At 36.8% G+C, this 115,343-nt stretch carries 92 protein-coding genes, 10 tRNA genes and 3 rRNA genes (2 of these 105 running past the window's edge); 31 read left to right on the forward strand and 74 right to left on the reverse strand.

Features of this window, described 5'->3' with window-relative positions; all coding sequences use genetic code 11:
- On the forward strand, positions 1–1,179 hold the 3' portion of the coding sequence (locus prwr041_RS00675) for a Tex family protein (protein WP_207154431.1). It extends 936 nt beyond the left edge of the window; the window shows 1,179 of its 2,115 coding nt (coding positions 937–2,115); its start codon lies off the left edge, out of view; it ends in the stop codon at positions 1,177–1,179.
- A gap of 59 nt (positions 1,180–1,238) precedes the next feature.
- Here the strand turns inward: prwr041_RS00675 and rplT are convergent, their stop codons facing one another.
- The 8 genes from rplT to prwr041_RS00715 form a co-directional block, all read right to left on the reverse strand.
- Positions 1,239–1,583, reverse strand: a complete 345-nt coding sequence (gene rplT, locus prwr041_RS00680) for a 50S ribosomal protein L20 (RefSeq protein WP_018464712.1) — start codon at positions 1,581–1,583, stop codon at positions 1,239–1,241.
- 37 nt (positions 1,584–1,620) lie between these two features.
- Entirely contained in the window at positions 1,621–1,818 is a 198-nt protein-coding gene (gene rpmI / locus prwr041_RS00685; protein ID WP_018464711.1) for a 50S ribosomal protein L35, read from the reverse strand.
- Positions 1,819–1,959: 141 nt separating this feature from the next.
- Entirely contained in the window at positions 1,960–2,592 is a 633-nt protein-coding gene (gene infC / locus prwr041_RS00690; protein ID WP_207154432.1) for a translation initiation factor IF-3, read from the reverse strand.
- 113 nt (positions 2,593–2,705) lie between these two features.
- Positions 2,706–4,658 carry a threonine--tRNA ligase gene (gene thrS / locus prwr041_RS00695; RefSeq protein ID WP_207154433.1) on the reverse strand — a complete coding sequence of 651 codons (1,953 nt, stop codon included), beginning with the start codon at positions 4,656–4,658 and terminating at the stop codon, positions 2,706–2,708.
- An 85-nt stretch (positions 4,659–4,743) separates the two neighbouring features.
- Positions 4,744–6,720: a tetratricopeptide repeat protein gene (locus prwr041_RS00700; RefSeq protein WP_207154434.1), complete on the reverse strand. Its 1,977-nt coding sequence runs from the start codon at positions 6,718–6,720 to the stop codon at positions 4,744–4,746.
- 7 nt (positions 6,721–6,727) lie between these two features.
- The gene (gene def / locus prwr041_RS00705; protein ID WP_207154435.1) at positions 6,728–7,291 is read right to left on the reverse strand and encodes a peptide deformylase; all 564 of its coding nucleotides are present in this window, start codon (positions 7,289–7,291) and stop codon (positions 6,728–6,730) included.
- 20 nt (positions 7,292–7,311) lie between these two features.
- Positions 7,312–7,743, reverse strand: a complete 432-nt coding sequence (ruvX, locus tag prwr041_RS00710; RefSeq protein WP_207154436.1) for a Holliday junction resolvase RuvX — start codon at positions 7,741–7,743, stop codon at positions 7,312–7,314.
- 36 nt (positions 7,744–7,779) lie between these two features.
- A complete protein-coding gene (locus prwr041_RS00715) occupies positions 7,780–8,268 on the reverse strand; it encodes an SPOR domain-containing protein (RefSeq protein WP_207154437.1) in 489 nt (162 codons plus the stop codon).
- Positions 8,269–8,516: 248 nt separating this feature from the next.
- On the opposite strand from prwr041_RS00715, the gene prwr041_RS00720 reads away from it, so the two are divergent.
- From prwr041_RS00720 to prwr041_RS00730, 3 genes are read left to right on the forward strand one after another with little or no spacing between them, the layout of a single operon-like run.
- Positions 8,517–8,735 (forward strand): YtxH domain-containing protein, encoded by a 219-nt coding sequence (locus prwr041_RS00720; protein WP_018464704.1) that lies wholly within the window; start codon positions 8,517–8,519, stop codon positions 8,733–8,735.
- A gap of 6 nt (positions 8,736–8,741) precedes the next feature.
- Positions 8,742–9,092 (forward strand): phage holin family protein, encoded by a 351-nt coding sequence (locus tag prwr041_RS00725; protein ID WP_207154438.1) that lies wholly within the window; start codon positions 8,742–8,744, stop codon positions 9,090–9,092.
- Positions 9,092–9,337: a hypothetical protein gene (locus prwr041_RS00730; RefSeq protein ID WP_207154439.1), complete on the forward strand. Its 246-nt coding sequence runs from the start codon at positions 9,092–9,094 to the stop codon at positions 9,335–9,337. Before prwr041_RS00725 ends, prwr041_RS00730 begins: the two co-directional genes overlap by 1 nt.
- A gap of 22 nt (positions 9,338–9,359) precedes the next feature.
- On the opposite strand, the gene prwr041_RS00735 is transcribed toward prwr041_RS00730, so the two are convergent.
- Genes prwr041_RS00735 through prwr041_RS00745 form a run of 3 tightly spaced genes read right to left on the reverse strand, consistent with a single transcriptional unit; the run spans position 9,360 to position 12,005 of the window.
- Positions 9,360–10,133: an MBL fold metallo-hydrolase gene (locus tag prwr041_RS00735; protein ID WP_207154440.1), complete on the reverse strand. Its 774-nt coding sequence runs from the start codon at positions 10,131–10,133 to the stop codon at positions 9,360–9,362.
- Complete coding sequence (gene murB, locus prwr041_RS00740; RefSeq protein ID WP_207154441.1) at positions 10,130–11,143, reverse strand: UDP-N-acetylmuramate dehydrogenase; 1,014 nt, start codon at positions 11,141–11,143, stop codon at positions 10,130–10,132. The genes prwr041_RS00735 and murB overlap by 4 nt, the downstream gene beginning before the upstream one ends.
- Positions 11,144–11,150: 7 nt before the next feature.
- Positions 11,151–12,005, reverse strand: coding sequence for a DUF4348 domain-containing protein (locus tag prwr041_RS00745; RefSeq protein WP_207155541.1), 855 nt, complete (start codon positions 12,003–12,005; stop codon positions 11,151–11,153).
- 239 nt (positions 12,006–12,244) lie between these two features.
- Here prwr041_RS00745 and pheS point away from each other — a divergent pair, with 239 nt between their 5' ends.
- Positions 12,245–13,285: a phenylalanine--tRNA ligase subunit alpha gene (gene pheS / locus prwr041_RS00750; protein ID WP_207154442.1), complete on the forward strand. Its 1,041-nt coding sequence runs from the start codon at positions 12,245–12,247 to the stop codon at positions 13,283–13,285.
- A 1,475-nt stretch (positions 13,286–14,760) separates the two neighbouring features.
- On the opposite strand, the gene ilvC is transcribed toward pheS, so the two are convergent.
- The 6 genes from ilvC to prwr041_RS00780 form a co-directional block, all read right to left on the reverse strand.
- Positions 14,761–15,804, reverse strand: a complete 1,044-nt coding sequence (ilvC, locus tag prwr041_RS00755; RefSeq protein ID WP_207154443.1) for a ketol-acid reductoisomerase — start codon at positions 15,802–15,804, stop codon at positions 14,761–14,763.
- 192 nt (positions 15,805–15,996) lie between these two features.
- Positions 15,997–16,773, reverse strand: coding sequence for an acyl-[acyl-carrier-protein] thioesterase (locus prwr041_RS00760; protein ID WP_207154444.1), 777 nt, complete (start codon positions 16,771–16,773; stop codon positions 15,997–15,999).
- A complete protein-coding gene (gene ilvN, locus prwr041_RS00765) occupies positions 16,766–17,308 on the reverse strand; it encodes an acetolactate synthase small subunit (RefSeq protein WP_207154445.1) in 543 nt (180 codons plus the stop codon). Before ilvN ends, prwr041_RS00760 begins: the two co-directional genes overlap by 8 nt.
- A 19-nt stretch (positions 17,309–17,327) precedes the next feature.
- Positions 17,328–19,043, reverse strand: coding sequence for a biosynthetic-type acetolactate synthase large subunit (gene ilvB / locus prwr041_RS00770; RefSeq protein WP_207154446.1), 1,716 nt, complete (start codon positions 19,041–19,043; stop codon positions 17,328–17,330).
- Between the two features lie 35 nt (positions 19,044–19,078).
- Positions 19,079–20,881, reverse strand: a complete 1,803-nt coding sequence (gene ilvD, locus prwr041_RS00775) for a dihydroxy-acid dehydratase (RefSeq protein ID WP_207154447.1) — start codon at positions 20,879–20,881, stop codon at positions 19,079–19,081.
- Positions 20,882–21,136: 255 nt separating this feature from the next.
- A complete protein-coding gene (locus prwr041_RS00780; protein ID WP_207154448.1) occupies positions 21,137–22,204 on the reverse strand; it encodes an OmpA family protein in 1,068 nt (355 codons plus the stop codon).
- A gap of 225 nt (positions 22,205–22,429) precedes the next feature.
- Here prwr041_RS00780 and prwr041_RS00785 point away from each other — a divergent pair, with 225 nt between their 5' ends.
- Genes prwr041_RS00785 through cobC form a run of 4 tightly spaced genes read left to right on the forward strand, consistent with a single transcriptional unit; the run spans position 22,430 to position 25,346 of the window.
- Positions 22,430–22,957 carry a bifunctional adenosylcobinamide kinase/adenosylcobinamide-phosphate guanylyltransferase gene (locus prwr041_RS00785; protein ID WP_207154449.1) on the forward strand — a complete coding sequence of 176 codons (528 nt, stop codon included), beginning with the start codon at positions 22,430–22,432 and terminating at the stop codon, positions 22,955–22,957.
- Between the two features lies 1 nt (position 22,958).
- Positions 22,959–24,002, forward strand: coding sequence for a nicotinate-nucleotide--dimethylbenzimidazole phosphoribosyltransferase (gene cobT, locus prwr041_RS00790; protein WP_207154450.1), 1,044 nt, complete (start codon positions 22,959–22,961; stop codon positions 24,000–24,002).
- A 2-nt stretch (positions 24,003–24,004) separates the two neighbouring features.
- Positions 24,005–24,805 (forward strand): adenosylcobinamide-GDP ribazoletransferase, encoded by an 801-nt coding sequence (locus tag prwr041_RS00795; RefSeq protein WP_207154451.1) that lies wholly within the window; start codon positions 24,005–24,007, stop codon positions 24,803–24,805.
- A gap of 4 nt (positions 24,806–24,809) precedes the next feature.
- Positions 24,810–25,346 carry an alpha-ribazole phosphatase gene (gene cobC / locus prwr041_RS00800; protein ID WP_207154452.1) on the forward strand — a complete coding sequence of 179 codons (537 nt, stop codon included), beginning with the start codon at positions 24,810–24,812 and terminating at the stop codon, positions 25,344–25,346.
- 6 nt (positions 25,347–25,352) lie between these two features.
- Here the strand turns inward: cobC and prwr041_RS00805 are convergent, their stop codons facing one another.
- The 10 genes from prwr041_RS00805 to prwr041_RS00850 all read right to left on the reverse strand — a co-directional run bounded on the left by prwr041_RS00805 (position 25,353) and on the right by prwr041_RS00850 (position 37,084).
- Positions 25,353–27,926 (reverse strand): alpha-L-arabinofuranosidase C-terminal domain-containing protein, encoded by a 2,574-nt coding sequence (locus prwr041_RS00805; RefSeq protein WP_237072269.1) that lies wholly within the window; start codon positions 27,924–27,926, stop codon positions 25,353–25,355.
- 102 nt (positions 27,927–28,028) lie between these two features.
- A complete protein-coding gene (folD, locus tag prwr041_RS00810; protein ID WP_207154453.1) occupies positions 28,029–28,907 on the reverse strand; it encodes a bifunctional methylenetetrahydrofolate dehydrogenase/methenyltetrahydrofolate cyclohydrolase FolD in 879 nt (292 codons plus the stop codon).
- A gap of 17 nt (positions 28,908–28,924) precedes the next feature.
- A complete protein-coding gene (gene ffh / locus prwr041_RS00815) occupies positions 28,925–30,274 on the reverse strand; it encodes a signal recognition particle protein (protein ID WP_207154454.1) in 1,350 nt (449 codons plus the stop codon).
- 205 nt (positions 30,275–30,479) lie between these two features.
- Complete coding sequence (locus prwr041_RS00820; RefSeq protein ID WP_207154455.1) at positions 30,480–31,421, reverse strand: endonuclease/exonuclease/phosphatase family protein; 942 nt, start codon at positions 31,419–31,421, stop codon at positions 30,480–30,482.
- A gap of 10 nt (positions 31,422–31,431) precedes the next feature.
- Entirely contained in the window at positions 31,432–32,217 is a 786-nt protein-coding gene (locus tag prwr041_RS00825) for a prephenate dehydrogenase (protein ID WP_207154456.1), read from the reverse strand.
- A gap of 1 nt (position 32,218) precedes the next feature.
- Complete coding sequence (locus tag prwr041_RS00830) at positions 32,219–33,286, reverse strand: bifunctional 3-deoxy-7-phosphoheptulonate synthase/chorismate mutase type II (protein WP_207154457.1); 1,068 nt, start codon at positions 33,284–33,286, stop codon at positions 32,219–32,221.
- Between the two features lie 39 nt (positions 33,287–33,325).
- On the reverse strand, positions 33,326–34,492 hold the full coding sequence (locus prwr041_RS00835; RefSeq protein ID WP_207154458.1) for a pyridoxal phosphate-dependent aminotransferase: 1,167 nt from the start codon (positions 34,490–34,492) through the stop codon (positions 33,326–33,328).
- Positions 34,479–35,309, reverse strand: coding sequence for a prephenate dehydratase (locus tag prwr041_RS00840; protein WP_207154459.1), 831 nt, complete (start codon positions 35,307–35,309; stop codon positions 34,479–34,481). The genes prwr041_RS00835 and prwr041_RS00840 overlap by 14 nt, the downstream gene beginning before the upstream one ends.
- Positions 35,310–35,577: 268 nt before the next feature.
- Positions 35,578–36,480, reverse strand: a complete 903-nt coding sequence (locus tag prwr041_RS00845) for a tetratricopeptide repeat protein (RefSeq protein WP_207154460.1) — start codon at positions 36,478–36,480, stop codon at positions 35,578–35,580.
- 1 nt (position 36,481) lies between these two features.
- Positions 36,482–37,084: a Tat pathway signal sequence gene (locus prwr041_RS00850; RefSeq protein ID WP_207154461.1), complete on the reverse strand. Its 603-nt coding sequence runs from the start codon at positions 37,082–37,084 to the stop codon at positions 36,482–36,484.
- A gap of 158 nt (positions 37,085–37,242) precedes the next feature.
- Here prwr041_RS00850 and prwr041_RS00855 point away from each other — a divergent pair, with 158 nt between their 5' ends.
- Complete coding sequence (locus tag prwr041_RS00855) at positions 37,243–38,031, forward strand: hypothetical protein (protein ID WP_207154462.1); 789 nt, start codon at positions 37,243–37,245, stop codon at positions 38,029–38,031.
- On the opposite strand, the gene prwr041_RS00860 is transcribed toward prwr041_RS00855, so the two are convergent.
- Together prwr041_RS00860 and prwr041_RS00865 are read right to left on the reverse strand one after the other, a co-directional pair.
- Positions 38,028–39,947, reverse strand: coding sequence for a heavy metal translocating P-type ATPase (locus prwr041_RS00860; RefSeq protein ID WP_207154463.1), 1,920 nt, complete (start codon positions 39,945–39,947; stop codon positions 38,028–38,030). The two genes, prwr041_RS00855 and prwr041_RS00860, sit on opposite strands and share 4 nt — an antisense overlap.
- Before the next feature lie 14 nt (positions 39,948–39,961).
- Positions 39,962–40,174, reverse strand: coding sequence for a heavy-metal-associated domain-containing protein (locus prwr041_RS00865; protein ID WP_207154464.1), 213 nt, complete (start codon positions 40,172–40,174; stop codon positions 39,962–39,964).
- A gap of 211 nt (positions 40,175–40,385) precedes the next feature.
- Here prwr041_RS00865 and prwr041_RS00870 point away from each other — a divergent pair.
- The 3 genes from prwr041_RS00870 (at position 40,386) to prwr041_RS00880 (ending at position 41,179) form a co-directional block, all read left to right on the forward strand.
- Positions 40,386–40,463: transfer RNA gene (locus prwr041_RS00870), tRNA-Val, on the forward strand.
- A gap of 2 nt (positions 40,464–40,465) precedes the next feature.
- Positions 40,466–40,547 (forward strand) — tRNA-Tyr (locus tag prwr041_RS00875).
- A 65-nt stretch (positions 40,548–40,612) separates the two neighbouring features.
- Positions 40,613–41,179 carry a helix-turn-helix domain-containing protein gene (locus prwr041_RS00880; RefSeq protein WP_207154465.1) on the forward strand — a complete coding sequence of 189 codons (567 nt, stop codon included), beginning with the start codon at positions 40,613–40,615 and terminating at the stop codon, positions 41,177–41,179.
- On the opposite strand, the gene prwr041_RS00885 is transcribed toward prwr041_RS00880, so the two are convergent.
- The 9 genes from prwr041_RS00885 to prwr041_RS00925 all read right to left on the reverse strand — a co-directional run bounded on the left by prwr041_RS00885 (position 41,176) and on the right by prwr041_RS00925 (position 50,889).
- Positions 41,176–42,507, reverse strand: coding sequence for an MATE family efflux transporter (locus prwr041_RS00885; RefSeq protein WP_207154466.1), 1,332 nt, complete (start codon positions 42,505–42,507; stop codon positions 41,176–41,178). The two genes, prwr041_RS00880 and prwr041_RS00885, sit on opposite strands and share 4 nt — an antisense overlap.
- A 497-nt stretch (positions 42,508–43,004) precedes the next feature.
- A complete protein-coding gene (gene wecB, locus prwr041_RS00890) occupies positions 43,005–44,102 on the reverse strand; it encodes a non-hydrolyzing UDP-N-acetylglucosamine 2-epimerase (protein WP_207154467.1) in 1,098 nt (365 codons plus the stop codon).
- A gap of 73 nt (positions 44,103–44,175) precedes the next feature.
- Entirely contained in the window at positions 44,176–45,129 is a 954-nt protein-coding gene (locus prwr041_RS00895) for an SPFH domain-containing protein (RefSeq protein ID WP_207154468.1), read from the reverse strand.
- A 20-nt stretch (positions 45,130–45,149) separates the two neighbouring features.
- Positions 45,150–45,596: an NfeD family protein gene (locus prwr041_RS00900; protein ID WP_207154469.1), complete on the reverse strand. Its 447-nt coding sequence runs from the start codon at positions 45,594–45,596 to the stop codon at positions 45,150–45,152.
- A 73-nt stretch (positions 45,597–45,669) separates the two neighbouring features.
- On the reverse strand, positions 45,670–46,536 hold the full coding sequence (locus prwr041_RS00905) for a M48 family metallopeptidase (RefSeq protein WP_207154470.1): 867 nt from the start codon (positions 46,534–46,536) through the stop codon (positions 45,670–45,672).
- Between the two features lie 436 nt (positions 46,537–46,972).
- On the reverse strand, positions 46,973–47,605 hold the full coding sequence (locus prwr041_RS00910; protein WP_207154471.1) for an HAD family hydrolase: 633 nt from the start codon (positions 47,603–47,605) through the stop codon (positions 46,973–46,975).
- Position 47,606: 1 nt separating this feature from the next.
- Positions 47,607–48,695: an FMN-binding protein gene (locus prwr041_RS00915; protein WP_207154472.1), complete on the reverse strand. Its 1,089-nt coding sequence runs from the start codon at positions 48,693–48,695 to the stop codon at positions 47,607–47,609.
- Between the two features lie 1,292 nt (positions 48,696–49,987).
- Complete coding sequence (locus tag prwr041_RS00920; protein ID WP_207154473.1) at positions 49,988–50,614, reverse strand: lysine exporter LysO family protein; 627 nt, start codon at positions 50,612–50,614, stop codon at positions 49,988–49,990.
- Positions 50,611–50,889 carry a LysO family transporter gene (locus prwr041_RS00925; RefSeq protein WP_018463384.1) on the reverse strand — a complete coding sequence of 93 codons (279 nt, stop codon included), beginning with the start codon at positions 50,887–50,889 and terminating at the stop codon, positions 50,611–50,613. Before prwr041_RS00925 ends, prwr041_RS00920 begins: the two co-directional genes overlap by 4 nt.
- A 239-nt stretch (positions 50,890–51,128) precedes the next feature.
- Between prwr041_RS00925 and prwr041_RS00930 the strand changes: the two genes are divergently transcribed.
- Genes prwr041_RS00930 through prwr041_RS00940 form a run of 3 tightly spaced genes read left to right on the forward strand, consistent with a single transcriptional unit; the run spans position 51,129 to position 53,619 of the window.
- Positions 51,129–51,806: a NigD1/NigD2 family lipoprotein gene (locus prwr041_RS00930; RefSeq protein ID WP_207154474.1), complete on the forward strand. Its 678-nt coding sequence runs from the start codon at positions 51,129–51,131 to the stop codon at positions 51,804–51,806.
- A gap of 3 nt (positions 51,807–51,809) precedes the next feature.
- Positions 51,810–52,370 (forward strand): RNA polymerase sigma factor, encoded by a 561-nt coding sequence (locus tag prwr041_RS00935; RefSeq protein WP_207154475.1) that lies wholly within the window; start codon positions 51,810–51,812, stop codon positions 52,368–52,370.
- 1 nt (position 52,371) lies between these two features.
- A complete protein-coding gene (locus prwr041_RS00940) occupies positions 52,372–53,619 on the forward strand; it encodes an outer membrane beta-barrel protein (RefSeq protein WP_207154476.1) in 1,248 nt (415 codons plus the stop codon).
- Between the two features lie 40 nt (positions 53,620–53,659).
- On the opposite strand, the gene prwr041_RS00945 is transcribed toward prwr041_RS00940, so the two are convergent.
- On the reverse strand, positions 53,660–55,714 hold the full coding sequence (locus prwr041_RS00945; protein WP_237072270.1) for a patatin-like phospholipase family protein: 2,055 nt from the start codon (positions 55,712–55,714) through the stop codon (positions 53,660–53,662).
- Between the two features lie 230 nt (positions 55,715–55,944).
- Between prwr041_RS00945 and prwr041_RS00950 the strand changes: the two genes are divergently transcribed.
- Entirely contained in the window at positions 55,945–56,934 is a 990-nt protein-coding gene (locus prwr041_RS00950) for an aminodeoxychorismate synthase component I (protein WP_207154477.1), read from the forward strand.
- The gene (locus tag prwr041_RS00955) at positions 56,927–57,499 is read left to right on the forward strand and encodes an aminotransferase class IV (protein WP_207154478.1); all 573 of its coding nucleotides are present in this window, start codon (positions 56,927–56,929) and stop codon (positions 57,497–57,499) included. The genes prwr041_RS00950 and prwr041_RS00955 overlap by 8 nt, the downstream gene beginning before the upstream one ends.
- 218 nt (positions 57,500–57,717) lie before the next feature.
- On the opposite strand, the gene prwr041_RS00960 is transcribed toward prwr041_RS00955, so the two are convergent.
- The 4 genes from prwr041_RS00960 to prwr041_RS00975 are packed head-to-tail and all read right to left on the reverse strand — an operon-like array spanning position 57,718 to position 62,601.
- A complete protein-coding gene (locus prwr041_RS00960) occupies positions 57,718–58,890 on the reverse strand; it encodes a DUF6057 family protein (RefSeq protein ID WP_207154479.1) in 1,173 nt (390 codons plus the stop codon).
- Positions 58,891–58,912: 22 nt separating this feature from the next.
- Complete coding sequence (locus prwr041_RS00965; protein ID WP_207154480.1) at positions 58,913–60,985, reverse strand: alpha amylase C-terminal domain-containing protein; 2,073 nt, start codon at positions 60,983–60,985, stop codon at positions 58,913–58,915.
- A gap of 13 nt (positions 60,986–60,998) precedes the next feature.
- The gene (locus prwr041_RS00970) at positions 60,999–61,445 is read right to left on the reverse strand and encodes a YhcH/YjgK/YiaL family protein (RefSeq protein ID WP_207154481.1); all 447 of its coding nucleotides are present in this window, start codon (positions 61,443–61,445) and stop codon (positions 60,999–61,001) included.
- 43 nt (positions 61,446–61,488) lie between these two features.
- Entirely contained in the window at positions 61,489–62,601 is a 1,113-nt protein-coding gene (locus prwr041_RS00975; protein WP_207154482.1) for an MORN repeat-containing protein, read from the reverse strand.
- A gap of 109 nt (positions 62,602–62,710) precedes the next feature.
- Here prwr041_RS00975 and kdsB point away from each other — a divergent pair, with 109 nt between their 5' ends.
- Positions 62,711–63,454: a 3-deoxy-manno-octulosonate cytidylyltransferase gene (gene kdsB / locus prwr041_RS00980; RefSeq protein WP_207154483.1), complete on the forward strand. Its 744-nt coding sequence runs from the start codon at positions 62,711–62,713 to the stop codon at positions 63,452–63,454.
- On the opposite strand, the gene prwr041_RS00985 is transcribed toward kdsB, so the two are convergent.
- The gene (locus prwr041_RS00985) at positions 63,435–64,139 is read right to left on the reverse strand and encodes a DUF2461 domain-containing protein (protein ID WP_207154484.1); all 705 of its coding nucleotides are present in this window, start codon (positions 64,137–64,139) and stop codon (positions 63,435–63,437) included. The two genes, kdsB and prwr041_RS00985, sit on opposite strands and share 20 nt — an antisense overlap.
- Before the next feature lie 57 nt (positions 64,140–64,196).
- On the opposite strand from prwr041_RS00985, the gene nth reads away from it, so the two are divergent.
- Positions 64,197–64,847: an endonuclease III gene (gene nth / locus prwr041_RS00990; protein WP_207154485.1), complete on the forward strand. Its 651-nt coding sequence runs from the start codon at positions 64,197–64,199 to the stop codon at positions 64,845–64,847.
- Positions 64,848–64,908: 61 nt separating this feature from the next.
- Here the strand turns inward: nth and prwr041_RS00995 are convergent, their stop codons facing one another.
- Both prwr041_RS00995 and prwr041_RS01000 read right to left on the reverse strand, forming a co-directional pair.
- Positions 64,909–65,523: an OmpH family outer membrane protein gene (locus prwr041_RS00995; RefSeq protein WP_207154486.1), complete on the reverse strand. Its 615-nt coding sequence runs from the start codon at positions 65,521–65,523 to the stop codon at positions 64,909–64,911.
- A gap of 55 nt (positions 65,524–65,578) precedes the next feature.
- Positions 65,579–65,773 (reverse strand): hypothetical protein, encoded by a 195-nt coding sequence (locus prwr041_RS01000; protein WP_207154487.1) that lies wholly within the window; start codon positions 65,771–65,773, stop codon positions 65,579–65,581.
- 99 nt (positions 65,774–65,872) lie between these two features.
- Between prwr041_RS01000 and prwr041_RS01005 the strand changes: the two genes are divergently transcribed.
- Positions 65,873–67,330, forward strand: a complete 1,458-nt coding sequence (locus prwr041_RS01005) for an aminoacyl-histidine dipeptidase (RefSeq protein WP_207154488.1) — start codon at positions 65,873–65,875, stop codon at positions 67,328–67,330.
- Between the two features lie 85 nt (positions 67,331–67,415).
- Here the strand turns inward: prwr041_RS01005 and prwr041_RS01010 are convergent, their stop codons facing one another.
- The 10 genes from prwr041_RS01010 to prwr041_RS01055 form a co-directional block, all read right to left on the reverse strand.
- Entirely contained in the window at positions 67,416–67,943 is a 528-nt protein-coding gene (locus prwr041_RS01010; RefSeq protein ID WP_207154489.1) for an RNA polymerase sigma factor, read from the reverse strand.
- 797 nt (positions 67,944–68,740) lie between these two features.
- Positions 68,741–68,814, reverse strand: a tRNA-Arg gene (locus prwr041_RS01015).
- A gap of 26 nt (positions 68,815–68,840) precedes the next feature.
- Positions 68,841–68,914, reverse strand: a tRNA-Arg gene (locus tag prwr041_RS01020).
- 117 nt (positions 68,915–69,031) lie between these two features.
- Positions 69,032–71,086, reverse strand: coding sequence for a molecular chaperone HtpG (htpG, locus tag prwr041_RS01025; protein WP_207154490.1), 2,055 nt, complete (start codon positions 71,084–71,086; stop codon positions 69,032–69,034).
- 111 nt (positions 71,087–71,197) lie between these two features.
- Entirely contained in the window at positions 71,198–72,466 is a 1,269-nt protein-coding gene (nqrF, locus tag prwr041_RS01030) for an NADH:ubiquinone reductase (Na(+)-transporting) subunit F (protein ID WP_207154491.1), read from the reverse strand.
- A gap of 17 nt (positions 72,467–72,483) precedes the next feature.
- Positions 72,484–73,110, reverse strand: coding sequence for an NADH:ubiquinone reductase (Na(+)-transporting) subunit E (gene nqrE, locus prwr041_RS01035; protein ID WP_207154492.1), 627 nt, complete (start codon positions 73,108–73,110; stop codon positions 72,484–72,486).
- Positions 73,111–73,131: 21 nt separating this feature from the next.
- Entirely contained in the window at positions 73,132–73,767 is a 636-nt protein-coding gene (locus prwr041_RS01040; RefSeq protein ID WP_207154493.1) for an NADH:ubiquinone reductase (Na(+)-transporting) subunit D, read from the reverse strand.
- 17 nt (positions 73,768–73,784) lie between these two features.
- Positions 73,785–74,645: an NADH:ubiquinone reductase (Na(+)-transporting) subunit C gene (gene nqrC / locus prwr041_RS01045; protein WP_237072271.1), complete on the reverse strand. Its 861-nt coding sequence runs from the start codon at positions 74,643–74,645 to the stop codon at positions 73,785–73,787.
- A gap of 8 nt (positions 74,646–74,653) precedes the next feature.
- On the reverse strand, positions 74,654–75,814 hold the full coding sequence (locus prwr041_RS01050; RefSeq protein WP_207154494.1) for an NADH:ubiquinone reductase (Na(+)-transporting) subunit B: 1,161 nt from the start codon (positions 75,812–75,814) through the stop codon (positions 74,654–74,656).
- A gap of 23 nt (positions 75,815–75,837) precedes the next feature.
- Positions 75,838–77,187: a Na(+)-translocating NADH-quinone reductase subunit A gene (locus prwr041_RS01055; protein ID WP_207154495.1), complete on the reverse strand. Its 1,350-nt coding sequence runs from the start codon at positions 77,185–77,187 to the stop codon at positions 75,838–75,840.
- Between the two features lie 227 nt (positions 77,188–77,414).
- On the opposite strand from prwr041_RS01055, the gene prwr041_RS01060 reads away from it, so the two are divergent.
- The 3 genes from prwr041_RS01060 (at position 77,415) to rho (ending at position 87,144) form a co-directional block, all read left to right on the forward strand.
- On the forward strand, positions 77,415–81,872 hold the full coding sequence (locus tag prwr041_RS01060) for a translocation/assembly module TamB domain-containing protein (protein WP_237072272.1): 4,458 nt from the start codon (positions 77,415–77,417) through the stop codon (positions 81,870–81,872).
- Between the two features lie 1,343 nt (positions 81,873–83,215).
- A complete protein-coding gene (gene rpsA, locus prwr041_RS01065) occupies positions 83,216–84,997 on the forward strand; it encodes a 30S ribosomal protein S1 (RefSeq protein WP_207154496.1) in 1,782 nt (593 codons plus the stop codon).
- A 164-nt stretch (positions 84,998–85,161) separates the two neighbouring features.
- Positions 85,162–87,144: a transcription termination factor Rho gene (gene rho / locus prwr041_RS01070; RefSeq protein ID WP_207154497.1), complete on the forward strand. Its 1,983-nt coding sequence runs from the start codon at positions 85,162–85,164 to the stop codon at positions 87,142–87,144.
- 65 nt (positions 87,145–87,209) lie between these two features.
- On the opposite strand, the gene prwr041_RS01075 is transcribed toward rho, so the two are convergent.
- Both prwr041_RS01075 and prwr041_RS01080 read right to left on the reverse strand, forming a co-directional pair.
- A complete protein-coding gene (locus prwr041_RS01075) occupies positions 87,210–89,513 on the reverse strand; it encodes a tetratricopeptide repeat protein (RefSeq protein ID WP_207154498.1) in 2,304 nt (767 codons plus the stop codon).
- A complete protein-coding gene (locus prwr041_RS01080; protein WP_207154499.1) occupies positions 89,506–90,432 on the reverse strand; it encodes an ABC transporter substrate-binding protein in 927 nt (308 codons plus the stop codon). Before prwr041_RS01080 ends, prwr041_RS01075 begins: the two co-directional genes overlap by 8 nt.
- Before the next feature lie 113 nt (positions 90,433–90,545).
- Between prwr041_RS01080 and radA the strand changes: the two genes are divergently transcribed.
- The 3 genes from radA (at position 90,546) to prwr041_RS01095 (ending at position 94,024) form a co-directional block, all read left to right on the forward strand.
- Positions 90,546–91,928, forward strand: coding sequence for a DNA repair protein RadA (gene radA / locus prwr041_RS01085; protein WP_207154500.1), 1,383 nt, complete (start codon positions 90,546–90,548; stop codon positions 91,926–91,928).
- Positions 91,929–91,949: 21 nt separating this feature from the next.
- A complete protein-coding gene (queC, locus tag prwr041_RS01090; protein ID WP_207154501.1) occupies positions 91,950–92,603 on the forward strand; it encodes a 7-cyano-7-deazaguanine synthase QueC in 654 nt (217 codons plus the stop codon).
- 170 nt (positions 92,604–92,773) lie between these two features.
- The gene (locus prwr041_RS01095; protein WP_207154502.1) at positions 92,774–94,024 is read left to right on the forward strand and encodes a phosphoglycerate kinase; all 1,251 of its coding nucleotides are present in this window, start codon (positions 92,774–92,776) and stop codon (positions 94,022–94,024) included.
- Positions 94,025–94,127: 103 nt separating this feature from the next.
- On the opposite strand, the gene prwr041_RS01100 is transcribed toward prwr041_RS01095, so the two are convergent.
- The 9 genes from prwr041_RS01100 to nspC all read right to left on the reverse strand — a co-directional run bounded on the left by prwr041_RS01100 (position 94,128) and on the right by nspC (position 98,833).
- Complete coding sequence (locus prwr041_RS01100) at positions 94,128–94,736, reverse strand: 4'-phosphopantetheinyl transferase family protein (RefSeq protein WP_207154503.1); 609 nt, start codon at positions 94,734–94,736, stop codon at positions 94,128–94,130.
- Positions 94,737–94,746: 10 nt separating this feature from the next.
- Positions 94,747–96,063 carry a gliding motility-associated protein GldE gene (gene gldE, locus prwr041_RS01105; protein ID WP_207154504.1) on the reverse strand — a complete coding sequence of 439 codons (1,317 nt, stop codon included), beginning with the start codon at positions 96,061–96,063 and terminating at the stop codon, positions 94,747–94,749.
- 21 nt (positions 96,064–96,084) lie between these two features.
- On the reverse strand, positions 96,085–96,543 hold the full coding sequence (locus tag prwr041_RS01110) for a single-stranded DNA-binding protein (protein WP_207154505.1): 459 nt from the start codon (positions 96,541–96,543) through the stop codon (positions 96,085–96,087).
- 30 nt (positions 96,544–96,573) lie between these two features.
- Positions 96,574–97,119 (reverse strand): hypothetical protein, encoded by a 546-nt coding sequence (locus tag prwr041_RS01115; protein WP_207154506.1) that lies wholly within the window; start codon positions 97,117–97,119, stop codon positions 96,574–96,576.
- A 31-nt stretch (positions 97,120–97,150) separates the two neighbouring features.
- Positions 97,151–97,223, reverse strand: a tRNA-Gly gene (locus prwr041_RS01120).
- Positions 97,224–97,247: 24 nt separating this feature from the next.
- A tRNA-Leu gene (locus prwr041_RS01125) sits at positions 97,248–97,334 on the reverse strand.
- 28 nt (positions 97,335–97,362) lie between these two features.
- Positions 97,363–97,444, reverse strand: a tRNA-Leu gene (locus tag prwr041_RS01130).
- A gap of 44 nt (positions 97,445–97,488) precedes the next feature.
- A tRNA-Gly gene (locus prwr041_RS01135) sits at positions 97,489–97,561 on the reverse strand.
- Between the two features lie 111 nt (positions 97,562–97,672).
- Positions 97,673–98,833: a carboxynorspermidine decarboxylase gene (nspC, locus tag prwr041_RS01140; RefSeq protein ID WP_207154507.1), complete on the reverse strand. Its 1,161-nt coding sequence runs from the start codon at positions 98,831–98,833 to the stop codon at positions 97,673–97,675.
- Positions 98,834–98,938: 105 nt separating this feature from the next.
- On the opposite strand from nspC, the gene prwr041_RS01145 reads away from it, so the two are divergent.
- Together prwr041_RS01145 and prwr041_RS01150 are read left to right on the forward strand one after the other, a co-directional pair.
- Positions 98,939–99,547: a beta/alpha barrel domain-containing protein gene (locus prwr041_RS01145; RefSeq protein WP_207154508.1), complete on the forward strand. Its 609-nt coding sequence runs from the start codon at positions 98,939–98,941 to the stop codon at positions 99,545–99,547.
- A gap of 49 nt (positions 99,548–99,596) precedes the next feature.
- Positions 99,597–100,535 (forward strand): ribose-phosphate pyrophosphokinase, encoded by a 939-nt coding sequence (locus prwr041_RS01150; protein WP_207154509.1) that lies wholly within the window; start codon positions 99,597–99,599, stop codon positions 100,533–100,535.
- 120 nt (positions 100,536–100,655) lie between these two features.
- Here prwr041_RS01150 and glgP read toward each other — a convergent pair whose 3' ends face one another.
- Positions 100,656–103,217, reverse strand: coding sequence for an alpha-glucan family phosphorylase (glgP, locus tag prwr041_RS01155; RefSeq protein ID WP_207154510.1), 2,562 nt, complete (start codon positions 103,215–103,217; stop codon positions 100,656–100,658).
- Between the two features lie 35 nt (positions 103,218–103,252).
- Positions 103,253–104,911, reverse strand: a complete 1,659-nt coding sequence (locus prwr041_RS01160; RefSeq protein WP_207154511.1) for a glycogen/starch synthase — start codon at positions 104,909–104,911, stop codon at positions 103,253–103,255.
- 133 nt (positions 104,912–105,044) lie between these two features.
- Here prwr041_RS01160 and prwr041_RS01165 point away from each other — a divergent pair, with 133 nt between their 5' ends.
- The gene (locus tag prwr041_RS01165; RefSeq protein ID WP_207154512.1) at positions 105,045–105,464 is read left to right on the forward strand and encodes a hypothetical protein; all 420 of its coding nucleotides are present in this window, start codon (positions 105,045–105,047) and stop codon (positions 105,462–105,464) included.
- A 176-nt stretch (positions 105,465–105,640) separates the two neighbouring features.
- On the opposite strand, the gene rrf is transcribed toward prwr041_RS01165, so the two are convergent.
- The 5 genes from rrf to prwr041_RS01190 all read right to left on the reverse strand — a co-directional run bounded on the left by rrf (position 105,641) and on the right by prwr041_RS01190 (position 110,772).
- Positions 105,641–105,753: ribosomal RNA gene (gene rrf / locus prwr041_RS01170) — 5S ribosomal RNA — on the reverse strand.
- Positions 105,754–105,839: 86 nt separating this feature from the next.
- Positions 105,840–108,737: ribosomal RNA gene (locus prwr041_RS01175) — 23S ribosomal RNA — on the reverse strand.
- Between the two features lie 182 nt (positions 108,738–108,919).
- Positions 108,920–108,993, reverse strand: a tRNA-Ala gene (locus prwr041_RS01180).
- Positions 108,994–109,009: 16 nt separating this feature from the next.
- Positions 109,010–109,083: transfer RNA gene (locus prwr041_RS01185), tRNA-Ile, on the reverse strand.
- Positions 109,084–109,242: 159 nt separating this feature from the next.
- A 16S ribosomal RNA gene (locus prwr041_RS01190) occupies positions 109,243–110,772 on the reverse strand.
- Together the 16S, 23S and 5S rRNA genes with 2 tRNA genes alongside form the textbook arrangement of a ribosomal RNA operon.
- A gap of 1,941 nt (positions 110,773–112,713) precedes the next feature.
- Here prwr041_RS01190 and prwr041_RS01195 point away from each other — a divergent pair.
- Positions 112,714–115,343, forward strand: the 5' portion of a protein-coding gene (locus prwr041_RS01195; protein ID WP_207154513.1) for a hybrid sensor histidine kinase/response regulator transcription factor. Its footprint extends 1,435 nt past the window's final position; only the first 2,630 of its 4,065 coding nucleotides appear in the window; its start codon is at positions 112,714–112,716; the stop codon falls past the right edge of the window.

The following is a 115,343-nucleotide window of genomic DNA, read 5'->3' on the forward strand; positions in this document are numbered from 1 at the left end:
GGTCAAAAACGAGTTATGGGAGTTGACCCTGGCATAAGAACAGGATGTAAGGTTGTATGTCTTGACGCTCAAGGAGAACTAATTTTTCATGACGTAGTATTTGCGGTTGGTGACAAAGCAAGTAGCAACGCTTTAAGCAAATTCAACAAGATAGTAAAAGACTATAACATCGAAGCTATAGCTGTGGGTAACGGAACAGCAAGCCGAGAGACCTCAGACATACTTAGAAAAATTGAAAATATACCAACTTATGTTGTTAGTGAAGATGGTGCTTCTATATATTCGGCATCAAAAATTGCCAGAGATGAATTTTCAGAATATGACCTAACTGTACGTGGAGCAGTTTCTATCGGAAGAAGACTTATGGATCCATTGGCTGAACTTGTGAAACTAGACCCCAAAAGCATAGGAGTCGGACAATATCAGCATGACGTAAATCAAACAAAACTAAAGAAAACCCTTGATACTGTTATAGAAAGTTGCGTAAATACAGTTGGCGTAAATCTTAATACAGCAAGTAAACATCTACTCACATACGTGAGTGGACTCGGTCCTACTATTGCTAAAAATATTGTTGACTACAGAAAAGAGAATGGAGCTTTTGAAAGTAGAAATCAACTTAAGAAAGTTGCTAGACTTGGAACAAATGCCTTTGAACAATGCGCAGGATTTCTTCGCATACCAGATGCAAAGAATCCCCTAGACAATAGTGCTGTTCATCCTGAGAGTTACAAAGTTGTTGAGAAAATGGCAAAAGATAACAACTGCAAGGTAAAAGAACTTATAAACAACAAGGAGATTTTAAAAAGCATAAAGCTATCAAACTATATCACAGACAACATTGGACTTCCTACTCTACAGGATATAATGAAAGAATTGGAAAAACCAGGGTTGGATCCAAGAGACCAAATTGAGACTTTCGAATTTGCGAAAGATGTAAAATCAGTTGAAGATTTAATAATTGGCATGGAACTTCCTGGGATAGTAACCAATATTACAAATTTCGGTGCTTTTGTTGATGTAGGGGTTCATCAAGACGGATTGGTACATATCTCCCAATTGGCAGACAGATATATAAAAGATCCAAATGAAATCGTAAAACTCCATCAACAAGTAAAGGTCAAGGTTATTGAAATTGACAGAAAAAGAAACAGAATAAGTCTTAGCATGAAACTATAAAGAACAAAAAAGTCGCATTAGAACAAACTAATGCGACTTTTAATATGTAATAAGATAATTTACTTAACCTTATCAACAATAGCCTTGAAAGCCTCTGGATTGTTAACAGCTAGGTCAGCAAGGACCTTACGGTTAATTTCAATACCAGCCTTATGAAGAGCACCCATAAGTGTAGAGTAGCTCATGTTCTCAAGACGAGCGGCAGCGTTGATACGCTGAATCCACAATGCGCGGAAATTGCGCTTCTTGTTTCTACGATCGCGGTAAGCGTAAGTAAGACCCTTTTCCCAGGTATTTTTAGCTACCGTCCAAACATTCTTTCTAGCTCCATAATAACCTTTAGTGAGCTTAAGAATTCTATTTCTCTTTGCTTTTGAAGCAACGTGATTTACTGATCTTGGCATAGTTTTCTTTCTTCTTTAAATGTTCTACTAAGTTAAATTAACGGAGGCAGAGCAAGTCACGAACCTGCTTCATGTTAGTTTGGTCAACCATTGTCTGGTGAACAAGATTTCTCTTCTGCTTCTTTGTTTTCTTAGTCAGAATGTGACTGTGGTAAGCATGATGTCTTTTAATCTTACCAGTACCGGTGAAAGTAAATCTTTTCTTCGCACCGGAATTTGTCTTAACTTTTGGCATTTTTTTTATTTTTTTAAATTGTTATCTATGAGTGGCAACGCATATACCCGGCGTTACGCACTTATTTTGTCCTTAATCTTCTGAGCTTTTGTCGTCTTTCAGCTTACTAAAAACATCCACGCCGACCTTCACTTCTGTGAATTAATCGTTGCTTTCGTTATTATCTTCTACAAGATTATCAACTCTTTCAGCTGAATCAGACCCACTCTCACGCTTCTCCCTGTCCAACTTCTGTTGGCTCTTCTTTACAACACCAATTTTCTTTGGAGCAATATATAGGAACATTTTCTTACCTTCAAGTTTAGGCATCTGTTCTACCTTACCGTATCCCTCAAGATCATTAGCAAAGCGGAGTAACAAAACTTCACCTTGTTCCTTGAAAAGAATAGAACGACCACGGAAAAACACATAAGCACGAACCTTATTTCCTTCATTTAGGAATTCCTGTGCATGCTTCAGCTTAAATTGATAGTCATGCTCATCGGTTTGAGGCCCGAAACGAATTTCTTTCACCTCTACCTTTATCTGCTTCTGTTTCATCTCTTTCTGATGTTTCTTCTGCTGATACAGGAATTTTGAATAGTCTATGAGACGACAAACAGGAGGCTGCGCATTAGGAGATATCTCAACAAGGTCTACTCCCTGCTGGCGCGCCATATCTAAAGCTTTTCGTGTAGGAATCACTTCTGACCCGTCCTCTCCTACAATTCGGACTTCACGTACACGTATCTGTTCATTCGCACGGTACTGATTTTTCAATTTGTCATTCTTCATTAAACTATTTTATGTTCGTTTATACACTAAACGGATGCAAAATTACTAAAAAGTCGGGAAATACCAAAATAAATCCCGATTTTTTTATTTTATTATTCTTATATTATATATAATTACTCATTAACGGCAGAAAGCATTTCCTTTACTTCTGCATTGATACGCTGTGCAAACTCTTCCATCTTCATGGTTGCCTGTTCGCCACCACCCTGCTTACGCATGCTGACAAGGCCTTCTGCACTTTCGTTCTCTCCTACGATAACCATATAAGGTACACGCTTCAACTCATTGTCACGAATTTTGCGTCCTATCTTCTCATTACGGTCATCAATAGTTGCTCTAACACCAACAGAATCAAAATATTGACCAACTTTCTTTGCGTAGTCATTATACTTTTCCGAAATAGGTAAAATAGCAACCTGATCAGGTGTAAGCCACAATGGAAAATGTCCTGCTGTATGCTCGATAAGAACAGCTGTGAAACGCTCAAGACTACCAAATGGAGCGCGATGAATCATTACAGGAGTTTTCTTTGTATTATCCTCTGCTGTATATTCCAATTTGAAACGTGCAGGAAGATTATAATCTACCTGAATAGTACCCAACTGCCATTTACGTCCGATAGCATCTCTTACCATGAAATCAAGTTTAGGACCATAGAAAGCGGCTTCGCCTATCTCACAATGAGCATTAAGCCCCTTTTCTTTGCAAGCTTCTTTAATAGCATTCTCACTCTCTTCCCAAACTTCATCAGAACCGATATATTTTTCTTTGTCGCTAGGATCACGAAGTGAGATCTGTGCTTCATAATTATCAAAATGGAAAGTTTTGAAAACTTTAAGAATAATATCAATTACATTCTCAAATTCAGCCTTTACTTGATCTGTGCGAACAAAGATATGTGCATCATCCTGTGTGAATGTACGTACACGAGTCAATCCATGTAATTCACCACTCTTCTCATAACGGAATACAGTTCCGAATTCAGCAATACGAAGAGGTAAATCTTTATATGAACGAGGTTTACGCGCATATACCTCACAGTGATGAGGACAGTTCATTGGCTTCAACATATATTCCTCATCCTCTTCAGGAGTATGAATAGGTTGGAAAGCATCCTTACCATAATGAGCATAGTGACCAGATGTCACATAAAGGCTCTTACTACCAATACCCGGAGTTATAACTTCCTGATAATTATATGGGCGAAGAAGTCCACGGAGCATTTCCTGCAAACGAAGACGAAGCTGTGTTCCCTTCGGCAACCATATTGGCAAGCCCTTACCTACACGTTCTGAGAACATGAATAGTTCCATCTCCTTACCAATCTTACGATGATCTCGTTTCTTAGCTTCTTCAAGCATCACAAGATACTCATCAAGCAACTTTTTCTTTGGGAAAGAGATACCATATATACGAGTCATCTGCTCGCGCTTAGCGTCACCACGCCAGAAAGCGCCAGCAACACTTGTGATCTTTACAGCCTTGATTAACCCTGTTGAAACAAGGTGTGGACCACGGCAAAGATCCGTGAAATTTCCTTGAGTGTATGTAGATATTGTTCCATCCTCAAGATCCTGTTCGATATGCTCGCACTTGTATTCCTGTCCGTCTGCCTTAAATTCATTAAGAGCATCAGCTTTGGTTACATCCTTGCGAACAACAGCCTCGTCCTTCTTGGCAAGTTCCAACATCTTTGCCTCTATTTTAGCAAAGTCGTTTTCTGAGATAACTTGTCCTTCTGCAGGCATTACATCATAGAAGAATCCATTTTCTATAGCTGGACCGAAGCCAAACTGTATACCAGGATACAATTCTTTTAGAGCTTCAGCAAGAAGATGTGCAGAGGTGTGCCAGAAAGTATGCTTTCCTTCTTCATCTTCAAACTTATAAAGTGCAATTGAAGAATCCTCATTAATAGGGCGATTCAATTCCACAATTTCACCGTTAACCCCGCAAGATACAACGTTGCGAGCGAGAGCAGGTGATATACTCTCAGCGATTTGAAAACCAGTTACGCCCTGTTCATACTCACGAACAGATCCGTCTGGGAATGTGATTTTAACCATATTACAAATTAGTTTTATAAATCAAAGTTGACGCAAAGGTAATTTAAATCAATGAAATAACAAAATTATAAACGACATAATTTGGCTATTTCTCAACAGAATACTTTTTCATCAAGGCATAGGCATCATAAATACCCAACTCGCCCGCTTTACTCAAATCTTTCAATCCTCCACGCACATCACTTACAAAAATTTTGGCAATACCACGATTATAATATGCTTCTGCCAATCTTGAATTTAGTTCAATTGACATATCATAATTAATTATTGCGTTTTTATAATCTTTTGTTGACGAATAAACATTTGCTAGATCATAATATAAATATGCATTATCTTTATCTATGCCTATAGCCTTTTTAAAATCGTTTATTGACTTTGCCAATGTCATATTTGTTCCTGAATTATTCTGAGAATCATAATTTCTCACAAGAGACAAGCACACGGCACGCTGCCAATAAGCAAGTTCTGACACACTATCTATACTTAAATAATCATTCAAGTCGTTTATTGCCTCTTCATAATTATATATTGTTGAATATGCAACAGCTCTCTGCAGTAAAATTTGCGAAGCCGCTTTCATATCATTAGTCATCTTGACCTTGTCGGTTAACTCTTGAATTGTTGTGAAATAATCTTTTGTATCCGTTTCTGAAATGGCATCTGGACGACACGTGATATATACCGTGTGGACAGGATTGACTTTTGAATTAAAAGCTTCAACATCCTTATCTATCAACTGATAATCGTTTATCCCATTAGTATATTTTTGATATGACAAAATAAACATTGGCATAAACTTAGTTGTCACTTCTCTGTTTTGAACATAACCACGATACTCATTCTTATATTCAGGAGTAGTAACTTCGGAATCCTGCACAACCCATTGATCATATTTTTCAACATCTATATCACTGAGTTTTCTTACTTGACGCAACTTTGCTCTACTCCATCTCTGCTGCACTCCAATATGCTTATTCATTTGCGCCTTAAATACTCTAAACTCATCAAGTTCTGCCTTTGCAGTCATACCAAGTCTGCGATAACATTTGGCACGGCTTAACAAGCCCGACCAGAAATTAGGAAACTTATTTATAACTCTCGTGTAATCAGCGATTGCAGATCGATAACTACCTGTTTTATCAAGCAAAATCGCTCTGTTATATAAAGCCAACAAATTATTAGGTTCTAATCTCAATACAAAACTAAAATCTTGTATTGCACGATTATCATCCCCCAAGGTCTGCCTTAACAAGCCTCTGTTATAATGAGATATAAAATTATTTGGATCCATGTCTATAGCCTTGTCGTAATCCTCCATCGCATAACGAAGCCTATTAAGGTTTACACGAGCCATAGCCCTATATGTGTAGTTATTAACTACTTTTGGAGAATAATGAATAGCCTTTGAAAAAGCTTCATCAGCCTTTCTCCAATTCTTTCGCTGAAGATTAAGCCTACCCAATATTGACCAAGAATTGCCATCATAAGGGTTAACTCTCAACGTTCGTTCAAGCCATCTCGAAGCAGACGCTGTGTCATTGGCATTAATATAAGTCTCGGTCATCAAACCATAAGAATTTGACAAATCAGGCCATCTTTTTATAATATATTCAAGATCTAGCCTAGTCTGCTTTACATCTTTGCTCTGAAATCTAGCCCAAGCCCTATTAAACCAATATCCTTTTTCATCAGGATTTAAACTCAATGCCTTTGTATAATCATTGATAGCATCTGAATATCGTCTAAGATTTAATCTGTTGCCAGCCCTTTCTGCAAACAGTTCATGCACGTAAGGATTCAATCTCACAGCCTCATTAAAATCTTCCTCTGCACCTACATAATCACCAAGGCTTTTCTTAGCTATACCTCTATAAAACCACGGCTTATAGAGGTACGGCTTATTTGAAATAACATTATTACAATGTTGTATAGCTACTACATAATCATTGTTTTCAAGAGCTAACTCTCCGGACTGAAGCAGCCGGTCTGTATTATACTGAGCAAAAGAATTGCTCCCTGCAAATACAAATATAACAACAAATATAAGCAGCCTCTTAAACATAACGTTTTTATTTATGTGCTATTTTAGTTCTATATCCACAGCGGACCTTCCCTTTAAGAAGAGCTTTCAATTTTCCAAAAATCAATTGCTTACGGAAAGGAGGCATTCTATCAATAAACATTTTTCCTTCAAGATGATCAAACTCATGCTGCATGACTCTAGCTAAATATCCATCCACCCACTCATCATGATCATTAAACTGATCATCCTTATATACTACGTGTATACGAGTAGGACGAGTCACATTCTCATGAATACCAGGTAATGACAAGCATCCCTCCTCCATTGTTTCCTTTGGAGCATTTTCATCATATTCTAAAATATGAGGATTAATATAAGCCTTCTTGAAATCCTTATATTCAGGAAAATCATCACCCAACACGTCCAAATCTATGACAACGACTCTTATGTCCTTGCCAATCTGTGGTGCTGCTAATCCAACACCGTCGCTTGCTGTAAGCGACTCAAACATATCACTTATAAGTTCTTTCAATTCCGGATAATCCGGTGTTATATCCTGAGCAACCTTTCTCAATACTGGTTGACCATATATATAAATAGGTAAAATCATTCGCTTCGCGAAAATTTAAGTTATACATTTAATGAAGAGCGTCTATATTGCATGTAATCCTGCAAAATAATCGTTGCGGATATTTCATCCACTAGCCCTTTATTTTCTCGACGAGCCTTTTTCTTCACACCACAATCTAATATCACTTTATGTGCTAGAACAGATGTAAAACGCTCATCATAATACTCTATCGGAATTTCAGGCATAGCTTTACGCCATCTATTCACAAACTGCTCAACTCTTGCAAGATTTTCACTTGGCTGTCCATTTGGTTGTGTCGGTTTTCCTATTACGATACACTCAACAACTTCCTTTGAAATATAGTCTTTTAGAAAATCAAACAGTTGAGACGTAGAAACAGTGACTAGCCCATTCGCAATAATCTGCAATGGATCAGTCACTGCCAGTCCAGTACGCTTCTTACCGTAATCTATAGAAAGAATACGTGCCATAAATATTTATTAAAGCCCTTGTTAAAGAGCAAACAATTATTTGTTGAAAAGCAACCAAGCATCAGCATACATTGCACGAAGAGTATTGCGGTCCTTCACAGCATCAGTCTTTCCGTCAAAAGAAGCTGCAACTACACGATACATATTTCTTTCACTGTTGTAAACAATTGAAGGATCATAACCAGCACTCTTAAGAGTACCTTGCAAACCTTCTGCATTTGCTTTCAATGAGAAAGAACCAACAACAACTCCAAAGTTTTTCAATGCAGGACCACTGACAACAGTAACACTCTCTTGGCGAACTACTGCATTATCGGCATTATCAACAACAGTTGTCTGAGTGGCTGGCTTCTGCTCCAAAGGAGTAACGACAGGTGCAGAAGTCTGAGCTACGTCTGCTGACTGAGCCTGTTCTTGAGCCTTAGCTTTCTCATAAGCTTTTTTATAAGCGCTTTCACTTGATTTACAACTTGTAAACGCAAATGCTACACACAATCCTGCGCATAAAACCAAACTTTTTTTCATAATCTTTTTGTTTATTGAAATTAGACCTTTATTCATTAATATATCGTGCGAAATTACAAAATATATCACAAAAACGATTCAACAAACCGCATAAAGTTTGTTAAATCAAACAAATACGAGTCATTTAACAAAAAATGATATAAATTCTATTGCTTACAAACAAAAGATTTATTATATTTGCCAATAAGATAAATTAATACAAAGGAAATTTATCGTATAGATAGTTTAACAATAAAAATTACAAGATTATGAAGACATTAGGTTATATCGGAGCATTCCTTGGTGGTGCTATCGCTGGTGCTGCTATTGGTCTCTTAGTTGCTCCTGAAAAAGGGACAGAAACTCGTTGTAAAATCACAGACGCTGTTGATGATTTTTGTAAGAAACACAACATCAAACTAACACGTAAGGAAGTTGACGATCTTGTTGATGACATCAAGGACGCAGCTCCTGAAAACGCAGAATAAATATTTATGTTTTCTAACGACAGAAATATAGAAACGATTGGACAATTAGTAGAAATTATCAAGCACTACATCGGGCTTCAAAAAGAATATATGAAACTCGATGTAGTTGATAAAATTGTTCGATTACTAACTGCCTTAACAATATCTGCTATAATTGTAGTATTGTTGATGCTAGCATTAATATATCTTAGTTTTGCATGTGCGTTTGCTCTAGCCACTATAGTAGGAAATGTAATGGCTTTCACTATTATCGGCGGTGGATATGTTATAGCACTTATTTTATGTGTTAGCTTCCGTCATAAATGGATTGAGAAACCGCTTGTTAAATTTTTGGCAAACTTATTTTTAAATAAATAATGGAGAATTTTTTTGAATATAAATCACTTGATGACATCAGAAGGCGCAAGGAGGCATTACGCCAACAACTTCTGGAGGACGACAAGAAGATTAAAAATCTATGGGATGAAATGTCACGTCCATCTGATTTGTTTTCCAAAAGTGCGTCTCCTTCAAAACGTATAACCGGATTAATAAATACCAGTGCCGCACTTTTTGACGGAGCAATACTCGGTTGGAAATTATATCGTAAATTCAGAAGATAAGTATTGGTTTGACTAATAGAATTTACAGTATAATAATTTCTCCGTCAAACCCGAACTTAACGGCTTTAGGCAAACGTTTATTTGCGATTTTGTCAAGTCCAATTGAATGAGTAAGATGCGTGAGATATGTTCTTTTTGCACCTAGTTTTTCAGAAAAAGCAATAGCATCACCGACCAACTGATGACTATGATGTGGTTTATCCCATCTCAATGCATTAACAACTAAAATTTCTATTCCTTTTAAATATTCTAATTCTTCATCATCAATGCTTTTCATATCTGTGATGTAGGCTAATTTCCCTATTCTAAATCCTAGAATAGACATAGTATCATGTTTAATTCTTATTGGCATTATATCTAAATCACCTATTCTAAATGTGTTATGCACATGAATAGTATTAAGATTTAACTTTGGAACACCAGGATAAAGTTTGTTCTCATTACCATCTGGAAAACAATACGGCATATTATTACGCAACCCTTTAGCAACATCTTCCTCACAATATATTTCTATATCACCAAATTGGCAATAAGGGCGCAAGTCATCAAGCCCAGCCACATGATCGTAATGAATATGAGTAATCAGCACTCCGTCAATCTTGCGAAAAGGTTGTTTTAGCATCTGTTCACGAAAGTCAGGACCACAATCTATCAACACTCTTGTAGATTCCGTTTCTACTAATGCAGATGTTCGCAAACGTTTATCATGACTATCATTGCTTTTACATACTTCGCAAGAACACCCTAGTACAGGTACACCTTGCGATGTTCCAGTCCCAAGTAACGTTATTTTCATCGTATATTCACCTCCGGATTAATTTCTATACCAAACTTGTCAAACACATCATGCCTGATCGTATCGCAAAGTTTTATAATATCTTGCCCTGTAGCTCCACCACAATTTATGAGTACCAAAGCTTGTTTATCATGTACACCAGCATTACCGAGTCGCTTTCCTTTCCATCCACACTGCTCAATCATCCAACCAGCAGGAATCTTATACGAAGTCTTTGACACTTCATAATAAGGCATATTTGGATATTCAGCATTCAGCTTCATAAACTTATCAACACCAACTATAGGATTCATAAAGAAACTTCCCGCATTGCCAGTAACCTTCGGATCAGGCAACTTAGCGTTTCGTATTTCTATAATTATATCCCGAAGTTCTTCAGCTGAAGGTTCCGGTATGTTACGTTCTGCTAGTTTAGCCCTTATATTGCCATAATCAAGTTTCGGCTTAAATGTGCGGTCCAATTTATAAGTGACATAAGTCATTAGATACTTATCCTTCCACTCATTTTTGAATTTACTCTGTCTATATTTATAACCACAGTCAGAATTATCAAATTCAACAACATTACCTGTAGCTATTTCTACAGCTTCTATTTTGGCAATAATATCCTTTGCCTCTGCTCCGTATGCACCAATATTCTGAATTGCACTCGCTCCTACCTCACCGGGTATAAGTGACAGATTCTCAGCTCCATAATATCCATGTTCCACGCAATAAGCTACAACATCATCAAAAACTTCGCCCGAACCGCAACGCAAAAGATATTCACCATTTACGCAACTAGTCTCAATACCATGAATATCAGAATGGACCACGTTACCTTTATAATCAGCTTTAAGCAAAAGATTGCTCCCACTTCCTATAATAAGGAAAGGTAAATTATCATTTGATATAATTACAGATACTTTTTGGGCTTCATCAATAGATGAATATTCTATAAACCTATTGCATTTGGCATCAATACCAAAAGTATTATGATTCAACAAACTGTAGTCTTTATAATCTTTCATAAGCAATTTACATAGAAAGTTTTGTAAGCTTCCACTTTCCACCACGTTTCTTGAATGTCAGTTCTGTTTCAAGACCATTTGCGATGCCTCTTACAACAAAAATCTTCTGATTACTTTCTGTATATTTCTGTCCGTAAATTATATTATATATCAGTCCACTTGGCAGCTGGGGAGCGAAAGACGGCCATTGCTCTGGTGCCAAAGTGCCAGTCATAGTTCCAAAATCATCATCAGGATCTGGTCCTGTAAACATAAGTGGATCGTTTACACTATGAACCTGATATGCCGAATCAGCGACGAAATTCTGATAGAACTTCAAGAAAGACGCATTCATATTCTGATACAACGGCTTATAGTTTATAGAAGTCATCATCCATTGGCCATTAATTCTGTTAAACAGATATTGCTTAACAAGTTGCTTCTTAAAATACACCTTTTCAACAACAACATGATCAATAGAAGTATCTTTAACAACCTGCATCTGCTGTATGTTATCAAAGATCAACGTGTAAAAATCCTGACGCATAAAGAAGTTATCAATTTTCCATTGTCCCTTCTGTATATATTTCTTCACCTTTCCATCTCTATATATAGGTAGCGGGTAGTGAATACGCTTACGCTGCAACTTACGGTTAGCCGCAAAATTAAAGAAAAAATCATCAAAAAGTTCATCTGCAGCCTTTGGCATAGGAGTATCAGAAATGATATTATTCAAAGTATCAGCAGACGTACTGTCAGCATCCTTTGTGCTTACAACTGCACTGTCAGCAGATGTAGACTTTTTATCAGTGCAACCTGTCGTAGAAAAGACAGCAACACAAATGATCATTACTACAATGAAAGATAATATTAATTTTCTCATCATTAATTCCTTTTACCTAACTAAATACTCTCAAATTTTCATGCAAAAATACAACTTTATTTCGATTGGCGCAATAAAGTTAGAGAAAAATATAGATACCTTATAAATTTATTATTTCTGTATTTTCTATTTCCAATAAAATTACGTAACTTTGCAAACTAGTTAACACGTATGCTACGCCAAATTATCTGGATAGCATATCTGATTAAGCATTCAAAAGAATAAAAACGTTTTTAAATATGCTATTAGAGAAAATCGAATCACTTCTTAATGAAGTCAGTAGCCTTTCTGCAAAAAATACAGATGAAGTGGAGCAGCTTCGTCTAAAATATTTAAGCAAAAAGGGAGAAATCAATGCACTTATGTCTGATTTCCGCGATATCGCCGCTGAACAAAAGAAAACTATTGGTGTCAAGATTAACGAACTTAAGCAGACTGCAACGGAAAAAATCAACAGCCTACGTGAACAGCTTACAGAGACTGAAAGCCAGAGCGACGATATTGATTTGACACGTACAGCCTACCCTATTAAATTAGGGACACGCCATCCTTTGTCTATCGTAAAAAATGAGATAATAGATATTTTTCAACGTATGGGATTTGTTCTTGCTGACGGTCCAGAGATTGACGACGACAAGCATGTTTTTACAATGCTTAACTTCGCAGCTGATCATCCAGCAAGAGATATGCAAGATACATTCTTCATCGAGCAAAGCGACCCTAACGACGTAACAAAGAATATTCTTTTGCGTTCACACACTTCTGGTGACCAGAGTCACTTTATGGAGAAACACGAACCTCCTTTCCGAATTTTATGCCCAGGACGTGTATATCGTAATGAAGCCATAAGTGCCAGAGCACATTGTTTCTTCCATCAGGTTGAAGGTCTTTATGTTGACAAGAATGTTAACTTTACCGATTTAAAGCAGGTTTTACTTACTTTCGCACGTGAGATGTTTGGTCCTGATACCAAAATCCGTCTTCGTCCAAGCTATTTCCCATTTACAGAACCTAGTGCAGAAATGGATATTTCTTGTCATATTTGCGGTGGTAAAGGCTGTGGTTTCTGCAAACATACAGGTTGGGTTGAGATCCTAGGTTGCGGAATGGTAGATCCAAACGTTCTTGAAGCATGTGGCATAGACAGCAAGGTATACTCTGGTTATGCATTTGGTATGGGCGTAGAGCGAATAACAAATTTGAAATACAGAGTTAGCGATTTGCGTATGTTCTCAGAAAACGACACACGTTTCCTTAAAGAATTTGAGTCTGCAAATTAATCAGACATAAATATATAGATTAAGGTTGAAAGTAATTCTTTCAACCTTTTTCATTTGAAATTAATTAGCGTTAAAAAAATTATCATAATATAGATATCGTTTTGTGTCATCATAACAAAATTATATCAACACTTCATCATAAACTATATAAACCGCTTTTTTTCGTGTTTTTAAGCTACAGAACTACTGTATTTCTCACAAAGCCCATAAACACTGGAAAAAACGATACGTAGCTAAGTTAATTTAACTTCGGTGAGCAACGTTATCTATTTCTGCTCATATATAATGTACGCGTATACACGCGCGCACTTAGGGTTTTGAAAAATATAAGTGTCGAGGTGTCAACATAATGAATAACAATATTTTATCGACGAATTTAACTAATAAAAGTGACGGTAAATTTACGGTCAAATTTCAAATTTTGCATACGTTCTATATAGAAATGCAACTGATTCCATATAGAAACGCAAACGTTTCTACGATGTTTCACCTTCTATTACTTCGTAAAACACAGTACATTTCTTCGTAAAACACACTGCAAAACATCGTAAAGCGTATCAAATTACTTCGTAAATCATGATGCGAAATGAAGATTTTTTCCACCATATTTTTCCGACGAATAACCGACACTTAATTCGACCCCAAAAGAGTTCTAACAAGTTGATGCTCAATAGATAGACACTTCGACACTTGTTTTTACGAAAAACCCAGAGTGTGCACATACGTGCGCACGTGTATTATAATGTGCAGCCCCAAGTATTTAAAACTTTGGCTAACAGTCTAATCCAAATCTGATTGCATGGACAAAAATTTTGAAGTATCTTTGCAAAGAATTCAGTGGAATTCAGCAGAATAGTTAAACAAGCTTGAAAATTCTGTTCTCGTTTACTGAATCCATTACACATCCTCAGTTCCTCAGATACAGCTAACGGTTCTTTGACAAATTCACACATAAAAGACATTCCATCCTTAAAACCACGCAAGTTATCGTGGCTAGAGAATAGCTTGTTGTAGCAAAATCCAGCAAGCTACATCTTGTTATCCCTCTGTTTATGGGTTTTATGAGAGATGCCGTAGCTCCATAGATAAAGAAACGAAAGAAATTATGGAAGAAGAAAGTGCTACGTATTAAGAGACGATCTAATTTGATATGATATTCTTGCCTCTTACAAAAATATATACGGTCTAGTCTTTAAAAAGCAAATACAGTGTAGTGAATTATGTAAATCACAAGAAAATTAACATTCCTCACCATTTTCCTTAGGTCATCAAAATAGTTCAACAAAGTCGTAATTCTAAAAATAGCGTACTGCATTTTTCCATTGACACGTTATCCCTATTATCTAATAGCATAGGATGGGAAGCATAAGAAAGAATATGAAGGTCAATTAATCAAAAGATTTTCCACAGAATTTAAAAAGGGAAATCTCCCTCACAGGAAACTCCCCCTTACAACATTATGTACGAGAAAAAAATTAACTATTTTCTGGACGAAGTTTACGAACTGTATTTCCAGCCTGCCACATTTCCTTATTGCGCATAGCTTCCAATTCAGCGTTTAACTTCTCTCGATAATCAGACATTGAATTCTTATCAATAGAAATCTGAGCCTCATTACCTGTCTTAACACTAAGATACAACCATTCCATAACTGGTTTAATAGCCTCACGGAAACGAGGTGCCCAATCTAAAGCACCACGCTGTGCTGTTGTAGAACAGTTTGCATACATCCAATCCATACCCTTTGCACCAAACAATGGCATCAAACTCTGAGTCAATTCCTCAACAGTCTCATTGAAAGCCTCAGATGGAGTATGTCCATTCTCACGCAAAACATCATACTGTGCTTCAAGCAATCCCTCAATGGCACCCATCAAAGAACCTCTTTCACCAGTCAAATCAGATGTAGCCTCACGCTGGAATGTAGTCTTAAATAAATATCCAGCACCGATACCAATACCAAATGCTATAGTCTTGTCCTCTGCATGACCAGACGCATCCTGATAAACAGCATAAGAACAGTTCAATCCACGACCTTCACAGAACATGGTACGAAGAGAAGTACCAGAGCCCTTAGGCGCAACCATAATGACATCAATATCCTTTGGTGGAACAACACTTGTACGATCTTGCCAATTGATAGCAAATCCATGAGAATAATACAGAGTTTTGCCAGCAGTCAGATACTGCTTAATTTTTGGCCAAACGGCAATCTGACCAGCATCAGAAAGCAACATGCAAATAATAGTACCTTTTTGGACAGCTTCCTCTATTGAGAAAAGTGTCTTTCCTGGAACCCAACCGTCTGCAAGACATTTTTCATATGTCTTACCTTCACGCTGACCTACGATAACATTAAATCCGTTATCACGCAAGTTACAAGCCTGACCTGGTCCCTGAATACCATAACCAATTACGGCTATTGTTTCATTTTTTAGTACTTCACGAGCCTTCTCCAAAGAAAATTCCTTACTGGTGACAACAGTTTCTACAACTCCACCAAAATTCATTTCTGCCATATTATAAAAAAAATGTGCGCCCTCATTTAAGGGATCGCGGGTTTTTATTATCCCTTTGAATCATGCCTGTCTTTTCCAAAGGCAGTCGTTTTATAGATCCATTCCATTACCTATTCAAGGTTACAGCTAGGGAATTCAAATATTTTTCGTACGCAAAGGTAACACTTTAAAACGAAACTACCAAACAATCTTTCAATCTTTTACGAAATTAACCTTACTTCTAACAACTTCTACTTCTTCAGCATTTATTTTAAAACTTTTTGTAATTCTTATGCAATATTCGTCTTCAGAAGTATGCTCACAATAAAAATTCAATTTATCGCCACAGTGACATTCTGCAACATATGCAATTTCAAAGCGTTTAATTTTATTATGAACATACCAATCCAAATTCCATAAATCAAGAATGTGCTCAATATATTTTACACTATTGATATGTCCATTTACATCAACATCACTATAGTTTGTATCTATAGTCCTTACAAGTTTTGCATCTGCAGACATCTTAACTCGTGAACTTTTAGCGATAGGACATTGTCTTTCTTTATCAACATAGTCAAGGATAAGACCATCATGAATAGCTAATATATCAACAGGCTGACGCGTATCAGTGTCTATCATAGCCCATATACTCTTGCCATATCCATAAATTTTATTTGAATCAGGACTAACAACAGTAAAATTTCGACTTGTGAAAAACTTCATAACACCGTCTACCCATGTCTCTATATTAAACTCATCGTATGATATAGGCATCTCTGTCATTTCTATAGCCAATCTAGATAGAACCCAAGTCTTGTGAATTGGATTTAAATAACTCATCCCATATCCCCGCTCATTCGAATGGAAATCAGCTGCATTCAACATATGATTTCCCAGATGTCCCATAAACAAATGTTTCGAAAAGTCGCAATGAAATGGTTCAGCTAAGAATTTATAGCAACCAACTTTATCCAAAATATCAGTCATTATCTTTACTATCCTGTTCGTGTAAGAAATCAGATATAGGTTCATCAAAACTTCTTGTCACTGCAATGCGACCACATCTTGTGTATTGCAGTATGCATTTAAAATTGTTTAACTTATTAAATAAATCAGCGATATCCTCTGTCAAACCAGCTAATAACACAGTACTGTAAGTATGGTTTACTTCCATCATACGCGCATCATGCCTACGAATAGTTCGAGATACTTCTGGATTATCCAACAATACAGGTGTCGAAATTTTAAAAAGAGCCACTTCGTGAATAAAGAGCTGTTCATCAGTATAATAATCAGCTTTCACAACATCAATTTTCTTCTCAATGGCTTTTGTTATTTTATTTATCTGCTCTTCATCACTCCATGCAGTAATCGTATACTTGTGTACATTTAATATACTGCTAGCAGAGACATTTAAACTTTCTATATTTACCTGTCTACGAGTAAATACAGCCGTAATTTGATTTAATATACCGGCGATATTCTCAGAATAGACTAATAATGTATATAATTTCTTTTCCATTTACTTTAAATTTGAAATACTAATAATCAAGTTCAAGCAACATGCCATCAACACTCTTTCCTGGTAATGTCATAGGAACTATATCTTCATTTTCCTTAATGGCACATTCCAAAAAATAAGGTCCCTTTGTTGAAATCATCTTTTCAACTTTAGAACGTAAATCATTACGGTCAACAACAAGATCATAAGGAATGTTATATGCCTTAGAGATTTCCTGATAATGCGGATTCATCATATGAGTGAATGAATAACGACCATTAAACATTAAATCTTGCCACTGACGTACATTCCCCAAAAAATTGTTATTAAGAAGGATTATCTTTACAGGTGCCTGTTGCTCCATTATAGTGCCAAACTCTTGTATACTCATCTGTAAGCCTCCATCTCCACAAAAACAACAGATTGTTCTTTCGGGAGCGCCAAAACTTGCACCGATAGCCGCAGGAAGCCCAAACCCCATTGTGCCAAAACCTCCACTAGTAACAATAGAACGCTTATTCTTAAACTTAAAATAGCGACTAGATATCATCTGATTTTGACCAACATCATTCACCAACACGGCCTCTCCTTTAGTAACTTCGGCAACAACATTTGTAACTTCACCCATCAACAAAGGACCTTCGGTGGGATGAATATCTGGCTCTATAACCTTCTCAATTTCCATATCATCGTATTTTTTAAACGAATCATGCCATTCACGATGATTATTTTCATTCAGTAAACTCGTTATTGCAGGAATGGTTTGCTTACAGTTTCCCAATACCGCAACATCGGCTTTAATGTTCTTATTTATCTCGGATGCATCAATATCGAGATGGATTATCTTTGCCTGCTGGCCATAAGTAGAAGGCAATCCTGTAACTCTATCACTGAATCGCATACCTATTGCTATAAGTACGTCGCACTCCTGGGTTTTCATGTTGGCAGCATAACTACCATGCATTCCCAACATACCAATGTTTAAAGGATGATCAGATGGTAATGCAGACAATCCTAGCAATGTGCGACCAGCAGGAATATCGGCTTTTTCAAGGAACTCGACAAGTTCATTCTGTGCACATCCTAATTCAACCCCCTGTCCTACCAGTGCAAACGGTTTTTTTGCACCATTAATTAGCTTTGCAGCTTCTTCAATAGCACAACTGTCAATTTTAGGATAAGGATTATATGACCTTACATTATCAACCTTTATTGGATTCCATTCGCACGTATGATTTTGCGCATTTTTTGGAAAGTCAAGAACAACTGGTCCTGGACGTCCAGAACGCGCAATATAGAAAGCACGACTTACAGCCCAAGCTACATCTTCGGGGCGACGTATTTGGTAAGCCCATTTCGTTATCGGCTGTGCAACTCCTACTAAATCAACTTCCTGAAAGGCATCAGTACCTAAAGCTCCAACGCCAACCTGTCCTGCTATTACAACTATTGGTGTAGAATCCATCATTGCATCTGCAACACCAGTCAATGTATTAGTAGCTCCTGGTCCACTAGTCACAAGGCACACACCAACATCACCACTGACTCGTGCATACCCTTCGGCAGCATGAGCAGCAGCCTGCTCGTGACGTACTAAGATGTGATCAAACATCTTCTTTTCACCTCTAGTGTAACCATACAAAGCATCGAATACAGGCATTATCGCACCACCCGGATAACCGAATATAGTCTTAACACCTTCATTATGCAAAGAACGCATCAATGCTTCAGAACCTGTAATTACTTCTTTACTCATTATATATAACTTAAACTACTAAAACATATTCTATATCAATCAATCATCCTTACGCCACCTTTATCTGCAGAACTCACACTTTGTGCATAAGCTCTTAAAGCTTTACTAACAACTCTGTTACGCTTTAAAGGTTGTTGTTTACGTGCAGACAATTCCTCATCACTTAGTTTTACGTTTATACTACGGTTTGGAATATCTATTTCTATAATATCACCATCTTTTATCTTACCGATATTACCGCCAGCAGCAGCCTCAGGAGAAATATGTCCTATACTTAATCCAGAAGTTCCACCTGAAAAACGTCCATCTGTAATCAATGCACATTCCTTACCCATATGCATACTCTTAATATACGAAGTTGGATAAAGCATTTCTTGCATACCAGGTCCTCCCTTTGGTCCTTCATGAGTGATAACAACGCAATCACCTTTCTTGACTTTACCTGCAAGGATTCCTTCACAAGCATCTTCTTGACTATCGAAGACAACAGCTGGTCCAGAAAACTTCCAAAGAGATTTATCAACTCCAGCAGTTTTAACAACACAGCCATCTTGTGCTATATTACCAAAAAGCACGCCAAGACCTCCATCTTTAGTATAAGCATGTTCAAAATCCCTTATACATCCATTTGAACGATCTGTATCAAGACTATCCCATTTTTCATCCTGACTACCCATTTGAGTAGAAAATTTATTTCCAGGGGCACTATGATAAATTCTATCAGCATCAGGATTTACAGTTTCACCAGTGATTGCATACTTGGCAAGAGCAGAATTAAGAGTCATACCATCTACTCTATTTGTGTCAGCATGCAACAATCCTGCCTTATTAAGTTCGTTCATTATACCAAGTATTCCACCAGCTCTATTGCACTCTTGAACGCTATATTTCTGAGTATTTGGAGCCAGCATACACAAACAAGGCACCTTACGACTTAACTCGTCAATGTCCTTAATTTTAAAATCAGCTTCAGCTTCCTGTGCAACAGCTAGAAGATGAAGAACTGTATTTGTACTTCCACCCATTGCAATATCAAGCGCCATTGCATTCAGGAAAGCATTTCGTGTAGCTATATTGCGCGGTAAAACACGATCATCTCCATCTTCATAATACGCAAAGGCATTCTTTACAATCTGGCGAGCAGCATCTTTAAATAATTGAATTCTATTCTTATGTGTTGCTAAAATAGTTCCATTTCCAGGAAGAGCTAAACCAATAGCTTCTGTAAGAGAATTCATTGAATTAGCTGTAAACATACCAGAACAACTGCCACAACCAGGACATGCACAACTCTCAATCTGCTTCATTTCCTCATCACTGACGGATGGGTCGGCTCCCTTAACCATAGCTGTAATAAGGTCGGCATTCTCGTTTTTCCAACGACCAGCCTCCATTGGACCACCGGAGCAAAAAATGGTCGGGATATTAAGTCTCATAGAAGCCATAAGCATACCTGGAGTGACTTTATCACAGTTTGATATACATATCATAGCATCTGCCTTATGAGCATTAACCATATACTCAACAGAGTCAGCAATTATATCTCGTGAAGGCAATGAATAAAGCATTCCATCATGTCCCATAGCAATACCATCATCAATAGCGATAGTATTAAACTCTGCAGCATAACACCCCATGCTTTCTATTTCTTTTTTGACTATCTGACCTATTTCGTGAAGATGTGTATGTCCAGGAACAAATTGAGTAAAACTATTGACTATCGCTATAATTGGTTTACCAAATTGTTCATGCTTCATACCAGCAGCGACCCATAAAGCTCTGGCTCCTGCCATTCTTCTGCCTTCAGTACAGACAGCACTTCTTAATTGATGTTTCATATCTCTTAATGTATTTTTGTATACAAATATTGTAAACGAGAACTATCTTCTCCTTATTTAATTTGCAAAGATAACTAGAAAATACGAAACAGCCAATAAATTAACGCATATTATTTATTAATATAACATTTGTGTAACGTAAACATGCAAAAAAGTTTCGATCTATTAATTCAACAGAAAAATAACAATAAAAAAATCCCTAGTGGTATAAGCCACTAGGGAATCTTTTAACTATATAATTCTGTTAAATAGTTATTACTTAACGTAAATTACAGCAAGACGGTTAGATGTTACACCCTGTACACCCTTACCAACTGCATCTTTTACAATAACACCTTTAGATTTCAAATACTTTGCTACATTGTTAGCACGAATCTGTGAAACCTTCTTATTTACCTTTGCAGAACCTTCAGGAGAAGCAGTACCAATAATCTCAACGGTAGCACCATTTGCGATATTATCAAGAGCCTTCTTCGCATCCTTAGTAAGATCAGCCTTACCCTGAGCAAATGTTACAAACATTGGACAAGCAACAGCCTCTGCAGGAACTTCCTTAATAACTTCCTTGATAACTTCCTTAGGTTTCTTAGCAAGTTCATTACGAAGATCACTGATTTGAGAATTCAAACCATCGATTTCGCTCTGATCACGAAGCTGAGCAATCTTAAAGTTGTGTGTTCCATTAGAGTTCTTAAACTTGTAAACAACACCTGCGTTCAACTGAACGAAACTGTGGTTAATATCAAACTTTGTACCATCATTTCCAAGATTGTAAGGAGTGTTAGACTTATCATTAAGACCATACATAATAGCTGGTTCAATATAAATCTGCCATGCCTTGTCAGCACCGAGGTTGAAAGCAAAATCAAGAGCTACCTTAGAAGTAAGGTTGTTAATAGCTCCAGCTTTATCATACTCAATTGAATTTCCAAAAAGGTGTCCCCAACCGATACCAGCAACAACACTAACCTCAAATGGGCGTGGTTGACCAAGATAACCACCGAACCAGTTGCTCAAATTAACAGTACCAAGAAGGCTTGTGTTAAGGTAGCGAACAACAGTACCAGTAGAATTCCAAGGTTTATTTGAGAAATAAGCATTGCTTTCGATTGCAGCACCCAAAACAGGAGTAAAATTACGACCAATACGCACACCAAAATTAGGATCAAGACCCTTCATCCAAGCGTGACCAGTTGTCTTTGTTGCAAAACCACCATTTATACCTACATAAATGTTGTCAAATGTTTTACTCTCTTCTACGGTTTGTGCAGAAGCAGAAACTGCTAAAATAGCAGCAGTGAACAATAAAACGAACTTTTTCATGTCTCTCTAAAATTAATTAATAATTATTGATTTTTCTATATTCTAATTTCTGATTGCAAAGTACGTAAAAATTATCGAAACATCCAAATTTTTATTGATAAATTTATGTCATATAACATGAAAAGATGAGTAAAATCAATTCGAATATTATTTATTAATGACTCTTACTACTTGTTTTTTGCATTTTGTTTGGTAAATTGAATAACTTTTTGCTATCTTCGCAGTATGAAAAGAATAATCTTAATAACAGGTGGACAGCGTTCCGGCAAAAGTGTCTATGCCGAAAAATTAGCTATTAGCCTTAGCCCAACCCCTATATATATAGCCACAGCACATATTTGGGATGAAGAGTTTATGTTAAGAGTTAAGAAGCATCAAGAAAGACGAGGTTCTAACTGGACAAATATTGAAGAAGAGAAATTTCTTTCACGCCATTACATATATAATAAGGTGTGTGTAATTGATTGCATAACATTATGGTGTACTAATTTTTTTTATGACAAAAATCGTGAAGATAATAATCAACCTAGCGTTGATGAATCTTTAAAAGCAGTCAAAGATGAATTTGATAAATTCACAAATCAAGATGCAACTTTTATATTCGTAACTAATGAAATAGGCAGCGGTGGCGTTAGTGATAATCAAATACAAAGACGATTCACCGATTTGGAAGGTTGGATGAACCAATATGTGGCAAGTAAAGCAGATGAAGTTATACTTATGGTTTCAGGTATCCCAGTCAAAATTAAATAATATGAAAAGAGTTTTTAACATACAATCTCCTTGCTTGGATATAAAACAAAACATTCAAGACAAGATCGACAATTTAAACAAGCCAAAAGGGTCTTTAGGAATGCTTGAAGATTTAGCATTGCAAATTTGTCTGATTCAGCAAACGCTATCACCAAAATTGTCACATCCTTGCCACATTCTTTTCGGTGGTGATCATGGAATTGAAAGAGAGGGCGTTTCTGTTTCTCCACGCAATGTGACTTGGCAACAAATGATAAACTTCACAAGAGGCGGAGGTGGTGTTAATATGTTTTGCAATCAACACGGATTTGAATTAAAAATTATTGATATTGGAGTTGATTATGACTTATCTGACAATCCTAAAATAATCAATCGCAAAATAGCAAATGGCACAAAAAATTTTCTATATGAAGCCGCAATCACAGAAGAACAATTCTGGAATGCTATTGACATTGGTGCTGAGATGACGGATCTATGTATCTCTGAGGGATGTAATGTTATTAGCATTGGAGAAATGGGTATTGCAAATACCAGTCCATCAAGTATTTGGATGAGTATTTTCGGCGATATTCCTCTTATAGAATGTATCGGTGCTGGAGCAGGTTTATCTGATGACGGTATAAAGCATAAATATGAGATTTTAAAAACTGCTATAGAAAAATTCAACCATAATAATCACGACATAATTGATACAATTAGATATTTTGGCGGTTTCGAAATGGTTGGTGCTATAGGAAGTATGCTAAGAGCAGCAGAGAAGCACATGATAATACTTGTAGACGGTTTCATTATGTCGGCATGCATGCTAGCAGCAAGCAAATTATATCCTGAAATATTAAGATATGCTATTTTTGGGCACTGCGGAGATGAATTAGGACATCGTAAAATGCTAAATATGCTCAATGCTAAGCCACTATTATCACTTGGATTGAGACTCGGAGAAGGCACAGGAGCACTTTGTGCCTACCCAATAATAGAATCAGCTGTTAATATGATAAACGAGATGAATAATTTTAATAATGCACATATAACTAAATATTTTTAAAAATGCTTGTTTCAATAGAAAAAGACAGAAAATTATATGATCGTATCTGGGCTGCACTGATATTCTTTACAAGATTACCATTCTGGAGAATACATCAACCACCCAAAGAAGCTTATGAAACCGTTGTTGAATTTTGGCCTCTTGTTGGGTGGATTACAGCACCAATAATGGCTGTTATATTATTTTTCGGACCAAGATTCATGCCATACGATCTAGCTATAATATTAGCTATTCTATCACGAATAGCGATAACAGGAGCTTTACATGAAGATGGGCTAACCGACTTTATTGATGGTTTTGGTGGTGGTGGTAATGACAGAAATAGAATTCTCGACATTATGAAAGACAGTAAGATTGGGACATACGGTGTACTTGGAATTACAATTTATCTCTTTACATTTTATAAATGTCTATCTCTATGTTCACCTATGAATGCAGCAATAATGGTAATTGCAGCTGACCCTTTCTGTAAAATGCTAACATCCCAGATCATCCAAATGATGCCATACGCTCGGACTGCAGAAACTGCAAAAAATGGTGTCGTATATAAGAAATTCAACATACGAGGAGGTATACTATTAATGCTACAAGGAGGAATCCCTATTTCTATTATCTGGTACTTTTTCGGTTTATCTTATATATGTATTACAGTCCCAGGAATTGTATTGTATTTTCTATATCTATTTGTATGGAAGCGCATACATGGTTATACAGGAGACTGTTGTGGAGCAATATTTCTAATGACGGAATTAAGCTTCTACATAACTTTTATTATTACTCACTATAATTATTTCACAAATTAAGATAATGAAAGTTACACTTATCAGACACACAAAAGTTGGAGTACCCAAGGGGACATGTTATGGTTGGAGTGATATTCCTGTGGCAGGAACTTTCATGGAAGAAGCTTCTATAACAAAAGAAAAATTAGAGCATTTAAAACCTTTTGATATCATTTATTCTTCCCCACTTACGAGAGCACGCAAGTTAGCTGCAGCATGTGGCTATTCAAATCCAATACTAGAAGATAGACTTAAAGAAATGAATATGGGTGATTGGGAAATGCGCTTATATGATGATATAGCTAATGAGGATCCACATATATTTGATTGGTATGACGACTATATGCACTTGGAAGCAACCGGAGGTGAGAGTTTTCCTATATTATATCAACGCGTTGCTGATTTTCTTGACGAATTAAAAGACAAGCCATATAAAAATGTTGCGATATTTGCCCATGGGGGTGTTTTGGTATGTGCAGGAATATATGGGAAATTATTTGAAAAAGAAAATGCCTTCGAAAATCTTGTAGATTACGGAGGCATTGAAACTATAGAGATTTAAGAATCTCTATAGTTCTATTCCAACAACAGAATAAGCTGGGAGTTGGATTATATTATTACCTATTACTAATGCAGAACTTGTATTATTAGTATCATTTGATATTCGCTCTGTTGTCTTACTTTCTGGACTTCCTCCAAACATCACATATTTTGTATTTGAAGAAAGATTCATGCCATTAACTTTAAGACAAACCTTTGTAGGTAATGCGTTAACAAGCTTAAGATATGTCTTACCTTTAGTTTCGTCTCTCACTACACTTGAAGCTACACGATAAGCATACTTTTCTTCAATATTTATCTTTGAGCTAATATACTTATCACCAGAGAAATTTGAAAACAAAGCCTGAGTTTCATAGCTCGGGGTAGTAACAATATTTGTTTCATCAAAATAAATAAGATCAGGATTCCAATTTTTATGCTTATCATTACATAGCAGCGGAGCATAACTCGTCATTTCAACAACATCTGCATTGCGCTCTACATTGCAAAGATATATCGCTTCAGCTAATGCTGATTCCATAGTTCTTGTATGTGATGCATATTCACCAAGATATACCTTTGGAGCATTTTTATCATAACTATCATAATAATCAGTATTATGCAAGAACCAACCTGTAGATTCATAATAATGTTCATCGACAGCGTCAATATATTTCTTATTTTGATTAGCAAACTTCCAACCCTCAACATAATCTGACGACGGATTGTGAAAAGGACCAACAGTACCAACGACCTCAATATTTGGATATTTAGCTTTAACAGCTTTACATATCATCAAATATCTTTCCTCGAAAACTGTTGATATTAAATCTTCATTGCCAATACCGATCATTTTTAAATTGAATGGAGACGGATGACCAGCTTCTTGGCGCATCTTTGCCCATTTTGAAGTAGCAGGATCGCCATTAGCCCATTCTATCATATCTAGTACATCCTGTATATATTCAGGCATCTTATCCATAGGAATACCACATTGTTGACCTCCTATACCTTTTGTGTTAGCAGAAGAATTCTGACAAGGAACTCCCGCTGCCATAACAGGTAAAGGTTCTGCTCCTATATCTTCACAGAACTGGAAATATTCGTAGTATCCCAATCCTCTAGACTGATGATAATTCCAGATATTTCTTTCAGGCTTTCTATCTTGTAAAGGTCCGATAGTCTCTTTCCAATTATATATATTGTCTATCCCATCACCATGTAACATACATCCGCCAGGGAAACGAACAAATTTTGGTTTAAGATTTGCTATTGTCTGAGCTAAGTCAATTCTCATTCCATGGCCTTTGAAAGTTTGATGAGGGAATAAAGAAATCATATCTACAGCTATCTGTCCTTGGTTCTTACCTGTTATAATTAAAGCAAGATCATGAAGTTTATTAAGATATTCTTGATGCTTTTTCGTATCTAATTTTAAATTCAAGTTATACTTAATCCATTCATTACCTTCTATTTTTATTTTTCCTTCGGCAATAGAATTTCCCAAAGAATCAACAAGAGAAATTATTAATTGATTTTTACGACCATCAATACAACGTGCAAACATAGAGAAATCAAAATCATTTCCTTTAGACGAGATTATATTATCCCATCCAGAATTAATAAGTGAACTCTTGTTTATTATTGCATAATGCTGATTATTCTTACTTAAAGGCTTTTCTGTAGATATAACTATTGGTTGATCTGATTTCCAACCTGTCGAAGCATTCCATCCAACATGATCTTTATCAGTATATTCAAAATCTCTATTTTTTAAAAGTTCTGCATACAACCCACCGTCGGCAGCGTAATTAATATCTTCAAAGAACACTCCGATCAACTTATTGCTTATTTTCTTAGTTTTTGTAAAATCAATGTCAATAGTTGCATTTATACTATCACCTATATTTGGAAAATGTTTCCCATCATCAGCCATTTTCTCACTATACTTTAGGTTGTCCTTATCCAAAGTAGTAAACCAATTTCTGATATAATTAAGGTGCAATGCTGGTATTTCAAATTCATTCCCTAAATACGACTTTCCGTTTACAGAATCTCTATCCATTTGCCATAAGACATCATCAGCCTCCGATTCAACAGAATCTTCCTCAAAATGTCTGAAATCTTCAGAAGCATGAACATATCTCTTACCTTTTACGGTTTTAAGATAAATATCAAAACCACCATCATCCATTTGATAAACAATAGGATTATGAACTCCACATTCAGCAACTAAAGGATAGTCTTGCGGGCGCCATGTTATCAAATCCTCAGAATATGCAGCAGCAAAAATAGGAGCAGTGTTATTCACTCCCCAAACAGCACGCCAAGTTCCATCTTTTGCCTTAATTACAAAAGGATTATGCATCTTTTTCTCTGCACCCCATTGACCATAATCAGAAGAACACAACTGTCCGACATCATTCCACTTTCCTTTTTCTCCGAGATAAGCCAGATGCAATCCATCTTTTTCTCCTGGAGAATAAATAAATATCTGACATGTTGAATCTTTACCAGATATCGTATATTCTGGTTCTACATTCTGCGCCATAGCACTTAATTGAAGTACGAGCGAGATTAAAAGTATATTTAACTTCTTCATGATAATACATTTTGTCTCATTAAAAGGGGACTGATTCGCATCACTGCGTACCAGTCCCATAAAAATTAGAGAGTTATAAAAAAATCAAGTTATATTTCTTTTTCATTTATAATATTCTTTTTTACCTGCTGCCAATGTATTCTTCATTAGAGAACAAATTGTCATAGGACCAACGCCTCCAGGAACAGGAGTTATAAAAGAACATTTTTGAGCAACTTCATCAAACTTTACGTCACCATTAAGTCTGAATCCACTCTTTCGCGTAGCATCAGGAACACGTGTTGTACCAACATCAACTATTACAGCACCATCTTTTACCATATCAGCCGTAACAAAATTTGGTCTACCAATTGCTGCTATTATTATGTCAGCCTCGAAGCATTCCTTCTTTAAATCTTTAGAATGACTATGGCAAACTGTAACCGTAGCATCACCAAAATTTTTCTGCATCATTAATTGAGCCATCGGCTTACCAACAATATTACTTCTTCCTAACACCACACATTTTTTTCCACTTGTTTCTATACCATAATGTTTTAGCAATGTTATTATACCCAACGGAGTTGCAGATATAAAACAAGGTAGACCAATTGCCATTCTTCCAACGTTAATAGGATGAAAGCCATCTACATCTTTACGATAGTCAACAGCCATGATAATTTTTTGTTCATCAATATGCTTTGGCAAAGGCAATTGAACGATAAAACCGTCAACATCAGAATCCTTATTCAATCGATCAACGCATAAAAGTAGTTCTTCCTCTGTGACATCATCCTCATAACGAATTAGAGTTGACTTAAATCCACATTGTTCACATGCAATGACTTTGTTCTTGACATAAGTTTCAGAGCCACCATCATGACCAACCAAAACAGCAGCTAAATGTGGTTGTTTACCACCTGTCGCTAGAATTTCTTTTACCTCTTCAGCTATTTCAGCCTTGATAGCTGCAGCTGTAGCCTTTCCATCGATTAATTGCATTATAGTAATAATTTATATTATTGTTTTGGCATTCCCGGCATTTTCATACCTTTCATGCGGCTCATCATGCCTGCCATCTGGTTACCAGTAACCATCTTCATCATCTTACGAGTCTGATCAAACTGTTTTACGAGTTTATTAACTTCCTGTATACTTGTACCAGAACCTTTAGCTATTCTTTGGCGGCGACTAGTATTAAGAATCTCTGGTGTTGTACGCTCAACAGGAGTCATACTTCTAATAATGGCTTCAATACCATTAAAAGCATTATCATCTATATCAACATCCTTTATAGCCTTTCCTACTCCTGGAATCATACTTGCCAAGTCTTTTAGATTACCCATTTTTTTAATTTGCTCTATCTGATTAAGGAAATCATTAAAATCAAATTTATTTTTCTGTATTTTTTTCTGCAGTCTCTTAGCTTCTTCCTCATCAAACTGTTCTTGGGCACGTTCAACAAGTGAAACAATATCACCCATTCCCAATATACGATCTGCCATACGTGCAGGATGGAAAACATCTATAGCTTCCATCTTCTCACCAGTACCAACAAACTTAATTGGTTTAGTTACTACTGTTCTGATAGAAAGTGCTGCACCACCGCGTGTATCACCATCAAGTTTAGTAAGGACAACTCCGTCAAAATCTAATCTATCATTAAATTCCTTTGCAGTATTAACAGCATCTTGACCAGTCATTGAATCGACAACAAACAAGGTTTCATCTGGATTCAAAGCTATTTTAAGATTAGAGATCTCTGTCATCATCTGCTCATCAACGGCAAGTCGACCAGCTGTATCCACAATAACAACATCATAGCCTTTAGCCTTAGCTTCTTGTATTGCATTCTTTGCAATATCAATCACATTTTTGCTTTCTGGCTCAGAATATACAGGCACAGCAATTTGTTCACCTACGACTTTTAACTGTTCTACAGCGGCAGGACGATACACGTCACAAGCTACCAACAAAGGTTTTTTATTCTTCTTGGTCTTTAGTATATTAGCTAGTTTGCCACTAAATGTGGTTTTACCTGAACCTTGAAGACCACTCATCAATATTATAGCAGGATGACCTTCAAGTTTAAGTTCAGCAGTATCACCTCCCATGAGTTCTGCCAATTCGTCATGAACCAATTTAATCATCAATTGACCTGGTTTCACGGCGGTTAGCACATTCATACCCATTGCCTTTTTCTTTACATTGTCAGCAAAAGCTTTTGCTACTTTGTAGTTCACATCGGCATCAAGAAGTGCTCTGCGCACATCTTTAAGAGTTTCAGCAACGTTTATTTCTGTGATTTGTCCCTCGCCCTTAAGTATTTTGAATGAGCGCTCTAATCTATCACTAAGATTTTCAAACATATGATATTTCTTTTTTTATATTTCTCTTTCAACGCAAAATGTACTTATTTTATGTTGTAAAACGATGTACTATACTGCTTTCATGCAAAATTACATAATTAATAATATAAAAAAGAGTGTTAGATAATATTTTAAAAAAAATTAATAGAGTTTCTACTTTAATCTCCATAAATATTTATATAGCATTATTACATAACATAGCTGTTTACTGTTTGAATTTCATAATCAAAGGTAAATGATCACTATAGCCATTTAAATATTTTGCCCCTCTAAAATTTCTGAAAGGCTGCACACCACCATAAATTTCATCCTCAATAAGAAGAAACTTATAATCAGCAATACTACAACTTATGACCAATGATTTTAGTGTGTTACTGCAAAAAACATGGTCAAGACTCCCCCATTCTCCTTTATACTTATATGTTCCTTTAGCCCCATTACTACCACAAGCATTAGCCGAAACATCAGTCATTCCGAATTTACTTATATATTGTAAACTTTTATCACTAGCATAGTCATTAAAATCTCCAGCAACAATAATCTTAGCCAATGGGGATATTATTTTTATTGAATCAATAGCTGAAGTAAGCTTCTTAGCAACAGCCATTCTATTTGGTCGTGAAGCCAATTCACCACCAGTTCGACTTGGAGCATGAACAACAAATACATGAACAGTATCGCCACTGATAATTTTCCCTGACGCATAAAGGATATCACGAGTAGGTCTCATATCTTTTATCGGAGTAACCCTTATTGGATGCCAATCTATCAATTGAAACTCAAATGGAGAATATAACAAAGCTACATCTATGCCTCTTTTATCCGGAGAATTTGTAACAAGATATTCGTATCTAGCCTGGCGGAGTAATGAACGTTTTGTCAAGTCACGCATAACACTGTCATTCTCTACCTCACACAATGCAACCATATCAGGGAGTACCCAACGCCCAGAATCCTCACCACATGCTATTATTTCCTGACCAATATGATTAATCTTCTTCCAATATCTACCATTATTCCAATAATGATAGCTATCAGGAAGAAACTCAGTATCATTCTTCAGTGAATCATGTTGAGTATCAAAAAGATTCTCACAGTTCAATTCGACGAAAGTAAAGATACTGAGCAATAAATAAAATATTTTCATAATTGAATAATCATACCAGATCCTCTTTCACATGCTGTCTAATCTTGGTAAGATATGCCTTCATCGCTTTAGCATCTTTTTTATCAATAATATCCATCAATTCCTTCAACTCTTCGCGTATTTTAGACACCTGACCGCTTGTGTAAGGATTGAACAATATTTCCTGAAGCAGATAATCATCTTCATTCAAAACACCTTTAGCAATACGCATGTGACGCTTAAAAGTGGTTCCAGGAGCATCTTGATGTTTCATTACAGCTGCAAAAACAAATGTAGACACAAACGGAATACTCAATGAGTAAGCTACCGTCTCATCATGTTCAAGGAAGGTGTATTCATATATATTAAGTCCAAGTTTCTGATATAAATCCTTAAAGAATATACGTCCCATGTAATCACCCTCACTAATTATGATTGCATTTTCCTCACTAAGTTGGTTGAGATTTGCAAATGTTGGACCAAACATAGGGTGAGTACTAACATAAGGATGTCCACTCTGCTCATAAAAATCCTTTAAACCTGTCTTTACACTTGCGATATCACTAACGATACATTCCGTTGGCAAATACGGCAAAATTTCCTTAAATGCAGATAGTGTATATTTAACCGTAACTGCATTTATAACCAATTCTGGCGCAAAGTTCTTGACTTCGTCCAATGTTGTAAAACGTTGGCAGTTATATGTAAAGCGCATTCTCTTGGCATCTTTTTCATATACAGCCACCTCATGTTCAAAACTGAGCAGGTCGATGAAAAAACTTCCCATCTTACCTGCTCCCATTATCAATATTTTCATCTTACTGATTTACTATGTCCAACTGCTGACGCACACTCTCTTCGTGAATATGCTCAAATACCTGAGCTGCAAATTCAGGATTCATTCCACACAAACTAGCCTGTGCACCGCGTTTTTCTAGTATTTCATTATAACGTGTAGCCTGAAGCACTGTCATATTATGTTCTTTCTTGTACGTACCAATTTCACGACAAACTCGCATTCTTTTTGCAAGAAGATCCATCAATTGATTATCAATTTCATCAATTTGTGAACGAAGTTGGCGTAGTCCTTCTGTTGTAGTATGCTCATCACGCACAACAAGCAAACTGAGGATATAATCCAATATATCAGGAGTAACCTGCTGTTTAGCATCGCTCCATGCCTCATCTGGATTACAGTGGCTCTCAACAATAAGACCATCAAAACCTAAATCCATTGCCTGTTGACACAGAGGTGCGATAAGATCTCGCCTTCCACCAATATGACTTGGATCACAGATTATTGGAAGTTCTGGAATACGTCTGTGCAACTCTATTGGAATCTGCCACATTGGGAGATTACGATAAATTTTCTTATCATAGCTCGAGAAACCACGATGTATAGCTCCAAGACGCTTTATCCCAGATTGGTTGAGACGTTGAAGAGCACCAATCCATAATTCTAGATCTGGATTTACTGGATTTTTAACTAACACAGTCACATCAGCACCTTTCAAACTGTCAGCCAAAGCCTGCATAGCAAAAGGATTTGCACTTGTACGTGCTCCTACCCACAACACGTCTATACCATATTTCAAAGCCTGCTCCACATGCTCAGGAGTTGCAACTTCAGTTGCAGTCAGCATGCCTGTTTGTTCTTTTACTTCTTTCATCCAAGGCAAAGCTTCTTCTCCTTTACCTTCAAAGCCTCCGGGTTTTGTACGTGGTTTCCAAATACCTGCGCGAAATATATGACAGCCCTTGGCTGCTAGTTCTTTAGCTGTTGTAAGTACTTGCTCTTCTGTTTCTGCCGAACAAGGTCCAGCAATGATACATGAAGGACGTTCATTATCACTCGGTAAATTAAGGGGTTGTAATTCGAGTTCCATAATTGTATATATTTTATTATCTATTCATAATTTGCAAGATTACCATTCAATAGCTTTGATTCTATCAAGTGCAGTCTTAAGTTTTTCATCTTTTGCACAAAGGCTTATTCTTACATAGCGCTTGCCATTTGATCCGAAAATCAAACCCGGTGTTATAAACACCCTAGCCTCATGCAATACCCGTTCTGTGAGTTCTTCAACATTTGAATATTTTTCAGGAATCTTGCCCCAAAGGAACATTCCTATTTGTTGTTTATCAAATTCACATCCTAAAGTCTTCATGATATCTTCTGCAATATCTCTTCTGCGACGATATACATTGACATTATATTCTTGATGCCACTCCTCACTGTTTGTATTATAAGCCTCAGCTGCCGCAAGCTGAATACCACGAAATGTTCCACTATCAATATTGCTTTTAATCTTCAATATCCAACTTATAAATGTGGAATTTGACGCACATAGTCCAACACGCCATCCAGGCATATTGAACGCCTTGCTCATTGAATTGAATTCTATACAACAGTCCTTTGCTCCAGGAATCTGTAATATTGAAAGTTTCTCGCCTTCATTCAGTATAAATGAATATGGATTATCATTTACCACAATGATTTCATGTTTTTTAGCAAAATCCACCAGACGCTTATATGTTTCTATACATGCATTTCCACCGGTTGGCATATTTGGATAGTTAACCCACATCAATCTTACATTTGTGAGATCCATTTTTTCAAGTTCATCGAAATCTGGTTGCCATCCATTATCTTCTCGTAAATTATAGTTTACGACCTTAGCGCCGAGGATCTTACTCAAACTTGTATATGTTGGATAACCAGGATTAGGTACAAGAACTTCTTCTCCTGGATTTACAAAAGCCAAAGTTGTATGTAAAATACCTTCCTTACTACCAATGAGAGGTTGTATTTCTGTAGCTGGATTAATATCAACTCCATACCATTTCTTATAGAAATTAGCCATGGACTCTCGTAATTCAGGCGTTCCCATTGTAGGTTGATAACCATGTGCATCACTTTGTTTTGCCACTTCACAGAGCTTTTCTATTGTTTGCTGCGACGGTGGCATATCAGGACTACCTATAGCTAAACTAATAATATCCAGTCCTTGGGCATTAAGTTGTGCAACTTCTTTCAGTTTTCTACTAAAGTAGTATTCCTGTATTTCATTAATTCTATTAGCAGGTTTCATATTCTCCAAGTATTTTTATATTCTTTACCAGTGGTGTTATTGCATCAATACTCTGACGATACCTAGTAAGATTGTCAAACGACACGTCTACATAAAACAAGTATTCCCATTCATGTCCAATAATTGGCAAGGACTGAATTTTCGTCAAATTGATATCATAGAAACTTAGTATTGTAAGTACTTTACTAAGACTCCCCTCCTCATGCGACAAACTAAATACAAGACTCGACTTGTTACTTTTTTCAACTTCTCTTAATAAGGCTGCCTTGTGAGGATTACTTACAACTAAAAAGCGTGTATAGTTATGCTTATTATCATGTATATCCTCCTGCAATAATTTCATTCCATATATATTTGCTGCATGAGACGAACATATAGCTGCCCATCCGTGAATATTATGACTTGAAATATATTCGGCACTACCTGCTGTATCTTCAGCCTCAACAGCTTTAATCTCTGGATGATTTTCTAAGAAGTTGCGACACTGTGCCAAAGCAACTGGATGAGAATGGACTTCGGTTACAGTGTCCCAGTTATCATCAGGGAGACAACATATAGAATGTTCAATATGCAGTTTATGTTCACCAACAACCGTCACACCACTCTCTCTAAGCAAGTCATAATTATGCAACAAAGAACCAGCTATTGTATTCTCTATTGCTATGATTCCTATCACTGTAGGGTCATTCTTGATATTTTCAAACACCTGTTCAAATGTAGAGCAGCATATAAGTTCAATCTGCTCATCATTAAAGTATTGATGCGCAGCTATATCATGGAACGAACCTATTTCACCTTGTATTGCAATTCTTTTCATATATTCTTTAACAAAAAACGGTCTCACTCTTAAGAGCGGGACCGTTTCGTATTTATTTTAATTTCATTTTCCTATAAGTCGAAATTTACACGCAACTTCCCGCTTCACAAATCCTTGCAAAGTAAAAATAAAAGTAATAAAAAGATGCGTATGAATTATTCATAACTTTTTTATTTTTGTCATTATTGGTTGCAAAAGTATAACTTTTATTTGACTCCTCCAAAAGAATTACAACAAAAATTACCGTTTTGCTTTCATTTTTTACATTTTACAACCCTATACCACCTATTCCATAAGGATCTACACTGCGATATGCTTGTTCAACCTTCTGCTGTATATTTTCTGTTCCTTCAGCTGCAAACTCTCCATTTATACCATTTTGTTCCTTTGGATTCAATTCAAGAACCTGTCTCATATCTTCTTCGGCTCCTTCTTTATCGCCCAATGACAACTTTAATGCACCTCGTTCTTTAAAAGCATCAATACAAAATGGATTTTGTTCTATAACCTTAGCATAAAAATCCAAAGCTATATCACTTTCTCCCTTAGCTTTTGCAATTCTTGCCCTCAAAAGAAGTATATCCTCATTGCTTTCTGCATTTTCAGCTAACCACTTTGCATCATTTTCAGCACTGTTTAAGTCACCCATTTTTAGCAGAGTCTCACTTCTTAACAGATATGCGCTATCATATTTTTCATTAGCAGTTATAGCTTTTGTAAGCAATGCGATTGCATTAATAAGTTCATTCTTACCAATACATGCACGCGCATAAATATAGTTTGCCTCAGAATTATTATCATCTATACGTAAAGCTTCAATACATGCATGGGTCATTGCATCATAATCTTCCAACATATATGCTACGTTTGCCATTCGCATGTATATAAGTATGTTGTCAGGTTGCGCCTTTGACATTTCATCCAACTGCTCCAACGCTGGTCTCAACTTATTATTCATTATTAATGCCTGTGAGTAATAATCCCTTAATTCTAGTTCAGGATTAATCTCCAACGCTTTCTCAAAGCATTCCAAAGCATATGCAGACTGTCCTTTTTTTAAGGCTCTTACTCCTTCGTATTTTAATAGGTCAAAGTTGCGCACTTTTTCGCGCAATTTGTCCCTTTCTGATATTTCGGTATTTCCACCAAAAAGTTTTTTTAATAGATTCATATTATTCTGCAAGTTTAGAATATACATTATTAGGTATTATGTCTGTACGATCCCATTTAGGCCAGCTAGCACTCTTAATGTAATTTTCTCCGGCATCACGATACTCCATAAAAAGGAAACGTACATTTATGTATCCATCAGTTCCATCTTTAGCCAATAGATAACAATACGCATATCTACGATAACCTGTTATCTTACTTCCTTCCTTGATGGCTGTCATTATCCATTCCTTTTGAGGAACTACACAATGCAATATCTTAGCGTCAGGATATTTACGTACAAACTCTTCCTTACTGATTTTTATCTGTTCTTCATCATCTGAGAGATTGTTGTTTGCAAAAAGATCAGTAGTATAGATTGGCATAAATTTCACACCGTCAATCTCTTTTAAATCTTCGTTATTCTTTTTTGCCAGTTCGTCAACACCAATAGCATCACCGATATTTTTTCCCGTTGTAGAAACCTGTTTCTTTGTTTTCTTCCAAAACGTTGAAACCTTTTTAACCAAAGTCTCTTTCTGGGCATTGTTGTTTGTCTGGGCATTAACAGGAAGAACAGTCATTCCGAATGCTAAAAACATAAGATATATCAGATTCTTTTTCATAAGTTTATTATTTATAATGTTACAAAAGTAAAGTAAACCAACATAAATACAAAATATTTTCAGTTAATTTAAGCATACGGCATTATTTTAATATTGTTATAATAAAAAAAATTAATCATACTTCATTAATACTTAATCATTTAGTATCTTTGTGCCCAATGAACAGAATCTTTATATCTATATTATCAGTATTATGCTGGATTACAGCAAATGCTCAGAATGTTATCCACGAGGGACCGCTTCATAGTTTTGATTCGCCCCGTGAAGGATGGCTATTGCCTGGTGACACAATTTATAACGATACTGCTAAAATTGTATATTCAGGAGAAGCTCATAAAATAGAGTTTGTTGAAAACAAAGACAATAAATCCAATGACGTGGTTGCCCCTACAATGTTATCACCTTACCTAAATGATTATGGTTGGGGACTACATCGTGGACTTAACGTTTCTGTAGACTTATCTGCTTTTGCCACTATAGGTCACAACCTTCCACACCATGGAGGTTTTACCCAACGCCTCAATGCCACATATTTAGCTCCCCTAACTAAAGACAATAAGTTATGGCTTGCCGCTGGTGGATACATACAGAACACCAACTGGGGCGGTGATTCATACAAGGACGGTGCACTTTATGCAGCTTTAGGATACAAGTTCAATGACCATTGGGAAGCATGGGTATACGGACAGAAAAGTGTCGCCAATAATTACAGCAATTATTATAATACATATAATAGATACATGTATGGACCATATATGTATGGAATGGGTTACGGCACAATGGGGTCTTCAATGGGAATGCCTGGTGCTGACGTCATTGGTGCTGCTGTCAAATATAACTTTAGTCCATCTTTCTCAATACAGTTAAATGTAGAAAGTGCATGGTACAATAATAAGGGATTTAACTACTTCGACCAATACAACTACCCTGTTCCTCAACAGCGCTAAGCCGTATATTTTAGGCGAAGGCTGTTAAGTACCACACTAACACTAGAAAAAGCCATCAGTGCACTAGACCACATAGGGGTTATCTGAAAGTTAATACCAAAGACATACATCACTCCTGCGGCTAATGGAATACATATTATATTATATATAAAAGCCCAAAATAAATTTTCCCATATCATTTTAACGGTCTTACCACTTAATCTAATAGCTTTTGGTATATTTCTGAGATCGTCACCAAGAAGAGTCACTTGTGCTACATCCATTGCAACATCTGTACCTTTTCCAATTGCAATGCTGACATCTGCCAAAGCAAGAGCCTGAGTATCGTTTATTCCATCGCCGATCATAGCAACGGTCTTCCCTTGTTTTTGTAATTCCATTACAATATTTTCCTTATCTTGCGGAAGTACCTTACTTTTATAATTAGTTATACCAGCTTTTTCAGCCCAATATCTTGCAGCCTCTTCCTTGTCGCCACTCATCATATAAATTTCTATGCCCATATTTTGCAATTCTGTCATAGCTTCCTTTGCGTTTGGCTTAAGTTTTTCTCTATCCTCAAGCGACAACCCATCTACATTGGTAAAATCAATATTTTTATTTGGAATAGTAAGAGTTCCCGTTTTATCTATAACAACAGCATCAACTTTTCTCATTTTTTCCAAAGCGGTAGCATCTTTTATCAAAACTTGCTCACGCGCAGCTTTACCTATACCAACCATTAGTGCTGTAGGCGTAGCCAATCCCATTGCACACGGACAGGCAATAACTAACACCGAAATAGCAGATATTATAGCTTGGGGTAGAAAATTATTCCCTCCGATAAACCACCATGAAAAAAAAGTTACCAAAGACAAAACAACGATAATCGGCACAAAAACTAATGCAGCTTTGTCCACAATTCGTTGAACAGGAGCTTTACTTCCTTGCGCCAACTCGACCATTCTTATTATATGCGCAATTGCTGTATCCTCACCTATCTGCATAGCCTTCATTCTTATCTTGCCTTGGCTTGGTATTGTTCCAGCTATTACATTACTACCTTTTATCTTTTCTGACGGAGTTGGTTCACCTGTTATCATACTTTCATCAACATAAGCAGCATTACTGTTCATAAAACTTTCAGCCATTATTACTACACCGTCAACAGGTATTTTATCACCAGATCTGACTTCTAGTATATCCCCCTTCTCTATAGTTGAAATCGGAACATCTTCAATATGATCCCCCGCGACTATTCTTGCGGTTTTAGGTTGCATACCCATTAATTGTCGTATGGAAGACGCAGTTCCATCTTTTGCCTTTTCCTCTAAAAGTCTACCCGTTAAGACAAAGGTAATTATCATAACACAAGCATCATAATATGTATGAGCCTCGATGCCCTCTTTTGCCCAATAATCATTTCCCCAGAATGTATTGAATACACTGAACACAAAACTTATCGATGTAGACAATGCCACAAGAGTATCCATATTGGCACTACCATGTTTTAGATTTTTCCATGCGGATATAAAAAATTGTCTACCACAATATATCATTGCGAACAAAGATATTATCATGGCCACCTGATTTGCATTATCTCTACTTCCCAAATCTACCCACATCATAGATATGGACATAACGATTATAGAGAATATCCACGCCAAGATTGTTTTTTGTTTCAAAATAACAAAACTACGTTTTTCAATTTCCTCCAAACTACGATCAGCCTCTATAACCATATCATACCCAATATCGTTTATCTCATGCTTCATCTTTTCAAGAGAAATAACTTCAGGGTTGAAATCTATAAGCGCAGAACGCCCTGGTAACGAGACCGATGCTTCATTGATACCTTTTAAGGAATTCAATTTGCGTTCAACGTTGGCAGAACATGCAGAGCATGCCATGCCAACAATAGGAATAACTTTTTTCATAAATGATAATACGTTTATACCTTTAATTCATAACGACCAGAATTTTCAACAGCGCTCTTAATGTCATTATCACATACAAGAGCATCATCAAAGTCAACTGTAACATTTTTGGCTTCAATGTCAGCTACAGCTTCATTTACTCCATTAATTGACTTAATAGCGTTTTCAACATTTGCTTTGCAATGTACACACTTCATGCCATCTACACTAAAAATTTTCTTTGCCATAACATTTATTTTTAATTATTACTGTTGCAAAATTAATGATTTATCATTCAAGTGTGTTATAATATTATGGAAGTTTCTTATAATTTTCTTCCATTTACAAGCCTAAAACAGCCACACCTACGGTATATTACTTAAAATAAGTAAAAATATATGAGCAAAATTTGCATATCCGAAATAAAGTCCTTACCTTTGCCGCGCCTTACAGAGATAAGGGCGTTTAGCTCAGCTGGTTTAGAGCATCTGCCTTACAAGCAGAGGGTCGGCGGTTCGAATCCGTCAACGCCCACCAAAGGGTGGTTACCAGAGTGGCCAAATGGGGCAGACTGTAAATCTGCTGGCTATGCCTACGGTGGTTCGAATCCATCACCACCCACTCCACAGAAGAGATTTAGTAAATGCTAAATCTCTTTTTTTGTTTTACTGCAAATAATTATTTTTATGGAAAAAATTTTATACATAAAGAATATGGTTTGCGACCGCTGCAAAATGGCTGTCAGAAAGATTATGACTGACAACGGATTGCATATTACCGATCTGGAACTTGGTGTTGTAAAACTTAATGATGTCATTGACGAAACAATGCTCAACAAATTGCGAAACGAACTTGATACATTGGGATTTGAACTTCTTGACGATCATCGTCAACAGACAATTGGTAAAGTTAAATCTGCCATTATCAAACTTGTCCATTATCATGACAGTAAATCAACACAGACGATTAGCGACTATCTATCCTCTCAACTGAATAGTGATTATAGTGCACTCAGCAAACTATTCAGCGAAGTGACAGGAATTACAATTGAGCGTTACTATATTGAACAGCGCATTGAAAGAGTTAAGGAGCTTATAAGATATGACGAACTAAGCCTTACGCAAATATCATTAAAGATGAATTATTCAAGTGTAGCTTATCTAAGCAGTCAGTTCAAAAGCGTAACAGGAATGACACCAACTGAGTTCAAGACTCTAGGCAAAAATAACAGAAGGAATCTTGATAGTATCTAGCGTAACTCTCTGAAAGTATATATCATTATTGGAATAGTTAACATACATGCTAAGCTGTCACTTATCAACTGTGTTATCTCTAAACCAAACAAGCCAAAGCATTTTGGAAGTATGATTATCAATGGTATGAAAAACAAGCCTCGCCTTGCCGATGCCAATAAATTAGCACGCCAAGGCTTACGACATGTCTGAGTACACATGTTACTAACCATTGTAAATTCATTGAATGGATATCCTATAAGTTGCCAAGCTAAAGCTGCACCTCCTATTTTTATAACTTCAGGGTCGTTTCTGAACAATCCGATTATGTCATTACTGAACGATAAACCAACAACAGCACACATAATTAGGAACAATGTACCTAATTTTACGGTAAACCAATATCCCTTCTTTAATCTTGAATACAACTTTGCGCCATAGCAGAAGCCACATAAGGGCTGAAAGCCTTGTCCCAATCCTATCACAATAGACATAATAAACATAGCTATTCTAGTAACAATACTCATTGCAGCTATTGCTGCATCGCCAAAGGCTCCTGCTGAGATATTAAGCATTATCGTAGCTGTGCATTCCAGCCCCTGACGTGAAAGAGAAGGACTTCCTCCATAAAATATTTCACGAATTGCATTCCATGACGGCGAAAAATTTTTAAAATGAATTCCTATGTTTTGATTCATGTATGAAATTCGCAGTAAAAGACAAAAAGATACAATTTGTCCTATTACGGTTGCAAGAGCCGAACCACGAACCCCCATATTAAATCCAAATATAAACAAGGGATTAAGGACTACATTAAGTAATGTCCCTGTAACTATGCCCCACATTGCAAATCTGGCATTACCTTGAAATCTCATTTGATTATTTAAGGTCAATGAAGATGTAAGGAAAGGCGCACCAAGCAATATTATTCCCATATAATCCTCTGTGTATGGCAATATAGTTGGAGTACTACCAAGGAAAATAGAAAGAGGTTTAAGCATAATCTCGCCAACAATAGTAAACAACAAACCGCACACCATAGAGAAGAAGAAGGCGGTACTTGCCATTTTTTGAGCATTCTTGTGCCGTTTTGCACCTAATTCGCGAGAGATATAATTGCCAGAACCATGACCAAAAAAGAATCCAAAAGCCTGAATGAAGAACATTACAGAAAACACGATTCCTACTGAAGCTGTTGCCTGTGTACTTAGTTTTCCTACAAAAAAAGTATCAGCTATATTATACAAACTCGTTATAAGCATTGATATAATAGTTGGAACAGCCATTGTCAATACCACCTTGTCTACAGGTGCAGACGTCAAAAAAGTGTAATTATCTATTTTTTGCATTGCAGATGCAAAAGTATTGTTATTTCCCCAAACACACAAAGAATTGGTATTCATTAACAATAATAAGTAGTAAGCCACACTTATAAAAGCGCCACATACAACAATGTATATGGCGCGAAATAATCATTCATTTTTGTCATTCGACATTTCAAAAAAACATCCTGAATAATCTCCATTTGCTAATTACTATCGAAAAACTTGAAGCTTATAAATGCGAAAATAAATTATTACGTTAAATAGAGATTTTTTTATTATTATATTAACTAAAAAGTGTCAGTACACTCAATCTTAAAGTTAGAGCATTTATTTACACTTGAGTAATGCTTAATGCGAATTCAATTTACTATTTTTACATTTTGTCTTAACAAAGAATTATCTTTTTACAAAGAAAGAAAAAGAAATAACAAAAAGCAAGTAAAAATACATTTTTTAACTATGTTCCCGTACACAATTTTAAACAAAAATACCACAAAAAATTGTGTACGAAAACAATAGAACTAACAACAGAGTATTTGTAATATTCTCTCTGCGCTTCTTCCATCCCATCTATCAGGAATGCCAGATTTTTTCCAATTTCCGTCAACCATTTCTTCCAAAGCAGAACAAAGACAGTCTGGATCTTCGCCTACAAGCACATTTGTGCCAACTTTTACTGTTTCAATATGTTCAGTATAGCTATTTAATGTAATGCATGGAACCTGATTAAATGTTGCTTCTTCGGCTACATTTCCACTGTCTGTGATAATACCACAAGCATTTGCAGTTATATATCCAAAGTCAAGATAACTCTGTGGCTCAATTATCTTCATTATAGAAGGGAAACTACTTGATGCAACTATATTGGCAACAACCTTTGCTGCTTTTCCACGCAACGAAGCTATTATTGGCATTGTTGAATCTTTCATTCCACGTATCATTGCCTTAATCAACTTTTCAAGATGAGCCTCATCTCCTATCAAAGCCTTACGGTTAAGCGTGAACAATATATATTTCTTTTCTTCGAGTCCCAGTTTGTCTAGAACTTCAGGACGTTTCAATCTACTGTGATTGTATCTAAGATTATCAATCAAGATATTACCAACCATATAGACCTTACTCAATTCAGCCCCTTCCTTGTTGGCAATATTGTTGTTGCTTATTCCTGCAGTAAAAAGTATATCGCTTAAGCCGTCAATTACAAGTCTGTTTATTTCTTTCGGCATGGAAATATCAAAACTTCTTGTACCGGCAGCTATATGGGCAAGTCTAATTCCCTGCTTTTTAGTCACAATTGCGGCTGCCATAGTACTTGCCAAGTCATCAACGACTATAACTGTATCAGTTGGATTCTGTTGAAGATATAATTCAAATTTAGACATAACCAACCCTGTAAGTTCATTGAGGTTTTCACAATCAACGCCAAGATAAGAATCAGGACGGTTTATCTGAAGATCATCAAAGAGTGAATCCTCAATAGTTTTATCATCTTCCTTACCTGTAAAAACCAATTTATAACTGATATCGCGTCCTTCTTCATGAGCTTTCGCGATAGCTCTTATTATAGGTGCCACCTTTATGAAATTAGGTCGTGCGCCAACTACAATACATACATTCATATTCGTGTCTTATTTATATAATGCAAAGGTAATAAAAAAATAGAGGTCGCAAATTATTGCGACCTCTATTTTTTTATTCTCCCTTGAACAATTCCTTTATTCCTCCAATGCTTCCCATCAGATTTGTTGCCTCATAAGGCAGGAATACTGTCTTTGTCTTGTCGCCATCCGCAACATCCTGCAACATCTGTATGTACTTCTGCGCAAGCAAATAGTTAGCTGGGTTACTAGACTTTCCTACAGCGTCCGTTATCTTTTGTATTGCTACAGCCTCAGCCTCAGCCTTCTTTATTCGTGCATTGGCATCACCTTCGGCACGTAATATAGCTTGTTGCTTGTCTGCTTCAGCACGGTTTATCATAGCAGCCTTGTCACCTTCACTCTGTAATATCTGAGCTTGTTTATCTCCTTCACTAGTAAGGATTGTAGCACGTTTATTACGTTCTGCCTGCATTTGCTTTTCCATTGCCTGCAAAACGCTTTCTGGAGGTGTGATATCCTGCAACTCAACACGGTTCACCTTTATACCCCACTTATTTGTTGCGTCGTCAAGTACACCACGGAGTCTGGTATTTATGGTATCACGACTTGTCAAAGTCTGGTCAAGTTCCATGTCTCCGATGATATTACGCAGTGTTGTCTGTGTAAGTTTCTCTATCGCGTTTGGCAAGTTATTAATCTCATATGCAGCTTTGAACGGATCAACAATCTGGAAATACAACAATGCGTTTATCTGCATCTGAATATTATCTTTGGTAATAACATTTTGTCTGTCAAAATCATAAACCTGCTCACGAAGATCAATGGTGTTAGTATAAATATATCTTCCATTAGACATTGATACCATTGCCTTTGAACGGTCTATAAACGGAATAATAATATTAATACCTGGCTTAAGGGTTGCGAAATACTTTCCAAGTCGCTCAATAATTTTTGTTTCACTCTGTGGAATTATTACCACCGTCATCTTTATAAAGATGATTGCAAGCACTACGGCTGCGATTAAAGCATAAAAAGCAATACTCATAATTTTATTTTATTTAATGATTAAACTGGTTTTACTGTTACTATAATAGACTCTCTGCCAATTATTTCGACTTTCTGACCTTTTAATATTGGCTCATTAGAGTTACTAACGGCTTTCCATTCGTCTCCGTCTACTTTCACGTATCCGTTTCCATTAGGTTCTATTGACTCTATCACCGTGCCCACTCTTCCTATCAGTGCGTCAATATTACTCGCCCTGTTATCTCCACCTTTGTGCAACTTATCAATCAGACGTGGACGAATTAGTCGTATACTCAATATTGAGCACAAAGCCCAAATCAATACTTGTGCCCAGAAAGGCAACACAAACGACGTGAATATAGACACAAAAGCTCCTATCGCAAAACATGTGACGAAGAAGTCTCCGGAACTTAATTCAAGTATCAGACAACAAAACATCACGATTGCCCAAAGTACCCATAAATTACTTGTAATAAATTCTATCATAGCATTAAATTTTTTATTATAATCAATATACTACCTCCCCAAAGTTTTTTATCCAAAATGAAGGTAACAAGAATTATCTCCTATTTGGTTTACGTGCAGGCTTCTTTACTGCGTTGTTATTATTAACATACCCTGAAGCCTGATAATATTTTAAAGCATCAGGCATCAGTTTTTCAATTGCAGCTATACGCTTTGAATCAGATGGGTGATCGCTGAACAAGTCGTTATTAGTACTACTACCCAACTCTGCCATCCTCTTCCAGAAAGGTACAGCAACCTCAGGATTATATCCAGCCATTGCTGCAAATATCAATCCCATGTAATCAGCTTCACTCTCGTTATCTCTACTGTATTTCAAATTACGGAAAGAAAAATATTCTCCCGCTACTCCAGACGCAAGATCTCCCGCTCCGCTTCCTACTGCGGAATTAAGTATAGTTCCCAAAGCCATAGTTCCATATTGTTGACGTGCTTTCTTTGACATCTGTTCAGCACTGTGCTTAGCTACGGCGTGAGCAATTTCATGTCCTAGCACAACAGCAAGAGAAGCCTCATTCTGTGTAACAGGTAGCAAACCTTCATAAACAACAATCTTACCACCCGGCATACAGAAGGCATTAACCTCTTTGTCAGCTACAAGATTAAACTCCCATGAATAGTTTTGTATTTCGGAAGCCATATTGTTATTTTTCAGATATGTATTAACAGATGCAGCCAATCGCTTTCCAACGCGCTGAACCATAGCTGTGCTGGCAGCATCCGTTGATTTCTTAGCTCCTTGCATATACTTTGAATACTCACGATTACTATAACTAAGTATTTCAGAATCAGAAAAGAGTAAATTGTGTTTGCGCCCAGTTACTGGTACAGTTTGTGTTGTACCACAAGCTGATAAGATTAATACGACAACAAGAAACAATATGAACTTGATTCTTTTCATTTTCTTTAACTGGTTATAAATTTTAACTGCAAATATAAAGTATTTTGTATAAAGCACAAAATAAAACCTATTTTATTTACTAATTATATAAGTAATCAAAGCTATCATTGCGTTTTGGATTATTCGATTAATAGTGACAATACTATTCGTTAGATTTCTAACAACAAAAAAAAACAGTTCCGGAATCACTTCCAAAACTGCTATATTTTGTGATTTGAAATTTCTATGTAGAGCGACGCTTTCGCTCTCGGTTATCCTACAATCTTGAATCTTTACCTTAAATCTAATACCATTCCGAATCACAATCTTTAAACCTAATAACTAAAAACCTAAACAATCTATTAACCTTTTGTTGATGCAAAGGTATGAAGGATTTGAATACATTCCAAGAATAAATAGGATTTTAATCATTATTGCATCGTTTTCTTGACCTAAATCAAATATTTGTGTGCGCACACACACATAAAACATCTTTTGTCCAGTCCTCTCCGTTGATAGCCTGTATGATATTGATACCCATACTTTTTGCAGCATCCACATTATTTGGACTATCGTCGATGAACAGAGTTTCCTCAGGCTTCACATTTTCCTTGTCAAGAATATACTCAAAAAAGTGTTTGGAAGGTTTCAATGCACCTATTTTATAACTCACATAAAGTTCATCCATATAATGATTTATGCTGTTTCCCTTTCCGTCAAACTCATTACTACAAGTCCACGACATCATAAACTTATTTGTATTACTAGCTAAAGCTAGCCTGTAGCCTTGTTTTCGCAGAGTCTCAAGAAGTTTTATATTTCTTTCTGGTAAATCAGCAGCATATCCAAGCCAGGCATGTCTACAATCATTCCAACTAATTTCATGCCCAATGTCTTTTCCCAACGCCTCAAGGAACTCTTTATCTGTGATTTTCCCATCTTCCAAATCTCCAAATATTCCAGTCTGTGTATAGGCGTTAAGACGTGAATCAGCATTATCCAATCCAAGTGCGGAAAATCTTTTCACAGATTCGTCACGATCACTAGTATAGATAACTCCACCTAAATCAAATAAAATAAGTTTTATCATATCATTTTGAGTTTTGCGCAACTTTAAATAATGTACCAGTAGGACAAACAAAACGACAATATGGACGCGGCACAAAAACAGATAATACCATGAATAAGGCTGCAAGTACTAATACTGTTGCTGATGCACTGGTAATAATAAAAGCTGAGAAAATCTCATAATCCATCCATTCAAAACCTACACCAATAAGCATCATCATCATTAGTACAGCCCACAATATTTCTCTAAACTTACCAAGCATCTTTATTGTTTCTGATTTCACCTTTAACTTATTGCGCTTATTCATCCTCCCAGCAAGCTCCTGTAAAGAGCCACATGGACAGATATATGTACAATAATGGCTTTTCTTGCCAAAAAGAGGATAAACAAATGCCGTTATGAGCATTATTATAGGTATAACTGAAATCCAGATATTAATACCTGTTGACATATATCCAACCATTAGTGAATAAGAAATGAAGGTACCACACCAAAATCCCAATACTACGACATTAAGAACGAGTTGCACTATGCGGTATTTCTTTTTGCGATAAAATAAAGGTATTATAGCTCCCATAAGCACAACTACAAGTCCTGCAATATTCTTTGCACTAAAGTCCGTATTGTCAAAAGGAGATGGTTTTACTGCGTTTTTGGCTGCATATTGCAATCCACGCTGCACATTACCTAAAATACCACGTGATGAGTATGTAGCACCACTCATACCATCTACTTTCATTTTTTGAGCATCATCAACGGTCTTACCATTCCATGCAGTGAGCAACTTTGATGCTTGGGCAAAGAATTCTGGCGTTTCAGAGTTCTTCAATGCCTTTATCTTAACAACCTTTCCATCTTTCAGATATATCTCCAATGGTACATTACCACCATATCCATTAACATCTTTAGCTAACGATGAAGTATTAATTATCACTGTTCCATCAGGCAATGAGCTCATAGGATTTACTTTCCCACCTTTATCGACAATTTCTTTATTTGCCATGCTCATCTTGTGTCCCCATACCTTACCGTCACGCACAACAGCAACTACGGCAAGTGCGATTAGACATGTACCAAGAGCTAACAATTGCTTGTAATTCTTATTCTTCATTTCTTTACTTTATTTTTTCATGTGCAAAACTACTAATAAAATAACAGTAACCTCTTCACCACTCTACCATTTTAATAAATATTGGCATAATTAATTAAGAAGTCCTCATACGTTTTTATTTTTTTCTAGCTACGTAGCTACGGCATCCCCTAAAAACCCTATAAACAGAGAGCTTGACAGAACGTAGCTTGCAGGATTTAGCTACGGCTAGCTACGTTCTAACTACGTCTATTTGTGTTGTTTTAAGGATGGAATGTATTCGACGAGTGAATTTGTCTAAGAACCGTTGGCTGCATCTGAGGAACTGAGGATGTGAAAATAGATTCAATAAACGAGAACAGAATTTTCAAGCTTGTTTAAATGTTCTGCTGAATTCCACTGAATTCTCGGCAAAGATACTACAAAATTTTTGTCCATGCAATCAGATTTAGGTTAGGCTGTTAGCCAAAGTTTTAAATACTTGGAGCTACACATCGTAATACACGTGCGTGCGTATACACGCACACTCTGGGTTTTTCAGAAAAATAAGTGTCGAAGTGTCTATCCATTGAGCATCAAATTATTAGGACCCTTTTCGGATCGAATAAAGTGTCGGTCATTCGTCGGTAAAATATGGGTAAATATTTTCCTCATATTGTCTTGTACTTAACGAAGAATTTCGATGCGTTTTACGATGTTTTACAGTGCGTTTTACGTTATATTGCACTGCGTTTTACGAAGAAATAGGAGCTAAAACGTCGTAGAAACGTTTGCGTTTCTATATGGAACTAGTTGCATTTCTATATAGAAACGCATGCAAAACTCGAGATTTGACCGTTAGATCACCGTCACTTTATTTAGTCAAATTGGTCGATAAAATATTGATATTCATTAAGTTGACACTTCGACACTTATATTTTTCAAAACCCTAGGTGCGCGCGTGTATGCACGAACATTATATAAGTAGAAATAGATGACGTAGCTAAAACGTAGCTCACCGAAGCTAAATTAACCTAGCTACGTATTTTTTTCCCAGTGTTTATAGGCTTTGTGAGAGATGCCGTAGCTACGTAGCTAAAAACACACCAAAAAGCAGGGAAGACATCCTAAATGTTGAAAAATTAAATTGTCGCGAAAAAATCTAGGCTCTAAACATTCAAATTAGGTTCACCCAACATTTTGAGTGACATGAAGAGCATGAAGAGCATAGAGCCTACAGTTTGAAATACTTTTCGTCGTTGAAATCAAATCCATTTCTGTTCATCACTTTTATCTTATCATTGATGCCTTCTGCCTTTTCTCCACCAAGCCATTTACTGACAGAAAAAAGCAATAAGCATTGGTATACTTATTTCAAGAATTATTCCATGAAATACAGCAACAGGAACCAACGTCTTATCATTGGCTGCTCGTAATATTGACGGAAGACAAACATCCATTGAGTTTATTCCGGCAATAGAAATAGCAGCAAAGCAGCTACCTTTTCTCGTAAAATATTTGCAACCGAACAACGCAAGAAGCTCCCTTACCACATTTGTCAATAAAGCAATTGTAGCTAATTGGGTAGCCTGAGCAGGTCCAACAGTAATAGTCTTCATCTGGGCAATAAGCACTGATGATAATGAATAATAACCAAACCCACTACCAATAGCCATTATATCACCAAGTTTATGATTACTGAAAAATAAAAATGCCAATGAAGTAAAAAGTAAAGTTCCTACAATTGTGCATGCTGGCAATAAAAACATCTGCCAGTGAATAGAGCGTATCATTCTACCAAGATTATCCATACTGCCAACTCCCATTCCAACTTGAAGAACAAGCAACGAAAGAATAATCATAGGCAACGATGCGTTATGCAACCACATGGGCGCTAAATCAAAAGCACCAATGGTAATTCCTAACAACAACGACACTAATAACAATAAATTTTCTTTCATTTTTGCTTTCCTTTCCTTGTCAATACTCGATTAAACAAATATGATGCGCCGAAACTTCCGACGATACCAAACACTGCTATTACAACAGCCTGCCAACCAAAGTAAGCAATATTATTCAATAATGCATGATTTGAACCTATTGTTATGCCAAAGACAAACAATAATGCAAATATGGTAAGCCTTGTGGTCTTTTCCACATGCCTTATTCCACGCACATTACGCATTAAATATCCGATTCCAATACCTAGAAATAATAAGAATAATATTCTGAACATTTATAAACTTTCTTTTAAGAGTTGCAAAGGTATAAAAATTCATTTAATTTGCAAAGCATATTTATACATATTTTAAACGAAACATTTGTATTACATATTTAATTGACCTATATCAAGAGTAATAAATTGCTATTAACAGTAATATTATTATCTTTGCAAAAAGAAAAAAACATTCTTTCAGGCAAGGTATATACTATATGTACATTTAGAGTGTGTAATAAACCAAATACTTTTGAGTTATGAAACATATTAAATTTATTGCCACATTATTGCTTTTGGCATCGACAATGCCTGTTTTACAGTCTTGTCTTAACGACGACAATGACGATAGCAACTACAGCATGCAATATCCTTCTGCTATAGTAACTGTAAAGAACGAAGGAGGTAAGCTTATGCTGCAACTTGACGACAGTACAAAACTGTATCCAAGTAACATTACTAAGCCTCCTTATGGTGACAAAGAAGTGCGTGCTCTTGTGAATTATAATAAGATAAACAGTAGCAACACAAATTCTGTTTACGTGAACTGGATAGACAGTATACGCACAAAGAACATGGTTGCCGATTTAGGAACAAACAACGACACTAAATACGGAACTGATCCTGTGGAAATAGTGAATGACTGGGTGACAGTTGTTGAAGACGGGTATCTAACATTACGTTTCCGTACATATTTCGGCTACAATGTTACTCACGAATTAAACCTCGTAAAAGGAAGCAACCCTTATGAAGTAGTATTGCATCACAATGCCAACGGAGATAAAAGTGGTATATTGAAAGACGGATTGATTGCATTTAAGCTAGACTCATTGCCTGACACAGAAGGCAAAACTGTAGATCTCACTGTGAAATGGAACTCATTCAGTGGAGAAAAGACAGCAAAATTCAAATACCGCTCAAGACCAACATCTAAATAATATATGTATATATTCGGCACAGACAAGGAAAAACATATAATAAAACTATTCAGACGAGGTGATGCTTCGGCTATGGACTGCCTATATTCAGAATATGCCGATTATCTTACCGCTGTCTGTGCCAGATATATACCTGACGATGACGAACTTAAAGATGTACTTCAGGAAAGTTTCATAAAAATATTTTCGAAGATAGAAAAATTCAACTATAGGGGAAATGGTTCACTGCGTGCATGGATTACCAGAATTGTGATTAACGAATCGTTACTATGCATCAGGAAGAAAAAAAATTCTCCATTTATAAATATAGAAAAAGAACCACCAGACATTCAAGATGAAGACCCTGAAATAGGTAACCTAAACGAAGAGGTGCTGACAAATATGATAAGGCTACTCCCTGACGGCTACAGAACAGTATTTAATCTTTTCGTTATTGAAGGAAAAAGTCATAAGGAAATAGCTAAAATACTTAATATAAAAGCTGATTCATCAGCATCTCAATTTTACAAGGCAAAGAAACAACTTGCCAAAATGATAAAGGACTACAGATTAAAACAAGAATAAAATGAAGGATCAATGGATTAACGATATCAAAGACCGAATAAGGGACAGTAACAGAAAAGCCCCAGAAAGTCTGCTCGACGACATCAAAAGAGAGATGGAACGTCGTGGTATTGCTCCTGCACGCTCAAAAAAAGCACACACTGTCTCTATGTGGACTTTGCGTTCTGCGATAGCTGTAGCAGCTATGTCTGTTGCCTTTATTCTTTATAACTACAAAAATAACTATAATAACAATGATAATATAAAAATTGCAAATAATAACAAAGAAACACAAGTAAATGAGATAGTCAAGAAAAGTGATAACAATTTATTGAATTACAAGAAAAAGGGTAACATTATACTCAGAATTTCAAACAACGTAAAAAAAGGGATTGAATTAATATCTAAAGATATTGATGCAAACAAAGACGCATCGATTAATAAAGAAAATCTTATTGCCCAAACAACAACAACAACAAAAGAAACAGAAAACGACACGTCCCAGAAAAAGATATCAAGTAATAAGAACTATACAGGACAGGTATATAATGACTATAAATATGAATATCATCACAGTAAGAATCATGAATCAGAATTAAGAGTCTCCACATACTACTCTGGAATAATGAATGGTTACAGCAATTCACAAAATGGAGTAATGTTGGCTAATGCATACTATTATGGAGATAGTTCAGATAAAATGGTTAACGACAATAAGTATTATGCCATATATTCAAACAATGAACTTACAACGGAAACCAAACATCACCAACCTATTAAACTTGGTGTATCTATAAATTACAAGATTAATGACAGATGGAGCTTACAGACGGGTTTCACTTACAGTTACCTTTCATCAGATTTTACAATAAACAGTCATGGAGAAGATAACATTAAGGAGCAAAAGTTGCATTATGTAGGTCTGCCACTATCCGCAAGCTATAGCATTTGGCACAACAATGCCATAAACATATATGCAACAGCTGGTGGAGAAGCTGAAAAACTCGTCAACGGTAAGGCTAAGACTACTCACGACGCTAATGGAACAGAAACATACTCTACTACTGAAAACATAAAGAGTAACAGACTTTTGTTTTCTACAAACGCAGCAGCGGGTATAGAATATAAAGCTGATAAATCGTTAAGTCTATATGCAGAACCTGGTATAAGCTATCATTTTAAAAACGGAAGTGGCATAAAAAATATTTATACAGAAAATCCATTTAACTTCAATCTTAATATAGGAATCAGAATAAATATAAATAAATAAGAAAATGGGGAGGATAAAGCAATTTATCTTCCTCATTTACTTAAAACTCAAAACCAAGATTTATATAAAAGTGTATACAATCTGTTTTATTGGAGTACCCTAAACTAGCACCCAGAGGTCCAAATATCGTCTTATAATAATAACCTAACTGATAACCAAGCATGGGTCCCTTATCTAAGATGTTTCTTAGTTTGTCACCATGCTGTGCTGCTGCTATATGAAACAAAATATAGTTATTTGTTCCCAAACGTTGTTGCGCCTTCAACTGCATAGCTATAAAATGAGGATCAGTTAATTCCACATTCCCAACTCCAACGAAAGGCAACTGCTGTTCAAAGTAATGTCCAAACCACTCACCACCAATTACATTTTGACGTATATATGGAGTTTCACGCCCAAAGAGTAAACGCCCGTAAGCCATAGGCTGCAATGTGAAACGACTATTTAGAGCAAATGAAATTCGCCACATCGCGTTTAATTCACTAAAACCAATATGGTTCTTATATTGTGTAAAATTATCCGTGTAATAAGCATACTCTGCATTGAACTTTGCTCCGCGTGTTGGGAATACACCTGCATTCTCAGAATCATAATGCAATTTGGTATGATAACTAAAGAAATGGTCATCACGAAGCATCACATTATTACCAAATGCCTCTCCAGATACAAGCATATTGCTATAGTTATAATAATCAAAACGTGCACTTAAATCCAATATAAGATTTTTCATATTAACTCCCATAATATTCAGTCCCACCTGATGATGATTGAATTTTATATTATAGTCGTTGTTGCCATGATCATACACATCTATATCATCATAGTGGAAAGTATATCCAAATCCTATTTTGATATTCTTCTTAGGTGTAAGTATTGCTTGGGCATTAGCCATAATACGCTGTCCAAGTCGTAAAGTGGCTTCTATATCAAGAGGTTTCAAAGAAGACTTGTAAACACCATTAATCTGCAAAGCCACAATTTCCTCAGTATCAAATCTAACACCAAGATTTCCCTGTATTACATCATGAGGAGGTCTGCTATCAACAGTTTTATTGGCGAAATCAACGGGAACCTTTGCCTCATCACTAGCATGTAGGTATTTAGGCATATAATCATCAGAATACCCCAACTTACGCTTCAGAGCCATCAACTCATCCCAATGTGCCATAGCTGCTTGTTCACCACGTTGTATAAGCGAATCAATAGCAACATCTGAAAAACTGGCAGGACCATAACCTGATGTATTAACACGTATGGGAATATCTGTTATTGCAATATTATCATCATATTTGTTCTTACAATTAATGTCAATGACCTGAGTAAGAACAGCCGCTCCGGTTGTAAGTTCGTCGGCAGTCTTTGGCTTGCTTTGTACAGTTGAACCAATAATATAATCAGCTCCCATGCTTTTGGCTACATCTGCCGGATAGTTATTGCGTAAGCCACCATCAACAAGCATCATAGCGTTCTTTCGTATCGGAGTAAAGGCATAAGGGATAGACATGCTGGTACGCATTGCATCAGCCAGCACACCGCTATGAAAATCATATTCTGTGTTATCAACGATATCAGTTGCAACACATGCAAAAGGAATAGGTAGTTTATTGAAATTCAAAGAATCAGTATATCCGGCAGTAAGACGAGTAAAAAGCTTAGATAGATTTACACCTTGTATAAACCCTCCTCCACCAGAAATATTTTTCTTTTTAGCAGTTAATGTTTTAGAGATAAAATATGTATTCTGCTTTTCACGATTCAATAGATTCTGAGAATAATAATCATCACGGTCTGAAAGAAGAAACATCCAATCCTGTCCACGCACAAGAGAATCAAGTTCATTTGCATTCCAACCCACACTATATAATCCTCCTATAATACTTCCCATAGATGTTCCTGTAACTATGTCCACAGGAATTCCGGCTTTCTGAATAACTTTCAGCACACCTATATGCGCCATGCCTTTTGCACCACCTCCTGACAGTACCACAGCTACTTTCTTTCTGCCATTATCGGCATAAATATTTTCAGTAATGGAACAATATGCAACTAATAGCACCAAAAGCCCCACCCTATATACGAATCTATCTATTTTCATATTTGACTGGATTTGTTGGCTAAGTTACATCAAAGGCATGATATCTCCAAATATAATATAAATATTTTAACATAATAGCATAAGTTACGAATATTATGCTTACTTATCGATACACACATAAATATATCAAAAGCATTTGGCTATTTAGATAATTATCTCTATTTTTGCAAGAAACTACCACTGTATAGTTTTTTGATATAGAAAAATTATTGAGAAATAGTATATTAAGAATGAAACAAAATTATATTGATTACATGAACAAACTGGGACGACAAAATGTTCCATTTCTTTTTGTTATCAACTATATAGGAGATGATGCTATCATAAAACCGCTTGAAGAAATAAACGAAACAGAGATAAAATATGACTTTAACGGCATTACAAACTGCTCATCAACACCTATAAAAGATGAACGCGATATTATATGGAATATAGACATGCCAACTATAGATAATTATGCTAAAGGATTTAATATAGTAAGGAGGAATATCATGGCTGGCAATAGTTATCTTGTAAACTACACATGCTGTGTACCTGTAAAGACAAATATGTCTATGGAATATATTTACAACAATTCTAAAGCCAGATATCGTATTCTGATAAAAGACAAATTAGTTTGCTTCTCACCAGAATCATTCATAAAGATAAATAACAGAAGAATATATTCTTTTCCAATGAAGGGTACTGCTGATGCCACAAGCCCTGACGCGGAAAGCATATTACTTTCGGATGCTAAAGAAAGTGCAGAACATGCGACGATAGTAGATTTAATACGTAACGATCTAAGTAAGATTGCTACAGATGTGAGAGTTGACAAATACAGATATATAGACTATATATCAAACAATACGGGAAAAATCATACAGACAAGTTCACAAATCAGTGGGCAACTATCATCTGACTACAGGCAACATATAGGAGATATTATTGCATCGCAGCTTCCAGCAGGTTCTATTACAGGAGCGCCTAAGAAAAAAACTGTAGATATAATAGCTGAAGCGGAAGACTATCAACGTGGTTTCTACACTGGAACAATGGGAATATGTATCAATGGAAATATTGATAGTGCCGTAATGATAAGATTCATTGAGAAGAAAGAAGATGAATATGTCTTCAAAACAGGTGGAGGAATAACCTCAAAAAGTGATTACAACAAAGAATACAACGAAATAAAGCAAAAAATATATGTACCAATTTGTAGAGACGATAAAAATGATTAATGGTTGTGCCTACAATATAGGCTACCACAACGATAGGTTAAACAATACACGACATCACTTTTGGCAATCAAAAGAAGATATAAACCTTCTTAATTATATAACTCCACAAGAGAGCAATGACATTATAAAAGTAAGAGTAGTATATGGAGAAAATGGTATTGAGGATATATCATATTCAGAATACTCTATGCGCAATATAAAAACACTAAAGATTGTTACTGACAACCATATAGAATATAGCTTTAAAAGCACAGACCGTTCTGCTATAAACAAACTTGTTGAAAAGAAAGGTTTATACGATGAAATTATTATTTCTAAAAACAGCCTCATTAGAGATACCTCTTTTACAAATATTGCCCTATTTGATGGAAACACTTGGTACACACCTAAGCATCCTCTACTCAGAGGAACAAAACGAGCCCATTTAATAAATAACAATATAGTTAAAGAAAAAGATATACATGAAAATGATATCTTTAAATATAAGGCTATAAGACTGTTTAATGCAATGATTGATTTTGGAGATATTGAAATCCCCATAAACAAAGATACATTATCATTATAACGAAATATAGTTGCCTTCTTTTCTAGAAGAAATATAAACGGAACAAACAATCTATGTGCTCAATCATTCTTAGAATCCATATACGTCAGTGCCAAAAGGGTCTCATCAATACCTTACTATTGATGAGAAAACCTTTGCATCAACCAATTTAAGATCATGATTATAAGCCCCACCGCAAAGAGCTGACAAAAGCTTTGCTGAGATCCTCAACATACATTTCATAAACTATACTTTGATTTACAAGAATACTGATTGTAATAATACCACCAGTAAGTATTTCCGTAAGTATCTCTCAGCGCAGCAGCGCGCTCAACAGGATTATTATATTTATGAATTAATGTTTGGAAATCCTGAAAATCAGTTTCCATTATTGTACTACGATATGATATAAATGGATTAGACCGCAAATGATTATACAAAGTAAGAGCTTCACGATAATGCTTTGGCATCTGACCATGAATATCATAATACAACCCTATAGAATGTACGAAAGCATCCAAATTACCATCAAGAAGATAAGCACATAGTAAATAGTCATGCGCAGACTTAGTGGCAAGTTTATGTTGATGTATAAACTTAAGATAGTGCATCGTTGACATATGCTGTTTTAACCAACATCCTAGATTCTTGTACAGATTTTTCTCTGGATACATAAGATACTTCACACTCTTACCATTTGGAAGCATTGCTGCAGAGCCACCAACGAGGGGATACTCAAACAAGCGTTCTCCCAGCTGATTTTTTTCAGCAAGAGCGTGGATACGCAAACTTGTGAGACTTGAATCTGTTTTATTTGATTTTTCTCCAGTTGCCAATGCTTCATCAAAAAGACTGTCATTAAGGCAACTCTCAACATGCATGCGATAATGAAACACATCATTATGATTACTGAATAGACCAACAAAAACAAACATAGCACACATGGTTACATAGTTTATCCATGCTCGGCGAGAAAGAAATCCCTTAGAAGAATCTACTGGTTCATATTGTTGGACTTGACGTGCATACCACATAACCCCAGTACAAATAAGCATAAGAACCGGCCAGGCTACAAGCCAAGCACCAAAAGAAAATCCCTCGTCGATAGAATTATCTGGTGAAGTGATAACTGTCAGTGTAAGCAATGATGGGAAAAAAGTAACAGCATGTGCACGACCTTGCAAACGGAACAGCGCATAGAAACCTATCTGCAACAACCACAAAACAACAGTAATGAGAACAGCTCCGATTGTGCGGTTATAATGTGTCAGTCCATCAGACAACACATGCTGTGCCATTGCCAAAATATCATCCTGATAATCATAAAGATACAGAAACGTAAAAGAAACGAATAAGACAGCACACGCAATTCTTACTACACGAGTGCCATCCTTAACAGAATAGTTTGACATTTATTATATAATGAATATATTATCAATTTTTACGTAATACTAATGCAGAACGAGCTGGTAGATAAAGTTTTAACCATTCCTTGCGTTCATCAACATATAAAGAATCGTAATTAGTTAGATGCATCATTGAATCATCATTCAAACCGTTGCCACCGAATTGTTTATTGTCGGTATCAAGAACAATATCATAGCTACCTGTTGGAACAAGTAATCCATAATCTGTAAACGAACGAGTTGGCGAAAAATTGAAAACGAAAAGAAGATCTCCACGCATATAAGCCAATATTTGGTCGGTATCATTATGCCATATTTCCAGAATAGGAGTCCGGTTAAAATTTTTCTCGCTTTTTATCACCTTCAACATTTCACGGTCGAAATCACCAAGATAATGATAGTCCAAGTCCTTGTTGTCAACAAGGTTCCACTGACGACGCGCATATTTATGACTCCAATTATTACCTTCACGTGGGAAATCAATCCATTCAGGATGTCCAAATTCATTACCCATGAAATTAAGGTAACCACCATTGATTGTAGATACTGTCACAAGTCTTATCATCTTGTGAAGAGCTATACCTCGACAAACCTTGTCATTCTCATCGCCATTCTTAAAATGCCAATACATATCAGCATCAATAAGGCGGAAGATAATTGTCTTATCACCTACCAAGGCTTGGTCATGACTCTCACAATATGATATAGTTTTTTCATCATTACGACGATTCCTAACCTCCCAGAATATGGAACTAGGCTTCCAATCCTCGTCTTTCAATTCTTTAATAGACTTTATCCAAAAATCAGGAATGTTCATTGCCATACGATAATCAAAACCGTATCCCCCATCCTCAAACTTAGCTGCCAGTCCAGGCATACCGCTAACCTCTTCGGCAATTGTTATAGCCTTTGGATTTACTTTGTGGATAAGAACATTTGCTAAAGTAAGGTAGCAAATGGCATTATCATCCTCGTGACCGTTGAAATAGTCACCATATCCACTAAAAGCCTCTCCAAGACCATGACTGTTATAAAGCATAGACGTTACTCCGTCGAAACGGAATCCATCAAAATGAAATTCAGATAACCAATACTTACAATTGCTTAACAAAAAATGTGTAACATTGTCTTTGCTATAATCAAAACAAAGACTGTCCCAAGCTGGATGTTCATGACGTTCTCCTGGATAGAAGTACTGGTTATGATCACCTGCAATATTACCCAAGCCTTCGGCTTCATTCTTTACGGCATGAGAATGGACAATATCCATTATCACAGCTATCCCTTTAGAATGCGCTGCATCAATAAGCTCCTTCAACTCCTCTGGAGTTCCAAAACGACTAGAAGGCGCAAAGAAAGAACTTACATGATAACCAAAAGAACCATAATAAGGATGTTCCTGTATAGCCATTATCTGAATACAGTTGTATCCATCCTTAGCAATTCTTGGCAAGACATTATCTTTAAACTCTGTATATGTACCAACCTTTTCGGCATCCTGTCCCATGCCGATATGGCATTCATAGATTAGCAACGGAGAAGTTGATGGAGAAAAAGACTTCACACTCCACTGGTAAGATTGTTCTGGGCTCCATACCTGTGCACAAAATATTTTTGTGTGTTCATCCTGCACAACACGTGTTGCCCAAGCAGGTATGCGTTCACCTTCGCCACCATTCCATTTTACATGCATCTTGAAGAAGTCTCCATGATGAATATATTTAAGAGGTACACGAAGTTCCCAATCTCCAGAGCCTTCAATACGATGAGCAAGAAACTTGTCATCCTCTTTCCAGTCATTGAAGTCACCAACAAGATATATTGCTGTAGCATTAGGTGCCCATTCACGGAACGCCCATTCCCTACTCAACATATGAAGTCCATAGTATTCATATCCAGCGGCAAAATCAGCAATACTTTTCTTTCCGTTGTTAGTAAACTGGGACAATTTGCGCAGCACATTATCGTGACGCCCGCAAATAGCATCTTCATAAGGTTCTAGATATGGATCGTTCTTCACAATTCCAATATGCCCACAACCCGTAGTTTTCTTTGTTGTTCTTGCAGCAACTTTCTTTTCAGTAACTTTCTTTGTTGCCATAATTTAGATTATTTTATGCTTGAATCTTGAAAATGACTTTTCTCAAACAGTCAGATTCAGAGATGCATGGTGCATGACCATCCTGTGGAAAGAAAATAGCCATCTGCCCTGGATTAAGTGTCACATAAGTCTGTGGCTCTACATCAGGAAGTTTAGCAATATCCTTCTGTTCATTAAATTCTGCCTCAGGCAATTCATCAACCGGAGTGTATCCAAAAGTTTCAGAATCACTGACTGGGATTTGAATATCTATCATTTTCTTATGAAACTCAAGAACGGCATCTTGTAATCTCTTGCCAGGGTTAGCTTGCACATTAACAAACAAATCTGCCCCCTTAATCTCATGTTTTCCTTCTTCAAGTGTATTGAGGTCATTGCTTTCCAAAAACTTCACCACATCAGCAAATAACGGATTAAGACTTATATATTTATCTAGATTTTCAATTTTGTCTATTATCATAGTTTCAATGTTTTTAAGTTATTGTTTTATATTATCGATTGTATTAGTCCAAAAATAATTTACCATTTTCATAATGTCCTGTTCGTGTAACATTTCCGTTACGATCTTTCTCTACAAAACGTCCGTCACGAACATCATCTACATAAGAACCCTCAAAACGGTTTCCATCCTTATCCTCCTCAATAGCAGCACCATTGCGAAGACCTTTCTTATATGTTCCCTTGAAACGGCTTCCATTAGCATAATGAATTATAACTTCACCTTCAATATGTCCGTTTTTGAAGTCACCTTCAAACACATCACCATTTTTCTTAGTAAGTTTACCATGTCCATTTTGCAAATCATTCTTCCATAAGCCAACATATACGTCACCAGTACGCCATTCATAAGTACCCATGCCATCCTTATATCCTTCGTTGAAATGTCCTGTGTAACGATCACCGGATGCATATTTGAATATGCCTTCACCAGTACGTTCACCCTGTGCGTAATCACCTTCATACACATCACCATTCTGGAACTTATAAATACCACTGCCATTCTGTATATCATCAGCCCAATTACCAATATAAACATCACCATCAGCATACTTATTTGTGCCTTTTCCGGAACGTTGATTATTAGCCCACATACCATCGTATGTAGTGCCATCGCCCCAGTCAAAGAAACCATGTCCACTTTTTTGATCAGCTTTCCACATTCCATCATAATATGCACCACTTGAATAGGTATAACGCCCCTTACCCTCACGTTTATCCTGAGACCAAGAACCAACATACTTATCACCATTATAATAATACATGATACCCTGTCCTTGTTGGAAATCGCGGAACCATAGACCTACATATTTATTATTGTTTGAGAAATAAAATGTTCCACGACCATGCTGCTGATCCTGAAACCATTGTCCTTCATATTTTTCACCATCAGAAAAAGAGTAAACGCCATATCCATCACGTTTACCTTTTATATACTCACCAACATAACTGTCACCATTCTTGAAGACAGTATTACCTTTGCCGTTGGGTTTTCCATTCATCATCTGTCCTTTATACTGACCACCATCATGTGTCGTGCACGAGCCTAGAACTATCTTCTGTGCAGTAGCCATAAATGGTAGAATTAAGGATATAATTGATATAATAAGTTTTTTCACTGTTTTCTGAATTATAGTTTCAAGCCCAAAGTTAACAAAATAATGGTGAATAGCAAAATAAGTTAGTATTTTTTATTAATTTTGCACCAACAAACAACAAAAAAGGAAGATGAAATTTATAGGATTAATCCCTGCCCGATACGCTTCAACACGTTTTCCGGGTAAGCCACTTGCCCTTTTGGCAGGCAAGCCAGTAATACAACATGTATATGAGCAGGCATCAAAAGTTCTTGACGCCGTATATGTTGCGACCGATGACGAAAGAATATATAATAAGGTAAAGGAGTTTGGTGGTAAAGCTGTGATGACATCAACAGAACATCATAGCGGTACAGACAGAATTGAAGAAGCTCTACAAAAAGTAGGTGGTGATTTTGATGTAGTTGTAAACATTCAGGGAGACGAGCCTTTCATACAAAAATCTCAAATAGAGACTCTCTGTAAATGTTTTGATGATAAAAATACACAGATAGCCACACTCGGAAAGCCTTTTGAGAGCATTGAAGCGGTAGAAAATCCAAACTCTCCTAAAATAGTTCTAGACAACAATGGTTATGCCATGTACTTCAGTCGTAGCATCATACCATTTATACGCGGTGTCGAAAAGAATGAATGGCTAAATAAACATGCTTTCTTGAAACATCTTGGTGTATATGCATACAGGTCAAACGTTCTAAATGAAATAACAAAACTGCCTCAATCTGAATTGGAGCTTGCTGAAAGTCTTGAACAACTACGCTGGCTACAAAACGGATACAAGATAAAAGTTGGACTTACTAATGCCGAAACCGTTGGCATTGACACCCCTGACGATCTAAAAAGGGCCGAGGATTTTATTCGTAATCGTCAATAACATTATTTGTAAAGTCCATCATTGGTTTGGCTGTCTTCAAAATATCTACCATATTTTCTAGCCAGCCATCACCTTCGTAATAATCATCAGAAACATATTTCCAACAAGCATAGTCTTTCATTTTAAGATACTCTATAAACTCATAATCACGAGGGAATCCTTTTGGAGATGTCTTAAGATGTGTTAGTCCAAATCCTTTTCCACTATGTTTTTCCCAATCACCCTCATTAGGATAACCAAATAGATTAATAAACTTACCATTCTCAACACACTTACGCCACTCATCAATATTTCCCATTATCTCATTTCTACAAGCCGTAAGGATGTTTGTAGGCAACCAATAAGCGCCGGCTGAAACGAGACATGCTTCAGGCTGAAGATGAATATAATATCCAGCATGAAGAGATTTTTTTCCATGAGCACCTATATATGCCCCGAAATGATCTTTGTATGGTCGTTTGTCTTCTCTGAAACGAACATCACGATAAAAACGAAAACATGCATCCTTCGCTGTTATGTGTGAAATCGAAGGATCAAACTGCGAAATGGCAGCAATTGCTTTAGTGACACCTGCCTCGAATTCAGCCTTGCAACTATCATATTCGTCCTTATTCTCATGAAACCAATCACGATTATTGTTTTTGGAAACATCACTTAAGAAATTCAAAATTCTTTTAGCATCCATAGTTTATTTATTTCGTTATTCTGTTGCAAAGATACTATTTTTTTGTATTTTTGCAACATGACAAGAAAAGAAAGATTCAACTATATTTTAGATTACTTCAGTAAGAAAGTTGGAAACGTAACAACCGAACTTGATTTCGGTAGTGCTTTTCAATTACTCGTTGCGACTTTACTTAGCGCACAATGCACTGACAAACGCATAAACATGGTCACTCCAAATTTGTTTAAGCATTATCCTACTGCAAATGAAATGGCAAAGGCTGATGTTGAAGACATATTTGAATTAGTTAAAAGCGTAAGCTATCCTAATGCAAAAGCTAATCACCTTTCGGAGATGTCGAAAATGCTGATGAGTGACTTTGATGGGAACGTTCCTGACAACACCGAAGATTTAACAAAACTACCTGGAGTTGGAAGAAAAACAGCAAACGTAATTCAGGCAGTATGGTTTGGTAAACCTACTCTTGCGGTTGACACACATGTATATAGAGTAAGCCACAGGCTAGGACTTGTTCCAGCTAATGCCAATACTCCATTTAAGGTTGAATGTGAACTATTGAAATACATTCCAGAGAATGAAGTAACAAACGCTCATCACTGGTTACTTTTGCATGGAAGATACACATGTAAAAGTCTGAATCCACAATGCGATAAATGTGCATTGAATGATATATGCCCAAAGATTATGGAAGGAAGTAAACTAGCTTAAAATTAAAAAAGGTTGAAAGAATTTCTTTCAACCTTTTTTATATTATAAATAATGATATATATTATTTTTTCTCAGTAGCAGCCATCTTTGCAGAAGGCTTGTATGACTTGTTAAGACCTGCAATAACCTCATTTGTTATATCATAAGTCTTATCAGCATAAAGAAGGTTGTCACCAGCCTTGCTCAAAATCAAAGTATATTTCTTATCCTTATTATAAACCTTCAGGAAATTCTGTATACTGTCACGAAGAGCATTATTATATTTATTTGTCTCACTCTGGAACTCAGCACTCAAACGTTGATTCAATGTTTGCAAATCAGCATTCTGTCTCTGCAAACCAGCATTGATGGCCTCAGCTTGCTCACGTGTATAAGCATTCTGCTGAACTTTTTGCTGAAAATTAGCAGCAGCTGCCTGTAGTTGTTGCTGCTTTGCAGCAAGAGTACTCTGAATATTCTGGCCCTTCTTCTGTAAAGTCAAAGAATAGTCCTTACAGAACTTGTATTGACTCATAATACTGTCAACTTCAACATAAGCAATCTTAAGTTTTGTTGGATTTGACTGAGCGGCATCAGATTTAGAGTCCAGCTTTGGAGCAGACTGGTCGCAACTAGTCATAGCCATCGTAGCTACAGCTACAACTGCCATGGTCTTGAAAATGTTTTTCTTGTTCATTTTTATTTATCTTTTAACTTTTTGAATCAATAAATTCACAGTACACATTAGCTAATCAATAAGCTTTACCTGCTTTACGAGCTTCTTTGTCCTGATCTATAACACAGTGTATCCCCTTCCTTCGCAATCCAGGATTATCGTGGACATGCTGAGAAGAAAACTGCCCATTCTTGCGAAGAATGATTTTCACGCATAATAATGCAACACATATAGCAATTATTAACACGCTCAATAATAATGTTTCTACCATTTTTATTACTTTTGCAGTGAATCTTTTACACTAAACAGTGGCAAAGGTAACATAAAACAATAAAAGGACAAAATAAAACAAAATAAAAAGATATAAAAAATGAGTAATGCAGAATTAAAACCAGCTCATGTATTTGAGCAGTTCGCCGAAATTAACAAAATTCCACGCCCATCAAAGCATGAGGAAATGATGATTGAATATCTAAAGAAGTTTGGTGCAAGCCATAATCTTGAAACAAAAGTTGACGAAACTGGTAATGTTCTAATACATAAACCAGCGACAAAGGGATTTGAAAACCGTGCGACAACAATATTACAGAGCCACATGGATATGGTTTGTGACAAACTTGTTGACGTGGACTTTGATTTCCACAAAGATGCTATACAAACATACGTTGACGGAGAATGGTTGCACGCAAAAGGTACAACTCTTGGTGCCGATGACGGTATTGGAGATGCTATAGAACTGGCTATTCTTGCCAGCGAAGATATAGAACACGGTCCTATTGAATGCGTTTTCACACGTGATGAAGAAACCGGACTTACTGGAGCATTTGGCATGAAGTCTGATTTCATGAGCGGCAAGTATCTTATAAACCTTGACTCTGAAGACGAAGGACAAATATTCGTAAGCTGCGCAGGAGGAATTAATACAACTGCAACATTCACATTCAAACGTGAGAAAGCACCTGCAAACTACTTCTTTATGGAAGGTTCACTAAAAGGATTAAACGGAGGTCATTCTGGTGACGACATAAATAAGAAGAGAGCAAACGCTATAAAGATTATGGCGCGCTTCCTATATATGGAACAGGATAAAATGGATGTCCGTCTAGCACAATGGAACTCTGGAAAAATGCACAACGCGATACCTCGCGATGGCAAAATAATATTTGCTGTTCCTGCAGATAAGAAAGAAGAGGTTAGGTCTGATTGGAATATATTTGCAGCAGACGTAGAAGACGAGTTCCATGTAACAGACCCAACAATGGTTTGGGACATGCATAGCACTGATTCACAAAATGTTTTGCCAAAGACGGCATCACACAATGTAATCCTTTCTTTGCAGGCTTTGGACAATGGTCCTCTTACGAACTGCCAAGACGAGGCAATTGCATATATGGTTGAAACATCAAGCAACGTAGCCAGCGTTCAGAGTGAAGAAGATAAAATCATTATAGTTTCAAGTCAGAGAAGTAATGTTATGAGCAATCTTCGCAATATGGCAAACGCTATTAAAGCCACTTTCGAACTTGCAGGAGCCAACGTTGAACAAAACGATGGTTATCCAGCATGGAAAATGAACCCAGAAAGCAAACTTGTGAAGATTACCGTTGAAGCATACAAAAAACTATTTGGAAAAGATCCTGTTGTAAAAGGTATTCATGCAGGATTGGAATGCGGACTATTCTCAGAGAAATATCCTAACTTAGACATGGTTAGCTTTGGCCCGACATTACGTAATGTTCACACTCCAGACGAGTGCTTATTTATTCCTACAGTACAAATAGTTTGGGATCATCTTTTGGAGATACTTAAAAACATTCCACAAGAGTAAATTACTTACAATAATATAATAAGAAAAGAGGTCTCAAAAAACGAGACCTCTTTTTTCATGTACATATATATAAACTATGTTCGCATTAGGCCAAAGCCTTGCGTATATATTCCCTAACCTCCTTACGGGCTGAACCAAGACGATGTTCAACACTTTTGTAATTCATATCTAATGTCTGGGAAATTTCAGACACTTTCATACCATTATATATATTTAGACGATAAATCTTTTGTTGATGTTCAGACAAAGATGTTATACCGTGTTCCAAGATTTCATTGATCTCATTTACGGAGTAAACCGACATTGGATTATCTGAAGAGACACCTACAAACATTCCTCCTGAATGCTTTACATAATGCTCATATTCGTCAACATACTTACGATGACGCCAATAATCATATATCAAGTTGCGAGCTGTTGTATAAACTAGACTTGGTAATGTAACAGGAGTGACCATACTATCTATAGACATCAACTTCAAGAAGACATTCTGAACAATGTCCTCAGCAGTCTCACTATATAGCAAGCGTTTAGCAACAAAGGCTTTGAGCTCTTCGTAATGTTGAGAGTAATATTCAGCGATTATACTGAATTCGGCATTAGTATCTTTCATAAATTCCAACCTATAAAATGGTTTTGATTTACGCAAAGATAATACAAATATTTTGTCCCGTAAAACCTAAAAACATTAATTCTGTTTAAATGAAACATATTATTATGAAAACGATAACATTTTGTTACAACAGAAAAAGAATATGATATACCAGATAAAATGGTATGTAACAGAAAACAAACAAATTGAGACAAATTTTAGACATCGTCTGATATTTACGAGAATTCAAAAATCCAAAAACAACACACATGAAATAATAAAAGAGACAAATTATTACGTGCTGAATTAAGAGCAACTGCCAAATTTCATATTAAATTAAGACTAACTCTTCACAATCTATTACGTCTAAATAAATATGATCACTCAACTATATTGTAACTAAGTTTTCTTTTAAAACTAATACCGTTTTGAAGATAACCGATTTTTAAAATCATCAAGCCTCTCATTACTCTATAAAATTATGAATAACAAATATTTATAATGGATCAAAGGTAAAATCATCATTTAGCTTGAATAACGAATATCAGTTCCAAATAAATCATAATATTTCAAGATCAATATATCTAGTTCATCAGTATTGAATTTTTCAATTCATACATATAAAGTAACAAGATGATTAGATGCTCTACTCTACCACTAAAAGCTTTTTTATACCACTAATGTCAGAATGTCATGAGCCCTTTGTTTATAAGGGTTGAGAGAGTGACATTAAGTGTCATTAAAACATTATTCTGTTAGAGATGGGAATACGTCTTATATAAAAAAAAGAGAAATTCAATAAAGAATTTCTCTTTTTGTGACTCCGCTGGGATTCAAACCCGGAACCTTCTGATCCGTAGTCAGATGCTCTATTCAGTTGAGCTACGGAGCCATTTTTTATAGTTTTGCAATTGAATGTGACTCCGCTGGGATTCAAACCCGGAACCTTCTGATCCGTAGTCAGATGCTCTATTCAGTTGAGCTACGGAGCCTCATTTCTTATTTGCGTGTGCAAAAGTAATGCTTTTAATTGAAATGAAGAAATATAACATCAAGTTATTTCTTTGCATTAACATTTCTTAAGCATTACTTTCGCACTAAACACATAATTACTTTATCAAATCAACAGAACGCTTTAGGAATGAATCGAGAGCCTGTCCCTTCAACATTCCGTTCTGCAGCAAAGCCAAGTCAATGAGCTGATGAACTATTTCATCATCCTTTGCATACTCAGAAATAATCTCAGTCTGTTTAGTCTTCTGCTCGTTTATTGCTTTCTCTGTATTCTGCAAATCATCCTTCTCTTCTTTTGTCACCTCTTCAGGCTTCTTACTAGACTGACTTTGATGCAGTGCTGTAAGACGTGCCTGCAAGCCTTTCAATTCACTAAGAATAGGTTTAAGAGCATCTGAGATTTTGTTATTGCAGTTATCAAGGACTTTCTTAACCAAAGAATGATCACTGTTAAGAACTAGAGTGTAGCTATCAGGCATTTGCTGATAGAAACTCATTCCCGGCTGGAACTGACTAATCTGCTTCATTCTACGCATATACTCACTCTGTGTTATCACTACAGGTTGACTATTTTCGCCTAGAGATTGAACCTCAACATTAAATTCTGCCTTTTCAAGATGTGGCATCTGTGAACTAAATACCTTTGAAAGGTTATTGCTGTCATCGGCACCAAGATTATTCTCCTTAGTCTCCTCCTTAGCAATAAGTCGATCTGCAATATCCGCATCAACACGTGTGAAACGAACCTTTTCAAGTTTTTGTTCAAGCATGCTGACAATAGGAGTATCCAACTGACCGTCGAGCAATAAGACATTATATCCTTTATTCTTTGCTGCTTCAATATAAGTGTACTGCTCCTCCATGTTGTTTGCATAGAGATAAACTAGATAACCATCCTTGTCTGTCTGCTCATCTTTAATCAAAGTCTTATATTCTTCGAAAGTAAAATACTTACCTTCGACATCCTTCAACAATGTAAAGTCCTTAGCACGATCATAGAAATCTTCCTGTGAAAGCATGCCGTAGTTGATGAATATCTTCAAGTTATCCCATTTTTCCTCATATCCTTTACGATCTTCCTTAAAGATACTCTGTAAACGGTCAGCAACCTTCTTCGTGATATAAGTAGAAATCTTCTTTACATTAGCATCACTCTGCAAATAGCTTCGACTTACATTCAAAGGAATATCCGGAGAATCAATAACACCATGTAGCAAAGTAAGGAACTCAGGAACAATACCCTCAACTTGATCTGTTACGAAAACTTGATTGCAATACAACTGAATCTTGTTGCGCTGCAACTCAATATTATTCTTTATACGTGGGAAATAAAGAATACCGGTGAGATTAAACGGATAATCCACATTAAGATGAATCCAGAACAATGGTTCATCCTGCATAGGATACAGTTCGCTATAGAATTTCTTATAATCTTCGTCTTTAAGACTTGCAGGAGCTTTCGTCCAAAGTGGTTCAATGCTATTGATAACATTATCCTCAGCAGTATCAACCTGTTTGCCATCTTTCCATTCAGTCTTCTTACCAAATACCAATGGTACAGGCATAAACTTACAATACTTATTGAGTAGTTCCTCGATCTTTGATTTCTGAAGGAATTCTTTGCAGTCATCACTTATATGTAATACAATCTCGCTACCACGTCCATCTTTCTCAACATCCTCAATTTCGAAAGAAGGAGTACCGTCACAAGTCCACTTAACACCCTTTGAACCATCCTTGTAAGAACGAGTGATTATGTCTACACGGTCACTGACCATGAAACTAGAATAGAACCCCAATCCAAAATGACCAATAATAGCATTTGCATTATCTTTATACTTGTCAAGGAAGTCTGTAACACCTGAGAAAGCAATCTGATTGATATATTTATCAATCTCCTCTTCTGTCATACCAATACCATTATCACTTATAGTAATGGTCTTTGCAGCCTCATCCAAAGTTATACGAACAGCCAAATCGCCAAGTTCTCCCTTGAAATCACCTTTTTCAGCAAGAGTTTTTATTTTCTGCGTAGCGTCAACAGCGTTACTAATCATTTCACGAAGAAAGATTTCATGATCAGAATAGAGAAACTTTTTAATAACAGGGAATATATCCTCTGTTGTAACCCCAATATTTCCTTTTTGCATAATATTATATTTTTAAAATTTTCCATGATACATCATGCAAAGAGTGTGCCAAAAAAGAAAGGAACTCACAATAATGTAAGTTCCTTTCTTATATTTAAATTATGTATGTCATTATCCAAAGTTATCATACATAATAGCATCATTTTCAACTCCAAGACTGTCAAGATAGTCAGTAACTGTCTTAATGAGCATTGGAGGTCCACAAAGATAATACTCACAATCTTCTGGTGCTTCGTGGTCTTTAAGATATGTATCACGAATGCAATTAACGGCAAATCCAGCATAATATTTAACACCTGCAGCATCGGCTTTGGGATCTGGACGGTCTAGAGACAAGTGCATGTGGAAATTTGGAAATTCTTTTTCAAGTTCCCAAAAGTCTTCAAGGAAGAATGCTTCACTTAATGCACGTGCACCATAGAAGAAGTGCATCTCTCTGTCAGTAGTATGCAAAGTTTTTGTCATGTGCATAATCTGCGCACGCAAAGGAGCCATACCTGCACCTCCACCAATCCATATCATCTCTTTACCTGATGTGAAATTAGGATGGAAATCTCCATAAGGACCACTCATTCTAACCTTATCACCAGCTTTTAGAGAGAAAATATAAGAAGATCCAATACCTGTAGGGACATCCATGAAACCAACTTGTGGACGTGGCAGGAATGGTGTTGAAGCAATACGTACAGTAAGAGTTATGATATCACCTTCTGCAGGATAATTTGCCATTGAATACGCACGTACAGTAGGCTCTGGATTATGAGCTTTCAACGAAAGAATATTAAAGTTCTTCCATACAGATATATACTCATCGCCAATCAAATCCTTATCGAAATCTTTGTCATAATCAATGCAATCGTATGCAGGAATAGCAATCTGAGCATAAGAACCAGGAACAAAGTCCATGTGTTCCCCTGGAGGTAACGCAACTTTGAATTCCTTTATAAAAGAACTTACGTTCTTATTTGAGATAACGGTACACTCCCACTCTTTCACTCCAAGTATACTCTCTGGCACTTTAATATTCAAGTTACCGTTAACTTTGCACTGGCATCCTAGACGCCAATGTTCCTTGATTTGCTTACGCGTAAAATGAGAACGTTCTGAATCTAATATTTCACCGCCACCTTCGAGCACCTGTACTTTACACTGACCACAGCTAGCTTTTCCACCGCAGGCTGAAGGAAGATAGATACCATTTTCGTTAAGTGTAGACATCAAACTGTCACCTTGACTTACGGATAATTTTTTATCTTCATTAATAACGATTTCTACACTTCCGCTAGGTGAAAGGTATTTCTTTGCGACAAGCAGCATTATGACCAAGAGGAGAATTGTAGCAAGGAAGACTCCTATACTTACTATTATAAATTGTCCCATATTATTATTTATCCCTTTTAAAATTTAAGACCAGAGAAACACATCATTGCTATTGCCATAAGACCAACTGTAATAAAAGTAATGCCTAATCCCTGAAGAGGTTTTGGCACATCACTATATTGCATTTTTTCTCTTATCGCTCCCATTGAGACAATTGCTAGTGTCCAACCTAAGCCACTACCAACAGCATAAGCTATCGCATCCCACACATTACCTATATATTGTGTGTTTGAAGGATCGAGATTAATGCGCTGCTGCATAAACAGTGACGCACCCATAATAGCACAGTTCACAGCGATAAGCGGAAGAAATATACCAAGAGCAGCATAAAGTGATGGCGAATATTTCTCAACAGCCATCTCAACTAATTGGGTAATACCGGCTATGACAGCAATAAACAATATAAAACTTAGGTATGATAAATCTACACCATCTATAAGACAATCAGGACCTAGGACATATACCTGTAGCAAATAATCCACAGGAACTGTGACCAGTAACACGAATGTCACGGCTAATCCTAGTCCTAATGAAGTTTTTACATTCTTCGATACGGCAAGAAAAGAGCACATACCCAAGAAGAATGCGAAAATCATGTTGTCCACAAATATGGATCTGAAAAATAAACTTATTAAATGTTCCATAATCTTTCTTTTTAGGTATTGTTATTTATTTTCCTCTTCTTTATAAAAATAAGCTCTATGTATCCAGATTACACATCCCAGAAGTATCAATGCCATTGCAGGCATTGTCATCATACCATTGTTAATGTATCCGGCATCATAAGCTGACTGCGGAATAATTGTAAATCCTAGTAGCGTACCACGTCCTAAAAGTTCACGCACGGCACCGACAACAACCAATATCAACGCATAACCAAGTCCGTTTCCTAATCCATCAAGAAAACTAGGCCAAGGTTTGTTCATCATAGCAAAAGCTTCAAGACGTCCCATTAGTATGCAGTTTGTTATTATAAGACCTACATACACTGACAACTGAACACTTACATCATAGGCAAAAGCCTTCAGTATCTGACTGACAATTGTTACTAATGCAGCAACAACTACCAACTGAACAATAATACGAATACGATTAGGTATTGTCTTACGAATCAAAGAAACAATAACATTTGAAAAGGCAGTGATTACTGCTACGGCAAGCCCCATAACAATTGAAGGTTTTAATTGCGAAGTGACCGCAAGAGAAGAACAGATTCCAAGAACCTGTACTAATATAGGATTATTTCCATTAAACGGACCTGTTAGAACCTCTTTGTTCTCCTTTGAAAACAGTTTACTCATATCTATATTCCTCCCTATTATTTTTCATTAAGAAATGTTTTATACTTTGAGAGACAATCCTTAAGCATAGCGCTCACGCCATTGGATGTCAAAGTGGCACCAGTAACGCCATCGCATTGTGTCGTTGGATCCTTAACGTCGCTCTTCTTAAGAACAGACAAAGCTACATCATCAGAACCATTCTTAAAAATTTTCTTTCCCTTGAACTGCTCCTGCCATGCAATATTGTCTTTTATTTCAGCACCAAGTCCTGCTGTCTCACTTTCATGATTGAAATAAGCACCAAAAATAGTTGTTTTATCTGCATTAACTGCTATATAGCCCCATATTGGTCCCCAAAGTCCCATACCATAGACAGGCATTACATACTTAGTTTCCCCATTAACCTTACATACAAACAAAGCAAGTTTACCAGCCTTGTAATCCGCACTGTTTAATTTAAAACCACTTTTTTCACCACCTTCAGAACCCTTTGCTACTGTTTTTCCAGCAGCATCTATGATAGCATCCGCTGTGATATCCTTAACATACTCATCGGCAGCCTGCTTGTCAGAAATATCTCTGATATTCAATGCTGCAAGGATCTGCTTTTTCTTATCAAGAGCCACATTTGCATCTTGTGCAGGCTTTAAGGCTTGAAATACAAAAGCCATTAAAAAAGCTACGATGACGACTATTATTGATGAATAGATAATAGTATATGTATTACCATTGGTATTTAATCCCTTTTTACCAGCATGATGAACATTCTCTTCACCACTCTCCGTTATCTCCTCAAATTCCGAAGACGGAGATTGACATATCGGACATTTTTCTGGAGCAGTGTCGCCCTCATGGATATATCCACAAACTTTACATCTGAATTTCTTTGTTGCCATATCCGTTATTATTTAGTTTTTAAACGTTTCATTCTCTTTGATATATTGCTCTGTACAACACAATAGTCAATAAGTGGCGCAAACATGTTCATCAACAATATTGCCAACATCATTCCCTCTGGATAACCAGCATTGAGAACTCTTATTATTATTGCCATAGCTCCAATCAAGAAACCATAGATATACTTTCCTGCTTCTGTACGTGCACCAGTAACTGGGTCAGTCGCCATAAACACGGCACCAAAACAGAAACCGCCAAGCATGATATGCTCATACCAAGGTATATGTGAGCTTCCTGTTGCAGAGAACAATAATGCCATTAATCCACCTCCGACAAAAACACTGAGCATCGTCTTCCAACTAGCTATTCTAGTCCACAACAAGATTATGGCACCTATTGCTATTGCAATAACACTTGTTTCTCCAACAGAACCTGGTATAAAACCAGTAAACATGTCAAACATACTATAAGGCACATTAATATTCTGAGAGATCTGACCAAGCGGCGTAGCACAAGTGAAAGCATCTGGTAGCTGATTGCCAAGTCCAAAGATTGTATCTTTTGCAACCCATACACTATCACCACTCATTTTTGTAGGATAAGAGAAGAACAAAAACGCACGTGCAATTAATGCCACGTTGAATATATTCATTCCTGTTCCTCCAAATATCTCCTTTGCAAATATCACAGCAAAAGCGATTGCAATAACCATTATCCAAATAGGACAATTCACAGGAAGAATCATCGGAATAAGAATTCCTGAAACAAGATATCCCTCTTGTATCTCCTCATTCTTCCACTGCGCCCAGGCAAATTCGATTCCTAAGCCTACAACATATGAAACTACAAGTTTTGGCAGTACAGCCATGAAACCATAAAGGAATATCGACCAGAAAGAAGCTGTTGACAAGGTACCTGCAGCCATAAAGTTCTGATAACCGATATTATACATGCCAAAGAGTAAAGCCGGCAGCAAAGCTATCACAACCATACTCATTATTCTCTTTGAATCTATCGCATCATGAATATTTGTTCCACTCTTTGATGTCGTATTAGGTACAAAAAGGAATGTGTCCAAACCGTCATACACACTTTTAAAAGCATGCAGTTTGCCACCTTCATCAAAGTTTGGTCTTATATTATCTAGTATTTTCTTTAATGCACTCATAATTATTCGTATTACTATTTTATTTAAGCATTTTCCTTCCTCAGCATATCAAGTCCTTCACGGACAATGTGCTGTAATTCCAACTTAGAAGAATCTACAAATTCAGCAAGGGCAAAGTCTTCAGGAGAAACTTCATAAATACCAAGTAACTCCATCTTCTCTATATCACCTGCAATAATAGCCTTTATAAGATATTCTCCATAAATATCCATAGGCAGCACTTTGTCATACTCTCCACTCATAATCATGTGGCGTTCACCACCCTTTATTCGTGCATCAAGATTATATTCTCGTTTACCAAAAAGCCAAGAGAAATAGCTATGTGATGTAGAATACTCCTTCGTACGTGGAAGTATCCAACCTAAAAATTCATCGACATTGTCACCTTCAGGTATAACTGTAACTTCTGATGTAGCAGCACCAATATAGTCTTCCATTGTGGCTTTCTTGCCGGTAAGTGGATTACCATTTATTATACGTATATGATCTTCTTTAGCAAGTTTCCCTTGCAATACAATAGATAAAGGTGTTCCTATAAGAGCCTCTATATAAGACGGTTCTTTTATTTCACTTCCGGCAACAGCAATAACACGACGTAAGTCTACCTTACCTGTATTAAATAATCTACCTATAATAATTACACATGCAGGATCTACTGTCCAAACGACTTCACCCTTGTTAACCGGGCAAACGCGATTCACCTGAACACCTACATTTCCTGCAGGACACTTACCTTCAAAAATATTTATTTCCACATTCTCTGCATTAACAAGAGCCTTAGCTGTCTGCTTTGAACTAATGCCGAGATATGTTTTTTGAATTTTAGAAAGAGCATTCAAACCTGTTTGAAAATCAGTTTCATTGCCTTCTAATTCTACCTCAAAGTCTGACGCCAAAGGCATATCCCTAAATGCAGAAACAAAAATTGCCTTAGGAACTGTGTCTGGAGTTGTAGAAACAGCATAAGGTAATTGTTTTATATATCCAAAAATACCTGCATCTAACAAAGTTTTCCTTACAGATTCTGCATCCAATAAGTTAACATCTTTAGAGCCAAAATCAAGAAACTGCTGTTCTTCATCAGCCCTAACCTTAACATACAAGATCTTACGCCTTTCACCTCTTGGTATAGCTTCAACTGTACCACTGACTGGAGATGCAAATTTAACTTCTGGATACTGTTTACTTACGAACAAGGCTTCACCAGCCTTTACCTTATCACCTTCATGCACCACAATCTTAGGAGTAACTCCACAAAAGCTATCAGGCACCAAAGCATATTCTTTACTCTTTAGCATCGAAATAGTTCCTTTGCAAGCTGTTCCTTTTAGATTAATGTCTAAGCCCTTACGTAACTTAATTACATTTTTCATAAATACTTTTATAAGTTGATTATTTCTTATTTTCTAGTTAACGCATTTGCCCACTTATAAAAGCAAAATTATTTATACTGCCTCACCACTATAACTATAGCGTTTCGTAAAATATATTTATTTTTGCAGGTGTGCTCAAGCATTCGATGCAAATTTAGTGAAAAATAAGCATAAATAAAAGAAAAAATGTTCTTTTATTACTATTATAAACTAAATTTGATGTAATTTTGCAACATAAATTCAATAAAAAAGGCAAACTGAACAGACTCAAACATATCGTCAACACTGTAATATGGACCATCGCCGGTTTATATTTCACATTAGTTATACTGCTTCATCTACCAGCAGTAAAGGGCATTATTGGTTCTGAAGCGAGCGATTTACTTGCTCATAAACTTGGAACAAAAGTAAGTATAGGCAATGTTGATTTGGGATTTCTTAATCGTGTCATTATAGACGATGTATTGATATATGACCAACATGGCGAAAAACTTTTAAAATCTTCGAGAGCTTCTGTAAAAATAGATATCATACAACTGTTTCAAGGAAAGATATCAATAACTTCCGCACAACTTTTCGGTTCACAAATTAATGCTTATAAGCAGACGGCTGATTCAAAAGCGAACTACCAGTTTGCACTTGATTCATTAGCTTCAAAAAACAAAAAGAGCAAAAGTAATCTTGATTTAAGAGTTGGGTCACTCATAATAAGAAACGGCGCACTTACTTATAATCAATACGATGCCGTGCAAAAATACAGTCAGTTAGATCCTAAACATCTAAATTTATCTGATATAAGCGCACATATTATATTAAATCGGCTAACAAATGACAGTATAAACCTGAATATTAGAAAAATGTCATTTAAGGATGCATCTGGACTAAATATTGTATCACTTTCCACAAAAATAATAGCTAACAGAAAGCAAGCTGAATTAAATAATTTCGAATTAATGCTACCAGGAACTGTAATTAGACTTGGTGACTGTCTTGCTACTTATACTTTCCTTGGCAAAGAACTACAGATTCCATCTCTGCAATATAGCGGAAGTATTGACCAGTCAACAATCCGTCCTTCGGATTTTTCATGTTTTCTTCCTGCATTAAAGTCTTTCAGTAACAAACTGGATATAAGTACAACTATCAGCGGAACAAGTACTTCTGTAAGAATTCACTCTTTAGGAATAATAGGCAGAAGTATATTCCTCAATGCTGGCGGATCGTTGAATAATTGGCAAAGTAAAAAGCCTCGATGGGTCGCTGATATAAGAAGCCTAAGCCTTAAAGGTGATGGCATAAAATATATAAGCAACAATTTAGGAAAGCAACTTAATATTCCAATTGAAATAACAAGACTTGGAAACATTGTCTTTAAAGGTGCTATTGGAGGATATGGAAAAGATGTTGCTACTAAAGGAATAGTTCGTACTGATGTAGGATCAGCTAAACTAGCTTTGGGTATAAACGGAAAGAATTTCAGCGGACATATTGAGACAAATGGAATATCTGTTGGCAAAATCATAAACAATGATAAACTAGGAATCGTTGCCACTAAAATTAATGCTGGCGGATATATAAACGGAAATGATATAAAAATAGATGCTAAAGGACACATCGAAAAGATAGAATATAATAGGTACACATACCGAAATATAAATATAGACGGACTATTCAGTAAGAAAAAAGCTGGTATGCATTTTAACGGCAAACTAGATATCAACGATCCTAACGGCAAAATTGCTATAAAAGGAGACTTGAGCAAACTAGGCAAAATCACAAAAGCCAATATAACTGCAGCAATAGATCATTTCAATCCTAATGCTCTAAAACTTATTGACACCTACCCTTCTACAGAGTTCTCTGCTAATTTAAGCGCCAACTTCATAGGAGGCAACATCAATAATGCTGATGGAAGAATTGTATTGTCAGACTTTGACATGCGTTCACCTAAAGATGCATATCATCTTAATACGATGGAGATACATGCAGGAAAAGACAATATGCAGCACTTTCTTACAATGAACAGCGATTTTGGACAAGCTGACATTATAGGTAAGTTTGACTATGCGACAATTTTCAACAGCATTACAAACATCATACACAGCAAACTTCCATCTTTGATGGGATTAAAACGCGGATTGGCTAAAAAAGCAAACAACTTTTCTTTCAATGCCTATATTAGTAAGAGCGACTGGCTCAATAAGATTTTCGGTGTTGATATAGACATCGCAGAACCTGCGACACTCAGTGCTATCATAAATGACCATAAACAACAAATTGATTTTGTTGCTCAAATGCCTTCATTCAGTTTTGGAAACAATATATTCAAGAATGGTTATATAAAGGTTACCTCGCCTAATGATTCTCTAAAGGCTGAGATCCAAGCTAAAAAAGTATCTATAGATGGTAAAGGACTGGCTTGGAACATTGAAGCTTCAGCTGTTGACAACAAACTCAAGTCTATAATAAAATGGAACAACTTATCTGGTAAGCATTTTACAGGAAGTCTTAACACAGAAACAGAATTCTTTAAATCAGAATATGGTAATACAGCACACATCAATGTGCACCATTCAGACATAATTATAGGAGACAGTATTTGGAATATACAACCTAGCGACATCGTATATAGAAAGAATCATATAACTATAGATCATTTCGCTATTACTCACAACAATCAGCATATAATAATTTCAGGATTAGCTACACCTAGCAAGAAAGATTCTGTTATCGCTGATTTGAAGAAGGTTGACGTAAGTTATATCTTGAATCTTGTGAATTTTCATTCAGTTGATTTCAGTGGAAAAGCATCTGGAAAAGCTTATATAGCTGGCGCTTTTGCCAAACCTGATGCATCAGCAAAACTTAGAGTTGAAGATTTTAAGTTTGAAAACGGTCGTATGGGTGTATTATATGCTGATGCCAATTGGAATAATCGTGAAGGGCAAATAGATATAGATGCAACTGCCAACGATACAATAAGCAATACGTATATAAACAATTCTATTATTCCAATTAAGACAATTATAAAGGGATACGTATCGCCAAGAAAAAATAATATTGACCTCAATATAACTGCTGACGGCACGAGAATTGAATTCCTTAAAAAATTCTGCGGGAGTTTTATGGGCAACATAAATGCATACGCAAGTGGAAATGTTAGAGTTGTGGGACCATTAAACAGAATAAACCTCACTGGTGACCTTATTGCAAATGGTGTCATACACATGAGCACGCTTAACACAGACTACACTTTAAGAAATGCCCATATTCATGCTGTTCCAGATGAAATATATCTACAAAACGATACTGTTACTGATAGAGATGAACATATAGGAATTGTAAGCGGAGCATTGCATCATCAGCATCTAACAAAACTTACTTTCGATATAGGCATAAACGCTCATAACCTACTTGCATACGATACACATGAGTTTGGTGACAACTCATTTTACGGTACGGCATATACTACAGGTACATGTAATATAAAAGGTAGAAACAATGACATAACGATTGATGTCAAAGCTACCGCTAATAAAGGCAGTCAAATCGTTTACAACGTATCAAGTCCTACATCTATAAGTAAAAATGAATTTATTCACTGGACAAATCGCGACAGCGTTAATGCAGCATTGAGTATAAAAGAAAAAACTGATAGCACTAAGGATATTGATATTCCTACAGATATGCATATTAATTTCCTTATCAATATGACACCCGAAGCTACTGTAAAACTTATAATGGACCAGAATACAGGAGATTATATTGCCCTTAACGGCACTGGTGGACTTCGAGCAGCATATTATAATAATGGAAGTTTTGACCTTTATGGCAACTACCTTATAGATCACGGTATATATAAACTTACTATACAAAATGCAATAAAAAAAGACTTTATGTTCACCCCTAGTGGAACTATAAGTTTTGGAGGAGACCCATTTGATGCAGCACTAAATCTGAAAGCTCAGTACACTGTACAGGGAGTGAGTCTCGCTGACTTGAAAATAGGCAACAGTTTCTCAAATAACAACATCAGAGTAAACTGTCTTATGAATATAACAGGAACACCTTCTAATCCTAAAGTTGATTTTGGTCTTGACATGCCTACAGTCAACAACGATGCAAAACAGATGATACTAAATCTGATAAACAGCGAGGAAGAAATGAACCAACAGGTGTTGTATCTATTAGCAATAGGTCGTTTCTACACACAGACCAACAATAATGCAGTCGCAGAAAGTACAACTCAGCAAAGCCAGACAAGCCTTGCTATGCAAAGTATTCTCAGTGGAACTGTGAGCCAACAACTCAATAATGTTTTAAGCAGTGTAATAAACAATACTAATTGGAATTTCGGTGCCAACATTTCTACAGGAGATGAGGGATGGAATAATGCAGAATATGAAGGTCTGTTGAGTGGAAGACTACTAAATAACAGATTGCAGTTCAGTGGGCAGTTTGGATATCGTGACAATGCAAACGCAACAACAAGTTTCATCGGAGACTTTGACCTAAGATATCTACTATATCCTAACGGTAACCTTGCAATAAGAGTGTACAATCAAACAAACGACAGATATTTCACAAGAAACAGTCTGAACACCCAAGGTATTGGATTCATCCTGAAAAAAGATTTCAATGGCTTCTGGGACCTTTTCGGTACAAAGAAAAAACAAAAGAAATAATACTAGATCATTATTAAATGATAACACTTTACAACCTTGTAGAGTTCATTAGTGCCTAACAATAAGAAATAGATATTTTTCGTACATTTTGGCTGCCATCCCTGTGTTTTATCGTATTTTTAGCTACGGAAGCTACGTCGTCGCTCACAAAGCCTATAAACAGAGGGATTGACGATACGTAGTTAGGTCTATTTAGCTACGATAAGCTACGTCCTAGCTACGTTCTCTATTTCTCTCTATATATTAATGTACATACGCGCGCGCACTTAGGAGTTATAAAAATACTAGTGTCGAAATGTCAACGTGATGAATATCAACATGTTATCATCCATTCTAAGAAATATTAAATGACAGTGATGTGACAGTGAAATATCAAGTTTTACATACATTTCTATATAGAAACACCACTCGTTTCCACATAGAAACGCATTGCGTTTTACGTTGTTTTACCGAGTGATTAGGGCCTTATCACTCGGTAAAGTAACACGAATTGCCTTCAGGTTTACCAACAAAGTGCATTAGAAGATGATGAAAATCCTCATTTGGATTTTACCAACATATCACCGTCACTTGATTATACTCGAAAAAGAGTTTAACTAATTGATGTTTAAATGATAGACACTTCTACACTTGTTTTTCAGAAAATCCAGAGTGTGTGTGTGCGTGTGCGTATTTATAGTGTGTAGCACTAGCAATTGAAACTTTGGCTAACAGCTCAAACTTGATTTCATTGCATGAATGAAAACCTTGCAGTATCTTTGCCGAGAATTCAGTGGAATTCGGCAGAACATTTAAACAAGCTTGAAAATTCTGTTTTCGTTTACTGAATCTATTTTCACATCCTCAGTTCCTCAGATGCAGCCAACGGTTCTTTGACAAATTCACACATAGAATACATCCGATTCTTAAAACGACACAAGTTGATGCAGTTAGAACGTAGCTTGATGTAGCTAATCTTATGCCTTTAGCCGGAATAGGTTTTGCTATTAAACAAGTTGTCATTCATAACATTTCCAAGCCCATTAATAGAGTATATTCCCCTCTTATAAATTATCGATGAACCAAAAAATATTAAAAAATAGTCGTAACTACAGGGAATGGTATGCCTCTCTTCAGAGCATTATAAATTGGTTGTATATAATAACATGAGCACAAATCAAATAACAAAATACTCTAAAAATGTTAAATAACAATAAACTACAAAGAAAAGCTATTGATTAAGAATTCAATTTATTAATAAAGATGTACCTTTGCACGCGATTTCGAGCGACCCCATAATATATGGGATTGCCTCATTTAACATAAAGTCCAACTTTATTAATTTTTAAAAATTTATTATTTACATGTCAGATTTAAAGAACGTACAGCCATTAGCTGAATTCAATTGGGACGAATTTGAGAATGGTTCAAGCGCAAACGTTGAGAAGCTAGATTTAGAGAAAGCTTACGACGAAACCCTGAACAAAATTCAGGAGCATCAGGTAGTTGAGGGAACAGTTATTGCCCTTGACAAAAAGGAAGTTGTTGTTAACATCGGTTATAAGAGCGATGGCATCATTCCTGCATCAGAATTTCGTTACAACCCAGACCTCAAAGTAGGTGACAAGGTTGAAGTTTACGTAGAGAACCAAGAGGACAAAAAAGGTCAGTTGGTACTTTCTCACCGTAAAGCTCGCCTTAACAAGAGTTGGGATGAAGTTAACGCAGCTCTTGAGAATGAGGAAATCATTCAGGGTTATATCAAGTGCCGTACTAAGGGCGGTATGATTGTTGACGTATTCGGTATTGAAGCATTCCTTCCAGGAAGTCAGATTGACGTTCATCCAATACGTGACTACGATGTATTCGTAGGCAAGACAATGGAATTCAAGGTCGTAAAGATCAATCAGGAATTCCGCAATGTTGTTGTTTCTCACAAGGCTCTTATTGAGGCTGAGTTGGAAGCACAGAAAAAAGAAATTATCTCTCACCTTGAAAAGGGGCAGGTACTCGAGGGTACTGTTAAGAACATTACATCTTACGGTGTATTCGTTGACCTTGGCGGTGTAGACGGACTTATACATATTACAGACCTTTCTTGGGGCCGCGTAAGCGATCCTCATGAGGTTGTTGTTCTTGACCAGAAGATTAACGTTGTAATCCTTGACTTTGATGAGGAAAAGAAGCGTATCGCTCTTGGTTTGAAGCAGCTCACACCACATCCTTGGGATGCTCTTAATGCTGACCTTAAGGTTGGTGACCATGTTATGGGCAAGGTTGTTGTTATCGCAGACTACGGTGCTTTCGTAGAAATTCAGCCAGGTGTTGAAGGTCTTATCCACGTTAGTGAAATGTCTTGGAGCCAGCATTTGCGTTCAGCTCAAGAGTTCATGCACGTAGGCGACGAGGTTGAAGCAGTTATTTTGACTCTTGACCGCGACGAGCGTAAGATGAGTCTTGGTATCAAGCAGCTTAAGGAAGATCCTTGGGAGGCTATTGAAACTAAGTACCCTGTAGGAAGCAAGCACACAGCAAAGGTTCGCAACTTTACTAACTTCGGTATCTTCGTAGAACTTGAGGAAGGTGTTGACGGTCTTATCCATATCAGCGACCTTTCTTGGACTAAGAAAGTTAAGCATCCTTCTGAATTCACAACTGTTGGTGCAGAAATCGACGTTCTAGTTCTTGATATTGACAAGGAAAATCGTCGTTTGAGCCTTGGTCACAAGCAGCTTGAAGAGAATCCTTGGGATACATACGAGACTATCTACACTCCAGGTTCTGTTCACGCAGGTAAGATTACCCAGATGATGGACAAAGGTGCAGTTATCACTCTTAATGAGGGTGGTGAAGGTTTCGCAACTCCTAAACACCTAGTTAAGGAAGATGGTTCACAGGCTCAGCAGGGCGAGGAACTAGAATTCAAGGTAATTGAATTCGTAAAGGAAACAAAGAGAATCATCCTTTCTCACAGCCGCACATTCGAAGAAGGCAAAGATGAAGTTGCAACAGCTAAACCAGCTCACAAGCAACATACAGCTCACAAGAACGAAGCTTCACAAATTAATAATGTAGCAGCAGGTACATCTCTTGGTGACCTTGACGTTCTTGCAGATCTTAAAGCAAAAATGGAAAAAGGAGAGTAATTAAAATTCTTCTATAAAATAATAAGGAGACGGCTTGAAAAAAGCCGTCTCTTTTTTTGTGCTTTCAAAAAATTATATTATCTTTGCAAAGAATTTTAACACAACAGTGTTTCTCTTCGTGAAACACATTTCTATTCAATCAAAAAATTTTCATATACAATAATATGTATAGCAAGGATGAATTATTATCTAAAGATGCCTCTGAATTGGAGGACATCGCTACGAATTTAGGTGCTGACTATAAAACTGACTTCAGTCAGGAAGACATGATTTATGCTATTCTTGATAAACAGGCAGAAGAAGAAGGTAACAAGAATCCTCTTGTAGCAAAAAGAAAACGCACCAGAATTGCCAAGAAAGACACGGACCGTATATACACAGTTAAAGGCAAAGATGGTGAAAACTTAGATTTAAAGAAAAAAAACATGACAACCACAGACTCAAAACCATTATTTAAAGATATTGAAGATGAACCTTCTCCTGAAGAAATTCTTGCTAAGATGCCTAAGCATCGTGGACGCAAGTCTAAAAAGGAATTGGAACTCATTGCTGCAGCTGAAGCTGCAAAACAAAATACAAATGATAATTCAACTAATGCCGATGAATACAACGACAATAGTGAACCCAATAAAAATATAGAGACCGAAAAACAAGAAGATCTCTTCTCAAATAATAATGAGAATGATTTTATTCCTGAAGCAGCGTTTTCTTCTGTCGAAGACAATAACGACGACAATGAGAAAAATGAGCTTTTAAATCAGCTAAAGGCAAAAATTAATGACCACAATAAAGATGTTGAAGATGATAATATCGAAACAACAAGTCCTGATGGTTATTGGAACGGAGATCCAGCTGACGGAACTGATTTCATAACAGTCGTTGACTTACCTATAGAGGATCAGGGGGTTGTGCCAAACTATGATATGTTTGATAATCCTACAACAACAGTTGCACCAGCACCAGCACCAACACCAGTACAACAGATTTTCCAAAGACCTGAGCCAACTAATGTAGAAAAATTTGATTTTCTAGATCTAATCACTGCAAATGGTGTACTTGAAGTAATGCCTGACGGTTACGGCTTCTTGCGTTCAAGTGATTATAATTATCTATCATCACCTGATGATGTATATGTATCTACGAATATTATAAAAAAATATGGTCTTAAAACAGGTGACGTTATACAATGCCACGTAAGACCACCTCACGATGGCGAGAAATATTTCCCTCTTACAAACATTGACCAAATAAATGGAAGAAATCCAAATGAGGTAAGAGACAGAATTCCATTTGAACACCTCACCCCACTCTTCCCTGACGAGAAATTCACTCTTTGTGGAGACAGAGCAACAACAAACCTTTCTACAAGAGTCGTAGACTTATTCTCACCTATCGGAAAAGGACAGCGTGCACTCATAGTTGCACAGCCTAAGACAGGTAAGACTATACTCATGAAAGACATTGCGAATGCTATTGCCGCAAATCATCCTGAAGCATATCTTATGATGCTTCTTATTGACGAACGTCCTGAGGAAGTTACCGACATGGCACGCACTGTAAACGCAGAAGTTATAGCATCTACTTTCGATGAACCTGCTGAAAGACATGTAAAAATAGCAGGAATAGTGCTTGAAAAAGCTAAGAGAATGGTAGAATGTGGACATGATGTTGTTATATTCCTTGATTCTATTACGCGTCTTGCACGTGCATACAATACAGTAAGCCCTGCAAGTGGAAAGGTATTGACTGGTGGTGTTGATGCTAACGCATTGCAAAAACCAAAGAGATTCTTCGGTGCTGCAAGAAATATAGAAGGTGGCGGTTCGCTTACCATAATAGCAACAGCCCTTATAGATACCGGTAGCAAAATGGACGAGGTTATATTCGAGGAATTCAAGGGTACAGGTAATATGGAATTGCAACTTGACCGCTCATTAAGTAATAAGAGAATATTCCCAGCTGTCAACCTTGTTGCATCAAGCACTAGACGTGATGACTTATTGCAGGAAAAGACTACTCTTGATAGAATGTGGATATTACGTAAGTATATTAGCGACATGAACCCTATAGAAGCAATGAATTCTATTCATGACAAGATGGTTCATACAAGAAATAATGACGAATTTCTTCTTTCTATGAACTCATAGAAAAAGTACAAATATAAAAAAAGTGCAAATTATCAGGTTATGAACCTATATAATTTGCACTTTTTTTATTCATTTACTATATCGATCATTAACTTTATATCAATATCAGATATCCCAGCAGCTTTTAAAATATTATTATCCGAATTAAAGGCATCGCTTATACTATCCACAGATTTTTTAGTAGACAGCCAATTCTTAAACGATATTACAGCTTCACTATTCTTATTGAGAATCCATTTACAATATCCAGCATTAAGGTAATCATCCGATGTAATACTTTCAGACAACAATAGCTTATCATAATATGTTTCGGCTTTTCCATAATCCTTTTTCACTAATAAAGCCCATGCGATTGTTCTTTTAACGTTTGCATCATCGCGTTCTATGTCTAGAGGAAACAATATTGATAAAGCAGAATCTGTATCTTCTGATCCTATCAAGGCTATAGCATTATATAATTTATACTTGAATAAACTATTTTTCCCTGACAATATCTTATAACATTTGGCTGCAAGTGAATTATCACCCGATCTTAATGCAGATAATGCATAAGACTTTAATACGCTTTCTTTGCAACTTTCCAAATCTACACAATCTACAGGAATATCAATGAATTCTGTTACTGAATCAAAACTCAGTTGAGATCTGTCTATACCTAACTTTTCTGATGCTTCTAAAATTAATAGCGACTTATATGCTTTACAAGCATCATCATACATCTGTCTGTGCATAAACAACGCTCCCATTAGGTAATAGTGCAATTTTAAACTATCACAATCCAACTTTTGCTTTACTAAATCCTCTGTCAGTTTAAAATGCGAAAGCAATACATCTAACAAATTCCAACGATGCTGCTTGAGAGCAAACTTAGACAAAGACAAAATTTCATTAGAAAACTCTTCGTATTTAACAAAATCACTAAGTAGCATAATTTTATCATCAGTAACGATAGAGTCTATAAAAGGACTATCAAAATCTGATCTATGATGATTCAGCTTAAAAAAACGATAAAGATCCTGAAGGTATCTACGCCTTATATAAATTGGAGATTGAGTATTTGAATCATCAACAGACATACCGAAGAAATCTGCTGTATTCATCATTTCGCGCATATTCTCAGGAATCTGATCTATTATTGAAACTATTGCAAAGGCAAAAGAATACTTGTCTGAATCACAGAAAGAATTACTTTTGTATAATGAATCAAGCAATTTTATATTGCCCAACTTTTCTTTAACATCATAGAGATTAGGACTATCAATATCGAATGGCGCAAACCAATTACTTATTACAGAGAAAAATGGAAATCGCTTCATTTGAGAAAAGCCTCCGAAATAGATATCAGAACCTTGTTTCTGCATATCCAACATTTTATTAAAGCTTTGTTCCATCTGTTCCATTTTCTTATCAGCCTCGTCAGAATGTATTATATCATCAACAGAATCCTCTTCTGTCTCAACTATACCAGAGCGAGTAATCTTAAAATTCCCATTGCGCAAAAGATCAGGCATTATGTTCTTCTGTATATTTTCATTATCTTGCTCAGCATCAGAACAATATATAACCTGTAATTGCAATTCATACAGTTGATGGCGCAAATCTGTAGTAGCATTCAAAGCATGGATAAACAATTCTTTTGCCTCTTTAAATAATGTGATTCCAAATGTATTCAACATAAATGCCCACCCTACGAACGCACGCTGCTTTACATTTTCGTCAACACTAGCCAAAAAGACATTATGTAAAGTCTTAAAACGCCAGTAATCAAAAAGATGTGTCGAACTTAAAGTTATTCCACTAAGAATATTCAATACGTCAGAAACATCAAGCAGTGGATTCAAAAGAGTCGCAGTCATTTTTTCACAAATCCCTTCATTCCAATATGGAGATACAATTATTGCATCAAACAACGCAGACAAATACATCTGATGTTCATGAGTAATTTTCTCTTCTATATCATGCTGAACATTATCTGGTTGAAGAGAAGCCATAGCTAAATCCTGAACATATCTCTCAAATGTCCCACTGATATCTTCTTCATTAAGATTAATCATTCCAGATCTTTCTGATGAACTATGATTATAACTTCCATTAGAAATCAATATATCATTTGAAGAATCAAAAGCAACTGTATAAAGCTTACGCAACATATCAACATACAAACTTTCGCGCATTTCATCTTTATAACCTCTGGACATATAATCTTTCATCAAACTATATCCAGATTCAATCTCTTCCACACGAGCATCGTATTGAGTAATATTCATAAATTGAAAGAACTCTTTAAGATTCTTTAATGCAGAAGAAAGATCTCTTTTAACAATAATGGCAGAAAAAACAGTTTCTAATTGAGCTATAAAATTATTCATGAGACTTTATATAGTTGTTAGCTTTAGTGATGTCAGAAAATGTAGGAGCTGCAATATGTCGATATTTTAGTTTTGGCAATGCTTTAATTGTTCCTTCATCAATTTTAAAATACTTTTTCAGAATGGCGCTATAATGGTACAAACCTTTAGCATTCAATGAGTCACAAGCCTGATTATAGGCTTTGGTGAATTCTTTTAATTGAGTTTTCCTGCGTTTATCTTTAATCAAATCAGTTCTAAAAGCAAGTACACCGAAATTGATTTTAAAATCACGACTGTCACGCAACATAACATTATTATGAATTCTCGCTACCGTAGCTTGTGGCTCAGCAAGCCATAAAGCATCAATTTCGTTATTCAGTAACATGTTCAATCTTATAAACACATTATTTATCTGTACCTTGTAAAACATTGCTTTTGTTTTCACAGTATCCATGCTTCTGTCTGTAAGATAGTCAGTTACAGAATAACGTGTCATAGCAATTTTTTTATCGCCCAATTGGTTTAAATGTTTCAATCTCGCCGTTCGATTAGTAAACAACTGCCAATATGCATTTGTTGAAGACAGATAATTAAGTTTAACGCCACGTCTACGCAAGCCTTCTGTACGAACTAAATCACTTACAAGGCCTTCTACCCTTCCGTTGATTATTGCTGTGTCACAATCCATCTGTGCATTGAAAAAACGTGTACGTATATCCAGTTTCAATGAATCATAAAGTTGTTTTTCTTTCAGAAGATAAATTGGCATACAGTCTAATGTCGGCATTACTGCAATCTTTAAAGCTAAAGAATCTTCTGTATGTAGACGTTTACGCTCCTCAGTAGATAATCTTTTCTGTTCATCATAAGACTTACCACAAGACGTAAAGAATAAAACGGATATAAGAAGTAATATATTTAATTTTAATAATCTCATAATTTATATATACATTATTTATAACATGTTGCACATCTTGCAAAAGTAATAAATAATTTTGTAACTCTAAAAAAATCTTAGTACTTTTGTGGATAAATAACAAGCAATGAAAAATGGCCAAAGATAAAATAGCATACGTATGTGATAACTGCGGACAGGAATCAACAAAGTGGATAGGCAAATGCCCTAGCTGCGGACAGTGGAATACGTTCAAAGAAATAAGAATTTCTAGCGATTCTGGTTCTTTTGCCGCAAAGTCTGCAGCAAATGCTGTAGTTAGCGGATTAAACCGTAATAATAAGCCACAAAATCTTAACGAAATATCAGCTAAGGATGAGCCTCGAATTGATATGCACGACGAAGAGTTAAATCGAGTGCTTGGCGGAGGGCTTGTACCAGGAAGTATCGTATTGCTTGGCGGTGAACCTGGTATTGGAAAAAGTACTCTGACCCTGCAAACAATATTGAAGATGAATGAGCGCAAAGTCCTTTACGTCAGCGGCGAAGAAAGTGCGCATCAAATTAAGATGAGAGCAGACAGAATTGGAAGTGATAATGATATAATGGTACTTTGCGAGACATCTTTGGAAAGTATCTTCGACAGCGTGAAAAATGTTAAACCTGAATTGCTGATTATTGATTCTATACAGACTATATATACAAGTGACGTAGATAGTTCACCTGGAAGCATAACTCAGGTAAGGGAATGCGCATCTGCCTTATTAAGATTTGCGAAGACGAGTGGTATTCCGGTCATCCTCATTGGACATATAAACAAAGAGGGAACTCTTGCTGGACCTAAAATATTGGAGCATATAGTAGATACAGTAATACAGTTTGAGGGTGATCAGCATTATATGTACAGAATATTACGTTCAATAAAAAACAGATTTGGAAGTACTTCAGAACTTGGCATATACGAAATGCGACAAGACGGACTAAGACAAGTTTCAAATCCGTCTGAATTATTACTCACACAAGACCACGAAGGACTTTCGGGCATCGCTATATCTTCAGCAATAGAAGGAGTAAGACCATTCCTTGTTGAAACTCAGGCACTAGTTTCATCTGCCGCCTATGGCACTCCGCAACGCTCCGCAACAGGTTTTGATCAAAGGCGTCTGAATATGCTTTTGGCCGTACTTGAAAAACGAGTAGGATTTAAGCTAATGCAAAAAGATGTTTTCATAAATATTGCAGGAGGATTGCGAGTAACAGATTTAGCTATGGACCTAAGTATCATAGCTGCAGTCCTATCAAGTAATGTAGACACTGCTATTGAAACAGGCTGGTGTATGGCTGGAGAAGTAGGACTCAGCGGAGAGGTGCGCCCTATTAACAGAATAGAGCAACGCGTTGCAGAGGCGGAAAAATTAGGATTTACGCACATGATAATTCCTCAATATAATCTAAAAGGATTTGCACATAACAAATATAAAATTGAGTTGCATCCTGTAAGAAAGGTTGAAGAAGCACTGAGAGCTTTATTTGGATAACAACATTAATATATAAAAAGTATGAAAGATTCTGTAATAATAGTAAGTGGCGGTATGGACAGCATCACACTACTCTATGACAAGAAAGACGAAATTGCACTTGGAATTAGCTTTAATTATGGAAGTAACCATAATTTAAAGGAGATCCCTTATGCCAAAATGCATTGCGAGAGACTGGGTATCAAGCATATCACCATTAACCTTGATTTCATACATCAATATTTCAAGAGTTCTCTTCTTGAAGGTTCTGACGCAATTCCTGAAGGACATTATGCGGCAGAGAACATGAAATCAACAGTTGTTCCATTTCGCAACGGTATTATGCTTTCTATAGCAGTTGGTGTTGCCGAAAGTCACAATTTGAAGAATGTTCTTATTGCCAACCATGCTGGTGACCATACTATATATCCTGATTGCAGACCAGAATTCATCAAGGCGATAGACAAAGCTGCTAGCACTGGCACCTATGTAGAGGCAAGAGTTATTGCTCCGTATACCAATATAACTAAAGGTGAAATTGCTAAAATAGGGAAAAAATTGGGTATTGATTATGCCGAGACATGGAGTTGCTACAAAGGCGGCGAAAAGCATTGTGGGAAATGCGGGACATGCGTTGAACGAAAAGAAGCTTTGGCTGAAGCAGGCATCGTTGACACCACAGAATATGAAGATTAAGAAATGTAATCTCCATATTACATTAAAGATTATAGTGTACAAAAAAATTTTAATTCTCAACAAATCCTTTCCTATTCTTAATTAAAAGTCTTATCTTTGCATAAGATAGGTTACACTATTATACGTAAATTAAATAAGATAAATTTTTAACTTAAAAATATAAACGTAAAATGACAATCGAACAATTCAACTTTGCAGGTAAGAAAGCTATCGTTCGCGTGGACTTTAATGTTCCATTGGATGAAAAAGGTATTGTAACAGACGACACTCGTATTCGCGGTGCTCTTCCTACTCTTAAGAAGGTTCTTGCTGATGGTGGTGCTTTGATTATGATGAGCCACATGGGTAAGCCTAAAGGCAAAGTTAAACCAGAGCTTTCACTTTCACAGATCGTTAAGAATGTTTCTGCAGTTCTTGGTGTAGACGTTAAGTTTGCTAAGGATTGTGGTAATGCAGATGCAGAAGCTAAGGCTCTTAAGCCAGGCGAAGCACTGCTTCTTGAGAACCTTCGTTACTATCCTGAAGAGGAAGGCAAGCCAGTTGGTGTTGAAAAGGGAACTCCTGAGTATGACGAGGCTAAGAAAGAAATGAAAGGTCGTCAAAAAGATTTCGCAAAGAAACTTGCTTCTTATGCTGACTGCTACGTTATGGATGCATTTGGTACAGCTCACCGTAAACATGCTTCTACAGCTGTCATCGCTGACTACTTTGACGCAGACCATAAGATGTTGGGCTTCCTTATGGAGAAAGAGGTTAAAGCTGTTGATGCAGTTCTTAACAATATCCAGCGTCCTTTCACAGCCATCATGGGTGGTTCAAAGGTTTCAACAAAGATTGGCATTATAGAAAACTTACTTAGCAAGGTTGACAACTTGGTTCTTTGTGGGGGTATGACATATACTTTCGCTAAGGCTCAAGGTGGCGAGATTGGTAAAAGTATCTGCGAGAATGACAAACTTGATATAGCACTTGATATAATCAAGAAGGCTAAAGAAAACAACGTAAACCTTGTTCTTGGTTCTGATTCTATTATCGCTGACGATTTCTCTAACGACGCTAATCAAAAAGTTTGCGCTTCTAATGCAATCCCTGAAGGTTGGGAAGGTATGGATGCCGGTCCTGAGACACGTAAGGCTTTTGCTGAAGCTATAAAGGGTTCTAAGACTATTCTTTGGAATGGCCCTGCTGGCGTATTTGAATTTGATAATTTCACAGGTGGTTCTAAGGCTATAGCAGAAGCTGTTGCCGCTGCAACAAAAGAAGGTGCATTCTCTCTTATTGGTGGTGGTGACTCTGTTGCTTGTGTAAACAAGTTCGGTCTTGCTGATCAGGTTTCTTATATCTCTACTGGTGGTGGTGCTCTTCTTGAGGCTATTGAAGGTAAAGTACTTCCTGGTGTTGCTGCAATAAAAGGTGAATAATTATTATCACTTATAAATATAAAAGGAGAACTTTATCAGTTCTCCTTTTTTTATCTATTATAGAAATAGAGTTCAATCTATTTATCAAATCTATTACTTTACATCAGTCTTTGTGATAAGTATATGTGAGAACATATTTATCATTTAGTTCATAATAAACATCTAGATAACTATTCATTTTCAAGTTGAACACTCGCTTTGTATTTTCAAATTCTTCAAAAGGCATTAACTTCATGTCAAAATATTGAAGACTTTGTTCTGAAAAGTATTTATACACAGTTTCCTTAACGCTCCAATTTATCAATTGTGAATCTATATCTGGGGCTATTTCATCTTTTCTTATAAATTTATCTGCTATTCTGGCTACCCTATCAGTATAATATTCTATATCAACTGCCACATTTTTAAGTTTCGACAGTATTACAGAAGCATATCCACGAGTATGGCTTATACTTATATTATAGCCGTCAACAATAGGTTTTCCAGCTTCATTATGAGATATTCTTATTTTGCTGTTTGTCATTTTCCATAATAATGAGTACACAGCAAGTTTTTCCAGCCTTCGACTATTACTTTTATATGCAGATATTTCTGAATCAAACAGTTCCCTCATATCTAAAGAATCAGACAAAAATTTCAAGGCAGCCTCTTCTATCTTCCATAATCCCAATTTTACATCAGGAGCAACTTCCTTAATATAAGCAACAGGCATATTGATATGATTATTTATGTACGATGACTTTAACCTTACTTATTCTACGTTCATCAATGGAAAGGATTTCAAATGTATAATTCTTGTAATCAATCTTTTCATGAATACTCAAGAAATCACCCTTTATCTCCAACAACAATCCAGCTAAAGAGTCAGCATCACCTTCCACTTCAGAAAATTCGTCAGCGGAAATATCAAGAATTTTACAGAAATCGGTAAGTAAAACCTTACCTTCAAATATGTATGTATTGTAATTTAATTTAGAATATGCATTCTCATCATTATCATACTCATCATTAATCTCTCCTACTATTTCTTCCAAAATATCTTCCAAAGTTATCAGTCCACTAGTTCCACCAAACTCATCAACAACAATAGCAATATGTACTTTGTTTTCTTGAAACTCTCGCAATAAATCATCTATTTTTTTTGTTTCTGGAACAAAATACGGAGGACGTATCAGACTTTGCCATCTAAAATTAGGCAATTTCTGCAAATGCGGCAACAAATCCTTAATATAAAGAATTCCCCTTATATTATCAGTACTATCTTGATATATAGGTATTCTACTATAATTATTGTCAACAATACATTTCAACACCTCGTCATAAGAACATTTAATGTCTAAATCAAAAATATCTTGACGTGACGTCATTACTTCTTTAGCAGTTTCATCACCAAATCTTATAATTCCTTTGAGCATACTCTGCTCATCTTTTATATCATCCTTGTCGGTAAGTTCTAAAGCTTGTTCCAAATCATCTACACTCAACTGTCGGCTTTTCTTCTGGACAACTTTCTCCGCCAGAAATCCACTAGCAATAAGTACCCATTCCAAAGGCCAGAAAAACTTTCTTAATATCAAAATCGCATTAACAGCCATTCGACAGAATTTCAATGAATTCTGACGACTATATATTTTTGGCATTATTTCACCGAAAAGCAACAATAGGAACGTTAATAAAACAGTTTTGCTAAGAAACTCAAACCAAAAAGCTCTTGCACCGAATTGGAATAAGGAATCAAATATCAAGTTGCAAAGCATTATAATAAGGACATTGACAAAATTGTTTGTAATAAGGATTGTAGCTAATGTACGTTCACTATCATTACGCAACATCTCAATATTTCTGTCTTTTGAACTTTTTTCTGTGTCAAGTGATGCTATATCCGTGGGAGTTAGACTGAAGAAAGCTATCTCCGAACCACTTGCAAAACCAGATAACAATAGTAATACTACTGTTAACACAGCAGTAAATAATATTCCAACCGATGGGGATTGAAAATTAATATCAGACAATCCTTCAGTAAAAAATGTTATATCCAATTTTGTAAGTTTATATCTAATTTAAAACGGTAATGAAGAATTATCTTCATTATCAGAATCATCAGAAACGTTTTGACTATCATTCATGTTCTGATTACTATTTCCAGTCGTAGATTCAGTAGGCACACTATTTCCTGCTTCTTGAGCATTCACCTTTGGAGACAACAGTTCCATATTTTCAGCAAGAACCTCTGTAACATATCTACGCTGTCCTTTATGATCATCATAGCTACGATATCTTATACGCCCTTCTACATATAGTCTGTCACCTTTATGAACATATTTCTCAACGATTTTAGCAAGACCACTCCACGCTAAAACAGTATGCCAATCTGTATGATCTGGTACTTTTGTTCCATTTTGAAGAACATAACCACGTTCTGTTGTTGCCAAAGAAAATTGTGCAACAGCCTGATCCGCATCGTAATACCTTACATCCGGATCCTTGCCGACATAGCCTATAAGCATTACCTTGTTCATATTTCAAAATGATTTAAAATAACATATTATTTATTTCCACATTCCAAGATACTTGAAATGGAAACTCTTTCCTTTTGCTGACGGGAATTGTGATCTGCCATCCACTCTTCCACGCAGATAATCAACAATACGAGTATAACAGTCCTGACCAGAATTAGCCTTACACTGTGCTACGAAATGCGTATCACGATACTCATGCTTACCAGTAGCAGGAATCATTACCACGCGCTTAAAATCAATAACACCTTCGTACCAACCAGGTTGAGTCTCAGTAAGACGTGTCATTGCTGATGCGGCTAAATCATGTTTTTCCACAACTGGTACGGTTGGACGTAATGCCTTTTTCTCTTTAAAATCTGCCATTGTTGGTGCTGTTGTCTTTATAATAATGAAATAGACACGCTGGCGTACTTTGTACCTTTTGGGATAAAAAACATCACTAGCGACATAGTCACGAATATCAGCTTCCAAGTCCTGATTTAAACCTATTTCAGGAATAGAACCTAAAAAATCAAGAGCTTCTTCAACATTAGAGACTAATGTTTCTTGATCAAAATATCTTAAATATAAGTTCATTGAATTGTATGTTTCCCTTTGAAAAAAAAAGAGCGGAAAACGGGACTCGGACCCGCGACCCCGACCTTGGCAAGGTCGTGCTCTACCAACTGAGCTATTTCCGCAGAGAAAAATAATAACAATTACCGTGGTGAAGAGGAGGAGACTCGAACTCCCACGAAACAATTTTCACTACCCCCTCAAAGTAGCGCGTCTACCAATTCCGCCACCTCTCCAACAATGTAATGCATTCTGAATAAATAGTGCCCAGAACAGGACTCGAACCTGCACGTCGTAAAACACACGCACCTGAAACGTGCGCGTCTACCAATTCCGCCACCTGGGCAGGTTTAAGAAGAATCCTTCCTATTGGCTCTATTCAGAATGTTGAGCGGAAAACGGGACTCGGACCCGCGACCCCGACCTTGGCAAGGTCGTGCTCTACCAACTGAGCTATTTCCGCATTATCCTATTAACTAGGAGCATTTCTCTAAATGCGGTTGCAAAGGTAAGGCTTTTTTTTAAACTTGCAAATTTTTTTTGTTTTTTTTTTCATCAAATCATATTCTTTACATTAATCCATTCTATTTTTATAGTCCTCATAATCAAACTTACGCAAAATCTCGAAACTACCATCAAGATGGATAATACCTATAGAAGGATGGGATATACCATTAAATGTATTAGTCTTTACTGTTGTGTAATGCAACATATCTTCGAAAATGATATTCTCTCCAATCTTTAATTCATGATCAAACTTCCAAAAGCTCATGAAATCACCACTCAAGCAAGAATTTCCACCTAATCTATATATAAAGGGTGATGAAGCATTTTCATCACAATGATTGGCAAATCTCACTACTGGAAAATATGGCATTTCAAGACAATCAGGCATATGACAAGTAAAGCTGACATCTAATATAGCTGTTTTGATATCATGATCTTCGACTATATCCACAACTTGTGAAACTAATTCTCCTGTCTGCCAAGCAAAAGCACTACCAGGTTCGAGAATTATTTTCAACCACGGATAACGATTATGAAACTCTTTCAATGTCTTAATAAGTAAAGAAGTATCATAATCATCACGTGTCATAAGATGTCCACCGCCAAAATTAATCCATTTAATTTGTGGGAACCATTTTGAAAATTTTTTTTCTATATGAACCAATGTGCGTTCAAACACATCGGCACCACTCTCACAATGGCAATGACAATGAAATCCATCTATATCAGCTGGTAAATGTTCCGGCAATTTATCTGCAGAAATTCCAAAACGCGTACCTGGAGCACACGGATTATAAAGTAATGTATCAACCTCTGAATATTCTGGATTTATACGTAGACCGAAACTGATACTTCCGTTAACAGATCGGGCACGCTCATGATAACGCTCATATTGAGTCATTGAATTAAACTGCAAATGGCTAGAACATTTTGCGATATCATCTATTTCATAATCAGTGTAAGCTGGAGAGAAAGTATGAGCTTTGTTTCCAAATACTTCATAAGACAATCTGGCTTCTGATAGAGAGCTGGCTGTAGTGGCACTTATATATTCCCTGAAAATAGGAAAAGTTTTCCAAAGAGCATAAGACTTGAACGCCAATATTATCTCTACGTCTGCATTTTTAGCAACATTTGATATAAGCTTAAGATTATGACGAAGTTTCTTTTCTTCCAATATATATATAGGCTCATTGATGCCTGAAAAATCAGTAATATCTATATTCATTATTGATTATAATTATTTTTATTATGCAAAGATAACTTTTTAATACGATATAATTGCTTATTTGAGAGAATTTTCATACTTTTGCACGTGAAAACAAGAAATGCAATGAAGCTGATTATAATGACAAAATCCACATTTTTTGTGGAAGAAGACAAAATTCTTGTCTCACTCTTCGACGAGGGATTGGATAACCTTCATCTTTACAAACCAGGTTCGTCTCCCCTATATGCAGAGAGGCTGCTTTCATTAATTCCTGAGGAATACTATAGTAAGATCACTGTTCACGATCACTTTTATCTAAAAAATGAATATAAACTTGGTGGTATTCATCTTGATACACCTGAGTTGGAAATTCCAAAGGGGTATAAGGGTAGAATTAGTCAAACTTGCGATAACTTAGAAAACCTAAGAGATATAAAGAAGAAATCAGATTACGTCTTTCTGAAGAACATTTTTGATTGTATTGAATTTAGTGATGAAAAGTCATCATTTAATAATGATCAACTTGTAGATGCATATAAAAAAGGACTTATTGATAAGAAGGTTTATGCACTAGGAGGTATGAGCATTGATAACATTAAATATGCCAAGGACTTAGGATTTGGTGGTGTTGTCATATGTGGTGATCTTTGGAACCGATTTAATATACACAACGAAACAGACTATAAAGAACTAATCTTACATTTTGAAAAATTGAGAAAAGCTGTAGGCTGATTTTAAATCATAAAGAAAGTACATATATTCAATATAAACGCTAATAGAAATGAGTGAAAATAACTCTTTTTTGGTTTTCTCCGGTACAAAAACAAGATATCTTGCTGAAAAGATTTGTGCCAGTTTGGGATGCCCGTTAGGAAACTTAGTTGTAACGAAGTTCTCTGACGGAGAATTTGCCGTATCTTACGAACAATCAATCCGTGGACGCGACGTATTTTTAGTACAAAGTACATTTCCAAATTCCGATAATTTAATGGAATTACTCCTTATGATTGATGCTGCGAAGCGAGCTTCTGCACGCCATATCATTGCTGTGGTTCCATATTTCGGATGGGCTCGTCAGGATCGTAAGGACAAGCCAAGAGTCAGCATCGGTGCTAAACTTGTAGCCGACTTACTAAGAGTTGCAGGAATTGATCGGTTGATAACAATGGATTTACATGCAGACCAAATTCAAGGCTTCTTTGATGTTCCTGTTGATCATCTTTACGCTTCGGGAGTAATTCTTCCCTATCTTCTGGGATTGCATCTCAAGGATTTGGTTATTGCCTCTCCTGATGTTGGTGGTTCCAAGCGCGCAAATACATATGCTAAATATCTAGGTTGCCCACTCGTTTTATGTAATAAAACTCGCGCAAGAGCTAATGTTGTTGCCAGCATGCAGATTATCGGTGATGTAAAAGACAAAAATGTTGTCATCATTGATGATATGGTTGATACCGCTGGTACTATAACAATGGCAGCCGACATAATGAGAAACGCTGGTGCAAAGACAGTTCGCGCATGTGCTTCTCACTGCGTTATGAGTGGTCCAGCTTCTGAACGTGTTCAGAATTCAGCTCTTGAGGAAATTGTTTTCACTGATTCTATTCCTTATTCTAACCGTTGCGCTAAAGTTAAGCAATTGTCTGTTGCAGAAATGTTTGCAGAAACTATACGTCGCGTTGTTGACAACAAGAGTATATCTTCACAATATATTGTATAAAATTAATATATTACATATTAAAAGGTCGCATAGAAAATTCTATGCGACCTTTTTTATTATATCCTAAAATAAGTAAGAACAATATATATATACTGACCTTACTTATTTGATTTAATTTTATTAATCAAGCCACTTTACATAGCAGAAGTCCTGACGATGAGGCAGATTAACATTCTTTGGATACATACGAACACAACTGCGGAATGCGCCAGCCTGATCTGGTTCAACTTGGGCCTCAAAAGTATAGTTATTACCTTCATGGCCTACTATTTTGAATTGGTGTATGGCATATATCTGATGATCATCATTACTCTTGTCATTTTTCAATGTAACAAGCTCCAAGCCAATAGCATCATTAAGTCCTTGTTCATCAATTACATACTTTACAGAATACTTAACACCGGTCTCACCACCATTTTCAAGCAAAGATGTGTCTTTAGTGACAACATTGATTGAGTCCCAACGCTCTGCTACAGTTTCTTTCCATTGTGCAATTTCCTTGGCAAGGCTGTTGTTATTCTCAGCAAGTTTCTTTGCTCGAATAGATTGTCTAATATAGAACTTTTCGTAATAATCATCCAACTGGCGCTTCATTGTATAATGAGGTGCTATTGTTGCGATTGAATTTTTCACAACCTTAATCCAGTCTTCACTATATCCCTTCTTATTATGATTGTAATAAAGAGGTATGATATCATTCTCAAACAAACTATATATTGTAGCGGCATCAAGTTGATCTTGGTATGCCTGATTCTCATAAGTACGTTTTTGAGGAAGAGCCCAACCAGCGCCTTTACGATATCCTTCAACCCACCAACCGTCAAGAACAGAAAGGTTTACAACACCGTTCATCTCGGCCTTCTCACCAGATGTACCAGAAGCTTCAAGAGGACGTGTTGGAGTATTCATCCAAATATCAACACCAGAAACTAGACGACGCGCTAACTGCATGTCATAATCCTCAAGGAATATAATTTTACCTAGGAATTCTGGACGCTGGCTTATCTCATATATTCTCTTAATAAGTCCTTGACCTGCACCGTCTGCAGGATGCGCCTTACCTGAGAAGAAGAATAAAACTGGATGTTCTGGATCATTAACCAACTTAGAAAGGCGATCCAAATCTGTAAACAATAGATGAGCACGCTTATAAGTTGCAAAACGACGACAAAAACCTATCATCAAAGCATTTGGATTAATACGCTGTAAAAGTGATACTACACGTGCAGGATCTCCCTGATTACGTAACCAAGACTCTGTAAACTTTTCACGTATATAATCAACCAACTTCTGTTTTAGCGCCATACGTGTTTTCCATATTTCATCGTCTGAAACATTATATATTCCGTGCCAAATTTCTTCATTACTTTGATCGTTCATGAAGTTTGGATCAAAATATTTATCATATATCTTGCGCCATTCAGTTGCTGTCCATGTCGGGAAATGTACACCATTAGTAACATAACCAACATGGTTTTCTTCTGGGAAATATCCATTCCACAATGGAGCAAACATTTTCTGGCTAACCCAACCGTGCAATTTACTTACACCGTTTACTTCCTGACACGTATTACATGCAAATGTAGACATACAGAAACGCTCTCCATGATCATCAGGGTTCTGACGTCCCATTCCAATAAATTCATCCCAAGATATGCCTAATTTTGCTGGATATCCTCCCATGTACTTTCCAAAAAGAGACTCTTCAAAATAGTCATGACCTGCAGGAACAGGGGTATGTACAGTGTATAGTGAAGATGAACGAACAAGTTCAATAGACTGATTGAATGTCAGCCCAGAATCTACATAATCACAAAGACGTTGAAGATTACACAATGCAGCATGCCCTTCATTACAATGATAGATATCTTTCTTTATACCAAGTTTCTTAAGCGTTAGGATACCACCTATACCCAATAAAATTTCTTGTTTAAGACGATTTTCCCAATCACCACCATATAATGAATGTGTAATTGGCTTATCAAACTCTGAATTCATGTCATTATCTGTATCAAGAAGATAAAGACTAATACGACCTACATTAACACGCCAAACATAAGCATGAACTAAATAATTTGTATATGGGACATCTACGATAAGAGGATTTCCATTCTCATCAAGCTGTCGCTCAATTGGGAGAGAATTGAAGTTCTGTGCATCATATTTTGCAATTTGCTGACCATCAATACTTAAACTCTGGGTAAAGTAACCATAACGATAAAGAAAACCGACCGCACAAAGATTCACATTGCTGTCAGAAGCCTCTTTCAGGTAATCACCTGCTAACATACCAAGTCCTCCTGAATAAATCTTTAATACTTGGCTCAAACCATATTCCATACTGAAGTAAGCTACAGAAGGACGCTTGCTATCAGGCTTTTCATCCATATAGGCACGGAAGTCAGCATAAACTTCTTTAACTTTCTTCATAATAGCCTTATCCTTAACGATAGCTTCCTTACGCTCATAACTAAGTCGTTCAAGAAGTACAACAGGATTTAACACAGCTTCCTCATAAATGTTCGCGTCAAGACTTTTAAACAGGTTTCTAGCCTCATAATTCCATGCCCACCACATATTGTGTGCAATTTCATCAAGGCACTTCAACTGCTCTGGAAGTCTAGACTTCACAGTCAACTCCTTCCATTGAGGAGTGTTAACATAATCTGCTTTAATTTTCATAAATCTCAAATTTATATTTTATCTCAAAAAATCTTTCAAACTCTATTTGATGCTTTTTGCAATGCAAAGTCGTATGCATCATGATAATACTTGATAAATTTACTCCACAAAGCTTTTTTAGATAGCTTCTGAGCATTATTACGTATTTTTTTTATCTCATCAGGTGTTAATAACACAAATCGATGTATTGTTTCTGTTATGTCATTGACTACCTGATCATAATTATAATCAGTTCGATGTACAACTTCTACACCATCCTCTAGCTTACTGTCAGATCCCTTAACTGTATTTGCCCAAAGTCCAAAACCTGCTAAATCTGTTGTTATACATGGTACTTTAAAAGCAATTGCTTCAAGAGGTGTGTACCCCCATGGCTCGTAATATGAAGGATATACACATAGGTCATTACCTAATACAAGATCATAATAATTCATATTTACAATACCATCATCTCCTGTAAGATAACAAGGAATAAAAATAAGTTGGACATTGTCGTGTATTGAATTTTTCATGTCAAGATATTGCATCATGCTCAGTACATTATCATTATCCACATTGTGTAACCAATGTGTGAGGTTTGGATTATCTAAAGGCGTGCAAAAAGTGTTTCCACTATTAAGTCTTTCATACAGATCTTCTCTAGGACCAGATACCCAACCAGGAACTTCAACAAAAGCGACAATCTTTTTTTTAAGATTTTCAATCTTTCCCAGTCTATTAATAGCATCAATAAAAACATCAATGCCCTTATTACGGAATTCATATCTGCCGCTCGTTGAAACAATAATCGTATCATCTTTATATTCAGATCCTGTAAGTGCATTGGCTATACTCAAAAGGCGCTTACGAGCATTTTTACGCTTACGAATATATTCAGCACCTGTAGGAACAAAATCATCATCAAATCCATTAGGTAATACTACATCTACAGCTTTATCTAATAATTCTTTTGACTCCACTGCTGTTATATCGCTTACAGTTGTAAAACAATCTACATACAAAGCTGTTTGTTTTTCTATAGAATGCTTGCTTTGCATATTCAATTCTTCAGCCATTTGGTCACCATTATAAGCCCAAAGGTATTCATACAAAGGCTTATTGTTTCCAGCAATACTTCTTCCTATACTAGTAGCATGAGTAGTAAATATTGTTGCAATCTGCGGTAAAACGTGGTTTATATACAGAAGTCCCAATCCAGTCATCCATTCATTTCCATGGAATATAACTTTTGAAGACTTCTCTATATTATCGTTATAGAAACTTTCAACGACCTTTCCAGCAGCATAAGAGAACATAGATGCTTCATCATAATCCCCATAAGCATGAAGACTATCCACATGATAATAATTCCACAAATTGCTGTAAATGTCGTCTTTAATTTTATAATAAGGAGAAAAATCCACCAATAAAACAATTGGATTGCCAGGAACATTCCATCTTCCAACCCTAACTTTCATTCCTGATTTACAAGCCTTAATACGCCAATCTGAAAATAAAGTTATATCCTCTGTAAAATAAGGACAAACATTATCTTCGGACCAACAGTCTGGACCTATGAATATCACGTGGTCCATAAATTCGTCCTGTAATGTTTTTGCCCTTGTAGAAAGCACAGTATATATGCCTCCAACTTTGTTGCAGACCTCCCAACTAGACTCAAATATATAATCAGGAATATTGATATTTTTCCCCATACAAAACCAAATAAATGTCGTACAAAGATAATATAAAATTCCAAAAAAGCAAACTTTAAGAACTATATTTTAATAAATTAAGCTCTTTTCTTGATATAAACTATTATCTTTGTCGATAACTAAATTTCGATATATGAAAAAGATTATTATTTCTGTATTAGCAGCATTTATAACTGTTTCAGCAAATGCTCAGGGAAGTTCTATCTTCAAAGGTTACATATACAATGGAGAGTATCAAGTGTACATCAATATGGACTTCTATAAGAAAAATATCACTGTCCCTAATCAAGAAATATATGGTGAACTGCCAGGATATTTCGGAGCAAATAGGGACACAAGAAAATGGTTATTTACTAGTGCAGAAATTACGGACTCTGTTACCGCAAAATTAGAAATAACAAATGATTACGGCAGCGAAGACCTTGAAGGTACACTCAAAAAGTTGTCTAATGGAACCTATGAGCTAGAGCAGAAAGAAGGCAGCACTATAAAAATTGTTGTAAACCGCAAGTGGGTAAAGATCCCAAAGAAGATTATATTTATCAAAAGGTAATCCAAAAATAAGAAACAAAAACTCTCTGATTAATCGGAGTTATCTGATTTATCCAGATTTTCGGGTCTACCCGATTTTAACATATTAATCAGAGCTATCATATTTATAGGATAGCTCGAATGATATAAACATAAAAAAGCCTCGAAAGATATTGCTATCCTCGAGGCTTCAATAAAAGAAGGCGGCTACCTACTCTCCCGCATTGCATTGCAGTACCATCGGCGCAAGTGGGCTTAACTTCTCTGTTCGGAATGGGAAGAGGTGGGACACCACCGCAATAACCACCTGATATGGGTTATGACGTATTTTTCACAAGCAAACCGTAAGGAACAATGTTCCTACTATAATCTTAAACAACTCAAAGTATGACCTGTCGAAAGAAAGTTTCGGGCAATTAGTAGTGCTCGGCTTTGACGTCACCGTCTTTACACCTGCACCCTATCAACGTTGTCGTCTTCAACGACCCTCTATGGAGTTCTAATCTCGCGGCTGGCTTCGCACTTAGATGCTTTCAGCGCTTATCCATTCCAGACTCAGCTACCCAGCGGTGCGCCTGGCGGCACAACTGGTAAACCGGAGGTCTGTCCATCACGGTCCTCTCGTACTAGTGACGGCACCACTCAAAACTCCCACGCCCACGATAGATAGAGACCGAACTGTCTCACGACGTTCTGAACCCAGCTCGCGTGCCACTTTAATGGGCGAACAGCCCAACCCTTGGGACCTTCTCCAGCCCCAGGATGTGACGAGCCGACATCGAGGTGCCAAACCACCCCGTCGATATGAGCTCTTGGGGGGGATCAGCCTGTTATCCCCGGAGTACCTTTTATCCTTTGAGCGACGGAGTTTCCATACACATCCGCCGGATCACTATGCCCCAGTTTCCTGCCTGCTCGGCATGTCTGCCTCCCAGTCAAGCGCCCTTATGCCATTGCACTCTATTAGGTCGGTTACCAATCGACCCGAGGGCACCTTTGGAAGCCTCCGTTACGCTTTTGGAGGCGACCACCCCAGTCAAACTACCCACCAAACAATGTCCTCGCGATAAGCGAGTTAGACCTCAGACAGCCAAAGGGCCGTATTTCAAGGATGGCTCCACATACGCTGGCGCGCACGCTTCAAAGCCTCCGGCCTATCCTACACATCGGATGACCAAGGTCAATGCTAAGCTGTAGTAAAGGTTCACGGGGTCTTTTCGTCCCATCGCGGGTAATCGGCATCTTCACCGATACTACAATTTCACTGAGCTCATGGTTGAGACAGCGTCCGGATCATTACACCATTCGTGCAGGTCGGAACTTACCCGACAAGGAATTTCGCTACCTTAGGACCGTTATAGTTACGGCCGCCGTTTACCGGGGCTTCAATTCAATGCTGCATCCTTAAGGAATGACATCTCCTCTTAACCTTCCGGCACCGGGCAGGTGTCAGACTGTATACTTCATCTTTCGAGTTAGCACAGCCCTGTGTTTTTGTTAAACAGTTGCCTGGACCTATTCTCTGCGCCTCTCCCGGAGGAGAGGACCCCTTATCCCGAAGTTACGGGGTTAATTTGCCTAGTTCCTTAACCATGAATCTCTCAACGCCTTAGTATATTCTACCCGTCTACCTGTGTCGGATTGCGGTACGGGTACCACAGGGATTAAGTTTAGCGGATTTTCTCGGGAGTATGCTTACCAGCGCTATCAGCTTCCCCCGAAGGGGATGCCGTACTTTCAGGTTCGACTCGGAAGGTGGATTTGCCTGCCTTCCTCAACATCTACACCCTTAAACGGGGACTTCCGTCACCCCGCGGCTGTGTCACTGCTCCGTCTCCACGTCACTCCCTATGGTAGTAACGGAATATTAACCGTTTCTGCCATCGCCCTCGCCCTTCGGCTGAGACTTAGGACCCGACTTACCCCAGGCTGATTAACATTGCCTGGGAAACCTTAGACTTTTGGCGGAGGGGGATCTTACCCCTCTAATCGTTACTTATACCTACATTTGCTTTTCCATACGCTCCAGGATCGGTTATCCTCACCATTCGACGCATATGGAATGCTCCCCTACCGATACTTTTATTATTACTATCCCGCGTCTTCGGTACCTGCCTTATACCCGATTATTATCCATGCCCGGACCCTCGACTAGTGAGCTGTTACGCACTCTTTGAATGAATGGCTGCTTCCAAGCCAACATCCTAGCTGTCACTGGGACCAGACTTCGTTAGACTAACTTAGACAGAATTTCGGGACCTTAGACGGCGGTCTGGATTCTTCTCCTCTCGGGAACGGACCTTAGCACCCGTCCCCTTACTGCATATCTGCCGCTCATGAGCATTCGGAGTTCGTCAGGTCTCGATAGGCGGTGAAGCCCTCTTGACCTATCGGTCGCTCTACCTCTCATGAGGATCAATACACGCGGCACCTAAATGCCTTTCGGGGAGTACGAGCTATCTCCAAGTTTGATTGGCCTTTCACTCCTACACTCAACTCATCCAGAAGCTTTTCAACGCTTATTGGTGCGGACCTCCATTCCGTGTTACCGGAACTTCATCCTGGTCAAGTGTAGATCACTTGGTTTCGCGTCTACCCCCTCTGACTGAACGCCCTGTTCAGGCTCGCTTTCACTGCGGTTGCGGGGCTTAACCCCTTAACCTTGCCAGAGATGGTAACTCGTAGGTTCATTATGCAAAAGGCACGCCGTCACTGATTGCTCAGCTCCGACCGCTTGTAGGCGTATGGTTTCAGGAACTATTTCACTCTTCTTATCGAAGTTCTTTTCACCTTTCCCTCACGGTACTGGTTCACTATCGGTCTCACAGGAGTATTTAGCCTTACCGGATGGTCCCGGCAGATTCGCGCAGAATTCCTCGTGCTCCGCGTTACTCAGGATACCACTATGCCGGATTCAACTTCACATAAGGGGCTATCACCCGCTATGGCTGAACTTTCCAGTTCATTCTGTTCATTGTCTCCATACAATCACGTGGTCCTACAACCCCGGCGGTGCGTTGCCACATCACCGGTTTGGGCTGGTCCCCGTTCGCTCGCCACTACTAGGGGAATCATTATTTATTTTCTCTTCCTCCGGGTACTAAGATGTTTCAGTTCCCCGGGTTAACCCTCACGACTGGCGTGAGTGACTGTCCTTCAGACAGACGGGTTGTCCCATTCGGAAATCCTCGGATCAGCGGCTATTTGCACCTACCCGAAGCTTATCGCAGCTTATCACGTCCTTCATCGTCTCTGTGAGCCTAGGCATCCACCATACGCCCTTTCTTACTTTCTTTCGCCAACATGACATTAATGTCATGAGGTTGCTCATACTTTCAGCTGTTAAGTGAAATCCTTAAATCTTGCGATTTTCTTGATTTCAAAGTTTGAACTTTATTACTTTACAGTTTTGCTTGTGTCAATATGTCAAAGATCTATCTGGAATGCATATACTTAATCAAAAGTATGTTCCATGTGTGGAGAATAACGGATTCGAACCGTTGACCCCCTGCTTGCAAAGCAGGTGCTCTAGCCAGCTGAGCTAATCCCCCGAGGGATTGTAAGGAGTAGTCCCAGGCAGACTTGAACTGCCGACCTCCACATTATCAGTGTGGCGCTCTAACCAACTGAGCTATAGGACTATATCTTCCAGCTGGTTCATTCAAGCTACGTGGGCTTTTTGCTGCCCAGCTTCCTTATTTCTCTTATATCTATAAACAGTTCAGTGAGTACAAGAAGGAAAAGAACCAAACTCTTGTTCTATCCTTATATATAATCCATTGTTGGAAAATCGTCTCCAGAAAGGAGGTGTTCCAGCCGCACCTTCCGGTACGGCTACCTTGTTACGACTTAGCCCCAATTACCAGTTTTGCCCTAGGCCGTTCCTTGCGGTCACGGACTTCAGGCACCCCCGGCTTTCATGGCTTGACGGGCGGTGTGTACAAGGCCCGGGAACGTATTCACCGCGCCATGGCTGATGCGCGATTACTAGCGAATCCAGCTTCGTGGGGTCGGGTTGCAGACCCCAGTCCGAACTGGGACCGGCTTTAAGGATTGGATTACTTTTGCAAGCAACCGTCTCTCTGTACCGGCCATTGTAACACGTGTGTAGCCCCGGACGTAAGGGCCGTGCTGATTTGACGTCATCCCCACCTTCCTCACACCTTACGGTGGCAGTATCTCCAGAGTGCCCAGCATCACCTGATGGCAACTAAAGAAAGGGGTTGCGCTCGTTATGGCACTTAAGCCGACACCTCACGGCACGAGCTGACGACAACCATGCAGCACCTTCACAGAGGCCCCGAAGGGCATCACCATCTCTGGATCTTTCCTCTGCAATTCAAGCCCGGGTAAGGTTCCTCGCGTATCATCGAATTAAACCACATGTTCCTCCGCTTGTGCGGGCCCCCGTCAATTCCTTTGAGTTTCACCGTTGCCGGCGTACTCCCCAGGTGGGATGCTTAATGCTTTCGCTTGGCCGCTGGCCCAGGTGGGTCAACAGCGGGCATCCATCGTTTACCGTGCGGACTACCAGGGTATCTAATCCTGTTCGATACCCGCACTTTCGAGCTTCAGCGTCAGTTGTGCTCCCGTAAGCTGCCTTCGCAATCGGAGTTCTTCGTGATATCTAAGCATTTCACCGCTACACCACGAATTCCGCCTACGTTGCGCACACTCAAGTCTGCCAGTTCGCGCTGCAATTCAGATGTTGAGCATCTACATTTCACAACACGCTTAACAGACGGCCTACGCTCCCTTTAAACCCAATAAATCCGGATAACGCCTGGACCTTCCGTATTACCGCGGCTGCTGGCACGGAATTAGCCGGTCCTTATTCATACAGTACCTGCAAATAACCACACGTGGCTAACTTTATCCCTGTATAAAAGCAGTTTACAACCCATAGGGCCGTCATCCTGCACGCTACTTGGCTGGTTCAGGCTTTCGCCCATTGACCAATATTCCTCACTGCTGCCTCCCGTAGGAGTTTGGACCGTGTCTCAGTTCCAATGTGGGGGACCTTCCTCTCAGAACCCCTACTGATCGTTGCCTTGGTGGGCCGTTACCCCGCCAACAAGCTAATCAGACGCATCCCCATCCATAACCGATAAATCTTTATTCCTAATCAGATGCCGTCAAAGGAAATTATAGAGCATTAGTCTTACTTTCGCAAGGTTATTCCCTAGTTGTGGGCAGGTTGGATACGCGTTACTCACCCGTGCGCCGGTCGTCGACAAGGAAAGCAAGCTTTCCTCTCGTTACCCCTCGACTTGCATGTGTTAAGCCTGTAGCTAGCGTTCATCCTGAGCCAGGATCAAACTCTCCATTGTAAAATATTATATATTCTATTTCTAGAATGTCTGTAATCTGTTCAGAACGAATCTCCTAAATTATTGTAGTCTAAAACCTGATTTTTTCGAAACCGAACCTAAGTCCGGTGACGGTTTGTTTCTTTTTACCCGAGTACCGAAATAAATCTCAGCACTCGCTTCTTGTACTACTTTTCTGTCTATGTAAATCTTTTCAAAGAACTCTTTCTTTTAACTTCTATTTCTAAAAGTTTAATCGCTGTTCGTTTTGAGGCGAAAGCGATTGCAAAAGTATAGCAAATTTTTCAAACTCGCAAATGTTTTAATTAAAAAGTTTGTTTTTTATTCCACTTTTTCCATTTAATTTACATTACGACCCGTTTTCTGGTCAATTTAGCCTATTATTTGCTAATTTCAATTATAAAAGCTCCTTCGCGATGACAAACTTCTAGCTTGGAATTAAGCGTAAATGCTATTAAAGATATACAGATGATGAAATTGTCAACTTAGATAATTCAGTACAGAATCTAATCTACACATTATTATATATAACTATTTTCAAAATAAACAATTAAGATTTATCTAATGGATTATTTGATAGAATTATACATTACTAATATTTGGTTCATCCGATTATCGGATAGACCATAATACTTCCATATAAAGTTGCAAAAAACTTCAGATTGATTTTTCGTCAATTCAGTGGGTGATATCCTCCATAAATGGGCTTGAAACAAATTCTACCAGAAAAAGTTTTTTTAATGCCACTAATGTCATAATGTCACAAACCCTTTATTTATCGGGCTTCAGCTAGTGACATTAAGTGACATTATAGTAGTAAAAGTGGCATTAAAGTCAAAATCACACCTATTTTTTAGCGTTTTATTCGCAATTATACTATTTACATAATACAATTTTGTGCTGATGGAGTTTTATAGAATGTAAAGGCTGACTCCCTGAATAATATGAATAATTCAAAAATAGACTTCATACATATATATAATAATGAGAGAATGAATTTGAAGGATACAAATAGATTTAGAAACTTAGTGCACAAACTATTACCTAAATTTTTGTAACTTTTGGGTAATTCGATTACATCAATGACTGGGTAATTCAATTACATCAACACGTGTGTAATCCGATTACCTAACGTAGGTAATCAAGTTACACAACGTGAGTAACTCAATTACCCACGTTAGGTAATTGAATTGCCCAACGTGAAAAAGAGTATTACCTGACGTAGGTAAACGAATGACTATCAATAAAACTACAAGAATAGGATTGATTACAATTAACACTATTATTATCATTGGGTTCTAAGATAATAACTAAGCACATTGAGAAATTTAGCGCACATAATGACGAGTATAGACCATTATAAACGAAAAAGTGCCTATATATGTACTGCATATTTGGCAAAAAATCGCCAAAAACTGGTACCATTTACTATTTAATGCCACTTTTACCCCGATAATGTCACTTAATGTCACTGGCTCAACCCTTATAAACAAAGGGTTTGTGACAAAGTGACATTAGTGGCATTAAAAAAACTATTTCTGGTAGAGGTTCAAGCGCATTTATAAAGGATCTCCACTCCCTAAATTGACAAGGGAACTATGCATCAATTGATAAAGGGAAATGGATAAAAGACTCTCAGCATTTTAAATTCGTCAAACTCACATTAAACTAAAGATGGTTATGGAATATTGAATAAGATACACTACTTAATCTAAAATTAAAACGAAACGACCTACTTTAATAATGGCCATATAATAAAAATGAGTATATATTCAGACATAACAATTCACTCATATAATTAAAATAGCTATTATGACTATAGCATCATTCGAAATATAGAATAAACTATATTTGTATCATAAAAAAGTTTAAAACAAAATATGTTTTATCTTGTATGTATTAAATAAATAATGTAAATTTGCACAACTAACCTAGTGCATTATGAACGCTGTCAAATATCTGTTATTAACATTAAACTTATTATTCTGCAATGTTATCTATGGACAGAACTTTAACTATAGAATGTTCTCGCCTATAGGAATTTCACCATCTGACGAATTGAGATGTATATATTTCGACCATCAGGGAATGATGTGGATAGGAACTAGTTCTGGACTGAAATCTTATGACGGTTATAATATAACAACGTACAAGTCGGATGCCTTTTCTCCTGGTATACTTCCAAACAACACTGTACTATGTATCACCGAAGACAATACCGACAAACTGTGGATAGGAACTCGCAACGGTTTGGTGAGTATGGACAAAAAAACAGGTGAATTTCATACTTACTTTCTGCCAAAGGAAGGTCAGAGAATAATATATTGCCTTTATACATCAAAAGACGGAACTATATGGATAGGAACGGATGAAGGTTTATCATATTATGATCGCAAAAAAGACTCATTCTATACATTTGACAATACAAACACTCACTTAACCCAATCTAGTGGGAAAAGAGTGAAGATTGGAGCATACAGTGTAAAAAACATTATTGAGGACAACAAGGGAAACATATTTTTCGGAACATGGGCTGCCGGTCTAATTAGATTTCATAAGGGTAGCCATGAATTTTATCAATATCCAAAATTCAACAAACGCAACTCTGCTTATTCATTGCATTTTGACAATATTGGAAGACTTTGGATTGGAACATGGGGATATGGTATTGTCAGACTTGATAAGCCGTATAACAGAAAAGATCCTCAAAAGCATCAATATCCTTTCACGACAAATAACTTTGATACATTCTATAAGATTATAGAAGATCCTGTGACAAATACGATGTGGGCTTGCTCCAGAGAGGGGGTAAGTATTCTAAACTCTAAAGATGTGAATGGAGTTTGGACAAACTATGCATACGCAGGGACAAACAATCTGAACTTCAGTAATGACATGGCTACCAATAATAATGGTAATATATGGATTTCAACTCTGAACTATGGAATTATAGAGGTAAACACCAATCCGAGTCTGTTTCATATATGGAACATTGATACTAAAAGCTATAAATTTTCAATTAATGCTATTTGTTCAATATACACGCAAAACGGTAACGACTTTTGGCTTGGACTAAATCCTTATGGCCTTGCTCTGTATAACAGAACTACAGGAAAGACGATATACAGCAACAACATACCTGGACTTAGGGATATTCCGACAGAGGTAATGGGAACAAAAATACCATCTATCGTAAAAAGAAGTAACGGAGAAATGTGGTTTGCTAGCAGCAGTTATGGTATTGTTGTGAAGAAGCTAAACGGCAAAGCATACATCATAAATTCTCAGAAGCATAAATACATTGCTGACAACTACGTTTGCACACTATTTGAATCAAGTGACAAAATAATGTGGGTTGGACAGCGTAGCGGAATATCAATGATATACCCTAACGACAAAGGCATACTTCTGAAACCACATGATGCAAAAAGGGACTTTTCTCAATGTGATGTGAGAAACATTAGTCAAACACGCAATGGAGATATATGGCTTGCTACCGAAAATGAAGGTATAATAAGAATACACAGAAACAAAAATAACGCAAAATCTATTGTATTCAAACAATACAATCCTGTAAATAGAAACTATGCTGTAGATGATGCCACAGCATGCTATGAAGACAGCAGAGGTATTTTATGGGCTATATCTAACAGCGGGGGACTATTCAGATATTATAATGCTAAAGACTGTTTTATTCCTGTTAACAGAGAATACCACATTGACGGTGATAGAGTCTTTTCAATAAATGAAGACGAGAATCACAACTTGTGGTTAACGACCGACAACGCATTAGTAAAACTATCTATACGAAGAAACACATATCCAGAGATTACAAGTTTCGCTAGCGAAGACGGAATAGGCGAAATGATGTTCAGTCCGAACTCTTCATATAAATACAACGGAGAATTGTTCTTCGGAGGTAGAACGGGATTTTTCTCTTTCTCACCATCAAAATGGAACCGAGATAAACAGAAAAACATTAAAAAGAATATTATCGTTACCGACATACTGATTAACGATATTCCTTACATGCAACTTGATTCTACAAAGAGAAGGACTATATCTAACGAAAATCCAGCTTATACAAGATGCATAACAATATCAAGTGACATAAAGAAATTCGGAATTGAATTCGCACTGCTTACATACAACAATGCAAGACAAAATAAATATGCCTACAAACTTGAAGGATATGACAAAGAATGGGCTTATACAAATTTCAAGGGAAGAAGGGCTACATACCAAAATTTGCCTTCGGGTAACTATTATATTCACATAAAAGCTGCTGATAGTTTTGGTAAATGGCAAGAGATGGACTACGCAATAAAGATTATGATATTGCCGCCATGGTGGGCTACATGGTGGGCTTATATTATATATATATTCATTATTGGTCTTGGAGTGATTTTTGGTATAAAATGGTATAAGAATTATCTTAAAACAAAAAACAGACTTCAGATGACCGTGATATTCACTAACATAACCCACGAACTGCTGACACCATTGACCGTGATTACAGCTGCCGTTGACGAATTGAGAAACAAAGCTCCTCAGTTTGACGACAGTTACAC

The sequence above is a fragment of the Prevotella herbatica genome, from assembly GCF_017347605.1.
In the GTDB taxonomy this organism is placed as follows: Bacteria; Bacteroidota; Bacteroidia; order Bacteroidales; family Bacteroidaceae; genus Prevotella; species Prevotella herbatica.

What these genes read in the sequence shown, in the direction of transcription:
- rplT (WP_018464712.1), bottom strand. Translation starts at nt 1,583, where the DNA reads ATGCCAAGATCAGTAAATCACGTTGCTTCAAAAGCAAAGAGAAATAGA.
- rpmI (WP_018464711.1), bottom strand. Translation starts at nt 1,818, where the DNA reads ATGCCAAAAGTTAAGACAAATTCCGGTGCGAAGAAAAGATTTACTTTC.
- infC (WP_207154432.1), bottom strand. Translation starts at nt 2,592, where the DNA reads ATGAAGAATGACAAATTGAAAAATCAGTACCGTGCGAATGAACAGATA.
- thrS (WP_207154433.1), bottom strand. Translation starts at nt 4,658, where the DNA reads ATGGTTAAAATCACATTCCCAGACGGATCTGTTCGTGAGTATGAACAG.
- prwr041_RS00700 (WP_207154434.1), bottom strand. Translation starts at nt 6,720, where the DNA reads ATGTTTAAGAGGCTGCTTATATTTGTTGTTATATTTGTATTTGCAGGG.
- def (WP_207154435.1), bottom strand. Translation starts at nt 7,291, where the DNA reads ATGATTTTACCTATTTATATATATGGTCAACCAGTATTGAGAAAGGTT.
- ruvX (WP_207154436.1), bottom strand. Translation starts at nt 7,743, where the DNA reads ATGGCACGTATTCTTTCTATAGATTACGGTAAGAAGCGTACTGGACTG.
- prwr041_RS00715 (WP_207154437.1), bottom strand. Translation starts at nt 8,268, where the DNA reads ATGAAAAAAAGTTTGGTTTTATGCGCAGGATTGTGTGTAGCATTTGCG.
- prwr041_RS00720 (WP_018464704.1), top strand. Translation starts at nt 8,517, where the DNA reads ATGAAGACATTAGGTTATATCGGAGCATTCCTTGGTGGTGCTATCGCT.
- prwr041_RS00725 (WP_207154438.1), top strand. Translation starts at nt 8,742, where the DNA reads ATGTTTTCTAACGACAGAAATATAGAAACGATTGGACAATTAGTAGAA.
- prwr041_RS00730 (WP_207154439.1), top strand. Translation starts at nt 9,092, where the DNA reads ATGGAGAATTTTTTTGAATATAAATCACTTGATGACATCAGAAGGCGC.
- prwr041_RS00735 (WP_207154440.1), bottom strand. Translation starts at nt 10,133, where the DNA reads ATGAAAATAACGTTACTTGGGACTGGAACATCGCAAGGTGTACCTGTA.
- murB (WP_207154441.1), bottom strand. Translation starts at nt 11,143, where the DNA reads ATGAAAGATTATAAAGACTACAGTTTGTTGAATCATAATACTTTTGGT.
- prwr041_RS00745 (WP_207155541.1), bottom strand. Translation starts at nt 12,005, where the DNA reads ATGAGAAAATTAATATTATCTTTCATTGTAGTAATGATCATTTGTGTT.
- pheS (WP_207154442.1), top strand. Translation starts at nt 12,245, where the DNA reads ATGCTATTAGAGAAAATCGAATCACTTCTTAATGAAGTCAGTAGCCTT.
- ilvC (WP_207154443.1), bottom strand. Translation starts at nt 15,804, where the DNA reads ATGGCAGAAATGAATTTTGGTGGAGTTGTAGAAACTGTTGTCACCAGT.
- prwr041_RS00760 (WP_207154444.1), bottom strand. Translation starts at nt 16,773, where the DNA reads ATGACTGATATTTTGGATAAAGTTGGTTGCTATAAATTCTTAGCTGAA.
- ilvN (WP_207154445.1), bottom strand. Translation starts at nt 17,308, where the DNA reads ATGGAAAAGAAATTATATACATTATTAGTCTATTCTGAGAATATCGCC.
- ilvB (WP_207154446.1), bottom strand. Translation starts at nt 19,043, where the DNA reads ATGAGTAAAGAAGTAATTACAGGTTCTGAAGCATTGATGCGTTCTTTG.
- ilvD (WP_207154447.1), bottom strand. Translation starts at nt 20,881, where the DNA reads ATGAAACATCAATTAAGAAGTGCTGTCTGTACTGAAGGCAGAAGAATG.
- prwr041_RS00780 (WP_207154448.1), bottom strand. Translation starts at nt 22,204, where the DNA reads ATGAAAAAGTTCGTTTTATTGTTCACTGCTGCTATTTTAGCAGTTTCT.
- prwr041_RS00785 (WP_207154449.1), top strand. Translation starts at nt 22,430, where the DNA reads ATGAAAAGAATAATCTTAATAACAGGTGGACAGCGTTCCGGCAAAAGT.
- cobT (WP_207154450.1), top strand. Translation starts at nt 22,959, where the DNA reads ATGAAAAGAGTTTTTAACATACAATCTCCTTGCTTGGATATAAAACAA.
- prwr041_RS00795 (WP_207154451.1), top strand. Translation starts at nt 24,005, where the DNA reads ATGCTTGTTTCAATAGAAAAAGACAGAAAATTATATGATCGTATCTGG.
- cobC (WP_207154452.1), top strand. Translation starts at nt 24,810, where the DNA reads ATGAAAGTTACACTTATCAGACACACAAAAGTTGGAGTACCCAAGGGG.
- prwr041_RS00805 (WP_237072269.1), bottom strand. Translation starts at nt 27,926, where the DNA reads ATGAAGAAGTTAAATATACTTTTAATCTCGCTCGTACTTCAATTAAGT.
- folD (WP_207154453.1), bottom strand. Translation starts at nt 28,907, where the DNA reads ATGCAATTAATCGATGGAAAGGCTACAGCTGCAGCTATCAAGGCTGAA.
- ffh (WP_207154454.1), bottom strand. Translation starts at nt 30,274, where the DNA reads ATGTTTGAAAATCTTAGTGATAGATTAGAGCGCTCATTCAAAATACTT.
- prwr041_RS00820 (WP_207154455.1), bottom strand. Translation starts at nt 31,421, where the DNA reads ATGAAAATATTTTATTTATTGCTCAGTATCTTTACTTTCGTCGAATTG.
- prwr041_RS00825 (WP_207154456.1), bottom strand. Translation starts at nt 32,217, where the DNA reads ATGAAAATATTGATAATGGGAGCAGGTAAGATGGGAAGTTTTTTCATC.
- prwr041_RS00830 (WP_207154457.1), bottom strand. Translation starts at nt 33,286, where the DNA reads ATGGAACTCGAATTACAACCCCTTAATTTACCGAGTGATAATGAACGT.
- prwr041_RS00835 (WP_207154458.1), bottom strand. Translation starts at nt 34,492, where the DNA reads ATGAAACCTGCTAATAGAATTAATGAAATACAGGAATACTACTTTAGT.
- prwr041_RS00840 (WP_207154459.1), bottom strand. Translation starts at nt 35,309, where the DNA reads ATGAAAAGAATTGCAATACAAGGTGAAATAGGTTCGTTCCATGATATA.
- prwr041_RS00845 (WP_207154460.1), bottom strand. Translation starts at nt 36,480, where the DNA reads ATGAATCTATTAAAAAAACTTTTTGGTGGAAATACCGAAATATCAGAA.
- prwr041_RS00850 (WP_207154461.1), bottom strand. Translation starts at nt 37,084, where the DNA reads ATGAAAAAGAATCTGATATATCTTATGTTTTTAGCATTCGGAATGACT.
- prwr041_RS00855 (WP_207154462.1), top strand. Translation starts at nt 37,243, where the DNA reads ATGAACAGAATCTTTATATCTATATTATCAGTATTATGCTGGATTACA.
- prwr041_RS00860 (WP_207154463.1), bottom strand. Translation starts at nt 39,947, where the DNA reads ATGAAAAAAGTTATTCCTATTGTTGGCATGGCATGCTCTGCATGTTCT.
- prwr041_RS00865 (WP_207154464.1), bottom strand. Translation starts at nt 40,174, where the DNA reads ATGGCAAAGAAAATTTTTAGTGTAGATGGCATGAAGTGTGTACATTGC.
- prwr041_RS00880 (WP_207154465.1), top strand. Translation starts at nt 40,613, where the DNA reads ATGGAAAAAATTTTATACATAAAGAATATGGTTTGCGACCGCTGCAAA.
- prwr041_RS00885 (WP_207154466.1), bottom strand. Translation starts at nt 42,507, where the DNA reads ATGCAAAAAATAGATAATTACACTTTTTTGACGTCTGCACCTGTAGAC.
- wecB (WP_207154467.1), bottom strand. Translation starts at nt 44,102, where the DNA reads ATGAATGTATGTATTGTAGTTGGCGCACGACCTAATTTCATAAAGGTG.
- prwr041_RS00895 (WP_207154468.1), bottom strand. Translation starts at nt 45,129, where the DNA reads ATGAGTATTGCTTTTTATGCTTTAATCGCAGCCGTAGTGCTTGCAATC.
- prwr041_RS00900 (WP_207154469.1), bottom strand. Translation starts at nt 45,596, where the DNA reads ATGATAGAATTTATTACAAGTAATTTATGGGTACTTTGGGCAATCGTG.
- prwr041_RS00905 (WP_207154470.1), bottom strand. Translation starts at nt 46,536, where the DNA reads ATGAAAAGAATCAAGTTCATATTGTTTCTTGTTGTCGTATTAATCTTA.
- prwr041_RS00910 (WP_207154471.1), bottom strand. Translation starts at nt 47,605, where the DNA reads ATGATAAAACTTATTTTATTTGATTTAGGTGGAGTTATCTATACTAGT.
- prwr041_RS00915 (WP_207154472.1), bottom strand. Translation starts at nt 48,695, where the DNA reads ATGAAGAATAAGAATTACAAGCAATTGTTAGCTCTTGGTACATGTCTA.
- prwr041_RS00920 (WP_207154473.1), bottom strand. Translation starts at nt 50,614, where the DNA reads ATGAAAGAAAATTTATTGTTATTAGTGTCGTTGTTGTTAGGAATTACC.
- prwr041_RS00925 (WP_018463384.1), bottom strand. Translation starts at nt 50,889, where the DNA reads ATGTTCAGAATATTATTCTTATTATTTCTAGGTATTGGAATCGGATAT.
- prwr041_RS00930 (WP_207154474.1), top strand. Translation starts at nt 51,129, where the DNA reads ATGAAACATATTAAATTTATTGCCACATTATTGCTTTTGGCATCGACA.
- prwr041_RS00935 (WP_207154475.1), top strand. Translation starts at nt 51,810, where the DNA reads ATGTATATATTCGGCACAGACAAGGAAAAACATATAATAAAACTATTC.
- prwr041_RS00940 (WP_207154476.1), top strand. Translation starts at nt 52,372, where the DNA reads ATGAAGGATCAATGGATTAACGATATCAAAGACCGAATAAGGGACAGT.
- prwr041_RS00945 (WP_237072270.1), bottom strand. Translation starts at nt 55,714, where the DNA reads ATGAAAATAGATAGATTCGTATATAGGGTGGGGCTTTTGGTGCTATTA.
- prwr041_RS00950 (WP_207154477.1), top strand. Translation starts at nt 55,945, where the DNA reads ATGAAACAAAATTATATTGATTACATGAACAAACTGGGACGACAAAAT.
- prwr041_RS00955 (WP_207154478.1), top strand. Translation starts at nt 56,927, where the DNA reads ATGATTAATGGTTGTGCCTACAATATAGGCTACCACAACGATAGGTTA.
- prwr041_RS00960 (WP_207154479.1), bottom strand. Translation starts at nt 58,890, where the DNA reads ATGTCAAACTATTCTGTTAAGGATGGCACTCGTGTAGTAAGAATTGCG.
- prwr041_RS00965 (WP_207154480.1), bottom strand. Translation starts at nt 60,985, where the DNA reads ATGGCAACAAAGAAAGTTACTGAAAAGAAAGTTGCTGCAAGAACAACA.
- prwr041_RS00970 (WP_207154481.1), bottom strand. Translation starts at nt 61,445, where the DNA reads ATGATAATAGACAAAATTGAAAATCTAGATAAATATATAAGTCTTAAT.
- kdsB (WP_207154483.1), top strand. Translation starts at nt 62,711, where the DNA reads ATGAAATTTATAGGATTAATCCCTGCCCGATACGCTTCAACACGTTTT.
- prwr041_RS00985 (WP_207154484.1), bottom strand. Translation starts at nt 64,139, where the DNA reads ATGGATGCTAAAAGAATTTTGAATTTCTTAAGTGATGTTTCCAAAAAC.
- nth (WP_207154485.1), top strand. Translation starts at nt 64,197, where the DNA reads ATGACAAGAAAAGAAAGATTCAACTATATTTTAGATTACTTCAGTAAG.
- prwr041_RS00995 (WP_207154486.1), bottom strand. Translation starts at nt 65,523, where the DNA reads ATGAACAAGAAAAACATTTTCAAGACCATGGCAGTTGTAGCTGTAGCT.
- prwr041_RS01000 (WP_207154487.1), bottom strand. Translation starts at nt 65,773, where the DNA reads ATGGTAGAAACATTATTATTGAGCGTGTTAATAATTGCTATATGTGTT.
- prwr041_RS01005 (WP_207154488.1), top strand. Translation starts at nt 65,873, where the DNA reads ATGAGTAATGCAGAATTAAAACCAGCTCATGTATTTGAGCAGTTCGCC.
- prwr041_RS01010 (WP_207154489.1), bottom strand. Translation starts at nt 67,943, where the DNA reads ATGAAAGATACTAATGCCGAATTCAGTATAATCGCTGAATATTACTCT.
- htpG (WP_207154490.1), bottom strand. Translation starts at nt 71,086, where the DNA reads ATGCAAAAAGGAAATATTGGGGTTACAACAGAGGATATATTCCCTGTT.
- nqrF (WP_207154491.1), bottom strand. Translation starts at nt 72,466, where the DNA reads ATGGGACAATTTATAATAGTAAGTATAGGAGTCTTCCTTGCTACAATT.
- nqrE (WP_207154492.1), bottom strand. Translation starts at nt 73,110, where the DNA reads ATGGAACATTTAATAAGTTTATTTTTCAGATCCATATTTGTGGACAAC.
- prwr041_RS01040 (WP_207154493.1), bottom strand. Translation starts at nt 73,767, where the DNA reads ATGAGTAAACTGTTTTCAAAGGAGAACAAAGAGGTTCTAACAGGTCCG.
- nqrC (WP_237072271.1), bottom strand. Translation starts at nt 74,645, where the DNA reads ATGGCAACAAAGAAATTCAGATGTAAAGTTTGTGGATATATCCATGAG.
- prwr041_RS01050 (WP_207154494.1), bottom strand. Translation starts at nt 75,814, where the DNA reads ATGAGTGCATTAAAGAAAATACTAGATAATATAAGACCAAACTTTGAT.
- prwr041_RS01055 (WP_207154495.1), bottom strand. Translation starts at nt 77,187, where the DNA reads ATGAAAAATGTAATTAAGTTACGTAAGGGCTTAGACATTAATCTAAAA.
- rpsA (WP_207154496.1), top strand. Translation starts at nt 83,216, where the DNA reads ATGTCAGATTTAAAGAACGTACAGCCATTAGCTGAATTCAATTGGGAC.
- rho (WP_207154497.1), top strand. Translation starts at nt 85,162, where the DNA reads ATGTATAGCAAGGATGAATTATTATCTAAAGATGCCTCTGAATTGGAG.
- prwr041_RS01075 (WP_207154498.1), bottom strand. Translation starts at nt 89,513, where the DNA reads ATGAATAATTTTATAGCTCAATTAGAAACTGTTTTTTCTGCCATTATT.
- prwr041_RS01080 (WP_207154499.1), bottom strand. Translation starts at nt 90,432, where the DNA reads ATGAGATTATTAAAATTAAATATATTACTTCTTATATCCGTTTTATTC.
- radA (WP_207154500.1), top strand. Translation starts at nt 90,546, where the DNA reads ATGGCCAAAGATAAAATAGCATACGTATGTGATAACTGCGGACAGGAA.
- queC (WP_207154501.1), top strand. Translation starts at nt 91,950, where the DNA reads ATGAAAGATTCTGTAATAATAGTAAGTGGCGGTATGGACAGCATCACA.
- prwr041_RS01095 (WP_207154502.1), top strand. Translation starts at nt 92,774, where the DNA reads ATGACAATCGAACAATTCAACTTTGCAGGTAAGAAAGCTATCGTTCGC.
- prwr041_RS01100 (WP_207154503.1), bottom strand. Translation starts at nt 94,736, where the DNA reads ATGCCTGTTGCTTATATTAAGGAAGTTGCTCCTGATGTAAAATTGGGA.
- prwr041_RS01110 (WP_207154505.1), bottom strand. Translation starts at nt 96,543, where the DNA reads ATGAACAAGGTAATGCTTATAGGCTATGTCGGCAAGGATCCGGATGTA.
- prwr041_RS01115 (WP_207154506.1), bottom strand. Translation starts at nt 97,119, where the DNA reads ATGAACTTATATTTAAGATATTTTGATCAAGAAACATTAGTCTCTAAT.
- nspC (WP_207154507.1), bottom strand. Translation starts at nt 98,833, where the DNA reads ATGAATATAGATATTACTGATTTTTCAGGCATCAATGAGCCTATATAT.
- prwr041_RS01145 (WP_207154508.1), top strand. Translation starts at nt 98,939, where the DNA reads ATGAAGCTGATTATAATGACAAAATCCACATTTTTTGTGGAAGAAGAC.
- prwr041_RS01150 (WP_207154509.1), top strand. Translation starts at nt 99,597, where the DNA reads ATGAGTGAAAATAACTCTTTTTTGGTTTTCTCCGGTACAAAAACAAGA.
- glgP (WP_207154510.1), bottom strand. Translation starts at nt 103,217, where the DNA reads ATGAAAATTAAAGCAGATTATGTTAACACTCCTCAATGGAAGGAGTTG.
- prwr041_RS01160 (WP_207154511.1), bottom strand. Translation starts at nt 104,911, where the DNA reads ATGGGGAAAAATATCAATATTCCTGATTATATATTTGAGTCTAGTTGG.
- prwr041_RS01165 (WP_207154512.1), top strand. Translation starts at nt 105,045, where the DNA reads ATGAAAAAGATTATTATTTCTGTATTAGCAGCATTTATAACTGTTTCA.